The sequence below is a fragment of the Psychrobacter sp. UBA6766 genome, assembly GCF_002453355.1.
Classification (GTDB): Bacteria; Pseudomonadota; Gammaproteobacteria; order Pseudomonadales; family Moraxellaceae; genus Psychrobacter.
This window is the reverse complement of the sequence record NZ_DKGQ01000039.1, coordinates 1-115,343: the sequence shown is the minus strand read 5'-3', so window position 1 is coordinate 115,343 and position 115,343 is coordinate 1. Positions and strand designations below refer to the sequence as shown.

Sequence of the window (115,343 nt, the reverse complement as noted above, 5' to 3'; positions counted from 1 at the left end):
CAGGATAATGGCTTAGACCATGACAATACTCAAAACACCATTTTAGTAGAGCATTTAAGCACAAAGGATCTACCAATATTAGCAGCATTAGCGTCTGCAACCGTCGCCTTTGTCGCTTTGGTGTATTACTTCAGACCTGTTATCAATAATAACTTTAGCTTTGATGGTGCCGTACTGGGCTTGCATTTATTTACCTGGGTTGATTACACCGACATGCTGACCACCGCGCTGTTCTTAATGGCGATGTGGCTGATGGCGCGGCGTAAAATTGAACATTGGCTGCTTTGGATAGTTGCCGATGCGATTTCCGTTCCGCTGTACTTTTATAAAGGGTTAACCTTTACCGCGCTACAATACGTAGTGTTCACTCTCATTGCAATCTGGGCATACTATGAATGGCAACGACGCTACCGCGTTCAATCTCATGCAGCATACGCCTAAAACCGTTATTAATGTCGCGATACTAGGGGCAGAAAGCACTGGCAAGACCACCTTATGCCGCGATTTAGCCACAGATTTTGGCTGTCCGTGGGTGCCAGAATATATGCGTACTTATCTGCAAGCAAAATGGGATAGCGAGCAACTGACTTGTACGTGGGATGATTTACTGCCTATTGCGCAAGGTCAAATTGAGCTAGAAAACAAGCTGGCTAAGCAAGCGGCGCAGATGGCCGATAACAACCGTTATTTATTTTGTGACACCAGTTTATTTGAGCTGATGGTGTATTCCAATTGGTATTATGGCGATTGTCCTGAGGCGCTTGCGCAAGCGGCATTGGCACACCATTATGATTTAGTACTCTTGACCGAGGTAGATATCCCGTGGGTCGCTGATGATTTGCGTGATAGCGCGCATCAGCGTGAAGATATCAGTGCTTATTTTGCCAGTCAATTAACTCATCATAATCAGTCATTCGTTCGGATTGGTGGCGATAGAGATGAGCGCGTTCAGCAAGTGGCCAAAAGGCTTGAGCGATTTGGAAAATAAAACCCTATGATAAAATTCATTTATACTCACCTATTTTAACGCTTGCTTATCAATACTTACCTGATAATCTTACTATTTAAGGCTTCTGCCCAATTTCGGCAGTCATTCTCGCAACGTGGGCATAATTGGTCAGGATCTGAGATAAAGTCCACGTAGCCACAATACATACAAGCGTAATACTTGTCTGATTCTATCTGGGTAACTGCCTGACATTGCTTAGGAAAAAGTGGCAAACCATAGCTGACGTTATCAGATGGACATAGCAATAAACTAAACTTACCATCTGTCTCGAGTAAGCCTGTACGCACTTGGCCCAAATGCTCAACCCCTTGCTGACGCATTTCTGCAAAAAACTCATCGTGTGACATTGAACCTTTTCTGATCTTGTTGCAGACTAACATCCCATCTTCAACGATGTATAGCGCTTTGCCTTCTAGTAAATTTTCGAAAGGTTGGTAGCGCACCATACCCCACGTACAGAGCCGATACAGTAGAATTATCGTACTCATGATTAATACTGCTTGGATAATCGGTAGATCCTCAGTGAACATGGGGTCACCTGCAATAGAGCCTAGTGATAAGATAATGGTCAGCTCAAAGATGGACAGTTGACGAACGCCGCGTTTGCCAGTGAATCGTAAAAAGGAAATAATCAAAAAAAACATGACGCTTGCACGAATCAATATCTCTATGGCAAACGACCAAGTGGTATCATGAATAAAAATACTTGCCCAATCCATATATCTTTCCTTGTTACTATTTTTTAACGGAATGTCTACTTCAAAACAGCTCTAGTTAAAGCTGCCCTATTTTATGCAAAAACCTTGTTAATGTTCGTAGGAATTTTTTTGACTGCTTGGGGAATTTAGGATAAGGAAGGGCTAAAACTAGTAGCCGACGTTACTTGTCCAAATACGAACCACAACATGAATTTACATTTTTTATTGTAAGATACCGCTCAGTGTGACAAACAAAATTCGCTTTCAATCTTGAGGAATATTATGAAAAAATTATTAGCCGTCGTACCTTTTGCCGTACTACTAGCTGCTTGTGCTACTAGCGCACCGACCACTACGGCCCCAACCATTAATTCACAACCAGTGGTTCAATCATTTACTTGTGAAGATAATGGTCAAATCACTGCTGCATACACTGCAAATGGACAAGTCGCTAACTTAAGCGTTACCCTACCGAAAGTTGGCTTAGACAGCGCTAAAGTTAGCATGAAGCAAGCAGTATCAGGTTCTGGCGCTCGTTATATCAACGACGTTAACCCTCAGACGACTTACGATTGGCACACCAAAGCTGATTACGGCATCATGACCATCAAAACGGGAAACGGTCAAGAATATCAAGTTAACTGCCAACTATAAGAACCATAAATCATATAGTAGATTTAATTTAAAAGTGTTACAGCGATGAATTTTGCGCAGCTTCTGGGAACACAGCAAGCAAGGAAAATTTCTCTCTGTATCACCTCTGAACTTATGACAGTTTTACTTTTAATTGACTATACATGGTAGTTAATTAAGTAAAGTCTGTATTTTTACCAAAATTTGTTTAAAAAAAAAGCCAGTAGTCAAACTACTGGCTCTTTTTTTACTTAAGTTTTTGTGTCTATAGTGAGTTCAAAATAAAACCCATCTAAGTTTCTAAAAAGGTTTAGAAGAAAGATTTATCAAAGGTTTGTTTTAAGCTTTTAGGTTCGCTGCGTTTGACGCCGTTCAATTTATGGCGCGTCTCTGAGGCTATTTGATACGCTTTTAAACGTGACTGTTGCAAATTGCCAATCGGACGGTTCTCCTTTAGGCAGCGAAACGGCGTAAACGATAAATTTTCCATAATTTCAAAATGACCGTCATCAGGTATATCTTGGCAAGGAATCGTGAGCGTCGCTACTGTCACAAACGGCGCATCAGACTCTTTCCATTCTGTGGTTATCTCTTCAATCGGCTGCTTTTTAAGGTTACGACAAAGCTGAATCTGGACATCGAACTGATAATCATGCTCACGTATCTCATCAATAATCAACGGACGAATTGCTTCGTCGCGTGCGTTTATGTCCAGTTCACGGCGAGTAACTTTTTTAGCCGATGCCTTGGTTGGCGTTACTCGAATCTTTGCCATAAAATCGCCATGACGCACCACGCCTTGCGAATGAAAATCATAAAGCAGCGTATTTTTTGGCTCAATTTTCATAAATCCGCCAACCGCTTTAAACGTTTTGAAAGATTCTTTCGTCGGCAGTCTTGAGCCGTAGTTGGTTAGCCAGTTAAAGGCCAACTTCGCTTTACCAATTGCGCCTTTTTCAATGTATTTTGGCAATTCTAAAAACAGCTTAGAGATATAAGTATAATCTTCGATTGTATTACAGAAGAATACAGGATAATTAACCAAGTTAAAATCAAAGGTCGTACTGTTTTCTTCTCCCGGCGCCAATTTTTCACCCGGAACATCGAATACCTTTATCGCCAAACCTTGCGCCATACCCAATTTGCGATCAGCGGCAATAAAAGGTGCGCCATTAGAAAAACGAATCACCGCATCGTGAATGCCTGATTTGGCATAAAGACCTTGCGCGTACTCGGTAGGCAAATTATCTACTATCTCAAACTTGGCTTTAAGGACGCAGTAGCCTTTCGCGTGAGCATCGCGCGTATGATAATCGACGTTACTAACTTTATCACTTTTAGAAACATAATTTTTGATATCGTCAGTAATCGCACGAATATTTCGCTCGTCTTCTTCGCTTAGTTGAATATACTTTGCATCATAAGGCACATATTTAGGTTTGAATAATTTTTTTAACATTTTTTAATCCTTTTTATAATGAGTTGTTCTTATAAATGAACAGGTCTTTTTAAGATTTTAAGGCAATTCACTCATCCATTTTAACGCTGATAGACTTGGAATAAATAAATACTCACCGCCGTATAAAGTATTAAAGGTTTCGATACCGTGATAACGCTTACGGATAGGATCGGCAGGAACGGTAAAGGTATCAGCAGCGGCGTCTTTATCGCCATGATGCACACCAAGCATCGGATCTTTTTCTTCTCCTAAGCTCATAAAATTACCATCATTGACCCACTGCGATTGCAAAAACTCAACGGTCTCCATGGCATGGGCGTTGATACCAATAAAGAATAGCCCACGCTCTTTGCCATCGTCTTCCGTCACATCGGGCGGCAATACCTCTCCAAAACCAACGCTGCGTCTAACGATACGGTGAATACGCACGTCCGATAAAATAAAGTCTTTGCTATCTCTTGGATTCATACGCCGTACATGGGCACCAAATGGACATTTTTTGCCAAAAGGATCCTCTTTATAACCAAAATCATTGTTACGATTGGGATCCTCGCCCAAGTCCTTATTATCCTGCTCAGGAGATAAGACTAAAGGCGCACCTGAGCGCCAACGTCCCCACATTTTTGCGCCCAGCAACTCCGCTTCTTCGTCACTCTCCGTATTTTCTTTTAAAAATTTATTAAAAGCGGCAACATGACTGTTATAGGCACGCAATACCATGAATGAGCCGTTTTTACCCAAGACTTCTGGCTGCGGCATTGGTGCTATCGTGCCCGCCTCGCCTTTATAACCTAATACAAACTCCCCTGCTGCAATCGCCTCACCATCGAGACTGGGCGGTGTTTGAATTCCGCTACCTTTAATCTCAGGATTGCTGATGCCATCATGATAACCAAAGACATTTTTGACATTCGTATCCGAGCCAAAAGCGTGCTCCATAAGGATTTCAATATTGCCATCGGCGGGATTATCTTTATCAATGTGCGATTGAATATTTTCCTGTAGCTCGCGTAGCTTAATCTGCCACTTCTCTTTGCTATCAGCGATAATCGCTGCGCCGACATGGATATCGCCTTTATTGCCAAAAGGTGCAGCCCAGTTTTCAGGCGCATTGATATCAAAATCACGCAATTTTTCAGATCGCTTTGCCATACCTGCTTTAAAGGATTCCGGAAAGCTATCCAATGATGACTGCGGCACGCCTAGCGCCTTCAACCCATCATAAGTCATGACAATGGACAGCGTTGCTTGCATGTCTTTATGCCACGCCTTACTGCCAGTTACGTCTGGCAAGACGGTTTTGAGGAGTTGGCGCCCAGCCTCTCCATTATTAATCTTCAGTGCGACGATTGTTCCGTAATAAGGCGTCGGTCGATCGCGTAAAATGATAGATTGAATGTCTTCTAGCTGCATAGTGACTTTATTTGGATTGAAGACGCCACGCGCTTTATGAGTTAATGTTTCAATACCATCGCCCACTTCTTTTTTAATATCCGTTAACCACGATTCAAAATTGCTGTCTTCGATATGATTGCCAAACTCGTCTTTCAATTCGTGCAGCTTGGCGGTTAAAGGATTATTATCTTTTGAAGTAAGATCGTCTTTATTATCGTTATCTCGACTACTTTTACTCATTATTTAACCTATTCATGTACTTTTATGAGTTTACTTCGCCCTTACCTTTTATATCATCCAGCCCGTTTTAGAAATGATGATATAAAAGGAAGGCATAATTAGTAATATCTTACTGGTGCCTAATAGACCCTATGACTGCGCTTCGTCTAGCGCCTTATTAATGCCTTTAACAATGCGCTCTTGGCGGCGAATATCTTGAATAGTCAGATGCGGAACCCCCACATACCAAGCCGCGGCAGTAATTTGATGGTCTAAAATAAACTGTTTGACGCTCGGATTTTTAATACCTGGCCAACCTTCGACGCTGCCAAATAAAATGTCCATTAGCTCAGGGATTTTGGTCGCAAAATCATCGATATAAGGGTCCCAATCGCCATCATAAGCAGTACAAAACAGCACCCTTGTGTCATTGTCTAAAAACACAAAACGTAAGTCATGTAACGTACCAACTCGCGTTGCGCCTGCCAAATTACCACCTGCGATTTCTAATACTTTTTTTAGGCGTTCCGCCCCGCCTTCTTTTAACGGTGCAATGACGGTTAACTCTGAAACCTTGCCCGATTTAAGCCCTTTTTCACCGGCAGTGGTCGTCGAATGATCAAAGCCATCATCGCCGCCTTCTTTTAAATTGGCGACCAATAATTCAGCGCGCAATTTAAAGTCGTCAATAGATTCAGTGATTTTTTCTTTTAGGTCTTCAGAATTATCGATAATGCGTTTCTTATTGCTTTTAGAACCATTGTCCTTAAAGTCATTGTTCTTAGAATCATTGCCCTTAACGTTGTTGTTCTTAAAATCCTTACTCATAATAGTTGCCCTATAATTATGTCGTTATTGTTCCAAAAATATCTGATGAAAAGATACTTTATAAAAATAAGCTATTGTTTGCTGTTAGCTTATTAGCGTTTACCATAACAGACGTTATAAAAAGTGCGAAGCGGAGCAAGTTATTCACACAAAATAAAACAGAGAGTAAACGTCACTCTCCTTTCATTTTTGAACAAAACTTCAGAATTGATCTCATCCTTATTTCTCAAAGACAGTTTTTGCAAACGGGTATCGACATTACCGCAAATAGCATTGGAGTAATCGGGGTTTAATGGCAGCCATACGCATCGAATAAATCATTAGGATGAATACCCAGCTCATCATCACAAACAACTTCTCACAAATAAGTTCTCATAAATAACTCTTCTGCGCAAAATAATGATTGACTCCCACTATATATTCATAATATAACATATAATTAATACATTCATTATTTGATATGTATTAGATGTTAATAGGCTATTCGTGGATAGTCAAATCACGGACAGATTTAGGGGGGGGAAGTCAAATGATTCGTTTCAGCTACACTCTCAAATGTTGGGCGTTAGGTATCGCCTATTTACTCGGCTTTTACTTTATTGTTCTCTCAAGCAATCCCGACTTCGCCAAATATCTCTATATTTTGGCCGTTAGTACCTTACTTTTCCCGATTGCCAAGCGTGCAGTCGATGTCGTTACCGATTTCATTGCACCGCACACCATTATCTTCAATGGCTTATTATCGTCATTACTGATTAATATCGTGATTTGGGTATTGACGCCGATTATCGTCGCACTGACCTTTGTTGCGTTATTTTTTTATACCATGGGTGTGATTACAGAAAATCTAAGGGCAAAGCCCTAAATCAGGTTTTATTGATTCCTAAGTGATGTCATCTGACCATTAAAGCAAAGACAGAGTCATATCGTCTTTGCTTTCAATTTATGGTGTAACGACTTTACCGCTTTACTCAACCCAAAACCCTAATCAAAATGCTGGTTGCTAATCATTTATCATATAAAATATTTTGTTTAATTATGCGCCATACAATAAATATTCATTATTAATTGGCTCACAAAAGGCTTATGCTGTAAGGTTAAAAATTGATTTACCAATTGGCGCTACTGCTGTCATTTTAATAAATGACGGTCTTGTTGCGTCTTAATCAGGGCTTTTTATTGAAAGGATTTTATTGAATGACTACTGCTACTCGCCAAGAACACGACCTACTCGGCTATCGCGACGTTCCCGCTGAGGCTTACTACGGCATTCAGACCTTGCGCGCTTTTGAAAACTTCACCGTCAGTGGGGTACGCTTAAATCAGTTTTCGACCTTTATTCGCGCGTTTGCCACCGTTAAAAAAGCGGCAGCGATTGCCAATAATAAAGTAGGCGTCCTCAATGACACGGTTAAAGACGCTATTACAGCGGCGTGCGATGATTTAATCGCGGATAAATATCATGACCAGTTTATCGTTGATATGTTTCAAGGCGGTGCAGGAACGTCAACCAATATGAATGCCAATGAGGTGATTGCCAATCGAGCCCTAGAAATCCTTGGTTATGAAAAAGGCGATTATCAGCATGTGCATCCAAATAACGATGTCAATCTGTCACAATCAACCAATGATGCCTACCCTACAGCGATGAATGTCGCGTTAGATGATTATTGCGTTCATCTATTAGGTAAAATGGATATTTTGTATAACAGCCTAAAAAACAAAAGTGCCGAGCTTGCTGATCAATTAAAAATGGGTCGCACGCATTTGCAAGACGCCGTGCCTATGACCGCAGGTCAAGAGTTCAACGCCTTTGCAACCATGATCAAAAAAGAGATGGATCGTATCGAATCTACTCGTGCGCTATTTCATGAAATCAATATGGGCGGCACGGCGATTGGTACAGGTTTGAATGCGCCAGCTGGCTATTCTGAAGAAGTTGCCAAAACTTTATCAGAGCTGACTGGCAGACCTTATTATATCGCTGAAGACTTGATTGAAGCGACGCAAGACACCAGTGCTTATGTTGCCTTGTCTGGCAACTTGCGTCTTTTTGCCGCTCGTTTGTCTAAGATTGCCCATGATTTACGATTACAGTCTTCAGGACCACGTGCAGGCTTGGCGCAATATCGCTTGCCTGAAATGCAGCCTGGTAGCTCCATCATGCCGGGTAAAGTAAACCCTGTGATCCCAGAAGTCGTGAACCAAGCTTGTTTCCATGTCATGGGTATCGATCATACCATCGCTATGGCATCAGAAAACGGTCAGCTACAGCTAAACGTCTTTGAACCAGTCATTGCCTTTAACTTGTTTACTGGTATGAGCATGCTGGCCAATATCTGTGAGATGTTTGCCACGCGCTGTATCGATGGTCTGATGATGAATAATGAGGCGTGTAGCGTCGAGGTATTCAATAATATCGGGCTGGTCACTGCGCTAAACCCGCATCTTGGTTATGATGCGTCTTCTTTTGTCGCAAGAAGAGCACAAGAAACGGGTGGTAGTGTGTATGACATCGTATTAGAAGAAAAACTGATGGATAAAGCGACGCTGGATGATATCTTGTCTCCTGCCAACATGGTGTATCCAAAGGTTAGAGCCTTACTGTAATCTATCTTTAGTTAAATAAACAGGCTGGGTTAGCGGTTGCTAATCTGGCCTTTTTTTGAGAAAAAGGTAATTTCTAAGATTTTGAATGTATACATTAACGAGTTTTTTTATTCCCAAACTAAGAATGATCGCTATACATAATTTGAATTTTTAAATATTTACTGATTAACTTCATTTCTTTATAGACTTCCCATGTATGAGCTCTCTTCACTCCTGAACTCGAAGGATCTTTCATTACTAAATAAGATATTAGATTCAGACTATGACAACCTTTAAGTACATAGACTTCGCTCGGCATTCTCAATATTCTCGAAAAAATACTATAAAGTAGAATAGCCTGTTTTTTTGCTAAAACCATTGAAGATAATCTTTTAATTTCATTTTGCACATCTTGACTGACATTATTATTTATAAAACCAGACTGCTCCCTAAGAAATAGAGCAGAAACTTCTCCAAGTACTTCTTTAAACTCTACTATAGGCTCTAACATCAATTTTAAAACAAATTGGCCCAATACAAAAATAGTGACACCTGCAATTATAGTTAAAAACATTTAACAAGCCTCACATTTAACGAGAGATTATATGAAATCAGAGATGAAAAGCAGCTTTAAAAATTTTTAAAACCTTATAATAGTTCGAATAGGGTGTGCCAAGCGTACCGTTAGAAAGTACATCTCATGAAAACGGTGCGCTAGGCGCACCCTACCACTATAAGATAAAATACCATCTTAAATCATCTTATCCCACACCTTACTTAGACGCTTCGGTGATACCGCCATGCGGGTTTTCATCGGCTGCGCAAATAGCTGAATGCGATATTCCTCTACCATCCAGCGATACTCACTAATGGCTTTATCATTGGCGCGGTTCGCAAGCCGCTCCATGTGCTCATCAAGAGCGTAGACCCCGTCAAGGTCAGCTTCAAGATTGTGCTCAAGGCGCTCAAGACGAATCTCTAACGCTTCCAAATAACGCGGATACTGCTGCCAGTGGCTATAATCCATCCGATAAACAAAATCCGCCAAATGCAAATCTTCTAGCTGGTCTTCGATATCTTCGATAGACTCGCCAAATATCTCTCGATCGAGCATCAATAAACTTTGACGGATACGCTGCCAACGGGTATAGACGTTTTTAAGCGTTTTTATGACGTTTTGACCGATCAATAAAAAGTTACCTGTCACCACTTCCAGGGTCTTCTCGTATTCCTCAGTAGTAAAAGGCAATTCTTCAGCTAGCGCCACTGCACTATCATCAGCACTTTCAGGCAAGTCGGCACTATGATCAAACAACACATAATGCTCTTCAAGCGTCGCATCCAATGCCGCATCGATAACGATGGTTTTTAGTTTCTCCATATCGCCAAGTGGTGCAAAGGCCAATTTAAATATCTTATCGATTTGACTGGTCAGCTGCTTTTTCTTCGCGCCAAGCTTACCTTTTATTAAAGTCAAAACCCCGACACGGTATGCCTGCAACGCTGCATTAACGTCGGTATATTGGTGAATCGATACCGCCTCGCCTGCTTCGTCAGCAACCAAAGCAGCAAACTGCTTCATCACCACGCCCGCGCTATGATGGTTTTTGCTAAAGGCAAAATGCTCAGGAAACTCGGTATGCGTGCCTTGCTGCTCATTCACCGCTTGGCGGGTCTCACTAGCATGACGAATTTGCAACGTTTGCAGGTCGCGACCTTTTTCAATAATGCGGTTTTTATCGTCGACGACGCAGATTTGCGGCTGCAAATAACGATCAATGCTAGCAGGATTAAAGCTTTCTGGCGTCACCGACATAATACCGCGACGATTTAAAGCTTGGCACAGCTGCTTTAGTAACCCTTGACCACCCGCAGGCTGCAACTCATCAAACAAACTATCGGCGGTATCAGGAATCGGTACAATTTGACGGCGGATATCCTTGGGCAATGACTTGAGTAATTGCAATACCAGCTCATATCGCCAACCGGGTACCCCCCACAATAGCTCAATCGCATCAAGTTGCGGTAGTGCGGCAAGCGGCACACGAATGGTCACGCCATCATCATCGCTTGACGGATCAAAGACATAACGTAGCGGTAATTTTAAATCGCCCAATTTCCACACTTCTGGAAAATCGCCTGTCGTTGGCGCTTGGCTATTAAGCACGTCATCATCGGTGAAGAATAGATACTTAGTATCAGTTTTTTCCACCTCGGCACGCCAATCTTCAAACGTTTTACGACTGGCAATATGCTCAGGGATTTTTTTATCATAAAACTGATACAGTGCTTCTTCATCAACCAATAAATCACGACGGCGTAATTTGTCTTCGATGCGTTCAATATCGGCAATTTTGTCCATATTATGCTGTAAAAATGGTGCTTGCCGACCTAAGTTGCCAGTCACCAAACCATCACGAATAAAGATTTCTCGCGACTCAGCCAAGTTCACTTGCTCATAATTGGTCAGCTGCTTACTGACAATAATCAGACCGAATAAGCTAATCTGCGCATAGGCTTTGACGCGTCCGGTTTTCTTTGACCAATGCGGCTCAAAGTAGTGATATTTTAATAAGTCACCAGCTGCTGAGATAATCCATTCAGGCTCAATTTTGGCAACCGTTCGCATAAACACTTGCGAGGTTTCGACCACTTCAAAGGCCATCACCCAAGGCGGAACTTGTTTAAACACGGTACTGGCTGGGAAAATTTTAGCTTTTTGCTGGCGCGCGGCTAAGTACTCACCACGATTTTCAGTTTTATGCGCAATCGTAGATAACAGACCCGTTAATAACGCACGATGTAAATTGGCATATTTAACGGCTTTGAGCTCTTCATCTTCAATCGCCGTAGGGTCGCTCGTCACATTCTCTAAAGAAGCTTTTTTATTGCTACCTTTATTAGTGGTTTTTGCATCCTTGACATCGGTCAGTTTCAGCTCAGTGACCATTTGTACCAGCTGACGATGGGTTTGATTCCACTCGCGCACACGCGGGAAGCTCAAATAGTTTTTCTTGGTAAAATTCTTACGCTGATTACCAGACAGTTTGTTGCCGTCTTCGTCTTTTTCAAACAGGGCTTTCCAGAGACTTAAATAGAATAAGAAATCTGAGTCATCTTGGCGAAATTCTGCATGCTTTTGATCCGCTTGCTGGCGTTTATTGGCAGGACGCTCGCGCGGGTCTTGAACAGCAAGCGCAGCAACCACAATCAGCATTTCGCGGATACAATCAAAATCGCTACCGGCGACCAACATTCGTGCCAGCCTTGGATCAATGGGCATGCGTGCCATTTTCTGGCCAATCGCTGTCAAACGTAGATGGTCAAGACCTTTTTGACTTTTGGCATTGTTCGTTGCACCGCCTTTAGAGGTAATCGCGCCAAGCTCATCAAGCAATTTATGCCCATCAGTAACCAAGCGGCTATCAGGTGGTTCAATAAAATCAAAATCATCGACACTACCTAATCGCAGGTTTGCCATTTGCAAAATAACTGACGCTAAGTTGGTACGTAAAATCTCGGGTTCGGTAAATTCAGGACGACCGGTAAAATCCTCCTCAGAATAAAGACGAATACAAACGCCCGGAGCAACACGACCACAGCGACCTTTACGCTGATTGGCAGCAGCTTGTGAGATGGCTTCAATCGGTAGACGCTGAACGCGCGAGCGATACGAATAACGCGATATCCGCGCAAATCCCAAGTCGATTACATAGCGAATACCGGGGACGGTCAGCGCCGTCTCAGCAACGTTGGTGGCGATAACAATACGTCGACCACGACCTGATGGCCGAAAGATACGCTGCTGCTCTTCATAGGTTTGTCGTGCAAATAGTGGCAGCACTTCGGTATGCTTGGGTCCATGACGCTCAAGCACCTCTTGCAACTCGCGAATCTCAGCTTCTGTGGCAGCAAATATCAAGATATCTGCTTGGTCGGCATGACCTTTATTTTGTGCATCGCTAAAACATTCCTCGACGGCAGCAACCACCGCACGCGGCAGATTCTCTTCAAAATCATCATAGCTGTCATCATCCGAGCTATTTACTGGCTCATCAGTTAACGGACGATAACGAACTTCAACGGGGAAACTACGACCTTCGACGTTAAAGATGGGCGCAGGGACGTTACGTTTTAGCTTAGCGTCATAATGGCTAAAGTATTCACTAAAGCGCTTTGTATCGAGGGTTGCTGAGGTAATAATAACTTTTAAATCTGGGCGCTTGGGCAGTAGTTTTTTTAGATAACCCATAATAAAGTCAATATTTAAGCTACGCTCATGAGCTTCATCAATAATGATGGTGTCGTATTTACTCAAAAATCGATCGTGGCCCAATTCAGCCAGCAAGATACCATCGGTCATTAGCTTCACGACCGATTGCGCTGTGCCTTGCTCATTAAAACGAATCTTAAAACTCACGGTATTACCGAGCTGCTCGCCCAATTCTTCCGCGATACGGTTTGCCACACTACGAGCAGCCAGCCTTCTTGGCTGAGTATGCCCTATTTGCCCCCTAATACCGCGACCTGCTAGCATGGCAAGTTTCGGTAATTGGGTGGTTTTACCAGAACCTGTTTCGCCTGCCACGATAATCACTTGATTATCAATGATGGCTTGAACCAAGTCATCAGCACGTTGACTTACGGGCAAATCGAGATTTAATGTGGCTGGCAAATTGGCTGGAATACTATCCATGCGTGCCTGAACTGCTTGCTGTGAGCGAGTCTTTATTTTGTCGTATTGTGCGCGTTTTTTAGTTAACACATCGTCAGCTTTATTGTCAGAATCTTTCTTATCTTTTTTATTATTAGCCACAGCGGCACGCGCCAGCTCACGCTCTAAGCGGCTGAGATAATAGCTATCCTTAGCTAAAACCGGTAAGTCGGCGGCAACCTTAGCGTGCGAAAATGTGTTATCACTGTTTACGGTGATATTTGAGTCATCATTATTTGGGTTGGTAGCTTTACTGGATTCATTAGCGCTTAGGTCATTGGTTATGTTTTTAGTAGGAGTTTCTGTAGTATTCTTAGAAGTATTGGGCATATTTACTTAGGCTATTTATTATTTAGAAGTGGTTAGATTATGGGGATAATTTCGATGTGATTCAAGATAGTTATAGTAGTTGGTTGACACGCCAAAATATTAATCAATTACTGGTATGAATGAGCTGTCGACTGGTCGCAGCTCCCGTAAAAAAGGCATGGAGCTTTTGCAGTGGCAGCATAGGAAAAGGTAGGTGCAACGAAAGTAACAATCTTTCAAACACCACCACCTCATCAGCTAACAATTTAGCGACATCAGGCTGAATCTGGGGATTTTCATAAAGGTTATCAATTAGCCACGTTAATTGTGGAAAATTGGCATTATTGTGGACCTGATAAAGCGTGGTCAATAGCTCATCAGATATCTGGCTACGCGTTTTGCGAATGATATCGTTTTTATAGTACATATTTAAAGCCATATTATCCTAATTTCCTTAAATTCTTGATACTCAGATAACCAACGTACTCTTTATCATCAGCATTCGCAAATTCATCGCTATGTTTAGTCAACGGCTCAATGAGTAGCCGAACATTAGAGATAAGGTCATTGACGTTATATATGTCATCGATATCTACCTCAAACTTATCATCAATATGCGAAGCCGCATTAAATGGCGAGTCCTTGTCTTTATAAGTAAATTGTTTATAGAAATCGCTCTGCTTAGCTTGTTTAATCGCGTCCGCCTGACTGTCAGCAACGATAAGCAATTTATAATGAAACTCTTCAAAACTACCGCACTGATAACCTCCTAGATTGATAAAGAATAACTTTAAATCGTTGGCACTCTCTGTTTGGCTACTTGATTCGATCAATTTAATCACATAATTATTAACTTTGCTAATCGCTCGATAAGAGTCGATGTGCCATTTATTTTTAACCTCAGGCCAGTGCTGATTGATATCCTCTATCAGCTCGCTGACTTGGTTGGCCACGCCAAAAAATATATCGTGCTGCTCAATCAAACGACCTTTAGGGCGACCACCAAGTTGCACCATAAACAGTGTTAGCATTTTACCCATTCCATTCTTAGATATATAAAAATTATAGATAACACAATCAATATTATCAGCTTGATCTAAAGACACTCCGACCATGTTCCAGTTACAATACCCGCCCTGTCCTTAATGCAAACGCCCAATCTTCACGACCATTTGCTAAAGCCAATTTAGCCGCTTCTTCATAATCGTAAGGCACTCTAATATGCTCAGTTTTCCACTGTTTACCTTGTTTATTTTCAACACATTTAATAAGAGCGTAACTGGCATGGGGCGAATAAGTCTGCATTTTATGCACGATTGGTAAATCATCTTTATAGGCGGGATAGCCAACGCTACCTGTATTAATAACAATTTGTCCTGTCGATAGCATGACTGTACGTGGAATATGAGTATGGCCACATACGATAACTGGACTGTCGACACCCTTGAGCAATGCTAAAATATCTGTGTTATTACGTAGCGTCGGCTGCCCTGTTTCTATATTTTCCAATAGATATATCATGTCGTCCGCTGGTGACCCATGGCATAGATATATATCTTCATTCAAATGATAATCAAAAGGCAAGTTCTGCATCCATCTTATCGCCATTTTAGGCAAATCTTTTGTAATGAAATTCAGCGTAGAATTGCTTTTCATCTCTACTATCGTAGCTTCATAAATCTGTCTATCTTGATTACCCCGAATAGTAATAATATCGTCTTGATATTTCGTTAAAAGCTCATACGTGGCTTTAGGTGCAATCGGCCCCTATAGAACATCTCCGAGATTAACAATTTGATCAATATCTCGATGTTTGATATCAGTAAGCACAGCTTCAAGTGCAAAGACATTACTGTGAATGTCTGAGATAGCTGCAATAGTATTGAATTGCTTATTAATAGAATACTCCATCCTTTTTTCTTCCTCAGAAATCACTATGTTATACACCGACTAGCAATAAAAGGAAATAAAAAACCCGACACTTATTAAAAATCGGGTTTTATCTAGAAAAATGAATTACGGTCTAACCTATATTAAGAAAAAATACGCCCACAACCCGACCACAAAGGTAGCAATAATATTGAGAATAACACCAACGCGAATCATCTCGTTTTGCTTAATCAAACCCGTACCAAAGACAATCGCGTTCGGCGGTGTGGCAACCGGTAGCATAAAGGCACATGAGGCGCCAATACCGATAACTAAAACCAGCACTTCATGCGGCAATCCCATTTGCTCAGCAATAGCAGCGAACACGGGAACTAACAGTGCAGCAGAGGCAGTATTAGAAGCAAATTCCGTCAAGAATATGATAAATGCTGATACCGCAATCATCACCACGATAAGCGGTGCAGAAGACAACGCATTTGCTACCGTTTCACCTAGTACTAATGACGCGCCTGATATCTTTAAAATCGTTGATAGCGCGATACCGCCACCGAACAGCATGAGCACGCCCCAATCTGTATTGTCAGATACTTGCTTCCATGACACCAATCCCAAGCTGACTACAGCGGCAGCGGCGGATAAGGCGATAACAGCATCGGTATCAGTAATGTCTAATGCGGCACCGATTTTTTTGGAGAATATCCAGCTGAGTGCTGTAATGATAAACACAATAATCGTCACCACACGTGGTTTATTCCAAGCGATAGGATCGTCATCAATGAGCGTAATCTTACGATTTAGATTGGGCTTTAAGTACAGATACATTGCGCCTAATAATAGTGGCAGTAGCACCAGCATCATCGGAATACCAAACTTCATCCAGTCTACAAAGGCGATATTTAGTGCCTTTGCTGCAATAGCATTTGGCGGCGAACCAACGATGGTACCTAGACCACCAAGGCTCGCTGAATAAGCAATTCCCAATAGGACAAACACAAAGGTGCCACGGTCTTTTTCGCGGTCAACTTGGGTCAAAATACCCAGTGCCAATGGCAACATCATCGCCGCGGTCGCGGTATTTGATATCCACATCGACAAAAATGCCGTCACGCCAAATATCAAGAATACTGCGGTACTTAATTTACCACCTGACATCGATAAAATCTTTAAGGCGATTTTTTTATCCAACTTCTGCACATGCAGAGCCGCCGCCAATGCAAAACCACCAAAGAATAAATAAATGGTCGGATTGGCAAAGCTTTGTAAACCAATTTCTGCGTCAAACTCTGGAATGCCAATTAATGCCCCAACCACCACCACTAAAAGCGCGGTAATCGTGACGTGCAGCGCCTCTGTTAACCACAGCGCACCGATGAAAAATAGCATCGCAAGGCCTTTATTGGCATTGATATCGAACGGCAACACGTTATAGATAATCATACTGATAACCGCCGCGATAGCGACAACGATCAGGCCTTTGCCTGTACCCTTTGGAAAGCTATCTGTGAATAAATACTCATTGCCATCATCTGGAAGATGGCTGTCCAGTTTTTGCTCTGACATAAAATGTCCCTATTTCCTCAAAGACAGTGTAAAAAACCCTAAAATAAAGACGTATTCTAGCGATTGTCATTATTTAATCGACAACCACAAAAAATACGCCGTCATCATAAGAGATATATAAAAAAACTGATTAAGCAAAGGTATTCTTAAGGTTGTAGTAAATATTATCATTACAGCATTCAATAAGTGCATTTTAAGCAATGCGCTTTAAATACTGTTGATACCAAATAAAATGGTTATCACGTACTAGACGCATTATTAACGCATCAATTTTATTAAGCCGTAACTCTCGTGATATGCGGTTACACTTCGTCACCAAACCAACTCGTATGATACCTGTACAACCCAATGGCACTATTTCATACTAAATAAGTTGTATAAAACCAAATACCAATAAATTTGCCCGTTAAATTTTTAAGAATGATTTTTCTAAAAAATTTATTGGATATTAATAAAAACAAACAGGAGTATCTTATGCCAAATTCAAATAAAACCGACTCAACCACCAAGATGGCACCAAAAGACATCAATCAAGATGGCTTGGACAAGGAAGATCAACAGCGTACCGATGACTCTGCGTTAGATATGATGCAAGGTCTTCATGAACATGAAAATCACGAAGAAGACGATAGATAATCCATTTATGTAATCAAACACATTTAAACCACAAGATTAAAATAAAAAGCGCTCATCAAGCAGATGGGCGTTTTTCTTGTTTCGGTTGTCGCCGCTGTCTTTTTTCGGGTAAACGATCTGACATATAGTTATAAAAAAATGCTGCACCTAAAACAATGGTAATAGGCACAAATAACGCACCATAACCGACTTTAGCATATAAAAACGCACCGACTGTACTACCCCCGCAAAAGCAGTACCAGATAACCGCTTGAAAGCCCAATGTCGGCTTACTGATACGACGACCAGCTAGCCAATTACCGATAGCAGCGCCCATATCAGAGGTCAAGCCGGTCAAATGCGTGGTGCGAATGACCGCGCCGCTATAAGTAGCGACCATCGCATTTTGCAAGCCGCACGCCATTGCCGCTGCCAATTGTCCCAGATAATCATGCTGCTGGTATAACCAATAGCTAATCAATAACAGCGCCGCTTCAATATAAAGTGCACTGCCGTAACGCCGACCCAGCTTTAATGATCGTTGGCCAATGACAAAACCGCTTAATATAGCCCCTGCCAAAAATGACAAAAGTAGCGCACCAATATATAAAATACTGCGACCATCTAAATGAGCAATCGCCGCTGAAAACAAGCTGACGTTGCCCGTCACATGCGAGACAGACAAATTGGTAAAGCCCATTAACGCTGCCGTATTGACGCAGCCAGCACTAAATGCCAGCACGGCGCCGCCCCACAATATCCATTTTGGTAATTTGGTTATCATATTCGTCGCCTAATGGCTTAGCACCAAAAAAGCCACTATTATAACCAAAAAAGACAGCCAATTGGCTGCCTTCCATTCTGCTTAAATCGCATTATCTATTGTTGGCAGCTATTACTTTGTCTCATCCATCATCATTAACTGCTCGCTGATGGCGACGGTATTAAAACCTGCATCAACAAACATAATCTCACCAGTGATGCCAGATGCCCAAGGTGACAGTAAGAAAAGCGCGGCATTTCCGACTTCAGTCTGGGTAATATTACGCTGAAGCGGTGCGATTTTTTCACTGATATCGAGCATTTTACGGAAAGATTTGATGCCACTTGCCGCAAGCGTGCGAATAGGACCAGCAGAGATCGCATTGACACGAATACCTTCTCCGCCCATCGAAGTGGCAAGGTAGCGCACGCTGGCCTCTAAACTGGCTTTTGCCATTCCCATGACGTTGTAATTTGGCAATACCGAGATACTACCTTCATAAGTCAAGGTTAGCATAGAACCATGACGCATCGCTAATAGCGCGCGAGCCTCTTTCGCTAATGCCACAAAGCTATAGCTTGAGATATCATGAGCAATCTGGCTGCCTTCACGAGTGGTGGCATTGACGAAATCGCCATCTAGCTGATCCATCGGCGCAAAGCCAATCGCGTGGACAACGCCATCAATGCCGTCGCCCCAATGCGCGGTCACTTGCTCAAAGCAAGCGGCAATCGACTCATCCGATGCGACATCGCACTCAAGCACTAGGTCAGCTTCGAAGGCTTCTGCGGCCATATCAACACGTTTTTTAATTTTCTCGTTTGGATAAGTCAAAATTAACGACGCGCCTTCACGGTGCAGGGCTTCAGCGATTGCCCAGGCGATAGAGAGTTTGCTGGCGATGCCGGTGACGACAAAGCGTTGTCCTTGTAGTAACATAATAGTTCCCTGTAAATCGATTTAAATAAGAGATTATTTTTAATAGCTCGCTCATAAATAGCGAGTGAAGACACAAATTAAAAGATGACCCATTATACACGAATTGATTTAAGTAAACACTCGTATACTGTATTTACTTACACGCTATAAACGCTTAATCTTCTTTCATAGTAATAGCTAATATGGATAAAACGATTATCTACTGAGCATAGCAGTATGAAGTTAAGCTGTTTTCAAGTATAATCACAGCCCTCCCAGCTTGCACAATTTTTATAAAAATCCTTTACAACCAATGTTTGTAAACAAGGATTAGCGTTAAGCTACACCCACATTTTGGATGGCTGCCAAACTTATGAGCAATACCCCAACAATAGCAACAGATTTTCAAGAAAGTGTTGAATCCTATCGCCAGCTAATCACCTCAACTGGCGAAGACTTACAGCGTCCTGGCTTACAAGACACCCCGATGCGCGCCGCAAAAGCATTTGCGCACCTAACTCAAGGTTATCATCAAAGCTTGGAGGAAGTCGTCAACGGCGCGGTATTCCCATCGACTAACCGCGAACTGGTCTTGGTACAAAACATTGAATTTTATTCATTATGCGAGCATCATATGTTGCCATTTCATGGTGTCGCCCATATTGGCTATCTACCAAATGGTCAAGTGTTAGGATTGTCAAAATTTGCCCGTATCGTCGATATGTTTGCCCGTCGCTTGCAAATTCAAGAAAACTTAAGCGAGCAAGTGGCACAAACCATTATGGATGTGACGGGTTGTCGCGGTGTGGCAGTAGTCATGGATGCAGCGCACATGTGCATGATGATGCGCGGTGTTAATAAACAGCATTCAACTACGCGTAGTACCGCGATGCTAGGTGAATATGTTCACGACAATCAAGCACGTAATGAGTTTTTAGATGCGGTGCCAAAGCGTCGTCCTGCGTTTTAAGTTGATTGTTTAATATAAAAAAAGAGCACATTACCTTACCCGTAATATGCTCTTTTTTATTTTTAGCACTTATCAATTAGGATTATTAAGCAGCGTTATCGTTTTTAGCGTCACGACTGGCATGCTCATCACTGGCTTGTTTAATCTTCATCAAAATTGCTTTGAGCTCGGAGGCTGACAAATAAGTTGGCACCGCATAAGTATCACTGACTTCTTTTGCTGCCGCTTTAGCGATATCATCAAAATCACTGCTTTGCATATCTTTGATTGTTGGATCGATATTTAAGGTAGCAATCAGGTCGCGTACTTGTGCGATGAGATGGTCTGCAATGTCGCCATCGCTGCTGCTGGCGGCTTGACCTGCTTTGACCATGCCTATTTTTCTGGCCAATTCAGCCAAGCGCTTTTTGGTTGAGCTGCGATTGACATCAAGCACATACGGTAGCACGATGGCGTTGGCGCGACCATGAGGAATATGGTAGTAAGCACCTAGCTGGTGAGCAATGGCATGGACATAACCAAGACCGGCTTTATTAAATGCGATTCCGCCGTAGTGCGCTGCGATTCCCATCTCCTCTCTTGCTTTTAAATCACCACCATCTTTGTAAACTGCTGGCAGATATTGCATCACAGATTTAGCAGCAGAGGCGGCATAGTAGTCGGTCTCGACGCTGGCATTGGCGCTCATCCACGCCTCTAACGCATGGGTTAACACATCGATACCGGTATCAGCGGTAATATGCGCAGGCATGCCTTTCATAATCACAGGATCAATCGCTGCTGCCAGTGGCACCATTCTTGGGTCGATAGACAAGGCTTTTTGATGGGTTTCGTCGTCTGAGACCACCGCTCCAAGCGTTGCTTCTGACCCCGTGCCAGCAGTCGTAGGAATACAATATAGTGGAACTGAAGGCTTTCTGGCTTTTAAAATACCGATAAGCTGTTTTGGCTTGCAGTTGTTGCCTTGCGACATGGCTATCATCTTGGCGGCATCAATAACCGAGCCGCCACCAATAGCGATGATTGAATCGCACTTAGCGTCAACAGATTTACGCAATCCCTCTTCCACTACTTTGAAGGTTGGGTCTGGCGTAATGCCGTCATAGATTTTATAGCTGATATTTTTGCTATCTAGATAGTCAGTGACCTTAGCAGGGATACCAAGTTTGTTTAATACCGCGTCAGTGACGATAAAAACATTGGTATTGCCTTCATTGATGAGCATGTCGCATAATTCTTCACACGAGCGTTCACCAACAAATAACATCGGTCTTCTGATAGGCACAACGTATGCAAAGGCTTTTAATACTTTGGCGCGCGTCTTGGCAACGGCCAAATAGCCGGCCTGCTGTAATGGGTTATTACTTACTAACTTAGAAATAGTGTTTTTTTTCATGGGCACGAAAATCCTTTTTAATGATGCTAGTACTAGCAATGACGACAACTTTTAATCAGCGAATTATAACCGCTGATTAAGTAAAAAGCAGAAATATAACGTCAGTATCTACCTAGAGCAAACTACTGTCTAAACTTATTGTACCATCGTCATTTTTAGGATACCGCGATTATTATGAACTGCTGTGTTCTGACTGAATCATAGCCCTACATTGATTAAATCTCAAACATTACTTGCCTGTAGCAACTGCTGAGCATAGAGATGCTGCGGATTGTTAAAAATAGATTCGGTACAGCCTGATTCGACGCACACACCATCTTTAAGGACGATAAGATGCTGACATAGTGCGCGAACTACCTCTAAGTCGTGGCTAATAAAGACATAGCTGATTTGCAATTTTTGTTGAATTTCTCTTAGTAAGCTGACCACGGTAACTTGCGTGGTGCTATCAAGCGCAGACGTCGGCTCATCTAATATCAATAAACTTGGCTGCATAATAAGGGCACGCGCAAGGGCGACGCGCTGACGCTGACCGCCCGATAACTCATGCGGATAGCGATGGGCAAACTCCACTGGTAGATGTACGGTAGCAAGACTCTCCATCACCGCTTGCTGTCGTGCTACTTTATCAACGCCTTGAACTAACAGGCCTTCTTCGACGATTTGCATAACGGTCATTCGAGGATTGATACTGGCAAACGGGTCTTGAAATACCATTTGAATCTGGGAGCGAAACTGACGTAGCTGTTTTTTAGACAATAGTGAAATATCTTGCCCGTTAACGATTATTTGCCCACTGACATTTGCTTGATTACTAAGCAATTGACTTAAGGCCAGTGCAATGGTGGTTTTCCCAGAGCCTGATTCACCAACGATTCCCAACGCCTGCCCTTGTTGTAGCGTCATCTCTAAGTCTTTGACCGCATCAAACCAACGCTTAGTACCACCAAACAGGCTTTTTTCTATCGGGAACTGCACTTGAAGGTTATTTACTTGCAATATAATTGGTTGCTGACTTTGCTCATCATTGAAGATGAGCGCTTGACCGAAATCTTGCTGAATAAGCGTTCGGGTATACTCCGCTTTAGGCTGATTAAAAATCGCTGCGGTTTGCCCTTGCTCAATCGTCTGCCCTTGACGCATAACGATCACTTCATCACTGTAACGTCTGACTAAATTCAAGTCATGACTGATTAGTATCATCGCCATATTGTGCTGGCGCTTAAGATTATCCAGCAGCTCAAGGATTTCATGTTGCAACGTCACATCAAGCGCGGTGGTTGGTTCATCAGCGATTAAAACATCAGGCTGCTGCGCCAATGCCATTGCTATCATGACGCGCTGACGTTGGCCGCCTGATAACTCGTGTGGATAGCGGCTCAGCTTATCAGCAGGATCAGTGATATTAACATCAGATAATAAAGCGATGCTTTTTTCGCGCCAGTGTTTTTTGGGGACAGCGCTGATACGCAATGATTCGGAAATTTGTTTGCCGACGGTATGCAGCGGATTAAGCGCTGTCATTGGTTCTTGAAACACCATGCCGATACGCTGACCACGAATAGAGCGCAGCGCGGCATTACGTCCTTTTTCATGGCCTATTGGTAGCGTCGTCATACTCTTTGAATTTGTTAATTGCACCTTGCCGGTGACGGTTAAGTTATCAGGCAACAGTCCCAATAGCGCTAGACTACCGATAGATTTACCAGATCCTGACTCGCCAACGATAGCCAACGTCTGCCCTTGCCTCAGCTCATACGATAGCTTATCGACTAAATTCAGGCCTGCATCTGTTACGATGCTAAGCTTATCCACTGTCAGCATTAACTTATTTTGTTCATTGTTATGACTATTCTCCAGGAGGCTGTTTTTATTAGAAGCAATCGTCATATTAGCGCTTATTATATTATCAGTTGTCATATCAGGAGCGCCTCGGATCAAAGGCGTCGCGCAGCGCTTCGCCAACAAAGATAAGCAACGATAAAATAAAGGTTAGGCTAAAAAACCCTGATAGCGCAAGCCAAGGGGCATCAAGATTGTTTTTTCCTTGGACCATCAACTCGCCAAGCGACGGCGACCCAGGCGGTAAGCCATAACCTAAGAAGTCTAGTGCCGTTAACGCAATGATATTGGCCGTTAAAATAAACGGCAACTGCGATAAGCTTGATGCTAAGGCATTAGGCAAAATATGTCTGAGCATTATTTGGCTGTCTGAAACGCCCAAGTTACGCGCTGCACGCACATAATCAAAGTTACGTGCGCGCAAAAACTCTGCCCTTACCAAACCGACCAAGCCCATCCAACCAAATAGCAACATCATGGCAAATAGCATGGTAATACTGGGACTAAACAAGCTGACCAAAATAATAATCATAAACAGCTGCGGCATTCCGCCCCACACTTCCATAAAGCGCTGCCCTACCAGATCTACCCAGCCACCGTAATAACCTTGAATCGCTCCGACGATAATACCAATCAAAGCCCCTGCTAACGTCAAAGCGATACCGAACAATAATGACACCCGCATACCATAAAGTATACGAGCCAGTACATCGCGTCCCAAATCATCAGTACCAAGCCAATTTTGATTATTGGGCGCCGCTGGATAGGGAATTCCCAGCTCAACGTTTGGTGTCTGATCAGCAAAAGGAATGAGCGGCATAATATAAAAACCCTGCTCATCAACCAGCGCTTGCACCGCAGGATCTTTATAATTGGCTTCGGTCTCAAATACACCACCAAAGGTTGTTTCAGGATAGGCGTTTAGGACAGGAAAGTAATAATCACCTTGATATTGCACCAATAGTGGCTTGTCATTGGCAATCACATTGGCTGCCATACAAATGACAAATATCAGGGCAAAAATAAATAGCGATACAACGCCAAGGCGATTTTGGCAAAAGCGGTTTAAACGTGCCTGCCAAATAGGATTTAGGCGACGTTTTTTTTCTAGAGCAATAGAGGATGCGTTTGAGGGCGCTGAAAATAACGGATGACTTGACATTAGCGCCCCTCAAAATCAATTCGTGGATCGATTAAGTGATAACTTAAATCGCTAATTAATTGTAATAATAGTCCCACTAAGGTAAAAATAAATAGCGTACCAAATATCACCGGATAGTCACGCTGCTGAATCGCTTCAAAACCTAACAGTCCCAAACCGTCAAGTTTAAAGATAATCTCAATAAGAAAATTACCGGCAAAGAAAATCCCAACGATAGCGGCTGGAATACCGGCGATGATAATCAACATTGCGTTGCGAAAGACATGACCGTATAACACTTGTCGTTCACCCAAGCCTTTAGCGCGAGCAGTAAGAACATACTGCTTACCAAGCTCCTCTAAAAAGCTGAATTTGGTCAAATAGGTTAACCCTGCAAAGCCACCAACAGTACTGGCTAGTAGCGGCAGCGCCAAATGCCAAAAGTAATCTTTCACTTTACCAAGGACACTTAATTGATCGAAATTCTCTGAAGTTAAGCCTTGCAGTGGAAAAATATTCCAGTAGCTGCCGCCCGCAAAAAATATCAATAAAATCACCGCAAATACAAAAACAGGAATCGCATGGCCGATAGCAAGCAACATAGCCGTTGCTTTATCAATCCCTGAGCCATGATGCATGGCTTTATAAACCCCTAATGGAATGGCGATCATATAAATCAGTAGCGTACTCCAAAGCCCAAGCGAAATAGATACGGGAAGCTTTTCGACAATCAAATCGGTGACGGTTTGGCCTTTAAAAAACGATGTGCCAAAATCAAGCTTGGCGTAATTTTTTAACATGAGCCAAAAGCGCTCTGGTGCCGATTTATCAAAACCGTATTGCGCATTAATCGCGGCGACCATCTCCTCTGATAAGCCGCGCGTTCCTTGGTAAGTGCTATTATTGCCGCCTGAACTTCCCGCGCCAATATTACCGCTAAGCGCATTGTCTTTTGCGCCCTGCTCAATCATAGCAAGTTGCTGCTCAACTGGGCCGCCCGGCGCTGCCTGAACAATGACAAAGTTCGCCAACAATATCAAAAAAAGCGTCGGTAATATCAGCAGCACCCTTTTTAAGATATAACGACCCATAATGACGGTTTCCTAAAATAGACAAATATGACAATAGAAAAATGCGTAGCGAGCATATATTAATGGAGCGATTATCAAAGCATCATTTAAAGCTTAAAATCTAGCAATCAACCATTAAAAGTTATTTTTAAGCTCACGTAACGCCGCAAATATGGTTAAAGACTTTTCATCATTGATAGTCACTTTAGACTTCACACCTGCAATCACACTTGGCTCGTGCGTCCGTAAAAACACATTGACCGCACGTTCATGTTCTAAAGTTACAGGTAAGGTGGGAATACCTTGAGCGGTCTTTTCTTCTGCTTGTGAAAGGGCTTGCTGCATTGCTTCATTGGCAGGCTCAATAGATAAACCAAAACGCAGATTACTGGCAGTATACTCGTGAGCTGGATACAACAGCGCTTCAGCTGGCAAACTATTTAAACGCTTAAAGCTGTCATGCAATTGCTCAATCGTTCCCGTAAAGACACGACCGCAGCCCGCACTAAATAAGGTATCTCCGCAAAAGCAATGTTTCTGGCCATCGATATCGAGGATGTAAGCCATATGACTTGCTGTGTGACCTGACACATCCCAAACTTGCGCGGCACAGCCCCACGCGCTTACTGTACTGCCATCTTTGATGGTTTGATCCTCTTCAACATTATGCTCAGTATGCGCGACCAGATGGGTCATCGGATAGGCTTCTTGAAGCTCGGCAACACCGCCAATATGATCATGGTGATGATGGGTGGTCCAAATCGAGGTCAGCTCTAAGCCGTTTTCTTCTAAGTAAGCAATAACTGGCTCGGCTTGACCCGGATCAATCACGATGGCTTGTTTATTATTTTCATTAACTAATGTCCAGATATAATTGTCATTAAACGCTTTAATTGGGTGAATACGAATACTCATATATAATCCTTACAGTCATTGTCTTTTTGCTACTAATTTTTATTAAGCATTGTCACTTAAAAGCGTTATCACTTATAAGCAATTATTCACAAATAGTTTTGATTATTGCTTTAAATACTGATTAAAGCGAGCTTCTGCTGCTTTATCGGTCCACCAATAATCAATACCAATAGCATTGGTTGGTAAAGTATCAACATGACGATACTGATCCCAATAAGCGACATTGGTGGAGGGCTTGCCGTATAGTGGCACCAGATAATAACCGCCTCGCAGTAATCGATCGAGTACGTGAGTATATAAGATAATCTCATCGCGACTTTTAGCGTCGCCCAGTTTTTTGATAACACTGTCAATCGCAGGGTTTTTAATGCCGATGGTATTATGGTTACCAGGCTCATCTGCCGCTGTACTACCCCAAAAGCCAACTTGCTCCGCGCCAGGCGACAAGCTCTGGGCAAAGATATCGACCATCATGTCGTAGTCAAATCGGCGCACACGTTCATAATATTGTGGCCCATCGACTTGATGCAAGGTCGCATCAAACCCTAAACGCTTTAGATTGCGGATATACGGCAGTAGTACACGCCCCATGGTCTCGCCTGTCATCAAAATCTCAATTTGAGCCAACTTGCCATCAGGCTGATACAACCTCATATCTTGATAATAAAATCCTGCATCTAGTAACAGCTGCCGCGCTTCTAATAACGCTTTACGATTAAAACCGCTACCATCGCTGGTTGGCAGTTGCCATTCCGCCAATACCGCTTGTCGCTGAATCGGTTCAAGCTTGGCGAGCAATAGTTTTAATACCTGCATCTCAGCCGCAGATGGCGTACCGGAAGCAGCAAGCTCTGAGCCATGAAAGAAGCTTTGCAAGCGTTCATACTGACCGTGAAATAAAGTCTTATTCATCCACTCAAAATCGTAAGCCGCCGTCAAGGCTTGGCGAACGCGAATATCTTGAAAAATGGGCCGGCGCATATTCATCACCAAACCCTGCATTGGCACGGGGTTTTCGCTGCTGATGGTTTCTTTATTAATCAGACCAGCTTTGACGGCTGGGAAATTATAACCTGTTGCCCAATTAGAGGCTTTGTTTTCAGGGCGGAAGCGATATTGCCCAGATTTAAAACCCTCAAAAGCAATCTCATCACTTTGATAATAGACAAACTTAATCATATCAAAGTTATAACGACCGCGATTGACCATCAAATCACGTCCCCAATAATTAGGATCGCGCACATAGCTGACGGAGCGTCCCGCATCGACGCGGCCAAGCTTATAAGGACCACTTCCCATGAGTGGCGTTAAACTAATTTTTTCAAAATCAGTATCGATAGAGGATTTGGCAAAGACAGGAAACTGCCCGACGGTTAATAAAATCTCTTTATTGTCATCAGACTTAAAGACAAACTTGACGCGTTGCTTATCAAGAATCTCAATGTCTTTAATATCGCCCAAGTAACTGCGGATATACATCGGGCCTTTATTTAATATCGCGTCATAAGTGGCTTTGACATCATGACTTGTCACGGGCGACCCATCCCAAAAGCGCGCCGCAGGATTGATATGATAAATAATCCAGCTGGTATCCTCAGGGTCATAAGTGACTTTACTTGCCAGCTGCGGATACATGGTAAAGGCTTCATTGAGTGAGCCGGTCATCAAGGTATCGTATAGATAATCAGTACCAACCATCGCCACACCCGTGGTCATCCATTTATTGGCCGCATTAAAGGTGCCGCGCGCATCTAGCGACAGCGTACCACCTTTGGGTGCCTTTGGATTGGCATAAGGCATGTAAGGCACGTCAATATAATCAGTGGTACTATTATGCCCAAGCGCAGTCGTCGTAATAGGAGCCGCGAAACTGATAGGCATCCAGCTGATAGTAATGGCAAGTAAGACGGCTTTTAGCATGGTATTTTTTAGCATCATGACTATATATTAACCCTCATAACGATCTTCTACTCTAAACCAACTGGGATAAAAAATGCGCGACTGACGACAAAATAAACGATTGACGAAATTTTATCATAACAAACTTAGGTTTTTTAACCTAATGCTTTGCGGTGTTAAGGTTGCTATATGAGCCATACGCCCTTTAAAAAATGCTAATAAGCACAAAAAAAGACGCAGCTCATAAAGTTGCGTCCTTTGTTTTAAAGCCTGTGTTGACTTAAGCGTGCTTTTCTTCAAAAGCGATCATAAAGTCAACCAATTGCTGAACCCAATCTAACGATACGGCATTATAAATACTGGCGCGCATTCCGCCAACATCACGGTGGCCTTTTAAATTCATAAGCCCCGCCGCTTCTGACTCTTCTAAGAATACTTTATCAAGGCTGCTGTCTGCTAACGTAAACGGCACGTTCATGATAGAGCGATACTTAGGTGCTACGGGATTATTATAAAAATTGCTGCCATCAATCGTTTTATAAAGTAAGTCGGCTTTTTGCTGATTAATCTTGCCGATCGCTTCAACGCCGCCCTGCTCTTCTAACCAATCAAATACCAGTCCTGCTAAATACCAAGAATAGGTCGCTGGTGTATTTGACATGGATTCTTTTTCGGCTTGATGCTCATAGTTCATCAGCAGTGGGCACCACTCGCTTGCCTGCCCTAATAAGTCCTCACGAATAATGACAATGACCAAGCCCGCCGGACCGATGTTCTTTTGTGCACCCGCATAAATCATACCAAACTTAGTCACGTCGATTGGCTGTGACAAGATGCAAGAAGACATATCGACGATAATAGGCGCATCTACTTGTGGCGGCTCAAATATTTGCAAACCATGAATCGTTTCATTGGCACAGTAATGGAAATATGCTGCATCTCTGCTCAGATTCCACTCATTTTCGGCCGGAACATCAGTAAAGTTACCGTCTTTACCCGAGGCAACGATATTTACTTCACCCAGACCAAGCTGAGCATATCGCTCCGCTTCTTTGGCAGCCTTTTGTGACCACGTTCCCGTCGTCAGATAGTCTGCACGGCCACCATTTAATAAGTTTAGCGGAATCGCTGAAAACTGTAAGCTGGCACCACCCTGTAAAAACAGCACTTTATAATTATCTGGAATGTCCATCAACGAGCGCAATTTGGCTTCGGCTTTTTCAGTAATGGCGACGTACTCTTTACTACGGTGACTGACTTCCATGACCGACATACCGCGGCCTTGCCAATCAAGCAATTCTTCTTGAGCGCGTGACAAGACGGCGGTCGGGATGGTGGCAGGACCCGCAGAAAAATTGGGTACACGGTTAAGAGTGGCCTTAGTAGTCATAATCAATATCCTAAATATGATGAAATCATCGTGGTTATTAAGCGTCAAAGATAAGTCTTAGCTCTATTTTTAATCGTTAAAACAACTCGCAGACTTTTAATTCTGATTTGATAACTGCTGCCAAAGTTGGCGCTTTAAGCTGCTATCTGCAAGCATGTCATCTAATGCGGGAACAGTAGTAAAGTTCGGGTGCTCAAGGCCATCAGGTAACGCCGTCAATGCGGCAACTTTGATATCTTCGCTACGGCCCATTTTAAAGACATATCCTGCAAGGCTAGCATTGGCAAGCTCAGCCGTATCCATGCCTTCACAAATAGGAAACGAGGTGGTCTCGCAAGTGATTGATAGCGCTTGGGTGATGTTTTGCCAAAGCTTTTGGCTGTCGTTATTGAGCGCTTGGATATCAACCAAAATCACCCAATCGCCGTAGCGACCGCCTTGTAAATCAAATGGGGCTACTTTTTTAAAGCTGCCTTCTTTAAAGTCGTCACCTTTAAAATTGCTATTTTCAAAGCTCGCAGCATCATTTACATGATCAATCGTAGTTTGCTGAACGATAGTGTCTACGAGGGAGTTAACGGCGCGCTTAGGGACGTTAGGAACAGTCGAGTCAAAACTATAGGTAACGGGACTGTGTTGGTCAGAACGGTTTAAATCCGTCTCACTAGCGTCATCATAATAATGACTGATCGACTCTTCATCTACCATGTTTGATATAGCTTCAATATTTGAAGATTCGACGCTTGGCTGTTCACCGCTTATAGCGGACGAAATAGACTGAGCATCACTATCGATATCAATGTCATTATTAGCAGGCGCGGAAATATCTGCCATATTCATCGTCTTAGAGCTTGGCTGCACCCACTGATTGATTCCCATCATCGCTAAAATCTGCCGCTGCTGCGTACGGCGCTGCAATATAACTAGCGGGTCTTGGGTCTCACTCATGCGACTTTACTATCCTATTTTCTTACATATATTCAAGGCTATAGTTTATTCGATTTAAAAATATTATTGCGTGACTGGAATAAATTTTGCGACGCCTCTGTCGGCGTAGGCACAGCAAGCAAGTAAAATTTATTCCAGTCACGTAGATTAATATTCATAACGCTTTTATTTTGAACTGACTATATCAATATAAAAAACCAATATTAAAAAAAATGCTAAACGCTAAAAAAGCTGCCGAACCTGTAACCAATGCTCTGACAACAAGGTTAAACAATCATATTCATCTTGACTGACTATCGTATCGTGTAACATCGCCGTATGCAATGTACTCAGCCATTGCCGGTAGTCATGGTAACTAGCAAGCTTATTTACTTCATTATAATCTATTTGACCGCTGCCCTGTTGCCACTCTTGTGGCTTTTCTTGACTATTATTATGCTGATGCTCCGCCGTAGAGGACGTAAAAATAGATACCGCTTCCAGTAATGCCAATAGCTGAATACTATTTAAATGTTGAGCGGTCAATAGCAGCCATTGTAAATTTGCCTCACTAACGGCGGTCAAATCAATATCAATTAATCGCGCTTGACGCCGTAAGTCAATGGTATAACAGCTACTGCTAGCACTACCATCGTTTGATAAACGATAAGCCAATAAAATAACTATCGAGCACTCAGCGGCTTTTATATTTTTAAAAATCTGACCGGAAGGATCAAGTTGGGCAATAATATCATTTCGACTTACTTGCAATTTTTGCTGCCAAGACAAGTATTGATTTGAATAGTCGTCATTTAGCACAGTATTAATGACAGGTAATAGCTGCTGAAAATGCAGCGCTTGCCATAATGCTAAAATCGATGGTGTTCGTGGTTGGATACTATTTAAACACGTAGATTTGGGTTTAAATTCATCAAAATCACCTTCTTCATCCATCACGTTATCAGCAAAATTTTTGCTTAAATCTGCCGTTAGATAGGTTTCAAAAATCTCAGTAATCCCCTGTTGATAACGCAATAGCATCGTCCGGCATTTTTTTTGCTGCACGTAATGTTGACGATCTTGATGGCTATGACTGGCTTCATACTGTAAGCGCAATTCATCGATAGCGCTTTCTGATAAATTATGTTGCCGTAGCTGTTTTAGCGCCAATACAATCAAAGCGCTATCTAATCGTCTGTCAAGAATTGCGACTGTCTCTAATAACTTATGATCTAGCGTATGCGGTAAAATTCGCGTGTTATTGATATCGACTTTAGTTTCAGTAGCAAAAACTCTATCGCTATCAAGCCCAAGCCAGATATCAGTTAAATCATAAGTGGCTGTTGTTGACAGCTCACAACCCTGATGACAAAGCAGCACGGCTTCAATCAAAGCTTGGGCCCCTAGCGGATGATAGCTATGGTTAAGAATATAGGGCGACAGCGAGACTTTTTTTATGTCATCGCTACTGATTAAGTCTTTCGCTGGCAAGTCGCTATCCCGTTTTGCTTGCCATGGTTTTAAAATGTTATAAGTGCCAATGTCTTGGGATTGTACTTGCAAACGCCCATCAATAACGATGTCTTGCTCTATAATAAACTCAAGCCCATCCTCTGTTTCTGACTCACTTTTTATTTTATCAGTGGCAAAGGCGGTCACTTCTTTATCTATCGATTCATGAGAGCTATTAGTGATTTCTTTAATTGTTGAATAGCTGCTTTTATTCTTACTTAGGCTATTTGCAGTTATCACATCCCAGTCACCTAATCGGTGCTGCTCATAGATTTCTCTGATTTTTTGCTGATTAATACGTTTCTCTTTTGCTACCTGAAGCGCAAAATCATGATAAGCGTTGGCGTTAATGGCATTCATGCGCTCAGCCAAACTTGGGTGCGTCGCAAACCACGACAAGTCCCCTAAATCTGCCCCACTACTGGCAAAGAAAAAATGACTGAGACCATTGATATCAGCGATGCCCGTTAAACGTGAACCCAGCGAATCTTTATGAATGGCTTTTAAAGTTTCCATAATCGCTGGCGAGCGCGTGAGCTGTACACTGGTCGCATCAGCCAGCAATTCGCGCTCACGGTTAAAGCTGTGTTTGATGAGCTGCGCACTGGCCATGCTAGAAAAGCTCAGTCCATGTATTAACAATGTCCAAATATTGCGCGGCGCTTGGCTATCGAACATATTATTATGTTGTAACCATTTTGATTGACTCTTAGCTAAAGACTCTTGGCTTTGTGACTGGCGTTGCCAATAGCTAACCCATTCGCTATGAGTGTTAAAAACAGCAGTTTGCGCTTCAATGCTACGCGCATGACGATCGATCGATCTTTGTGGTAACGGGCTGCTTTGATTTACCGCGCCATTAAAAGAGCCATCAAAATAGTTTTGCTGATTGCTTTTATAACCCGCACCGAAATTATTAATAGAATCACTCCAGTCATAGAGTAATTGTAATCCTGCCAATACAATCATTAACTGCAAATTAAACGTGGCATCACCATGTAAAATATGACCATATTCATGCCCGATTAGCCCATATAATGCTTCATCGGATAACTTGTCCAGTGCGCCTTGGGTCACGACTAGCACCATATCTTGGCTGTGACGTCCTGCTACAAAACCATTAATGCCTTGTTCTTCAGGAAGCACATATAAAACTGGCATTCGCAAACCCGAAGCTATAGCCAACTGTTGCGCAATCTCATAATAACGCCGATAAACAGGAGGAAAATTGGGCTCATCACGAACGGCAATCTGGCGCGCGCTAAAGCGAACCTTTGGTATCGGCTCATGCTGATGGGCAACTCCTTGACTGTGCTCCCAAGCGTCTTGGCTATGGTCTATAAACAACCTAACTGCCCCAACGCGCTGAGCGATAGCACGACCACCTGCTTTTAGGCGACCATATTCTAAAAAGCTACCAATAACGAAGCTGCCAATTGTCCATATTAAAACCAGTATCAGTACCCAATGATAAATACCACCAGTAAATATCGTCAGCAGCAGTGCCGTAATACCGAGCGCTACAGCGATATGGGCAAAGACAATAAGAAAAAACAGCCCATACAGCAACAGACTGCGTTGAGTACGGCTACGCTGTGCACCAAAAAAGTCCATCTACTTTTCTTACCTAAAGAGTGTCTTACCCAGAATTTGCGCTGCTTAATAGAATACTTTACCTGAAAACTGCTAAATGCATTTGAACGTATTGAAACATTACCCCATATCGACAATTGGCGCTTGAGCAATCGCCTTTCTATCTTCGAATATCAGTGAGCTAAGGGGTCGAAAACCAAAAGTCGTGCTAATCAAATTGTTTGGAAACACCTCGCGGTCATTATTATAAAACATCACACTATCGTTATAATGCTGACGCGCAAAGCCAATACGGTTTTCAGTATTGGTTAGCTCATCCATCAACTCTTTAATGATACTGTCCGCTTTTAGCTCAGGATAAGCTTCTACCACAGCTGAAAATTGTCCCAAGGCTTTCGACAACATACTCTCAGCCTTAGCAAACAGCGCCATATGCTCAAGCGAGTCAGGCTGATGTTTACTAGAGTCTTGCAGACTTTGGGCATGGTTTCGCGCGCTAATAACACGGGTCAAGGTTTCTTCTTCATGGGTTAAGTAACGCTTGGCGGTTTCAACCAAATTTGGAATCAAATCATGACGGCGTTTGAGCTGAGCATCTATCTGCGCAAAGCCATTTTTTGCTTGATTGCGAGCTCGTACTAACTTATTAAATATTGATACGCCGAAAACCACGGTCAATATGACCACTGCAATGAACAACCAAACAAGCATCTTCATCATCAGGCTCCAAAAGGTTTTGTGTTCACATTATTGTTGTTAAAGGTTACTACATTGTATTTTAGCCTATTTATCTTACTCAAAGTTTAAAATCGGACGAAATGCAGACGAAAAAAAGCCCTTTACAACGAAGGGCTTATTACCAATATTTATCGTTTTAAATGGCTATACACTTTATCATCAAATTTTAGGCAAAAAAAAGCGACTCCATCAGTCAGCGTCTTTGATATAGCTTGCAATAGTCTGCTACACCTTGCAACACCGACCAATTATAGCCTTTTTAATCGTTTGCTATTGCATACCGTTTCAAACTGTTGCAATCTATGCCAAACAAGATGGTCATCAACTGGTAATCAAAATGGCAAATCAAAAATTAAAAGACGCTGGCATCAAAACCGATTCACAAATCAAGCAAGCTATCAAAGAGCATGACGGCGGCGATGAGGTTTATGCTATCCAAGGTTATAAAGGATTGAATCTTTATATTCGAGATAATAAGACTACTACATTTCGCCATCGATTTACTAGCCCGGTTACTGGCAAGCGTAAAAACTTTACCCTGGGCGCCTATCCAGTTTTCACACTTGAGCAAGCCCGTGATATGTACCGCAATAATTTATCGTTATTAGCTGGCGGTATTGATCCGGTATTCCATCATCAAGACGCCCACAATAAAAAGCGAGCCATGCCAACTTTTAGCGAGCTGGCTGAAGAATGGCTGCAATCACAAATAGCGTCAAAACAGTTTGAGCATCGCACCATTGAGCAAAAGCGCACGCATATCGCTTACGCTGCTACTTATATTGGCCGTATGCCAGTCGACCAAATAAGAACGCCTGACGTACTCAGGGCAATTAAAGAGATTGAGCGCAAGACAATACCAACGGCTAAGCGCGTGCGCGGCGTCTGTCAGCGCATTTTTGCATTGGCTATTGGTCAAGGCTATATCGACAACAACCCTGCTATTGCCGTTGCAGACTTAATGCTGCCAAAGCCAAAGACTGAGCACCATCATGCAATCATCGAGCCGGTAGCGTTTGGTCAGCTACTGCGTGATATTGATAGCGTGACTGATTTTTACGGCCATGCTCAAAACATACTGAGATTGCAAGCAATGCTATTTCAGCGCAGTGGCGATATGTGCTCAATGAAATGGGACGCTATCGACATGGACGCACAGACGTGGACGTTTAGCCCGCAGAAAACAGGCAATCGTGGCGATATGGTGGCTAGTCTGATTGTGCCGCTACCAGCGCAAGCTATCGAGCTACTACAGGCGATACACGAGCAAACAGGTCATACGGATTATGTATTTTACAACAAAAGGCGTAAAGATAGGTTTGAGCATCAGCAGCAGCTCAATAAGTTTTTAAACCGTCTTGGCTATACTGGCAAACATACACCGCATGGCTTTCGTGCGTCTGCCCGTACATTGATGGTTGAGCAATTAGGTGTGCCCGAGGTGTTGATTGAGCATCAGCTTGGGCATAGCGTGCGTGATGCGAATGGTCGTGCCTATAATAGAGTAACTATGATTGATAAGCGCCGTGACATGATGCAGAAATGGGCTGATTATTTAGATAGTCTAATAGCAGCGAATTCGCCATAATTAGACCAACTAACCGGGTTCTTCGGACAGTTCAAATTTCAAACAAATAAAAAGCTTATTGAGTTAGAGTTGAGCTTACTTACTGTAACCTAATCGTAATATTCATTGCTTATAATGCTAATGCCAGTGACAGTAAAGCCTAGCTACTAGGTCTGTGTTGCAGAGAAGTAGACAGTACCAGCCATCGGTGTACTGCATAGAAAAAACAATGGCAATTAACGCATGGCTCACCTTAAGGTTACATTCCACCATGTGAGTTAATCGGATAACGCACGAGACGCATAGAAAAAGCCGCTACAAGATGACTGGTAGCGGCTTTTTCATGTCTGATTTTTGGTAAATAAAAAAAGCCCACCAAATTAAACATAGCTAAAGGTAGCTAGATATAGCTAATTATCTTTAGCCGCCCATCGCAGATTACCAACAATGCGACGTGACCAGCCTTTACCAAACGTTGACCATGTACCCAAGTTAGTGAAAAACTCTAATCGCTCAGCAATGAACAACATGACAATGCGATCTGAATCCATACACTTAACTGCAGTTAGCGTCTGATTACCTATGATGCCGTCAACGTCTTTACCAGTAATGCCAACCGCTCGCTGTAGAAACTTGATAGCCTGCCTATTGCCATGATTGTAAGCGGCATCAAAAACTTGCCATGCAACATCGTCCGGTAATTCATCGCCTCTGATAACCCGCCAATAGTCTTTGTGGGCAATCGCTTGAGCTGTGGCTTTTGGTAAATTACGCATTGAGCCATTATAGCCGTTTGCACGGGCAACACGTTTCGTCACGCCCCACATCGTTTCGCCGCCAGGGTCGCTAGGGTGATTGATATAACCGCCCTCATGCTCCATCAGCCGATTAAATAAAATATCAAAATTAGCCATATTTAGCTCCAAAAAAAGCCCCAATTAAGGGGCTAGGTTTATTTATTCTTATGCCGTCTGATGGTCGGCAGACACCAATTAAGGGCTATAAGCGTTAGCAGCCAACACACCCCATTTAAAATACGACTTGCCGTATAACCCCATGTGCCAAACCATTCAGTATTAATATCGAGCCATGATGGTATGTGATAGATAGCGGCATACGTGACTAACAGTAATGCCGCCCAATACAAAATGCCGCTACAGATGACCATCGCAAAAATCAAAGGTGTATAGCTGCGACGATTAAAAGCTCCTATTTTGATAAACATAAAAAAGCCAGCGAATAAGCTGACTATGCAAACAATCAAGTCGTAGTTAATCGGTTTCATTACTGCTATCCTTTTTACTCTTGCGACCAAATATTCGATCGGTAGCGGCATCTTTGCCCAAATCGTAAATGCTGTTTTGACGCTTTTGGCTGCTGATATAAACCATAAAGCCTGCACAAATTGGTGCACTAAAACTTGATGCCCCAATCGTAAACAGCATAATTGCGCCCATAGGCGTATCAGTTAACGCATCAATCGCTAAGCTAATTGCCATACCCCAAAGCGTACCTAGTACAATCTTTGCAGCAGTCGGATACTTTAGGTGTTTTTCGACCTCGGCAATATAAATAAAACTCGCACCAATACCTCCGCCGATTGCAAACACCCAAACCCCTATCCATTCAGGCGTAAACGGCGGTTGTAATCGCCCCATGCCTAGCTGCTCAGCCGCATTAGCTGCAAGCGCTGACATGGGGTAAGCAAATGCGATTGTAATTGCAAACGCCCATATCATGCGCTTTATATTCATTCGCGGCATACATCCTCCTTAAATTTCAAACATAAAAAAACCACTCGATTGAGTGGCTAGTAACCTGCGATTGCTTTGCTGTCTTGTAGCTGTTGTAGCAGCGCCATTAATGCGCCCTCTTGATTTTCTGGCATAGTAAGCGACGCCGAAGCACCGCCGAGTTTGAAATTAACGTCAATCGTCTTAGAGGCAGTCGGCTGACTGTCAAAGCGGCCGTATTCCTGCGTAGTAATTCTAGCCGTTGCCGTCCTTGCGGTTTCCCTGCTATCACGCTGACGCTCAGCATCACGCGCCTTGCTTGCTATTTCAGCCAAGTACATTGACGCCGTTTTAAACTTACCCAAATCAGCATTGGTTAGTACCTGACCATCTTTATAACCTTGCAGATCACCGAAGTTTAACGCGCCGTCACGCTTACCTGATTTTGCATAAAGTTTGCGTGCTTCCTCAATCGCTGCGGCTTCGGACAATCCTTGTGACTTCAAAAAGTTCTCAACCGCTAACTTTGATCCAAACTGATTACCTTCCGCTGGTGCTTCCTCCTTGCCATAAATCCGCAAGTTTTTAAGTGTTTCATCGCCCTTTTTAAGCTCCATTGCTTCTTTGGCGGCTTGGATTTTCTTTTGCAGCTTATCGTAAGCCGATGCAGCTTGATTGGCAGCACCGACCATTGCTTGACCTGCTGCGCCTGCGCTACTCGCAATGCCGTTATAAGCTGTTTTAATGCCATTGACCGACGTTGTGACTTTATCATTGGCCGTCTTAGCCTGACCCATTTTTTCAACGGTGACACGCCCATTTTCATCAACGGCGACGGTAAAGCCTAATGCGGCAGCCTGTGACTTGGTAAATGAATCAATGACGCCATTATTTGCAGCAATATTGGCTTTAGCTGTTTTCTCAAAGACTTCTTGCTGCTGCTGCGCTGTCAGCTTACCCTCAGCCATAACTAACTTGTTGGCCTCGGTATAAAGCGCCGCATTTTTAGCTAGTTCCTCACGAGTTTTAATACCTAAAAATCCGTAAGCCTCGGTTACGCTGTTAATACCTTCGGTTAATAGATCGGCTTTATTATTAACGTCATCTAAGCCGTCCTTTAAGTCCTTAGCGCTTAACTTTCCCTCCTTACCAAGCTCTATCCACGTAGCCCTTAGATTGTCCAATTCAGCCGTATTTTTAGCCTTATTAGTCATTTCAGTAAGTGCGCCAACCAAAGCGCCTTTAGCGTCATAACCTGCTTTTTCTAAGTCGTCAAAACCATCGACAAGCTCATTCAAGCCCTCGCTAGATTTAATAAACTCTTTTGACAGACCGACACCGACGGCACCTGCCAATTCGTCAATCTGGTCTTTTGTGCGCTTACTTGCGATAGTTGATGCGTCAAGCTCGGTAATCATGACATTGCCCGTCTCGTCCATCTGTATTGCTAGATTTTCAAGACTTGCCGCGTGCTGCAGCTCAGCAGTGATGATATTGCCGTTTTTAGCAAGCACCCCTGCTGCATAATCGCCAAACGTTTCCATGTTTTGGGCGATTTGCGCCTCAACATTACTCATTTGTGTTTTGGCGATATTCTGACCAAGCGCCAACTGTTCGCCCGTTATCAAGCCTTGATTTGCCATCGCTTGTAGCGAGTTTGATATATCCTCAACTGCGCCGCGCGTGTTTGCCTTGTGGATAGCCTCTGCTAATGACAACTCAATGCTTTTGCCCGATTCTTGCGCTTTTAATGCAACTTCTGCAAAGCTCTCACCAACTCCTAAATAGGCCGCCTGTGCTTCCTTGGCGGATTCAATAGAGACTTTGCCGGTATCACTGATAACAGCCTGTAGGTTTTTTTCTGCTAGCTCAACACGTAGCTTATCTGAAACTACATTATCGTTGGCTTTAATGCTGTCTAGCGCGTATTTAGTAAGTGCCTCTTCTCGCTGTTCAGCGGTTGAATTAGCATCATCGACCATTTTTCGATACGCTGCTTCTGAATCAGCCGCTACTTCTGCAAAATGCTCTTTTGTGGTTTTACCTGCATTAACGATAGCTTGTGCGCCTGACGATTCCCAATCTAAAACATCTTGCTCGGCGCTTTCCCAAGTTTCTTTGGATTTAACTTGCAGCTCGTCAGCAGTCTGCTTGAAGCTCTTAGATACATCGCCAAAAGTGATACTTGCTGCGATATTAGCCAAGTCAGACATAGCACCGTATAAGCTCGCAACAACAAACCCGGCTGCCACACCGATAGCGCTAAAACCATCTTTAACAAAGCCCATAAGGATATTGAGGCCATGCAGTGCAGCGGTTATCAACCCCACTTGCTCAGCCGCATCAGCCGAACCGCCAGATATTGCGTTTATTACCCCATTAAAGGTGTCGTAAACCAGCTTTATACCATTGGCAAGCTCAATAACCACACCAACCGTGCTTTCAAACGAACCGGTTAACGCTGTTACGATGCCAGGGTCTAAGTCTTCAAGATTATTGCCGATATAACTAATAGCGTCTGCAAGCTGTGACGTTTGATTTAATGCACCGTCAATCTCACCAACAAAGTTAAATATTTGGTTTTTAAGCACCTGTAGCGAGTTGCCAACCGTGGTCGGCAGTGTACCAAACTCACTGGCAATTACATCACCTTGCGAGCGTATCGCATTAATAACGACCTCAGATGACAGCTTGCCGTCCATTGCCATCGCGCGTAATTCGCCACGAGTCACGCCCAAACCATCAGCCATTGCCTGAGCAAGTCTTGGCGATTGCTCCATGATAGAGTTAAACTCGTCACCACGTACCACGCCCGACTGTAAGCCCTGAATCAACTGGGTAATTGCAGCGTCAGCACTGGCAGCGCTACCACCTGATAACTTGATGGCCTCGTTGATTGTGCGAGTAATACTTAATACTTCACCTTGTGCTAGACCTAAAGCCTCTGACGCCTGCGTGATACGGGCAAAAAGCTCGCCTGTATTCTCAACGCTACTAAATGTCTCATTGGCAATCTGCTTAACGCCTGCAAAGCCATTAACAAACGATGCACCTTCACCAGTCGCAAGTTTTACCCTTGCTTCAAGCGTTTTGAAAGCATCGGCTGTCTCAATGATTTCACTAACACCAATACCAAGCCCAGCCGCCGCCAATAGCCCTTGCAAGCTGCCAAATGCGCCACGTAAGCGATTGACGCCACCGCCTAGATTATTGCTGCCCTCGGTCGTTCTATCTTGCGTTTCATCAAGACCGCGCAATTCAGCCTCAAGCCGTCTAATTTGCTCTTGCGCTGCTCTTGTTACTCGGTCGATTTCCTCGGCTGGCCGTCCGCTGTTACGCTGAAAATCTACTAATGATCGGCTGATTTGGTCAATCTCACCGCGTATCGTTTCAGGCACTCGAATGTTTGTAATGCGATAGATAGCATTGCGTGCGCCATCTGCCGTATTAGACGCACGATTCATCGCACCTGATAGCTCATTCGCCAAACTGACACTTGCACTACGCGCTTCGTTCAATTCCGTTTCTAAGCGATTGACCTTTTGCGCTGCTGCTTCCAAATCTCTAGGACTTGCGCCTGTCTGCGCTAATCGTGCTGCTTCTAACTTTGCTTCGTTTAGCTCAGTGCCTAAGCGCGTTACCTGACCGGCTGCTGTATGCATGGCGTTTTGTACTTGCTCACCTGACAGATTGGCACCAGCACCCATATTTCTTAACTGGTCAGCGGTTGCGCGTATTTCAGCCGTCAATCTATCAGGACGCACATTACCAAGCCCTGCCAATGATGCAGTAGCTCGCTCAGTGTCGGCGTTCATCTGTGTCACATTGCGCTGCACGGATTCCGCATACGCTGTAAACTTGTCACGCGCCTCATTGATGCCATTATTGAACTGGTCATTCAATAGCCGCAACTGTACGCTAAAATCTAAATCACCTGCCATTGGATTACCTCAAATTTTGGGCATAAAAAAAGCTCACCGATTAGGGTGAGCTACGTTCGTTTGTATGGGGTTTATTTGATCTGATATTTTTCTTTCATATCTTCTATTTCAGCCGTCAATGTCGCACACTCTAATTCCTTGTCGTAATACTCTTGTTCTAATTCCAAGTAATCAATTTGACAATGCGTAAGTTTTTTAAGCGCAGACATATAAGCGACCACCATAATGACCAAAAAAATTGTAAGTACAATTATAAGTATGAAAATAATATTCACAAATCACCCATTTAGTATTCGATTTAAAATCTCGCATATTGACCAGTCATAAGCAAATGGCATAGAAAACCCACCATCTAATCGGTGGGTTTTTCTTTATAATTAATAATTAACGTTCATCGCTAAACATCATCTTGCTCTTATCATAACCTCTAAGATTAAACTCAGACCCAAACTCTTTGCTTAAACCCACAATAGGCAGATAAACAGTAGCTCTATTAGATTGCGTAGTTTTGTCAAATAACTCAGCTGATGACTGCTCATTTACTGGGGTTAACACACCCTCAGTACTCTGCAAAAAGCTATAAGTCGCTGTATTGCCATTAAACTTAATTCTTATGTTGCAACCTGGCGTACACTTAACCTGCTCAGGTGCAAAAATCAGAAATCTTTTTGAGATACTACCATCAAATGACTTCCTCTTTTCTAACTCAATCCATGATCGCTGCTCAAGATTTGGATATTTCGGAACCGTATATGTATTGGTAGCATCTATTCTAGCGGTTAAAGAAAACAAGCCGTTCTCATCACTTGTGTTGCCATACTTCCAATTGCCTTTATCTGTAGGAAATGTGCTGCCGGCACCGATTGTCCCACCATTCCCATTGCTTACTTGTGGCGGCAAACTATCATACCCACCGCCGCACGCGCTCAGCGCCAATGCCAAGCCAACCGCCAATAGCTTTTTCATAGCCAATACTCAACAAATTTATAACCAACTAACTTTAACCGATTAGTCATTGTTACGCTAGTCTTTCATAAACTCTTTCCAACCTTTGCTATCCGCTTGCGCCACTCGCATTGCAAGTGTCATGTCTTTAATGCTTTGCTGCTTATCTTTAGCCAGTGCTTTAGATAAGCCCCACCATTCACCAAACGCCATATCTAAGACATCGGATTCTCTGAGTCCGATTTTGTAGAATGGTAGTAAGCTGTCGTACCAAGTAACGCTAGCTGTGCCCCCAGTTGCTTTAGGGGTATGAAAATCTGACGCATAAAAAAATCGCCACTATGGGCGACGACCTCCTGCATCACTTGTAGCATTTCTAACGGCTCAAGCTCTCTATAAAAGCTCGGCGGCTGGTCTGTCAGTGTTGAGGCTAAGATAACCGTTTCATCAGTAAACGTGCCGATAAGCGCCATTAATTCGCTTTCTGGCATACCTTTTTTAGCTTTCACAATGCGCTCAAACTCAGCGACAAAAGGCGTAAATGCTCGCGTTACTTCATGTAAGTTTTTGACCTTGACGCGCTTGATCTCAATATCTGTATCAGCGACGCGGATTATGTTTTTATCTGTCATACTTCAATCTCCGTAAATGGCAGCTCAGGCGCCTGCCCTGTGATTTTATTATCCTGGACAAACACCTTGCTGCCAATCTCAAACGCATTGCTACCGCCATAGCTCACTTGGCTAATATTGCCTCCGATATACTCAACATCGTAGGTACTGCCATTGCGAGCTAAGACGGTAGCCATTAGCGTTGCAGGTTGCTCAGTGACGCTTTTGAATAGCGCCCATAGATTGCCGCTTGCCATCAGACGCCCTCCTTGTCAAAGTGCCTTTCAATATCGACGGTTTGCTCAATCTCAAGCGCTCGACTGCTGCCAAGTTTGCCGCTGATTGACGTGCCTCTGACCATACCAACCCATTGCTCACCATCATTTACACCGATAAGCGTTGATGGTTTTAACACACCAAAATCAGCGTGTAATGGCATGGTGATACCGATATTGCCAATCTCGCCAACGTCACTCAATACGGCAATGCCACGCGCTGTAGCAACATCATTGTCCGTAATCAGGTCACTGGTAATCATTGGTGGTTGATAGCCGCCACTGGTTCCAGTGCGCTTGATTAATGCCCCGATACCGTTATCATTCTCACCGTAAACCGTAACCCCGTTATAGTTTGGCTTGGTCACGCGGCTTCGAGTACGATTAAGGATTAGCGATTGCGGCAATACAAGCTCAGGCGTTTGCAAATACCATTCCCACGACTCAACCGGATAATGTGCGAGTACGTGCAATATATCAGCACTCATGTCAGCATTAATAAAGCCACCGGCTGCCTCAGCTATCCACTGCAAGCTGTTAATAGGCGTTCTGCCTGAATAGCTGTAAGTGTTAGCCGGAACGTTCCAACCGTTTACCCCGACCAAATCCCAATCTAGCGTAAAGCCACTTGGTACAGCATTGCGGTTTAATTCATCTTCCGCGATTTGCCTTGCCGTCATTGCCGTATCGTATTTATAACCACGATGCTTAGCGTAAGGATGCGCTAAAAGCATAGCGCGTGACTTACCCTTGATTGTCAGGCTGCGCTCACCAAATGCTGTGCTATCCTCACAACCATCTAAGATAAATCGCCACAGATGACCATTGACCGTTAAATCAACGCCGATACGACTCTCGATAGCCGTATTAACTTTTGATAGCTCGCTGATAGGCACGGACGCGCTAAACGACCACGCATAGCTATTGCTATCAATACCGACGCTAAAGCTAAGAAGGGTAATATTGCGCCCGTCATCAGTGCGTTTTAGATTTACACTATTTGTCACAAAGATCAATCCTTTTGAGTAGTCCGGTGGCTGCTTTTGTTGACATTCCGCGCCAAAATTAAGCGTTGTATCAGGCTTTAGCCACTTACATAAAAAGTTAAGGTTTGCTTTGGTTTGATAGCCGTTTGGAAAATCAGGGTCAATCTCAGGCGGTATCGGCTCAGGTGGCACATACAACCAATCCGGCAGTTTTGCAGTCTCTATAAGCAACTGCCAATGATTGCCAATAATACGCCCAGCAAAGCTCTTTAATAGATAATCGCGGCTAATATATCGCGCAAATTCTTGCTTAAAGCTGCGCTCAATTTGCCTTCGCGCCATTGCCTCAAAGCCAAACCAATCATCACCGCCGATAAGTTTTGACTGCTCTGCCCTAACCGATGTTTGCTGCTGAATGTAATTCATATTTTCAGCGAGCTGCTGACTGTCATTACCAATAAGTTTTGATTGCTCAAACAGTGGTGTTTTTTGCGTACCTAGTTTGCCGCTTGGCTCAAACACGCCTTTGATATTGTTTGCTGTTAGCTTTGATTGTTGCCAGTCGCTATTTATACTATTAACTGCATTTTGACTATTTTCAAAACCGCTACTGGCGGTACGACTTGCAACTTTTGACAACTCCGAGCGACTACCAAAAGACGCGCCAATCAGTTTAGTGGTATTAGGGTCGTAACTTACTGAGCCTGTAGCTACCGCATTTAGGTCATAAAAAGCAGTGACATAAACGCCCGTTTCGGGCAAATCAGCACTTACCGAGCCTGATGCGCCAAATGTATCAATAACACCCGACACGCTAACATAGGTCGGTGCGTCCTCGGCGGTCATGCCACCTGACGCAAGCAGTGTTATTTTGCCATTGATTGCTACCGCTACATTTTTGCTATCAGGCGCTTCACCAAAATTTAGATTGCTTGTTTTGTGCCATTTTCGTGCAAAATTTAGGTTGGCATCAGGTGCAAGTGGTGACTCAACCACACCATCGATATCAGTGGTAATTCGCCAGCCACCGACAAAATCAAGACCGACTGGCTTATCTGACATAGCTCACCTATATTTGTATTTTTAAACTCATTAAGCTGACATAGCCGCCAAGATAGATTTGCTCTTTATCGAGTGTAATTTCTGTTCCAACATCAAACGTCACATTGCGCGTACCATCTGAACTAGATAACACTGCTTTATCGGGCAGCCCTGACGCAATCGCCATGACGCGCTCAGGTAGCGCAAAATCAAGCAATCCGCCCGATATGGTTTTCTCAATCGGCTGTGGCATTGCAAAAGTGGCAGCCACCGCATCGGCAATATAAAGCGTAAGCAAGGCGTTAGCCCCACTATTAAACCCATTTGCCAAGCCTTGTAATGTAGCGTTTTTTGCGCCGTCATCTAATGTCATGGCACTATCCTCGCATCGTGATTGCCCGATATTAAGTCCTGACCGACTAGGTTATATTGCACCCCATCGTTTTCATCATCAATAGACACAGCAAAATACAGTGTTCGTTCATTTGTACGCTTAAACGTGTAATAGCCGTCCTCGTCTGAGCGCGTTTGACCTGCATAAGCGCCAGTTTTTCGCTCATAAAGCATGACGCGCCTTGATACTGGCAGACCGTTTTCAGTGACGCGGCCAGTGATTGAGCCACTACCTGTAGGCACGTTGCCGCCGCCTGTTAATTTACCGCCACCGCCGTCTCGCATCATCATGCGGACATTGGTGCGAAATAGATTAGGCGCTGCAATCATAAGCATAGCTATATCCCCACATAAAAGCCGACATTGGCAGGTGATGGTGAGTTGGTATTTGACCTCTGCGTCCTTGATATTAAGCAGCCATCAATCACCTGACCGTCATTATTACCTAACATTTGATGCTCGATAAATAAATAGGCAGGCATAAAGCCGATGATAGATTTTGTAGTATCTAAAACCTTTAAAGGCAATGTAAATAAAAAGTTACCGCTAGGCGATGGGTATGAACCACCAGTTATACCTGAATAGCCGCCAATATCGGCTGCAAAAGAAATTATGCTTTTGTTGAAAGCGCCATCTACGCTAGAGAAAATATAATTACTTGATAACATACCGAAATTACTACCAAACTCACTGTAGTAGCTAGTCACAGAGTCGTCATTACTATTGGGCGCTATTAAAAATGTAGAATCTACCGTCTTATCAAGCGCTATGTACTCGCCAAAACCGTATGTTTCTTTCATGCCACTTGATTTGAAGGAAGAGTAAGAGCTAAACCCAATGCACAGATAAAAGAAATCACCATTCCCTACCACCATCCAAGGTACAGTAAAGCTGTCGATACCTGTTGATTTTGTCGCGCCGCGAGCCTGATACCAGAACAAAGCGCCATTTTTATTGGTCGGCTTGTTATTAATTGCGCTTGTGTAGCTATTAATCTCAACGCCAAGCGTTTGCATATCCTCGCAAACATCAATCATTGCGCGACGCGCAGGTGCGGTTGCATGATATCCTGCACCATCAGGGTAGCTCATATCAAGATATATTACACGCTTGGCAGACGATGCAGCGAGGCTGCGATAAGCACGCTTTAAAGGGTTGGTCATGCCAAAGATTGACTCATAGCCGAGCGGTGCAATCTTAGCTTTAATAACACCTGTATCAACAAGAGCGCCTACAACCTCAATCGTTGCCGTGTTGTTAGTCATATCAATGACTTTGTGATTGCCGTTTATGAGCACGTCATCAGCACCGCTGATATAGATAATCTGATATAAGTTAAAGCCATGACCTGAGCCAAAATCAAGCGTCACCTTATTACCATCAATCGTGACTGATAAAACTGAGCGCTCAATACCTCCGTTGATTAGGCAGGCGTCTAATATTTTAATAATGCCATTTTCGTCCATGCTGTTAATGGTTGGCATACTTGATTGGGCAGACGAAAACCACGTTACGTTGCTCGGTGTTGAGTTGATAATCATACTTATTCTCTCTCTCTGTCTATATTTGCATGGTACGCCACAGTAAAGTCGTAATTATCTTTGCTGCTACCTACGTGCTGTCCGATTGCATTACCGATCCAAAGCGGGTAGGCGGCTGCTTGCGTGTTAAGTCGTATCGCATTTCCTGCCGCGCCACCACCGCCCCAAGCTGCAATCTCGATAACAAAATAGGGCTGACCAGTTTGCGGATTAATTGGCGCTGTTCTCGAATTAACCGAGCTTGTGCCAATTTGACCAAGCGTCCGACCGATAATCCTAAACTCAGTCACACTGGTAAACACAAGTGCCCACTGCTCGGTAATCGCGTCTTTGTTAGTCACAACGATAGGGTTGTTAGCCGTCTGCAACTGAATTACGGCAGACTCCCCTATCAGTGTATCAGACCAAACACTGCCCCATGTTTTTTGACTAAACACGTTATATGCCCTTGCTTGCATATCTCCTGCAATCAGCATTGATGATAAAATAGCATCGGTGCTGTAGTCATGCGTGATAGGCGTTGATAGCGTCACACGACCTGATATATCAGTTTCAATGACCAACGCAATATCCATAATGCGATATTTAGCAGTGAGTGGCGCGGTGTAAAACGACATATCAAACATACCGTTGAGCATTAATGTGCCTGCGTCTAAATCAACATCGAGATAATCGCTATTAACTTTTAAATTATTAGCATCTATGACATTGACATCAGATAAGCGCTCAAAACCTAAGTCAAAGCTATCATTAGGCTCATTGGTTGGCAGCGCCATTGTTTTAAGCTCAGTAATAGCCACGCTATCACCTTTACGCACAAACGGCACACGACCGTCAGTTGGTAAGCGCACCGGATCAAGTCCGATAAGCTCTTTATCTAATGGCAAATAACTATAAGCAATCGCGTTATAACGGATTGAGTCCGGCTTAACGTATATCGGTTTATTGATATAGTTTGTGCCGCCGTCGCTATATACGTACTCTGCGCTATACCACGGCTCATTAACTACATCGGGATTGTCACTGACTTTTAATTTTTCATAAAAGTACAGCGCGACAACGCCCGCTTTAAAATCAACCTCGCCGTGAGCAAACGCATGACCAGTGATAGCGCCTTGCTCATCTGTCGATAGTGATATTGCTGTACCATCTGCTAATTCAGCACTGATTTGCAATGATGCTTTTTTAAGCGGTGCCACTGGCGTTCTAAAAATCAAATTAGCGAGCGGCACTGGGTCATTTTCGCGCAGCATTGACTTGAGCGTAGCGGTGTTTTGCTGCCCTGCTTGCCACGTTGTCAGCTCAATCACGCCTGAGTCGAGATTGATATCGCCGACCACATCATCGCCATTTTTTACTCTGCCGTTATCATCGCGCAAACTATAGCCGAGCGCATCGACAAACACTGAGCCGCTGACGACTGGTGTGTCTGACGCTACTGGCGGCGCTATTAACAATTTATCAGCAGTCATGTCAAAAGTCGCTGACTCGGTTGACGCGCCTAGTGTTGCTATGCCCGTCACTTGTGCGGTCTCAATAAATAACGACTCATCAACGTTGCTAGTGGAAAATAACGGCTTTTTATTGATACCGCCAACCATTACAACATCAGTCACTTTCTTTTTTCGCGTCACCTTAATTGTAAAGTCGATTTTGCCTGTTGATTTGTTTACGCTGCTACTTACTAATACCGGCGTCCAATCGTTAGCACTACTGCTAGTATAGGGCATCCAAGATAGTTTAGTGTCTGTCGTTGCCGTATTGCCTGAGTATTGCTGCGTGTGTTGATAAGACGGATAAAATACACCTTTTACAAACAAGCTGTTATTGTTGTCCGCGATACCTAAATTAATCATTACTTGTGGCTGTCGCTGATCGCTAAGCGCAACTTGTAAATCTACGCCCTCGATAGCACTTGCAACATCAATACTACCAGTAAATACGCCGCTAGAGTTTTGCGGTGAGTGGCTCGCATTGATAGCCGTAGTCATCGAGTCTAAGACTTTGTTATAAGTCACAGTAAACGCAGTGTCTTTAGCGACTGTCTCTTTTGGTGCGATATGCAGCTCTCTACCTTCATACGTGCCCGTAGCATCGCCAGTAATAACGCCATCACTCATAGTTGCTGTTTTATCATCGCCCCATGTGATAGTAATATCGCCGACCACCTCGTCCTCGATAATAGCCGCGTGATAAGCAGGTGCCAGCGCTTGCTCGCCATATTTGACTGTATCTAAATCCACGCCAAAACTATAAATAATATAGCTTGCAGCATCAGGGATTGCAGCAGTCGTGAGTAATACTGTTTTGCCCTGTACTGTCCCGCGTCCGTTGCCGTCATCATCGATTAAATTGCCGCGTCCGTCATCGTGTACGAGATAGTTATTACCACCTACCGTATAAGTGATTTTTAGGCTGCTAGGTATTGGTTCAGCACCAAGCTCACGCACATAGTTATAACCTGCATTGTCATCGACGACTTGATAGTCAGTTTGCGCTACTCGGGTAAACTCGCTTGCAGGCTTATAGCTGCCCGTAATTGTCGTTTGCCCAAGACTCAGTAGGTCATACCAAGTGATTTGACCAATGCCGTACTTAATCGAGGCATAGGCTAAGCCGTTGCTATTAACTAGCTCGCCGTTACGGTCTGTTAGATTCTGAGCGCCAACCGATAAGCTAAGCGTACCGACTGCGACACCTGACGGCAAATTAAACGCGGTGTTGGTCGCAACATTGACCGACTGACTGATTGCGATCATACCATCGCCACGCGCTTGAGTAGCGACTTGGTTTGCAGGGTCACGCTGCAAAATAGGCGTTTCCACTTGCGTACTAGGCACGACCTGCGTATAGATGCTATCTAGTCGCACCTGACGGCTGGCCATTGCTACTACTGGCTCAGCTAAGCGACTGGCGCTGTAATATTTAGCAGCATCAGCAACGCGAGCTTCACGTAAGATAGCGCGTCTGCTTGTATTAGCATTTTGGTAAAATTCAGGAACAGTTAAGCCGTTAAAGGTCTTGTTTAGCGTATCGCCAAACTCAATCGTCGCAACAGTACGTGTTACCGGTTCACTAACCGTACGTTGAAATCTGCGCTCTACGGTATCAACTTTAAGTGGACGGATGTATTGATAATACTCGTCGCTTTGACCCTCATTTTGCACGATAACAAGCGGTTGACCGACTGCTGGTATCTGATCGCCTTTATCAAGTGACACCTGAATAACGCGCTGCCCTGCTAATTGAGTTTCAAGTAAATGCCCCGCCCATTTTGAGCCAAAAGCAAGATATGACTCAATCTTGTTTTGAGCATCGCTACGTTTATCTGCAAATGATGTCGCTTTAAATGCGAAAACGCTGATATTAGGATTGGCAGGCAGCTCGGTAAAAATCAATCGCGCTGCTTGCAATAGGTCACGGTTTGCCGTCTGAACGCCCATAAAGATTTTACGCAAGCGGACGCGCCCAATCTGACGGTCAAGGTCTGACACATCGGGAAATAAGTTATTTGATACACCATCGGCAACCACGTTACTTGTTGGCAATCCGCCGCCGTCATCAGTATCAGCTTGAACCTCGGCTTTTAAAAGCTGTAAATCGTTTTGAGTAATTGCCATCGTTATCATCCGTCAAATTTTAGGCATTAAAAAAGCCCTAAATAAAGGGCTGAATAATTGAATAAGGTCACACGCTTGGTATCTCTAAGAATTTAAGCGTTACATTGTAGTAATCGGTCAGCTTTGGGCTTGTGCTGCCCTTGATTGGCGTCGCATTGATAGCGTCTTGTGTTGTATCAAACATGACCTTAACGCGCTTAACTGCACCATCTGCTAGATAGTCTAGCCAAAAGGTAGCGCCTAGCTTGTCACGCTCAGATTTGAGCGCATTAACCGTTGCTCGACTGAGTACGCCGTGACCGTCAGGCGCTTGCATCACGTATGGTCGCCCTGCTTGTCTTACCGACTGCTCGACTATCATCGTACCGTCTAGCGCGTACTTGGCATTTGATACGATAGCCGACCAATCGTGCTCAGCATCAGGATAAAGGCTGTCTGACAAGACGATGACCGCGCCTGTAGCTGTATTTGTCAGTTTGGTTTGTGCATTAGTACGCATAATTTATCCTTTTTATTTGAGTAAGCCATCGACACGCAATGACTTAGTTAAATAAAAATAGGTCAGTCGGTAATTCGACCAACCCATACGTTACAGTTTCACAATCTCATACGTCGCATCTTCAGCTTCGTCGTACATCAAGTCGGCTTCAAGCGTCATCTCGCTAAAGTCGTCGCTGATTAGATCGAGCGTATCGGCGGGTGACAGCTTGGCGCGGTACGCCGTAACGACTTGCTTATCTTTTTGACCGACCTTGTTTAGGCCATCAACGCGAATACGATAGTAATCAACATCATCAGTCATCGGCTTCATGACTGTTGCTGTGCCGTAGCTATAAGTCACGATTAGCGGTGATTTAAGCGTTTGCTTTTCTAGTAGCTCAATCGTGCCGTATTTTTTATCAATCGTGTAGTCGATGCCTTCGACCAAATCAAGCGCAGTAACTTCTGTGCTATCCTTAAACGATGTGATTTCAGTCACGTTTTTATGTTTCAAAAATAGGATGTCACCCACTTCTGAGACAGCATGTTCTTCGCCCGTAGCCGTACCAGTAGCAACCTCGGTTACAGTCGCTTGCAGTGCTGCTTGCATGGCTGCTTGGCGGCGCTCATTTAGCGTAATACTAAACGTGGTTGATTTGTCACCGTCGTACTTATCCCACGTTTGGTTTTTGCCAGAGTGGTACTCTTTAAGCTCTTTCTCGTCCTCGACTGAGTGACCAAAAGACGCAGCGTTTGCGACACCAACCCAAAAAGGCTTGCCCTCTACGCCATTTTTGACTGGCGTAAAATACACTTTACCGTTACCGATAAAAGCGTGTGATTGTTGCTTATTGTCTGCCATGTTGATTGTCTCCTATGGCGTAATAGTAGTTTGAAAAGTGAGCGGATATAGTGCGAACGTACTAAAGTAATCAGGCCGTCCGCTTGTACTGGTGCGCTCTAGTGCGTCGTGATAGTCGTCAAGCTGATAGCCTTGCACATGATTGATAACCTTGCTCACAAGCTCGCCTGATGACTGCATAAGTGCCTTAACGTCATCTTGTGCTGCCTGATTGCTCACAGCGACAACGACCGTCCATTGCTGTACGTCACGACTGTCTATCGAGCCATTAGCGTTTGGATTGTTACCTGTGTTAATAACGTAAAGCGCAGGTGTAACGTTTTTATTAATCTTATTGATACTAGCGACGGTGCCGACGTGCTTAACACCCCACTCAGCAGCTTTTGCCTCTAAATGCTCGATTAGGCCAAGACCTACCGCAAAATAATTACTCATAAGTCCACGTCCATAATTCGATTGATGATGTTGAGTACGCTCGCTCTGTCGTCGTCATTCATGCCCATGTATGGCCTAGCAGGTATATCACCCCACAAGTGAGGAAACATTGCTTTAGTGCCGCCGTAGTGCATCATGCGAGCATAAACAACATTAGTGCCCCACTTAACGCCATCAGGTAGCGCAATATAGGTCAATGATGATAATAGGCGGCTAGTATCGCGCAGCGTTTTACCGCCTTGCTCTAGCGCTCGTTTAGATGGCAACCACGGTTGCCGCTGTAAATCATGCTGATTATAAAAACGCTCCTCAGTTTGATGTACCATTTCAGCGCCAGCTAATCGGCTAAACTTCTGCATTTTTTGATTATCAAAATACAAAGCGCCCAGCCGTCTAATTATCTCGTCACCGCCTGATAAGTTTGCGTCAATCATGACTCACCTCACTTAAAGCCTGGCATGGTAGCGAACACATCATCACCAAAGACTTGACCACGATAACTATCACCGATTGGTACAGCAGGTTTGATGTAAGTCGATTGCTGCTCGTCATCAGTCAATGGCTCAGCAAACGTCACATTCGCTTTACCCGCACCCACGTCTTGCAGCCATTTAAGCGCTTCTTTATAACGCGCCTCTACCTCGTCGGTCGGCTCGTTCATATAAAGCAAATAGCGAGCAATATCAGCGCACACCAGTTTTAAATGCTCAGTCTTATTCAATGGCGTTTTATAGCGTATGGATAAATAGCTGTTCATCTTCTCACTGGCGTCTGATAGCGCATTGGTGACTGCAAGCAAGCCGTCATTGTGCATGGACTCAAGCTCAGCTATAGCAAGCTCACCAAAGCGGCTTATTAAATCGTCATGAGTCGCATACATGGCTTAATCCTTCGGAAATAGCGCGATTAGCTCGGCTTTAGTATCAGACTTGTTGTACTTGATACCTTCTTCATCAAGTAACGCCTTTAACTCATCGTTTGATAATCCTTCAAGCTCGACCACTTCGCCGCCATCACCATTATCAGCATCATCTTCGGCTTCAGCTTTTTTGATAGCACCTTTACTTAGTAAAAATTCAGCGCGCGCTTTTGGCAATCCTTCAATCGCCTTACCATCTTTGACGGCTGCTTCTAGCTCGTCATTAGTAACGACTGGGATTTGATCACCCGTGTTGTATTGGCCAATAGCTTGCAATGCGATATACATTAATTTAGACATAATTTGCTCCAAAAAAAGCCCACGGTTAAGTGGGCCATTAAGTTATGGGTTGATTAAAGAGTGATAAAACCAGTACCACCAGTGGCACCGTTTTTATTGATGGTCACTGGCAATGGGCTTGAATCAGCAATAAACTCGTCAACCGATGGGTTATCACCAAACACATGATAGGGCATCAATTCCATCGCTAACTTAGCAGGGTTTTTACGATGTTTAATCATGCAGAAGTACAAGTTATTACCACGCTCAGACACCAACCAAAAACCATCTTCTGGAATCATAAGCTCGCTTGTGCCGTCTTCTTTTTCAAACTCAACGTCATACGTCCAAAACTCGATACCGTCTAAAGTACCGCGTAAGGTTGCTTCTGTTTCTCCACCGAAGCCACCGCCAAACACGCGGGTAGCGTTGGTATCAAGCGCATTGGTAAAGCGCTTGTTAAACGTTTCATTGTCCGCCAATGCTTCAAATACGCGGCTAGACATGAGCGCATCAACCGCACGACGCTTGCCGTGCTTGGTTAAGTTTTTGACCATTTTACGAATATCTTCGTAAGGCGTTGCGCCTACCTGGTCCCATGCGACAAGTGGGCCGAACGTTAAGTCAGCATGACGACCATAATCAACGGTCACACCCGCATTATCATCACCTTGTACGACTACTTTGCCGTACAACAAGGCATCACGACACATCAAAGCAATACGTGCAGCGATTGACTGGCGGATAGTCCAGTAAGAGTTAGCAGCTGCCATCTCCCACTCGTCTTGCAAGGTCGGCGGCACACCTGGGGCATTGGTTGCGATAACGCGCATAGACTGCAATAGTTTTTGCATCTTAGCGTCAATATCACTCAATGGCTCAACGATACAGGCGGGCTTTAAGTAAGGCGCTTTGATATAGCTTACGTTTAGTTCAACTTTATCTTTAATCACACGACCTTGCGCTGTCGGCAGTACGGCTGGTGCAAGTGGTACATAGGTTTTAATATCACCTACTGGCACTTTGTCTTGACTATTTAGGTAAATCGGATTACCAAAATAACGGTCACGTAAAAAACTATCAACTGGCTTGCTGTGGTCATAAACCGCGCCAAGCTCCTCAAAAGATGCGGTTTCAATTTGCGCATCATCAAATACAAAAGTAGCCATAGATTCTGTCCTTATTTAACAACGCTAAGCGTGATTTTAGTTGAGCGATTAGCATACGCACGCGCTGCCAGTTTTTGAGTCTCATCAAGTGCCACGCCATTGAGCTTGACCTGTGCAACATCAAACTTACCTGCAACGTAGACCGGCATTTCAACACCCATCGCTAGTTTTTCAGTTGCTTGCTCAGCGGTCACATCAGCCAAACAGATAACATGCCAGTCAGCTTGTGCGCCAGTTGAGCTATCGCTATGCGTCGCTACGTTGGTGTCAGCAGCAATTTTTAGCAGATCGCCTTTGTGGTAAGCGGTTGCCGTAGTCGGTACGACACTATCAGTGATAGGCTTCACATCAACTGGTAACGACTGCTCGGTTGTATAAGTGAAATCAACCATTATTTAGCTCCTTGTGCTTTTGCGGCTTCAACAGCCGCTAGAATTTTACTTTCGCCACTTTGACGCCCATTGGTTGCTTGCTCTTTATCAAGACCGGCTGGCAAATCAGGTACTTTAGGCTCAACTGGTTTTGCCATAAACTCAGCAACAGCAAACTGTGCATCGTCCATCGCTTTAAACGCGGTCACCTGGTCTTCAGTAAACGTGCGACCAGTATCAGCGGCTAATTTCTCAATAGCTGTTTGACGGGTTGCCGCTTGCGTTTCTGCTAATGCGTTTTGCGCTGCTAGCGCGGCGGCTTTTGCGTCGGCTGCCTCTTGTACCGCTTGAGCTTTTTCAGTCTCTAGCGCTTTGATTTTGGCTTGCGCCTCTTGTAAATCCATTGATTCCCCCTCGGTTTTTGGATTCGTGTTGCTCTGTTTGGTGCTGCTCGACGCTGCCACGCTATCCGCAATCGCATCAATTAGACCTAGTTCTTTTGCTTGGGCAGCCTCAAAACACCGCCCTTCAAGTGCTGCAATCGTGTCAGCTTGTAATCCACGGTGACTTGCCACATGCTCAAAAAACTCTTGAGCATTGGCATCTACACCAGCCTGTATTTCTGCCTCTTGCTCATCGCTCAACGGCTCATCATCGCCAAACACAGCCTTCCATTTACCGCTACGGATATTCGTCACCTTGACGCCTATTTGTTTTAAGTAACCGGTTCGCTCTGTATGCTTGACTATGGTGCCGATGCTGCCAATGCCTGCAAACTGTGACGCTGTGATTTGGTCGGTCTGCACTGCAATGCGATAAGCTGCTGAATACGCATTACCACTGACAAACGTTTCAATCGGCTTCGTAATGTTTGCCAAAGTGTCGTCAACTAAGTGCTGACCTTTAACATAACCACCAACACTATCGATATCTAAAACGATACGCTCAACCGTGTAATCATCATTAGCTTGCTGAATGTAGTCCGCCAAGTTTGCATAGCCTGTCACGCCCCATGAGCGATAGTCGCTTGAGGTTTCAGGCACCAACAGACCGCGCACATCAATAGTCGCTACGCCATTCTCGACTGTGTAAGCAGGTTCGCTATCATCATCGCTGTATCGCGCTAAAGACTTGAAGTCGATAGATGCAAGCTCGCCTTGTAAGTCGTGGCAAGCCATGAGCGCATGACTGTCAATATCGCGCTTAATCTTTGCTTGTAAGTTCATGTTTTTTGCCTTTGATTTCGTTATGCAATAGTTCTATATAAGCCGTAGCACTACCTTGGTCGTCAGTCTCTCCAACCTTTTTAACAACATTCCCAACCATCACGATAGATATATCAAACCCACCGTTGACGTTAGGCGTGGCATCGACGAATAGTAAGTTCTCAGTATTCACAAGACGCCCGGCTATAAGTGCTAAATTAGTCATTTATACTCACCCATTAAAAAACCGCCCTTATCGGCGGTCTTGTTTTTGTTTCTTGCGTTTTGTGTAGATGGTCATCGCTATATCAGCTATCAGCGCGATAACCTCTATTATTCGTTTGCGCTTATTCATGCCTCTTGCTCCTCTATAAGCTCTTTAGCCTCGTCAATCATCGCAGCAAGCTCAGGTATAGGCTGTGCCAACATAACTGTGATAGCCGCTTCAATCCGTTGTCTTGCTGCCAATATTGTACCTGACTGCTTGTAGTACGTGATAGCGAGTTCGGCTATAGTTTTGTTGACCAGTTGATTCATGTTGCCTGTGTACTGAGCCGGTGTGCCGCCAATCCAGCCCTTATCGTTTGGCACACTTGGTAAATCGTCATCTACGGTTATACCTTTAGCTTCAGCTTGGGACTTGGTGAGTGAGCGCATTATGCACCGGCAGCGATAACCGCTTGGAGCATAGTGTTGTTGCCAAAATGGGTCATCAATATGTCTGACCACGCCATCTAGCACTTTATGCGCTGGGCGCTGTCTAATATCGTTAATGCCATCGCGCATCAGGTAAGGACGTTCATCTTTGTTCTGTTGCTGTTGATACCATCGGCCGCGACCATAAGCGCCTTGGATGTTGGTACGAAAGATATTATCTAGCCGATGCTTTGGTAGATTAATATCAATATCGCCCGCTTTGACCGCCTTTTGAAAGTCTGCAAACGTACCGCCATCAACCAATTGCTCATTGACCAAGCCCATCACATGCTTAATCTGCTCAGTCTGTGCAAGCCCTGCAATAGATACCGCTTGCTGACGTTGGATAGGTGTCATGACGTTGTAGTAGTTATCAGGTAAAACCACCTCACGGTTTAAAGCGTAAGCAATGGCTTCGATAAACTGTACGTCAAATCCTGCTGTTGTCGTTGCCATTGGTTACTCACTTTATTTTTGACAATAAAAAAGCCCTATTCGATTGAAAGAGCTCTTGTACCTACTTAAAACGTTTTAAGTGTTAATTTACGAAAATCTCAAAGTATTTTTGCTTTACATCCTCTTGAATTGGAATACCAAGAAATGTTGAATATTCATCAGCAGATGTATGTCTTTTAAAACCTTCAGGATTAAATCTTTTAAAGGTCCTATGATATAAAGGGTGTAGCCGTATTAAAGCAGGGGTTTTTCCTGCTATTTCAACCGCTTGTAAATCGCTTTTTATATCATTAACTAGCTTTGTAACTTCCATTATTAACTCCTTGTTTTGATAGGGTTAATATAACATCAAACCTCACTCGATTCATCAGCAAAACCGTGCACATCAGCGACCATCAACGCGGTATTAACCAACTGAGTGAATTCACTCTCAGCCAATCCATCACCGCATAGGTTAAATAATGCCTCACGTAAGCTGTCTACGTCCGTAGTGTTACTTATAGCTGATAGCACCGCATTAGTATCAAAAGGCTGTACGCTCGCATTTAGCGCATCATCTGCTACTGCTTCAAGCTCCATTTGCTCGTTGGTAAATTCGCTATCACTGTCAGCAGCTTTAAATGGCAGCCATGTTTTGCTAGCGAATGAATTAGCCTTGGCCGATATTGGTAATGTAGTCGCACCCGCAAACGTTTCAACGTGTGAGATATGACGTTCTTCATAACCTAATTCATCAACAAAGTATGATTTGTTAAAGCGCAGGCCCATGTCATAGGCTTTCTTGTCAGCATCCAACTGGTCAACTGGGATAACCTTTTTGGCAATCCACTTAAACTCTGGCGCGTCATAACCATTGGCTAAACAGATAATATCAATAAATTGCTGTACCGCTTTGAGCGCGTGCTTGCGGTCACTGTTAAAGATAATCTCTTGCTGCTCTTGGTGTATCTTGCCTTGTCCGTAAGTACCGCCATTATCCGTGCCGCTTGTCAGCGTCTGACCTAGCAGATAGGTAGTGATACCTTGCTTGGTCACATCGTTATAAGCAACGAACGCCTCGCCATGACTGCCGCCCGTTACTGGTGTTACGTCCTCGTCGATACCAACCGTAACAACGCCGGAGTTATGAGCCGCTAGCAGTGCGTTGGCAAAGTCTTGCGCGTCATCTTCGGTTGCCGCATCCGTCTTACCTATCAGTAGCGGACTACCAAAGCGCTCTAAGAACTTAGACCAAAAACGCCAGCCATTCGTCTTAAAATAATGCAACCAGTAAACACGGCTTAATAGTGACTTACCTTTTGGCTCCAAGTACGTTGGCTTGTGCTGCTGCAATAAATAGCGATACTGATAATCATCTTGGTCGCTAACGGTCTTAGGGTTGCTACCATCGTTGGGATACCACAATAAGTCGCCATTAGCTTTAGGCTCAAACCAATCAATCGGCTTACTTGTCAGCTTAATAACAACATTGCGACCGCTGCTATCTTTGCCCCATACCATTTCGGCAACATCATAGCCGTAGAGTTTGCTATCAATGACGCCTTGTAATATCGGCTCAAGATGCAAATCTAATTGCTCATAGATAAACTCAGCGACCTTGCCCTCAGACGGCATCAAAGTATAAAGCGAGCTTGTTAACTCCTCAGTACGTCTATCGACTGCTTGGTCAATATCAGGGTCAGTAAGTAGTGTCTTAAGCGCATAGCGACTGATACCTGCTTTTTTGAGTATCTCGTCAGTATCTTGGCGTATGAGCTGTTGGTAAAACAACTTACCGCGCAAATCAATCGCTTGCTCTTGGCTTAGTGTGCCGCCAGCTTTGACACGATAACGCGGCTTTTTAGTCATGTCTGTCATCTGTACGTCCGTTTGCCAGCTGTGGCTCTATGTCGTTTAGTATTAGCACCACGCTTCATGGTGCGCTCATGTGCATATCTGAGCGAATCAATTAAGTGGTTATGCTTATCGATAATCTCAGGCAGTATCTCACCGCTTAACCGGTCCGTCTTATAGCTGTAAAGCCTAAACTCTTTGGCGGTCGCGGTACAACGTGGATGGATAACAATTTGCTTATAACCTTTGAGGTGAGCAATGCCATCCTCAACACTGCCCTTACCTTTAACGCATGCCTTAATCTTCGGTATGCCGTTACGTTTCAGGTAGCTGATTGACTCAGGTCGAGCGTTATCTGCTATCAACTCGTAGTTTTCAATACCTGGTATATTGTCTTTCAAATAATCCGGCGTGTCGTCAATCTCAAGACCGACTTTGCATGCTTCATATTCAATATAGAGCGTGCCATCATGTTCCCATGAGTTTGTCGCGCCCGTTGGGTCGGTAGCAAAACCAAAGTCCAAGCCGTTATATGGCCCATTCCATGTTGGGTGTCTTGTAAATTCTTTAACAACAAATTTGCCATTAAATATCTGAGCATCTGAAGCCTCATGATAAGCACCTTCCCAAATCCAGCAGTAAGTTGCATCATCCAGGTTTTCTTGATCATTAAGTCGTTCTTGCTCAAGAACATCCGGAAAGAACGGGTTATCGTTGTAATTCATCTCAACAATAAATTCGTTATGCTTCTGCCGGAATCGTTTGTCTGTTGCACTACCTTTGTGCTCAGGGTTCCAAGTTATCCAAACCTCAGAATCATCTTCACGTACTGTTGGTAGCAGTTTGCGCCAGGCAGCCTCACTGACGTTTTCAGCTTCATCTACCCAAGCAAGTAATATGCGCGACTTACCTTTAATGCTGTCTAGGTTATGACGTAAACCAGTAAACGCATAAGCAACACGCCTATTCTTGGTACGAACATATTTTTCACCAATCTCATAGTAATCATTAAGCCAACCAACTGAGCGTATCGCCTGTTTGATTTCCTCTAGCGACGACTCTTCTAGTGAGTTCATATACTCACGGCCGCATAGGATTATGCCGCTAGCGCCTGCTTCGGCTAGTCGATAACCCTCTACGGCTGTCATCAATGCGAATGTACGTGTCTTAGCACTACCACGGCCACCGTAAGCGCCTTTGTAGCGCGACTTGGCACTAAATACTGGTATTAGCTTATCTGGTATGACTACATCGGCATAAACTTCATCATTTAATTGCTCGCCCATTTTCATCTACCTTTGGTGCAACCAGCCTAACTACTGTTGGCTTGGTCGCCATCGAACCATCACTAGACGTATTGTCTACCTTCTGCTTATTAGTGAATACTTCACCAACATCCTTAGCTGCCTGCTCAAGTAAGCTTGCTGCTAGAGGTCTGTTCTTTGACTTCTCAGCATCACGCGCCATACGGTCGAGCATATTCAATCGATACGCTTTATTAGCAATCGGTATTGCTTGGATGTCGTTATTAAAGTCATCGCGGAATTGCTTAAATAGGTCCTTCCATTTTTTGGCAAGATTCATTCCTGATGCTTTGGTTGGATCGTAAGACGATACTTGTTGACGTGTTATTTCTAAGTCAAATTCTTTTTTGACAGCCTCCGCCACTTCTGAAGGCATCATATAGGTAGCAAGCCCTTGTACAATAAAGGCTTTCACCTTATTATTAAGGGTTGCCATTCTCTTACTCCGTATTACACAGTATATAATTTAGCCTTTAATCTCAGGCTCACAATCTTGTAGTTCAGCCATCTTAATAACCGCCTCATCACCGCCATATCTTCTGACCACGCCAAAGAACTCTTCAACGTCATGGCTCGTTATCTCAAGTGCCGGCTTACCGTCTGCTCTAAATGCAGGATCACCAAACATATCTGTCTTGTGTACGATGTGATACAGCTCATGCTCAACCAATGCAGCAAACTCAGCGTCTGTACAGTCACGGCAATAATTGGCATCTAAAGTGATTAGATAATCCGGTACCGCACCCAATGTGTCTTCAAACCACATTTCTTGACGTGCTTTTTTCCAACCGCCGGCCATCATCATGACCTTTTCGCATTGCCCTAATATCTGCTTACCTTGTTTGATGTACTCACCTTGGGCCCATAAAAAAGATATCTCATGAAACTCATAATCAAGTAGATGCTGATGGTCACGGTTAAACCATTCATGATCAGGATCAAGTATCGTATCGTGTAGCCATTCGTGTATTTCTGGGGCCGCTAAGAACGATGGCATGTCATTCGGTGGTACCGGTCTTGCTAACATGCTCACCTCCAATTAGCGAGTATAAAAAATGCCCTGCACGAGCAAGTGAGGGCAAAAAGGATTATTTACTTAATTCAATCTTATCAACATACCGCCTTGCATCACTATCGCCACGGCACGCCCTATCTCTCAATGTTTTTAGTCTGTGCGCCTTGAGCGCGTCTGTGCTATCTCTATCGTGATAACTGACATAGAGCTGTTTGTTTGTCATAGCATCCCTGCTAAATCGTAGATATAAAAAAGCCCGATATGTGATTTTCCATATCGGGCAAAACGTAGGCAATAAAAAAGGTGACTAGAATTAACCAGCCACCTAATTTAAATATCAAGCTTACCCCTCGTGTGTAATACAAGACCCTACTGTAGGGTATTAATCTGCATTACCACCTAAAGAAGTACCAATGCTTCTAAAAATTGCTATCGGTGTAATACCAAAGGACGTATTAGGACGACCAGCCATGTTTTTCAACTGCTCAACAAAGCTTCTGATTACGCCTTGAAGATCGGAGTCACTTTCAGATTCATATGTGAAATCATCATGTGGCAAGGCATCTAACACTCCTAGCAAATACCATTCGCCAGCCATAAACTCACCATGCTTAAAATTTGTATCATGAGTTGGCGTTGATAGCTCATCCCTATTTAAGGTCATCCATACTTCTTGCACACTATTACTGACCTCAACTAAAAAACGGCTTTGTATCGCAAAAGGAACATTTTTTATAAATGCAATTAAATCCTCTTTAACCTTGGTTATTTCTTTAGCTTGATCACGTTCAGCTTTGTCTTGTGATGTTTTAGCCTCCCTTAGATAGAAGTTCAGAGCTGGCTCTACAATTCCTCTAAGCATATTTACATCTACGATTCCTAACTTTCCTTTCATTAGGACTAACTGACCTAAGTTAGATTCGCTTAACTCTCGATTTATAAACCCCAACTCGTCTAGCTTATCAATCATTTCACGAGGCATTGTGTCAGTAGCATTATAAAAACGCTCGCCACCACTATTTGAGGAGCCTTTTGTTCCAAGCTTTCCACCAGTAACAGTTGGTACGCCTATTGTAGCTTCCATAGCTTTTTCATCAGAAATACCGTGTATTTCTTTATATGATTCAATAGAACCATTGCCGGTTAGCTGAGCATAGAAAGAACTTATCTTTCTATTGTCCAAATAAAAGAAGTCAAAGAGAGATTCTATGATTGGTAATTCTTGTGCCATTCTTTATTTCCTTCTGGTTAGAATCCCTATGGCTATTGTACTTGGCTAAAGATTTATTCAACATATTAAAATAAGTGTTTGTTGCATCCGCCAACACATCTGCAGGATTTAGGTTCTCAGAGGTTTTCTTGTTGTCGCTTTCATTTTTCATAACCTTCTCCTTACCGATGAAAGTATGATGATAGGTAACATACAGACATTTTGAAAAAGCATCTACCTTAACCATAAAGGCATAGATGAAACGCGAATACAAAACCTATAACCCACGCCATTATATTTATATAGTAAAGTATATTAACATGATTATATGTAGAATTTAATTCCTATATTTGTATTCATTTATTTTGCACTTGCTTCTATCTGGCATGTGTTGATTGAAACTGGCAACAAAAAAGGCGCTTAGAATTAACTAAACACCTGATATTTTGGCTTTACTTACAACTTACGCCAGTATAGTAAATATAGCATCAACTGCAATCAAGGGTCAAGCAGTAAAGCTATTTTGGAAATATCGGCAGTCTTTGATGTCAAACTCGCCCATACAGCAAGTTTCACCATAATCAATACCACAATCTGAGTTACTGCACTTTACTTGCTCAGCCTTAATTAAATGGTCTTCTATTTCATCAAGTCGCTGCTTCAATATTAAGCGCTCATAGAGTATTGCATTTTTATCAGCACCTTTAAGCCCTGCTAGGTTCTTGGCTCGTTGCTTGTATTTCTTATGCCGTCTAGCAATCTCGTCCTTACTTGGACCTGACGTTCTTTCTGCTGCTGCCATTAATTCAAAATGTTTATGATCAGCGTCTATCTGTTCCTGTGTTTTATATACCTGCATAATCATTACTCGCTTAATTCTTTGTCGTTTAAGTTAAAACGATAATTAGCCACATCGTTGTTAATAAATCTCATAAGATATTCGATATCATGCAGCATTTTGTCCTGATACTTGGTCCAGATATGGCTGTAGGTGCTCGCTGACATTTCGATGCCACTAAACAATAAACGCCCTTCGACTGAATATAATGGCCATAAATTATATAACTCAAAATGTAATGTCATCCGTGCCATCTTGTAAGCCAGCTCATTAAGCGTGTACTTGCTCTTAGGTGCGCCTCTGTTGTCCTCTACGCAGTATTTAATCATGTTGGCTGCTAAGTGGTTAACCACGTCATTAAACGCCTCTGACCAGTCGTACCGTTCGTTATCGCCCCATACTAAGAGCGAAGCTAACGCCTTACCTGTTTTGCTCTTGATTAATCCAATAGCCGCGGCTTTATCTTCCCAATTTACTTCTGGCGGCAATCCACCTTGGCCAATATCAAATTTTACGGTCTTGGCGCCTAGTCCTTGCTTCAGCCATTCACCGCTGAGCAACTCTAAGCGTGGACTGGTACCGAATCTTTTAGCTAATAGTTTGGTCATTTTGAGTCCTCAATTTAATTCATCAATATACTTTTTTATACTGCGTTATCTGCCATAAACAATCATGGCCGCATCCCTGCTGTGCTCATTCGTTCTGCCTGTCCACTTAGTAATGCGCTTAAACTCTTCCGCTGACTTCTTGAGACCTTTACCCATCGGTTTGACGAATACCGCTTGATAGCCATTCTCTTTGCACCAGTCCTCCCAAATTGCTGCATCGCGCTTAACGCTTCCTGCGCCTTGCAATCTTGCATCAGTGGTTTTGGTCTTGCCGTTGAAGCCAATCCATTTACGTGCATCTTCAATAAATAATTTAGTGGTACCAGGCGGATATTCAGAAACCAATTGCATGGCCTTGGTGATTGTCATGGACTCAACTCGCTGTAGTGAGCCGCCAACTGATATTGCAATGCCCGTCTTGGTTCCTGTATCGATACCGATTTTTGCTATGGTCATCACCTACCCCTTAATAATTTGATTGAAACTGGTTCGGCTCATGGTTTCTTTGCTGCCGTCTGTGTAAGTAATAACTACGGTATCACTCTTAATCCATTCAGTGCCTTGCACCGTCTTTTTGTTGATTATATTTTTCATGTTTAGTACCTATTCGCTAAATTCTGATAACTGACAACAACCGTTGTCGCAACCTCCATATCTTCGTCACAACTACTGCAAGCAATAACAAACTCATCTCCATCAAATCCGCCATACTCAATCCAATCGGTAGTGTCTTGCATCGCATCACAGTTATTACATATAAAATCACTCATACCGCCAATCTCCTCAAACTTGCCAACTGCTCAGTAATCCGCTTGTCTGCTTCACTACCAGGCTTTACCACGGTGCGCTCGTATTCGACCTGATGTGACTGAGGAATAACAAACTTGGCCCCGTTTTGATGCTCTGTGACGACCTGCTCATAAACACTGGTAAACGTCTTCAGGAAGTAATTATCAGCGTTTTTAAGTTTGCCCCAACCAATACGGTTTGCTGTCTCTAACACCACTGCATGGGCCCATTGGCGCTTAACATATCGATCTTCAATCAATCCACACTGGTTGCACGCATTATCAAAGGCTGCTTGTGCTGATGGGTATTCGTTGGTTTGCTGTGTGCGTACCAGTGCCAAAAATTCTTTTGCGTTGCTTGGCATCCAATCTTGATCAAACGATAATTCACTGGCTCTGTTGAATTCAGACTGGGTAATTGCTTTCTTGGTGAGATAACGAGCCCAAACTAAAACCATATCGAAAGACCAATCAAAATCATCATCACGAGTTTTCATCTTGTTTTTAAACCATGCTTTCCACTGCTTAAAAAGCGTTCTCAGTGCTTCCGTTAGCTGATTGCTGGGCGATTGCTGCTTGCTCTGCATAGTAGGCGGCTGCATCTGCATCGAGCTTAGCTGCATAGCCTGCTGTGGTGCTGGTGTCGTACTGTTGATGCTGGTTGTTAGCTGGTTGAGTGTTCGCATTAGTGTTCCCCTGGAATATGTTTGATTTAGGTTGTTTCTTTGCCTTATTTTCTAACCACTGCCTCAATCTATTTTTTCTATTCCTATCACCAAGTAGAGGTTTTCCAGTTAAAGCGTTTTGCTCGAAGTGAGCCTTAAAATCACCAACGTAAATTTGATACTGATCGTCAGTCATCTGAAGTGCTGATCCTGCTCTGACTAATTCTGCTTGCATAGTTTCTTTGCTAGGTGCTTGCCAATCTAAAATTGATTGAGCGTTTTTATTCATCACTGAAATCACGTCGTCGTTTTTTTCGTTTTCGCTTATATATATATATTCTTTATTATTGTCTTTAATGTCTTTATAAGTGTACGGTTCATCCGTACTGGTTTCGGCAAAAGCGGTACGGTTCATCCGTACTGGTTCTTTCACTTCATCCGTACTGGTACGTTTCAAGCGGTACGGTTCATCCGTACTGGTTTTAGTGGCAACAGAGGCTACTTGATACCAAATATCGCACTGCCAATTGATAGAATAACTGGTAGTTTTGCCATTCATTTTTTGCACTTTGATGAGTTTGTTGTCGGTCAATTCTTTGATGTATTTACCGATAGTTTCGCGCCTCTTTGCTCGAGTTTTACGCATAAAGAAAGCATGGGGTATCTGCGCCCACTCTCGCCCTTGCATACCCTCAGTGAAGCGTATAATTGAATTTAAGATGGCAGCAGCCTGTGGACTGATAACATCGCCTGTTATGTCGTCTACCACCGCATTTGGTGTCTTAAACCATTTATCCATCATCACACCTTGCTCATTCATCATAGTCATGTCATACTCCAATTTCTAAGTTAGTAAGTACCAAGCCCCGACCAGTTGCACCTGATCGGGGTTTTTTATTGCCCTAATTCGTAACGGACAACTCTTTGATTTTTCCCTGTGGTACCACTCACCGTGTAACCCAATTCGCGAATCTGTCCAACAATATTGCTCAGGTAAGACTGCGACAATTCGAAGTCATTCACATCGTAAAATCCTTTTTCTAGCAACTGCTCTAAGACCTGCTGGCCTTTTTTTGTGGGCATATCACTGGTTGTCTTAGGCCTGCCAACACTGCGTTTTACATTCTGCTCACCGTCAACTACCCTAGCTTTTGCACTATTCGCTACTCTCAAACCTCTAGGGGGTTTTGGTCGCTTCCATGTAACTGGACTTGCTTCGTTGCATGGCTTAAAACCCATATCTATTAAGACGGCGCGTACCGATGCCTTGTTTCTTATACCGTTAAAGTCGGTATGCTTGACTGAGCCATGAATCGCTTTCTGTGCCACTATTGCTTCAATCTTGCTCCGCAATGGATTGCTTAATGTTTTGCTGTACATATCAACCTCACGCAAAATGAATAAGTGTATAAACAGCGATGGCCGCGCAGGTTATAACAAAAACGACGCTCTTTATGCTGTGCCAAAACTGCTGATTGACCGACTGTTTGCGGTCGTTTTCTTTTTTGATGGTTTTCATGTTCTGAGCCTTTAGTTTCTTTTGCTCTTCTTGAGCGTCGATTGCTAATTCGAGATATGCGCCGTGTTCACTTTTCATAATCCGTTCCTGTTTTGTGCCAAGTTAATGCAACTGTTGCCAGATACGCTGGCGGCACTCTTTTTGCGTCTGTGGCGCCAATCGTGCCGATCTGTTTAGGTTTCCGCTGCATCTGCATCATCTGAGCATGGCGGTCTGCTTCGTCGTTTGCTCTATCGTCTGTAGATTTCATAAAACACCCCTTGGCCGATAAGTGCCTTCTGCGATTTGCGTCTTAGCGTCATCATGAAAGAAGTCGTCAACTTCTTCTAAACGCTGAAAATTGTCTTTGGCCAAACGGAATAAGATGTCAATTTTTGCCGCGTCATAGCACTTCATGTCAGCAGGTACGACCTTTAAGCCGCAAAAAGCAAGCATGTCGCAGAATTGAACAATCTTGCTATCAGGGTTTTTGGCATCCAACCAGCGCCCAACCGTGGTCGTATCTACCCCGATGCAGTCCGCTACATTCGATTGCTTATTTACTGCAACTGATTGCATGATTTGGGATTGCATATTGCGTGACCATGCAGACTGTTCATCTGATAATTGATTTACTGACTTGGTTGTCATGGTTAGGCTTCCTCTGTTAATTGAGCTAGTTTCCGCTGTTCGCGCTCGTACTCCCAATTGATATCGGGGCGTAACTGCTCAGCGGTTACTTGATTGTTAGTCAAATCTTGGATGTCTAGACAGCGTTCTTTAGGTGGACGATTAACATTCCATTTGTAAACGGCCCAGGGGGTAATGTTTAGCGCATAAGCAAGTTGGGCAGGATTTCCCAAAATACCGAATGCTTTTTCTAAAGCTGTTTTTGATGTCATATCTTTTCTCCTATTACTACTTTAAGTAGTAATATACTACTTTTAATAGTGATGACGCAAGGAGATATATGACCTAGAATGTAAATTACTACTAGGGGTAGGAATAAAATGAGTGAATTAGAGATTAAGCATCCTGAGTTTGCAAAAAGACTCACAGATTTAATGAATGCCAAGAGTCTGGATAAGAATGGATTAAGTAGTGAAACAAAAATCAGCTACGAAATGATTCGTAGATACTGTGAGGGCTTTGCTAAACCTAGAAACAAAGGAATGCAAAAAATTAGCGACGCTCTTGGGGTAACAGCGGCTTATCTTGAATATGGCGAGCTTTCAAAAAACAACCCTACCGTCAATGAGCTAAAAGCCAAAATAAGAACCATGCAAAGTGGCGGAAGTACAGAAGCTTTCAACCCTACTGACCCCAAAGACACGCAAAGAGTTTCAATTGATCACGGCATGAATGGAATGTTGCCAGTAATCAGTTGGGTGGCCGCTGGTAGTTTTTGTGACGTTCTGCCTACAACGTTAGATGATGTTCTTGAATGGATCCCTAGGCCTACGCACCTGTCTGATAAGGCGTTTGGATTGATTATCCAGGGACGTAGTATGTGGCCTGAGTTTAAGCCCGATGAGATTATTTACGTTGAGCCAGAGATAACACCATGGGAATTGGTGGATGGCGACTTAATCGTTATTCACTGTAATGACGATAAACAAGCTACGTTTAAGCAGCTTGTGCTTGGTGATGGGCCAGAAGATATGTACTTAAAACCTCTTAACCCCGATTGGCCTGATCAGAAAATAATACCGATGAGCGAGTGCCAATTGGTAGGGATAGTTGATAGTAAGTATGTGCGATATAGAAATCGGAATCAGAGGCGCTTATGAAACCTTACGAATACTACTGGATATGCCACTTTCTAAAGTTTGCCAAGCCAGTCGACACGCTGCCATTGGGATGGTGCGTGTATTCTGAGGCTTTGGATTGGGATTGATACAAGGATGTAGTTATGAATAAATATGTATTATTTAGCGTTTTATTATTTCCCTTTACGTCCTACGCATCTAACTGGGTTGATCTAGGGAAAACTAATGATAACAACTATCAGTCATTTTTGGATTTAGACTCAGTCAGACCTGTACATGTAAGTGTTGCGGGTGACAAGTACGGCTCCGAATACATATCAGCGGTAGTGCAAGGGACATATATAAACAAGCATCCAAACAGAAAAAAGGGAGAGTATTACACTAAAGCGCAACTGTATATAAACTGTAGTCAAAATACCTTCTTCCTAAACAGCCTTATAACCTATGGTTTTAAAGATGAGGTACTGGATTCATGGCGCTCAGGCAAAAGCATTCTTTCATCTGGTGACTTTCAGTACGCATTTCCTGACACCATAGCTGAGGCCAATGTTGAAACGTCTTGTTATGCCGCAGAATATTTAGCTGAATAATACAGTTCGTTGGTTCAATAAAAAGGACTTTGCCCATGCATAAACTACTACTAGCAGCAGCACTATCTATCTTTGCTCTATCAAGCAATAGCGCTGTGACCACAATAGACAACCCCTTTCAAAGCAATACCACCTTAAAACAATCTGTCGAAGTTGATCATCCGCTATTTGCTAAAGGGAAAGGCGGCGCTCAGTGCAAGGGCCTACCGCGCACCTGTGGGCAGATGACTAGTTGTGAGCAGGCTAAGTTAGCATTGAAGTGTGGCAATACTAAGCTGGACCGCGACAAGGACGGCGTACCATGCGAATCAATATGTCCAGGTGGTTAATCATCCTAGCCGCTCTATCCGTAGCTGCATGTACACCGATTGAACAGAAACGTACAGGTGATGGTTATGTGATAGTGCAAGAATTGTTTTGGGGTGCTGATCATAATACGCCCTATCCTTTCACTACCCCGGGAGAAATATCTTGTAACTATCATGTAGAGTTTGGACGTGGAGTATTTTTTAACCCCGTAGGGTTTACTGACGAATCTTATGTTGGTACACCACTTAATAAGGCGGCCGCTAACATACTTAAACTGACAGGTATAACGCCAAACGTGCCTTATAGCATTAAGAAAGGTGCCGATTTGAGTGAGGCTAGAGAGGTTGGGTTGAAAGCGTGCGCTGTCAAGCAATAGATTGGAGTTGGTGTAGATTTTACTTAAGAATGATTAACTTTAGGTAAGCTTCATATATAGATAGCTATGTTTTTGGTTGAAATAATAGAAAATACATCCTGACTATAAATTTAAAATCATTTCTCACTATAGGAGCAAAAAAATGGGAGAAACAGCAAATACATCGAAACTGGCAAATAGAGTTTCAGATGATATTTTCAAATGGCTAAAATGGAGTGAAAAGCCATTGACTGATGTTGACTGGGAGTGTGTAAATGTTGAAAAGCATCAAACACACAAATTTAAAAAACATCCTACAGATATTGTTTTCTACTATACACATCCCTACTCTGGAAAAACAATCTACATAAATACAGATTTAAAAAGTTATAAATCTACAAGTATTACCGAGTCTTCGGTTAGAAACTCTTTGAAAAGCTTAGCTAGGTCCATCGAATGCGCCTTGATTAGCCCAGATTGGCAGGAGAAATTTACCGATCCCAACGATGATTTTGAAGTATCAGGACTTTTATTTACATTCAACTATGATAATCATTATTCAAAAGATTTTCTAAAGATATTGCAAGGTATTCGCTTAGAAACACTAGGTATTCAAGAGGGTCAAGTTGTAGCTGTCTTTGGTCCAGAAACTATAAACTACTTAATAAACTTAGTTAATGACTTAAGACTTGTAGTACAGGATAACGAGCAGTTGGGCCCTAATTCTTATAATTTCTTTTATCCTCAACTGGTAATGAATAAAAAGCACTCATTAGATAATTATGCTGCAACTACAGAAGCAATTCTTTCACCTTATTTAATAGTTGAGTTTAAAGAAATCTGTAAAAAACAATACGTTATATATTACAAAGAAAGTGGCGATACAGTAGATGAATTCATTTATCTTATTGATATTTTATCGAACTATCAGATTTTAGATACAAAAAACAGTATAGAAGTAGTGCTATATAATACAGAATGTAGCAATATATTAATTCACTTTGAAAGTGCAAAGAGACAATATGCAAAGGCTTGGGGTTTAAGCCTAGAGGATAGTAATTTCAAGAATCTTACTGCAAGATTGATAAGTAGAATACAACATACTTACAATCCTTTGAATGAAGGTATGCAAAATGAATAGAATCAAAAAAAGCTTATTTTTTAAAGATGATAAAGACGTTTATGACGCGCTTGTACAAAAAACTCCAAGTAAAAAAATATTGCTTAATCATTTGAAAAATAAAGGTCTACTCCTTTCAGAAGCTGAAGATAAAAACGAAATTGCTGAATATATCTCGCCATTTTTCACAGGGTTTTTTGATCAAAAATTCATAGTAGACGCTAACAATGATACTAAATCAAATAAGAAATTTACTTCTGTTAGTCTAGATGTTGACTATGATTATTCTGAATTTAAAAAAATATGTGACTCTATAAAAAAGCAGGAAGATGGACTTATAATTCAGAAGCATGGAGATAACATTAAGATAACCCAATCTTATACAAAACCAGACTACTCTAAAAATGTTTTATCACAAAATACACCAAGAATGGTAGAAATAGAAATTGAGAAAAATTCGGATGGTACAGTTTTAGTACGTTCAAATAACGATGAACAGGCAACTAATATAGTATCGAAAATAAAAAAATGCGTTAAGGAAAAACATGCTGAAGAATACAGTGAATTCAATATTTCATTTTCCGCCTTAACTAGCCCAATAGCTCGAACTGAGTTTTTCTCTAATCTAATAAAAAGCATAAAGGGTTATAGGCTGACTAATGTTAAAATGGTAGCTGTTAGTAAAGAAAGTCGATCCATGGTAAGCGATGAAGATGCTGACACCAAGCTAGGTTACATTAGAAAAGCTGTCCTAAATGGAGGTTCTGTTAACTCCTCAGAGGAGTTCTTGAGACTAGTTGAATCAGGTTTTTATGTGACCAAAATTGAATGGACGATTGAGTCAGATATGCATAGTGGCGATAAAATCGATTTATATGCTGAATTTAAAAATATAGAAGATTGTTCAGATTTTATATACTCATTACAAAGAGTTTATAAGAGAAAGGATAATGGTGATTTCTTATCTAATGGATCTTCTCCTTCAGATATTGAGAATTCAGTTATGTTGCCAAAAATAGAGTTAGCTGCCAAGATTTCATATGAGTCTATATTGTCTGAATATGGCGAGCTAAATGTTACTGCCGAGATAACTAATGAAAACAATAAGATGGTTTAAAATAAAGCTACCAATAGATGCAGAGAGCCTATCGAAAACATTTTTAGACAATCCTTTCTCTGAAGAAGCAGGTGAAGGCTTCATTATAAAAAAATCTACACGTTCTGAAATAATCGGTTCATTTGTTAAGACTAAAAAATTTATAAAAAAGGTTGAGAGTCCTAGAGGTGAGATCAGTACTATTTCAGGAATCGAATATTTTACTATTGAATTTAGGTTTATGTTGAATAATGTTAATTTATTAGAAATATACTCTAAGCCTAGGACTCTTTTACCATTTATAAATAAAATAACTCAAGAAGTAGGCATCGGTTTTTCCATTACAGAAATAGATATTGATATTTTTAATTTTTTATCTGTACTGGAAATAGAGTTCGGTGATATGCATATCGAAAAAATAGTTATAGAAAACATTAATATCAATAACTATGCCCTTGGGCAATTAACTATAGTTAGTGATAAAGACGCTAGAGAAAGTATAAAAAATTACTTATTAGATGGTAGGGATTATACAGTAAAATCAATAAAAGCTCGCTTGACTACTCAAGAGTTTAAAGGTGGTCTAATTGAAATAAACAGAAACTCTAGGATTACTATCAACGATCTACCTTATAAATTATTTAGTAAGCGTTACTTACAGATATATTTAGAATTTATAGGTTGCGCTTAATTATTAATAGATATTTTGATGTTTACTCCATCATTTAACTCACCTTGAGTGGGTTTTATATTGCCTATAGATTTACCAAACCCTAACCATTGCACACCTTCTTAGACTGACTAATCTTGCCATTCTTACAAACGAACTTACCATCTTTACAGTGCGATACACCGCCCATGCTCTTGGAGCAAGGATAGTTGCGAGCATTCGCTTCCATCACTGGCGCCATCATAAACATAGAGATAAGAAGTGCTGACCAAATCTTCATAGGCTACTACCTTAATAATTGAGTAGAGTAAATTTAACGATAGCACCAGGCACTACTTTTATCAATCACTATCTAACCCGCCTAGAGCGGGTTTTTTTGCACCAGTAAAACCTTGAATTAAAAAGCATTACTACTTTAAGTAGCAATTTATCCTATTTTTAGTTGCAATATACTACTTTCGGTAGTAATATTAATTTACTGGCTAGCAAAGAGTTAGCTGAAGTACCAAATTTTTGACAACAAAAAGCCCCTTCTCGACTGGACATCAAAAGGGGCTTACTCAACAAGGAGTAAAAAGATTATGGCACAAGACAATGTATTAAACAATATTTTTGGCAACCCAAGTCTTTGGGAGCAAATGAGAGCAATCGAAGCTCTCCGCCTAAAGCGTATCGAACAAGAACGCGAAGCGCAGAAGTTTTTACCAAATTGCGCGCGCTGCAAAACTTCAAAAGTCTATAAGTCAGGCGCAAACCTCTGCTTGTCATGCAGCTATTGCTAAGGAGTTCATCATGAAAACTTGGGAATTAACCTACGTTATAGACGGCTCTCATATTAGCGAGTGCATTAAGGGAGCAACCAAGATGGCCGCTCGCAGCGTGATAGTTCAGCGCTATAAGCGTCAGATAGATTTTAAGTCAGTCGTCGAGGTGGCTCATGGATAAGCTGATTATTGTCGCATTAATCAGCATTGGGGGCGCGGCATGTACCGCGCTACCTAATGCCCAAGACCGAGCCGACCAAGCGCAAGACGCCATGATTGCTGAGCATAAACTATCAATAGCAGACAGCGACGCAGCTAAAGAGCAAGCAGCTATTGACTACTACCAATCTGAGCAGTATCGCCAAGCAAGACATGCCAACCAATTTATCGCAACAGCATACGGGAGAAAGTAACCATGGGAACCGCAATCAAGTTTGAAAAATACGAAGACATTAACGCAATCAAGACAAGCGGTCTTTGCCGTGAGGATTGGCTGACTTTACGTCAATCAGGTATCGGCGGTAGCGACATAGCAGCCATCATCGGCGTATCGCCCTACGCCACCGCTTATGACGTGTATCAGTCTAAAACGCAGCCGCTACCTGAAGAAGATATGAGCGAATTTGCGTACTGGGGCACAGTATTAGAGGACACGGTAGCACGTGAGTTTTCTAAGCGCAGTGGCCTGAAGATTCAAAACGTTAACTTCTTAATGCGTCATCCTGAACATCGTTGGGCCATCGCTAACATTGATCGCGCTGTCGTTAATAGTCACGTCAAAGGCTGGGGCAATGTCCGCTTTAAAAATGGACGCCTGACGACCAATGAGATTGTCGAGATTAAGACTGCATCTGAGTATGTCGGTAAAAATTGGGGCAACGAGGATAGCGATGAAGTGCCTGACCAGTATCAGTGCCAAGCTCAGTGGTACATGGGCGTGACTGGTGTTGAAGTCTGCCACATGGCTGTACTAATCGGTGGCAACAAATACCGCCAGTACAAGATTGAGCGTCATCAAGACTTCATCGATTACTTGTTTGAAGCAGCCGAAAGCTTCTGGAATGACAACGTACTAGCAGGTGTTGAGCCTGACGCCACGACCTTGCAAAACGCCAAGGATAAGTACCCACGCCACAATCCTGATACGACGCTTGATGTTGAGCCGGATAGCGAAACCGCCAAAGTCTTTGAGCATTACGAGTCATTAAAGGCGCAAGAGAAAGAAATTAAGGCTTCGCTCGAGCTCGCCCAGACCGACCTGATTTGTCAAATACAAGACAACGAGGCATTGGCAATCGATGGTGAGGTGGTCGCTACTTACAAGACGCAAGTGAGCAACCGCTTTAATAGCAGCCAATTTAAAAAAGACATGCCAGAGCTTGCTGAGAAGTACAACAAGCAAAGCGAAAGCCGTGTAATGAGAGTTAAGTGATGAAAATTCATGAGACTACTATTGTTGGTATAGCTGAACTGATTGCTACTAAAGAAAAGATAATAGAAAAAATGAGAGCTGATCAGGCTCTAATTAAGACTGCAGATATCAGAGATATCATCGTCAAAATAGATAACAGCCTAGATAGCAGTTACCTTTTTGACAACCCTCAGGACTCAAGCGGCCTGGTTGATGCAGCTTTAGAACATAAATTACCTTGGATTATTGATCATGTTTACGATCATGCAATCCAAAAATTGGAATCTAAAATCGAAAGCAACATCCAGCAACTAAAACTCGACTTAACCAGTGACACTAAAAATAAGGAATAACACCATGGACAATCAAGAAATCGCAGTAATGGAAGATCAGCAATACTCACCACAGCAAATCACGCTTGATGACAACCTGTTCAACAAGTGCAATCGCTTAGCTGAAATGATGGCTAAAGGCGCTTGCACTGTGCCAAAGCATCTACAAGGTAACGTCGGTGATTGTTTTGCAATTATTGGCCAATCACTACGCTGGGGAATGGACCCATACGCAGTAGCTCAAAAGACACATTTAGTTAATGGCACATTGGGCTATGAGGCACAGCTTGTTATCGCTGTAATTAACAACCGCGCACCTATCGTTGATCGTATCAAGTTTGAATACTTTGGTGATTGGTCGAAGGTTAAAGGCAAAGACGACAAATCTACTGACATTGGCGTCATCTGCCGCGCTACGTTTAAAGGTGACGATGAGGCAACCGAGTTATCACTGACTATGGCACAAGTTGGTCATGTTCGTAACTCGCCATTATGGGCTGCTGATCCACGCCAACAGCTTGCATACCTAGCAGCCAAGCGTTTTAGCCGTCTGCATTGCCCTGATGTAATCTTAGGTGTTTATACACCTGATGAACTGGCTGACCGTGGTAATAACGAAGTGCCTCGCAATGTCACACCAAGTGCTAAAAATGCCGGTGCATCCGCCCTACTTAATCGCGTCAAAAAGCAGCCAACCGCTGAAGCACCAGTGATTGAGTATTACGACACAAGCGAACTACTAAGCACGATTGAGCAAATCACCAATGTTAAGCAGATTAAACCAATCGGAGAAGAGATTGCGGCGATGGTTAACAATGCAGCTATCAATATCAAAGATGAAGATGTTAATGAGCTACGCCAGGCATTAGCTGATCAGAAACAGTCAATCATTCTGGCTGATGAATACGACAATATTATGAAGCACGTCAAAGCTTGCGAGTCATTAGATGATGTTGAGCGTATGAAAGGTTTGATTAGCGATAAGCAGCAAGACTTCGACGAAGGTGATATCAAGATGCTCAACGATACGCTGGATGTTGTTGCTGAAGAAATTGGTGCCAAAGGTTAATACCAGTCAACCATCAATCGTTTGAACAAACCTGTATCAGCTAGTTGGTGAGGTGATGGCTCATAAAATGCGTGTCCGAGCACGGGCGCACCAAGGCGACGACGCAGGGGTAGCTTGAGAGGATAGCTACTTGTTCAAACACCCTATTCATACTGCAAGCGAGGCAAACATGCCAAAAGTAAATAACAGCGGCGAAGTAACTCAGCAGAAGTTAAGTAAGTTAATCTCAGAAGTAAACTTGTTTTTGTGGGACTTACGAGGCGAGTTAATCGCGATAAAGGGAAAACCTAGCGAATACGCGCCGCCTATCGACTTCCTAAAAGAAGCGCACCAAACAGCGGCTTTACAGCCTAAAGTACACGGCTTGATGGGCGTTCATTTAATGATAATGATGATAAAGCATGGCGAAAAGAACAAAGCCAATAACGAAAAACTAGACAAAATGGTTTGGGAAATTGGTGACTTTCTAGTCAAGCTGATGACAGACGTTTAAGGAATGATCATGAAATACACCGAAGAAGAAATGGAAGCTCTAGCCGCTGAGCTGCTAGAAATTGATTTGGGATTGCCGCAAGTTTGTCCGACTTGTGGCCATGAGTTGGAGGGTTGATTGTGAGTGATTTTGAAAATGAAGTTAAGGTTTTAGGTTTCACTAAGACAGGCTCTATTTGTTCTGCAACCGTAATAATCAATGTTGAGATTGATGTAATGGTTGGCTTTTCAGGTAAGAGCGAGATTGCAGCTAAAGACGCATTACTATCTGAAGCATTTAATCAGCTACGTACCGATGTGTTAGGTGAAGATTATGAGTGATATTAAATTAAAGCGTGGCGACTTGCACCCACTAGAGGTTTGGGGTTGGAATTGTCCGAAGTGCGAATATTGGAATGAAACAGATCGCGACCCTGATAGCTGCCTTACCGAGCAATACGATTGCGATGGGTGCTTTCAAGAATTTGAATGGAATAGCGAGGTGACAGATGATTGAACAAAACGAACAAATCGAGGGATTGAACCCAGATGGGTTTACCACAATGGCTAATGTTGCAAAATTGTACGATGTAAGCACATCGACTTTACGACGATATTGGACAGATGGAAAGTTTCCAGAGCCAATATTATTATTTAGTAAGAATTATTTTAAGAATAGTGACTTGCTGGAATTTAACGAGACTTTAAATAATGAACCCGCTTAATGCGGGTTTTTTTATGTCTAAAATAAAGCGAGTGGTAATCAAAGAGGTAATCAAAATCTAGTTTTTTAGGCTTAATTCTATATAAATCAAGGAATTACAGGCAAAAAAAGCGACTCCATCAGCACATCCTCGGCACACATCATAACTATTACCGTTGCTACCTTCCGGTCCTGGCGGGATTCATAGAACAATGTTGCGAGGCTACCAATGGAGCCACCAGATGCAGATTATACAAGAATTTTTTATTATTACAACCCCCATCACAAAACTGTTTGCTTTATGAGATAAATAAGCCTGTGGCTTATCGCTATAAATAATCTCACAATCCAATCTAAGCTCTCATTTAATTGACAAAATTCTCACAGCAAATTATTGAATTTTTGCTATTTTAGTCAGAGCATGTTGACCAAAATGAATACAAACAACGCTGATGTAAACATGTGCTCTATAACGATACAAATTACAAATATTATGACCATTTACTAGGAGATTACTATGAAAAAAGTCTTGATGAACAAAGCCGCACTTGTTACGAGCGTGGCAGCATTATTAACCGCGATGATGGGAAGCGCTCATGCAGAACCAACAGGCTACGATCAGCTGACTTTTCAGGCAGAAGTAAAAGAAGAAATCCAAAACGATGAAGTTCGCGCCAGTATGTACAAAAAGGCGCAAGCAAGCAATGCCAAAGCACTGGCCACTACGCTTAATACCTCTATCAACAATGCCATGAAAATTGCCAAACGCTACCCAACTGTCACGGTGAGCACAGGTCAGCAGCGCACCTACCCGCGTTATGATAAAAGTGACAAAATCATTGGCTGGACAGGACAAGCTAGCATAGACCTAAAAAGTACAGATTTTGCGGCGACCAGTCAGCTGATTGCTGATTTGCAAGAAACTTTGGTGATGGAAAATCTAAATTTCGGCGTATCTGATGCTAAAAAAGAGGCGCTTGAGCAAAAGCTTATGACCGATGCTTCCCGCGCTTTTCAGAAACAAGCAAAAAACTTAACTCGTGCTTGGGATGCACGCGGCTATCGCGTCGTCAATGTAAATTTGAATACAGGTAACAATTATCCGCAGCCTATCTATAGAGCGATGAATATGAAAGCTGAAGCAGCAGATGCCTCAGTGCCTAGCCAGAACTTTGAATCAGGCAACAGCACCATTTCAGTGACAGCTAATGGTACGATTGAGTTAACGAAATAAACGTAGAGGTAATGGGTTAAACAATAGATATTATTACTAACTCCTACAAATGAGGGCAGTCGCTGTATTTAGTGGCTGCCCTTATTTGTAGGAGTTAGTTTAAAATAAAAATGTCATGAATATTGATCTACGTGACTGGTATAAATTTTACTCGCTTGCTGTGCGCGTCACACTCCAAAGGCGTCACAAAATTCATTCCAGCCACGCTATAACATTTTTAAATCAAATATACCTTACATAGCTTCTTAAATTTAATAATTAGCATCATTTATCGCTATCTATAACTTATTACTTTATGACTGGCTCTTCAAGTGTCGTCGGTTTATCCGCTTGCGGTTTGGTAAATGACAACATATTTGGCTGCTTGCCATCTTGACGTAATTTTAATAACACTTTTTGATGCCAAGGCAGGCGCTGATATGCCAACAGCTGCTCGGCAATTTTCTTATTATTTTGCAAGGTTTGTGTATTTTGAATCACATAAACCGTCCGTGCGGCTTGATTTACGATTTGGCCTTTTTCGTTTTTAAGAACGACTTTTATCGTATGTGCGCCGGGAAGAATATCAACCGTAGAAACCGATGTACTTAAACCTTGCGCCACTTCGTTACCATCCAGCATAATGCTCACTCTATCACCCAATTGTAGTGCTGGTTTTACTTGAACATTGACATCGATACTTTGAGCTGGACGGCGGTAGGCGCGTTCTTCACTAGGCTCGGTAATCGTCAGCTGATAGTTAACAGACGCTTTTACAGTAGATGGTTTGTCAGCAGGTGCAGGCGGCGCTTGGGTACTATTGGTAAGCTGATTGCTGCTGCTATTTGATTGACTGGCAGCGTTTACACCTACACTATCGTTTCCAGTCGTGACACTGGTTTGGCTAATTTGCTTGCCTGCTTGCTGCTCATAACTCTGTGGACGATCGGTAAAGGTGACTTGGCCTGTCTTTTCATCGACAACCTTATAAATAGCAGCGGCACTTGCCATCGGCGCGTAAAGGCTAGCGGTACTAATAACCAAACCTGTTAGTAGGCTTAGCGACAATCCTTTATTGAAAACAGTATTTTTTAATGATGAAATCGATGAAATCATAGTCAGTCAGCCTAAAGCGATTTGTTATTAATATATAGATGCAACCATTATGCGATATTTTTGTCATTAAATCAGCAATGACTTCACGGTAAATTTATCAATTAAACTAGCGCTTTAATTGTCCACAAAAAAACCAGTTAAGATTCCCTTAACTGGTTTTTGTTTATGGAGAGTTTAGCGTGTTAACTGTAGATTAGCAGCTATAGTACAAATCAAACTCGACTGGATGAACAGTGATATTGACGCGTTGAACTTCTTCTTGTTTAAGCGCAATGTAAGCTTCTAGCATCTCTTTAGTGAACACATCGCCTTTTAATAAGAATTCATGGTCATCTTTTAACGCTTGTAGCGCCACTTCTAAGTTTTCAGCAACCGTTGGAATGAGTGCTTCTTCTTCTGGCGGTAAGTCATATAAGTTTTTATCAGCGGCTTCGCCTGGATGCATTTTGTTTTGAATACCGTCAAGACCTGCCATCAATAACGCCGCAAACGCTAAATACGGGTTAGCTGCTGGGTCAGGGAATCGAGCTTCAACACGCACCGCTTTTGGACTACTAACGTGCGGGATACGGATAGATGCTGAGCGGTTAGACGCCGAATAGGCCAATTTAATAGGCGCTTCATAATGTGGCACAAGGCGCTTATAGCTGTTGGTCGATGGATTGGTAATGGCATTTAATGCACGCGCATGTTTGATGATACCACCGATAAAATATAGCGCGGTTTCTGATAGACCGGCATACTCATCGCCTGAAAAGGTATTGACGCCGTCTTTTGAGATAGAAACATGCACATGCATACCAGAACCATTATCACCAACGATAGGTTTTGGCATAAAGGTTGCGGTTTTACCAAATTGATGGGCAACGTTGTGAACGGCATATTTCAGCTTTTGTACTTCATCAGCTTTACGAACTAACGTGTTAAAAGCCACGCCAATCTCTAACTGGTTTGGTGTCACTTCGTGATGATGGACTTCAATGCAACCTTCGCCAATCATATCTTCGATACGATCACACATCACCGCACGCATGTCTTGTGAGCTATCAACGGGTGGTACTGGTACATAGCCGCCTTTAACGCGAGGACGATGGCCCATGTTACCCCACTCATAGTCTTTATTGGTTGACCAAGCGGCTTCTTCAGCGACGATTTCATGGCTAACACCAGACATATCGATAGACCATTTTACTTCATCAAAGACAAAGAACTCAGGCTCAGGACCAAAAAAAGCGGTGTCACCAATGCCCGTTGATTTTAAATACTCTTCTGCTCGGCGCGCAATAGAGCGTGGATCACGGTCGTAGCCTTGCAAAGTTGATGGCTCAATGATGTCACAAGTCACAACCACCGTCACTGCATCAAAGAATGGATCGATAAATGCCGTTTCAGGATCAGGACGTAAAATCATATCTGAGGCTTCAATCCCTTTCCAGCCAGCAATCGATGAGCCATCAAACATTTTGCCATCTTCCATCACCTCTTCATCGACACTATGCGCTGGGAAAGTCATGTGATGCTCTTTACCGCGGGTATCGGTAAAACGGAAATCGACCCATTTGGCATTGGATGATTCGATAAGATCAAGTAGTTTATTCGACATGGATAGTTTCCCTTATGGTTATCGTGGTACTGACATTAAAATGTAGGATTAAAATTTTAGAAGAAATTTTTTTTAAAAGGCTGTCTTTCTTAAAACTGAACTGAGTTTTTCGCGCTTAGTTAAAATATTTGTTTTGAGCCAAATAAATGCAGGTGCTATTTTAGCAACATCTGACTGATAATGCTGAACTCTTCAAATGCATATTGGTAAATAATCTTACATTGCTTTGACAACAAGTGATTTACTCCTACGAGAGGGGCAATCGCTATGCCAATTCATTGTTAATAAATCCAATGGCTGGCATAATAAAAAGCAGCACATAATGAATATTTTTAATATATTCAATTACTTATAAATTGTATACTTTCCTACTCAAGCATAATTTATATACCAATCATAATATCTAACTAACCATCGTAAATACTCACACCTTAAATAACGTCCTATAAAAGTGCAATATTTTAAAAGCCTAACCTAGAAAATGCACCTTTATGGTGCTATTGCTATCTATCAGGGTACGTGACCACTGCATTTGATAGATAACAAAATAGTGTTAAGATGACAGCGTTTAAAATCGCATCGCTGTTGAACCTATTAAGTTAAAGACATTAAACTAAAGACACTAAGTTGAACAAATTAAGTTGAACAAATAATGATTTTGATGATCGATAATTATGACAGCTTTACCTACAATATTGTCCAGTACTTCGGCGAATTGCAGCAGGACATCAGAGTTTGGTATAACGATGAAATCAGTATTGATAAGATTAAGGCTTTAGCACCAGATGCCATTGTTATCGGTCCCGGACCTTGCGATCCTGACCGCGCTGGTATCTCGTTAGAAGTCATTAAAACTTTTAAAGGCGTCATTCCCATACTAGGTATCTGCTTAGGTCATCAGGCGATTGGACAAGCGTTTGGCGGTAAAATCGTGAAAGCGAGCGAAGTCATGCATGGTCGTTTATCGGCTATTTATCATCATGGACAAGGCGCGTTTGTCAACTTGCCAAATCCAGCACAATTTACCCGTTATCACTCACTGGTGATTGATAAAGCAAGCTTACCGGACTGCTTTGAAATCAGTGCTTGGACACAAAGCGCGAATGGTAATATCGAAGAGATTATGGGCATCCGCCATCGCGAATTGGCGATTGAAGGCGTTCAGTTCCATCCCGAGTCTATTTTAAGCGAAGCAGGTTATCAGCTGTTGAATAACTTTCTGCAAACGCATCAATTAGCAATAATGCCCTCGGATAACTTGCCAAAAGTAGGATAGCGACTTTAAAAGACACGCTTTATTTAACCCAATCAATTTATACGACAATTATGAAAGATAATAATAAGTGAGAATATCATGACCTCTGCCGCTATGCAGGATGAAAAACCAACGCTAAATCAGCGCAACCAAAGCCTGCAAAATTCTGAAAGCATCAATCAGTTGTCAGATGAGAGTATTCATAAGCTACTAACCACCGCGTTAGGTAGGATTTTTCAACATATTGACTTGACCTTTGATGAGATGTATCAAGTGATGCTCATCATCATGCAAGGCAGATGTAGCGATGCCATGATGGGGGCGATCTTGACGGGTCTGCGGATGAAAGGTGAATCCATCGACGAAATCACCGCTTCGGCGAGCGCAATGCGCGACTTAGCAGCAAATATCAACCCAAAAGAATGCCATTATATGGTCGATATCGTTGGTACTGGTGGCGATGGTGCTAATTTATTTAACGTATCGACAGCTTCGGCATTGGTCGCAGCCGCAGCGGGCGCGCAAGTTGCTAAGCATGGTAACCGCGGCGTTTCGACCAAATCTGGCAGTTCAGACTTACTTGAGCAAGCCGGTATTAGCCTCTCTTTGACACCAGAGCAAGCACAGCAATGTATCGAAAACCAAGGCATTGGCTTTTTATTTGCACCCAACCATCATAGCGCGATGCGTTACGCCAATCCGGTACGCCGTGAGCTGAAATCACGGACTATTTTTAATATTTTGGGGCCACTGACCAACCCGGCTGGCACACCAAATTTGGTGATTGGCGTTTTTACCGCGCAGTTATGTGAGCCTTTAGCAAAAGTCATGAAAAATCTGGGCGCGCGCCATGTAATGGTCGTTGGTGCCAAAGATGGTTTGGATGAAATCAGCCTTGCGACTTCGACCACAGTAGCTGAGTTAAAAGATGGTGAAATCTCTGTCTATGAGATGATGCCAGAAGATGCAGGCATCGAGTCACAAACTCTGATTGGGCTTGATGTAGATTCTCCAGAGCAAAGTTTGGCACTTATTCGTGCTGCTTTATCAGGAACAGACACTCATGAGCGCGCTGTGCTAAAAGCTCGTGATATGATTGCGTTAAATGCTGGAGCAGCGATATATACCGCGGGTCTTACCAGCAATTATCCAAATGGCGTCAGCCGCGCACAAAAAATCATCCAAAATGGTGAGGCCTTAATTAAGCTTGAAACATTAGCTAAGTATACGCAGCAATTAGCAGACCAAGCTTAATAAGCTAAACGCTTAGAATTAATGAAAAAATACGTTACTCATAACTCTATTAATTGCCGCTATTTATGCAGCCTTAATTTATTAGCCTAATTGTTACTCTAAATAATGGAATGTTGCTATGACCGCCCATATAAAATCAGATACCGCGATTCCTTCAGTTTTGCAGCGTATTGTTGCTACCAAATATGAGGAGGTTGCCGCTGCTCGTACGGCATTATCACTTGAAAAATTAAAATCTCAAGTTGCTGCCAATACTCAGCCGCGTCGCGGTTTTGCTCATGCTTTGCGCGCCGCGGATATCGGTATCATTGCAGAGATAAAAAAAGCCTCGCCTTCTAAAGGCATTATCAATCATAACTTTGCCCCAGTGTTATTTGCTAAGCAATACGAGCAAGCGGGTGCAAGCTGTCTGTCGGTGTTAACCGATCGAGATTATTTTCAAGGTGATGACAGCTACTTAATTCAAGCCCGCGAATCTTGCATTTTGCCAATATTGCGCAAAGATTTTATGGTTGATGTGTATCAGATTTATCAGTCTTACTTGATGGGCGCTGATTGCATCTTGCTGATTATGGCCTGCCTTGATGATACGCAAGTTCAAGAACTGCATGCGCTAAGCATTGAGCTAGGTATGGATGTATTGATTGAAGTTCATACAGCAGGCGAGCTTGAGCGCGCGCTCCAGCTGCCACACTCAGAGCACAACATTTATGGCATTAATAATCGCGATTTAAATACCTTTGATGTAGACTTACAAACAACACTTAATTTAAAAAACACCTTGCTGCGTGAGTTGGCGATGCATGATGCGTTTGCTGCCAATCCAAATGACAGTCTAGAGCGACCGATTATTGTGACTGAAAGCGGCATTCATAGCAGCGATGATATTCGTTTGATGCTCAATAACGATATTCAGCACTTTTTGATCGGTGAGCAGTTTATGAAAACCGATCACCCGGGGCAAGCGTTACAATCCTTACTTGCGGGCGTCGCAGTAGACGAGTAAAGTAATTAAAATAATTCGAGAAAAGATAGCACTCATTCACCAACCAACGATACGTTAACTATTATGTCAAACTCTCTGTTTTCAAAAGAAATGCAAGACCAATTAAAAGAGCTTAAAGGGCAATTGAGTAAAGGTCGTGATACCAACTCACCAGAAGGTGAAAATGAAAAGCCAACCGAACCTGTCTCACTCTTGACTCAAAAACAAGTCAAAAAAACGGTTAAGCAATTAGATAGCGAACATGTCGATGACGATAAAGTTCTATTTATGCAAGCGATGCACGGCGTCAGCAAACTAGAAGATAAAAATGTCCGCTCGCCCGTCAATACCTCAAAAACTGGCAAACTCGATGCCACGACGCTTTCAAAACGCGCAGCCGCTCAAGGTAGTGAAGCAGATGATTTGGGTGCAGGTTTATCGGATATGCAAGCCCTATTAAACCCTGTCGCAGGTGAAGCGTACTTATCGTATAAGCAGCCCACCCTACAAAACAAGATTTTCACCCAATTAAAACAAGGCAAACTGCGCTGGTATGACGCGGTAGATATTCATGGTTGCACCATCGAAGAAGCGCGTGCGGCAATGACCCAACTGCTCAGTCAAGCCAAGCAAAATAATGAAACTGTGGTAAAAATCGTCCACGGTAAAGGCTCTGAGGCCATTTTAAAGACATGCGTCAATGGTTGGTTACGTCAACTGCCAGAAGTACTGGCATTTTGCTCTGCCCCGCCGAAAGATGGCGGTAATGGTGCGGTACTGGTACTACTTAAAAAGACCAAGACTGATAAAGAATAAAATTATAGTTCGAAAAAAAAGGACTGCCATGACGCAGTCCTTTTTTATATCAAATATTTACCCTCTCGTTTTGTAGTCGCGCTTTGATAAACCTTCCTATCATTTTGCTGCATATTTTTTAGTAAGTGATTTCTCTATGAATATACAAATCATCGAAAATAAACAAGAATTAAAAGCACATATCAACGCTTTGATTGCTCTCGAACCAAAATTTGCGCCTGTTTATGAGCAAATGGGTATGCCTGATTTACGCCATAACGCGGGCGGCTTTACGCAAATAATGAGAGCGATGGTTGGGCAACAGTTATCAGTCGCGGCGGCAGCCAGCATTTGGCAACGCTTGGTAGAGGCAGGCTTGACAACGCCATCAGCGATTCGTGCAGCGACAGACGAGGATTTACGGGCGCAGGGGCTCTCTAAGCAAAAAATTCGTTATACGCGCTCTCTGGTCGAGCACGATATAGATTTTGCTGCCTTAACAACCTTACCCGACGACGACGTTATCGATACTCTGACTGCCGTGGTTGGCATTGGACGCTGGACAGCCGAGATGTATCTGCTATTTTCGTTACAGCGCGCTGATGTGCTGGCAGTTGATGATTTAGCGATTAAAGTAGCAGCGATGGAATTATTAGGGCTAAAAGAGCGCCCAACGCCAAAACAATTAAAAAACCTGACCCGAGACTGGTCACCGCACCGTAGCGCTGCCAGCTTACTACTTTGGCAATATTATGGTTTTTTACGTCAAAAAACGGCTGTACCTGTTTAACTGTTTAATCAAACGTTCATTAAGTTTATTAAATGACGTTTTAAGGCTGATTCCAAATAGAAAAACTGAATCTCTTTTTGGTATGTTTAAACTTACCTTTTTTTAATATACGGCCTTTATGTTTTAGCATTTTTTGCTTTTTAGCGGCTGATGCTGCTTCTCTATTGGTTGCTTTATCACTCTTGGAGCCACCATCATTTTTATTTAAATTAACGACTTCTTGCTCATTATCAGTATTGTTATTCCCATCATTATCTGCTTTATGATCATCGCTTAAAGCATCTTCTGTAGGTTCGTTTTTATTGTCCTCAGTCACCGTTTCTATCTTAGGCTGAGGTTCAAGCTCGGCTTGATTGACAATCAATTGCTGCGTCGGTAGCGCATGCTCAACATCGTATTTTTTAACCAGGTTTAATACATCGACCAATAAGGCATCTTGTTTACCATAAAATTCTATCGTGTCGAGGGCATTAATATAAGCGCGCAGTTGGACAACGTAGCAGTCTTGACGCAACTCCAAAATATTGGCCTGGTTCCATTCTTGATTAGTCAGCTCGTGGTCATTCAAAAATTGATCCAATTTTTTGACCATGTTAAAGACAACGTCAATATCGGCATTACGTTTGATATATAAGTTATGTAAAAAATGAAACATATCACGCGAGGTATAGTTCTCAATTTGCATTGAGGAAAAGTCGCTATTAGGAACAGTAACAATCGTGCGATTCAGCGTCCGTACCCGTGATGAGCGAATACCGATATCAATAACCGTTCCCGCTTGATTACCAAAACTACAGTAGTCGCCGATGCGCACAGGTGAATCTGCTACCACCACCACACTACCGACCAAGTTCTCAATCGTCTTTTGCGCACCAAGTGCCAAAGCTAAACCACCGACCCCTAGTGCAGCAATACCTGTGGTTAAGTCAAAACCCAAATTACCAAAAATGACGATAACCGCAAATATCAATAACAGCGCTTTAACTACCTTACGCATGAGACCCAAGATAGAAACGCGCTCTGTATAATTTTTCTTATAACTTAAATTGACCGCGCGGGTAAATATCGAATCGATTACACGTAATAATAGCCATGTTGTCGCCACCCAAGACGCAATATCAGTAAAGCGTTTAATCGGTTCACGCAATGTCACTGAGATGCCAGCATAGACCATCACCTCGGATAGGATGAGCGCCGTGATGACGACGGTCAGTGGCAATATCACATTATTAGGTAGAGGTAACGACTCACCTCGAACACGAGGATAAATCAGTTTTAATAAATGGTATAGCAACCAAACCACAATGTACGTCATGATAAAGCTACTGACAATAATGGTTAGTGCTGCAACTACATCCACCATCTGATAGCCAAGTAGCTTTTTACCTTCTAGTGAGTCAATGGTGTAGCGAGAAACCAGCGTCGGCTGATAATTTTCTATTACTTCTGGTATTGAGCTCAGCGTATCATTCGAAAACTGCCAATACTGCTCCCCTTGTTTAGAGACGACTCTCTCAAGCAGTAGCGGCACGCTTTTATCACCGACGTTAATCACACCGACGTTTTCTTGGCTTGGCGGCAGCTGATCGCTTAAATTACCCTCAGGCGTATTGTTAATCTGTAAATCAGGCTGGAAACGTCCGCCGGCATCTAGCGCCTGCTTAAATTGACGTACAATGGTGGTTGGATTATCAGATTTTGATAAATTTAAATAATTGCTTGCCAACAAGTAGTCGTTATCGCCCAATGCCTTAATAAACCCTTGCACGGTGTGGCGCGGCGTGTCACGTCCAAAAGAATCAGGTGTCGACGTGTTGGCCACCTCTTCAGTTTGACCACCCACGCCTAATATACTGGCTTCGGCAGCGAGCGCACTAGGCGAGAAGAAGACGCTTAATACAATCAATATCAAAGCAAATAAAAACACCATTATCATGAGCGGCGCTTTTATTTTTAAAGATGAAAATGATGAAGGTGGCGCGGTATTAGCACTCAGATAACGCTGAATAGACAAAACAAACCTCTTAGCTTTAGGGATGGCAGCACAGAAAATAAATGAAACACGCCACTATAATAGCAATTATTAATCACAGCAACGCGTTCGATTGCAGATTTTTATTACTATCCTTAACAAAGCCTATCCTCACTTTAATCGATGACCATATAATGAACTAAAAACGACCAAATAACCAAAGTGAAAAGCCCCTCATCATGAATGCCGCTCAGCGTATGCTGAATAAATATTAGGTCAAATTGGTTTATAAGTATGCTGCTTTTGTAGATAATAAGCGCATGTAATCAGCGTATTAACTTTTGTAATTTTTTACTTTTAGGCTCTCGCTTCTGTAACTTTTTACTTTGTTCAATTTGTCATTCAACTTTGGAATTCAATATGGCTTTATCACGTTCATCTTCGACCACCTATTTGCGGTTATGTATCTTAAGTGTTTTAGGCGGATTTGCTATGAGTGCCACAGCAGCGACTGTTGATAGTAGCGTTATCAATGAGAGCGAGCTGCCACAAGTTGAGCTTGATAAAATTGTCGTGACGGCGACGCGGACACCGACTAAGGCCAGTAATGTCATCGCTCAAACTCGGGTGATCGATAGCGAAGAATTACAACGCTCTCAAGGTCAAAGTGCGCTTGATGTAATTAAGCGCCAGCCAGGAATTAGTCATTACACTAACGGTGGTTCTGGCACCACATCAAACTTTTATATGCGTGGCTACAATAACAACCAAATATTAGTTCTTATCGATGGTGTACGTTATAGCTCAATGAGTGCAGGCGGCGCTACTCTCAGTTTGTTACCTGTAGATCAGATTGACCGTATTGAAATTTTATACGGTGCCTCAGGCTCAAGTATCTACGGTTCAGATGCGATGGGCGGTGTTATCCAAGTATTTACTAAGGGCGCCAATGTCGATAGAAGTAATGTATCAGTAACTGCTGGTGTAGGATCGCATAACGAAGACTTATATGGTGCTAGTGCTCAGTTTCTTAGTGAGAAAGGGACAACATTGAGCTTATCAGCCAATCGTAAAGAAACAGATGGATTTAATGCGACACTACCAAGTAGTTTGCCCACTCAAACAGATGATGATGGGTTTAAAAGTGACAACTATAGTATTTCATTTGGTCAAAAGATTAGCGATAGCTTGAAATTTGGATTGAGTGGACTTTATTCAAAGTCGACTACAGATATTGACGCTTATGATGACTACCTTACTAATGCGCCTGCCCTAAAGCATGCTTTTGCAGAACAAAATAATGGAGCTGCTACTGCCTATCTTGAGCATTCTGATGACACTAGCAGTACTAAATTCACTTATGGCTACAGCATTGATGAATCAACCACCTATGAAACAGATGTAAACAATGGTAGTAAATATGATAATAATCAACAACAAATAAGCTTAGTGAGAACTCAGACGTTGCCTATTGGTAAAGCTATTATAGGTGCTGAACATTTAAATCAAGAGCTAAAATCAAATGTATATGATGCTAATGATCGTAAAGTAAAAAGCGGCTTCCTAGGCTATTTAGTCTCGCATAACAATATCGATGCCCAAGCTAATGTACGTTATGATGATTACTCTGACTTTGATAGTGAAACGACTTATAACTTAGGGGCAGCCTATCATCTTACTCCAGAATTTCGTGTAGGAGCTAATTATGCAAAAGGCTTTCGCGCCCCTACTTTTAATGACTTGTATTACCCAAATTCAGGCAACCCTAATCTAAAACCTGAAACCAGCGATAACTATGAGGCATTTATTGAGTATAATACTGGACTTCAATCCACACGCCTAACCGGCTATCATAATAAAGTTGATGATTTAATTAGCTTCGTTTCGATATTTGATATTGATGGTACCTATGCTGGCGGTAGCAGTGAAAACGTTGATAAAGCTAAAATTAAAGGTTTAACCTTAACGTCAGACTGGGTCTTTGATAGCTACTTATTTGGTGGAAGTTATGATTATCAGCAAGCTAAAGATGATAGTGGTAAATTCAATGACGGTAAATTTCTTGCCATTCGTCCTGAACATAAGGGTTTAGTTTACATCGGATATCGCTTACCAAGCTTAGATATTCGTACTGAATATCAGTATGTAGATGATTACTATAGTAGTATTGATAATACTGATAAACAACGTGTTGACAGCTATGGCTTGTTGAATATCAGTGGTAATTACCAATTGACTGATAACTTAACAATGACTGCCCGTCTAAATAATATTACTAATAAGCAATATATTACGCTGCCAGGTTACAATACCGACGGCACCAATTTCTTCACCTCATTAACCTATAACTGGTTCTAATTCCTCTCAAATCAAATGAAGCGCAAATGAACAATCAAGGTCATCCATCGATGGCCTTTTTTGATAAAGCATGATAAAACCTGATAATCTCAAAGCCTTTATTTCACATACCTTTAGTGCTAATATGTCACTTGTGATAACGTTAGTGCAAGTGTGAAAAAGCCAATTAAATGGCTACCAAAATGGCTACCAGTTTGCAGGTGATAAGATGACCATCAAAACAGACTTAACAACCGATACCCAAATCAAACGGGCAATCAAAGACACTATTAAGGCTGGCAAGACTATCAGTTATCCTATAGCTGGCTATAAAGGCTTAGAGATACGTATAAGACCGCATAAAGAGAGCCTAGACGCTACAGCCGATTTTAGACACCGTTACACCCACCCCATCACTAGCAAACGCCCTTACATGACGCTAGGACAATACCCAGCGTTAAGCCTTTCCGATGCCCGTCAATACCATAGCGACAATATGCAACTATTAGCCAAAGACATAGACCCAATAGAGCATAGAGCCGATGCCAAGCAAAAAGACATAACAGACCGTCAAAATACCTTAAATCATTTCATCAACGAATGGTTAGAAATTCAAAACAGCAAAAACTTATCCAAATCTAGTATTAGACGGCATAGAGATGCTACTAAAGTTATTGCACAACAGCTTGGACATATGAAAGTAACAGATATTAGCCCTAGTATCGTCATTAAGTTTATTAAAGACATTCAAAAAACATATTCATATAAAGGCTTACAGGTCAAAACCATATTAAAAAGTATTCTACAGATTGCTAAGGCTCATATGATTATTGAGTACAACCCAGCCAGCGACCTACAAGGGACACTTATTAATCACAAAGTAAAACATCATGCAGCACTAACAGACCCTAAAGAATTTGCCGAACTGCTAAAAGATATTGACTGCTTAGACGATGCAAGCCAGCTACACAATAAGCGCGTATTACAGCTATTAGCATTAACGTTTGTTCGAGTTGGTGACATGTGCGCTATGAGGTGGGCAGATATTAACTGGTTTAAAAAACAATGGGAATTTAAGCCACAAAAAGCAGGTAACAGGGCCGATATGGTGGCCAGCATTGTTATACCACTAGCACCGCAAGCCATTGCTATATTAGAGCAGATGAAGCAGCTTACAGGTGATAGCGACTATGTATTTCATAATACAAGGCGTAGAAAAGAGCCTTATCACCATACCCTAGCAATAAACAAAGTATTGAATAGTGATCTAATGAACAACGAACAAGGTTATAAGGATATTCACAGCCCACACGGTTTTAGAAGTAGCGCAAAAACCATGCTGATGGAGCGACTAGGCTATGACGAATTGATAACCGAACTGGCACTAGGCCACCGCATGCTAAACGCTTATGGCACAGCATATAACCGCATGGCAGGCTTAGAACAAAGAGCAGATATGATGACCGCATGGGCTAATTACCTAGACGATATTAAGGCTGGCAAGTTTGATAACGTGATACGTGCAGACTTCAAGAAAGCAGCCAAACAAAAACATGGTTAATAACCATTAGACTGAATTGCAAGGCTAGGACTAATTAACCGAACGGCAGCGATTTACACACCTTAAAGCAGCCACCGCCTTGCACCTTATTTTATAAAAGGGTGTGTAAAGGTGTGAGCAATGAACAATAAGTGCGAGAATATAAATACACTACTTGAAGTTATAAGACACAGTGAGGACTTTAATACGGCACTTAGAGCTTATGGCGATAACGATCAAGTTAAATACTTTGATGGAGTATCAGACACTTTCAGTTGGCACTTATATGACCTTGCAAAAGAGAAAAGCCTATGTGTGAAAGAAACCACTAATGAACTTATGAGATTGCGCATAGATATATTCAAGATATTCTTAGAGCTATACCCTAATATTAATGACGATAAAGAGTTGCTTTCAATAGTTAAGAGTAAGCTTATAACTAAATATTTCAAACATTTAGGTTTAGGCTCAGAGCAATTAACTTTTACAGCGATCTTATTGGCTTTTACTGAAATATACCTAAGCTTTAATAAGATAGATATGTTTATGAATTATCTTTTATCGTCTAGCAACGCATTAGGGATTGTTTTAGCAAATCATAGTTATGTATCTTATGAGGAGTTAGAAAAACGAACATCCGCACCTATACAAAAGCATACTGAGGAGAAGAAAAAAATAGCATTACCTTTAGCAGACAAGATATGGAGTTACGATAAGCAAGATAACTTATTATTGCGCAAGCAAGTAGCTGGATTGGTAGTTGAATTATTACCTGATCTAAACTTAACAGTTAATCAAGTAGATAACTGGCTTAAAAAATCCGATAAAGTACCGCCAGCTATTTTAGAGAGGTACAAGAATACAGATTATGGCAACTCAACACCTGAAAATAAATTGCGCAAACAACTATTATTAAGAATACGTAGCGAGTTAAGCCCTTTTAATTGTGAGAGTTTGTAATAAATATCCCCTAAATTCTAGAATTACCCCCTGATTGCTAGAATGCCTATCTACCACCTTATCTATCATAATCCTAATATGACATCTGTTACTAACCATTAACTAACAGGTGTTCTTATGACCCATACCAATACAATCATTAATAGCAGCAACCAAGTTAAAGATGAGCAACCTACCCCGTTAAACCCTCAAGGCTATTCACGCATTCAGCCCACAGCCGAACTGATCGGACTACACCACCAAACGTTACGCAGATGGTGGAAAGCTAACAAATTCCCCAAACCTATCAATGTAAACGGTATTCCAATGTTTAGGAATAGCGATATTTTGCGCTTTCTTGAAAGTCAACAATCAGCTAGTGAGGTGTAAGCCATGACTACCCCACAGCAACCCCCAAAGACCCAAGCCGCAATTATCAAAGCCCATCTAATGACAGGTCAAACTATTGATATATGGCAGTCTATCCATGAGTACCATATCACCGCTTTATCTCAACGCATAGGTGGCTTAAAGCGCAAAGGCCTGCCCGTTAAAAGTGTAATGGTTAAAGAGAACGGCAAGCGTTTTGCTCGCTATTGGCTAGACACAGCTGCTATTAATAAAGCTGATGAGGTGAACGCCCATGAGTAATGACGAATTAGTCAACGAGGTAATGCACAGATTAAAAGAGCAAGGTTTTTTGATGATAACTGATGACTTTATAGACCAGTTAATCATTACCTTACACGCTAATGTGACCATCATTAATACCATGACCCAATTAGCAGAGCTAGAAACCAAGATGCTAGGCGGCTTACTACCTACAGGCAGTAGGCAAGTAAATTCACTCAAAGAGCTATCCACACGCATAGCAGAAATTGCTTTTAACATAGAGGACGTAAGAGATGAACAACGATAATCAGCAATCTAAGCGAGGCTTTATATTTTATATGGTGCTAATGGTTGGCTTGTTTATGTTATTACTTACAGCTTGCGAACCAGTAAATATTAAAACAATAACAAAATTAGAGGTCACTAATAATGCTTAACTCAATTACAACTACCCAAACGAGCCAGCGCAAGGTTATAGACCTTACTAATCAAGACGATGACGAAGTTATTTTAATGCCGTCTATCATGCTGTCCGATATTGCATGTGACATTAACGGCGCTGCTACTGTTTTGCATGACATAGGGCAACTGCTACACCTTATCGCTACCCGTCAAATAGAACCCCATGCCGCCATAGCATTGGCCCGTCTGTCACAAGATGCCGCCGATACTTGGATTAATCTGCTTTATAGCCAACTGGACATTATCAACGAACCATTAGCCCAGACAGGTTATGGCAAGGAGGACGCTTGTGCCTATTGATAATGACAACCCTAAAACCTTTATGGACGCTCAACTTGCCTATGCAAAGTCAAAGCATGGTAAAGAGCAGAAAAGAAAAGATGCACAAGGCGGCCGCTACTATCAAATCAAACGGGCAGCGGACAAGATACAGCACTCATATGATGATGACGGCAAGGAGGGCAAACGATGACCACACCAACCGACAGCCAAGAAAAAACCCGCGGCAAGGCGGGCTTAGTTAGCATTTTAGGTGAACATCAACCAGCAACGGCGGAAACGCTACAAGATGACGAACTGCTAAAAAAATTATACGATATTTTAGAACCTAACAGACTACTAGATATTAAGGTTAATTTACCCGTAAATCAAGGTGACATACTACCAACCGCTGGCATGGTGGGCCTAGTATTGCATAACAAAGACTATGAGCCGGTAAACTTGTTATGTATGCCCCCAAACGGACAGCCTAAAGATTATATAGTGACTGATCCTTTTGAAACGGCGGCTTTTATCATTGGCACGATGGACAGCAAAGACGAACGAATAGCCGTTAATAATGTAGCTGATGCCGTAGAGCTGTCTTATCTTTTGTTAGGTGAACCGGTAACGATACTAGCCAGCCGTGATGACTGGTCATTTAATGACATGGTTAAGCATTTCTCACAAGATGCACCCGTTACAGTCATGACCACAGCGGACGTTAAAGACAAGTTTATAAAACCATTGATAGGCTCAAACGTGAGGGCCATTATTACTAGTGATCGCACTGTATTAGAGCACTTAGAGTATGGCGGCTTAACTTATCAGGCCATACTAGCCCTTGATGATACAAAGATAATCGACCTTAAAACCATAGCATGGCCCACACCTGAACCGCTATCAAGTGACCCCAGCAAACCGACACGCTATCCAATAGAAGCATGGGACGGACTGCTACAAAAGGTTATTAAGAAAATAGCTTACTATCAGCAAGTACCTGATGCTATGGCCGGTCAATGTATCTTAGGCGCATTAGCCCACATGGGACAGGCCCACGTTGACGCGCCGTTTGGCTATAAGCATATGCCGGCAAGCCTGATCTTAATTACTGAGGGTGAAAGTGGCAGCGGCAAAACGCAAGCAATGGACTTAAGCCACCATAAAATAAAAGAGTATGAACAAAAACAATATGAGGAATATATAACAAGGCATGATGAGCACAAAGCGCAAATTGCCAGCCTAAAAGGTGCAGAACTCAAAGACTACTTAGCAAACGAGCCAGCACCCCACAACCCCGAGCGGCTATTCAAAGATGCCACTATTGAGCCGGTACTCGATAAGTTTGTGAATGGTGAAATAACAGACGCATCATGGTCAACTGATGACGCGGCCCAATTCTTTAATGGTCATACAATGAAAGGTGACACAGCCGGCAACGCACTGGCAGCCATTACCGACCTTTACAGCGGCGGCGAAGTGAACCGGACACGATCACAAAAGAACGCTTATGCAAACCCACGCACCAAAGCCTATAACGTGCGTATGACGCTTATGCTAATGGCTCAACGTATCATCTTAGAACCGGCCTTAACTGATGACATGATGAACCAGCAAGGCTTTTTAGCAAGGGCCTTGATTGCATGCCCTAACAGCTTGCAAGGTTATAGAACATGGGACGATATAGAGCGTAGGCAGCAAAGCCCATTTATGGACAGCGACCTACAAGCTTATTGGAGCAGATGCAGCGACCTATTAGACCCCGTGGACAGCAACGCGCCCACCGATGACAAAGGAGCACCCAAACGCTATAAAATGCGCTGGCAGGACAAGCAGACAGAACAAATATTCTATGAGCATATGCAGGCCATAGAGAACCAACAAGCTAAGAGCATGCCACTGGAATACTTAAAAGCGTATGCCTCACGTATGGCAGAAAATGCCAGCCGCATAGCCACATTGATAGCATTCTTTGATAAGCGTAAGGCTATTACTACCGATGACATTAAACGGGCTTTTATGTTGGTGGAATACTCAACGGCCGAACGCTTGCGCTATCAAGATGCAACGCCAACCGGTGAACAACCCGACATTGAGAAGTTAAGCAACTGGCTAATAGACAAGGCTAAAGACAAAAACCCAGCGGTATTAAATAAGTCTTATGTGACCCAGCATGCACCCAATGCGCTAAGAGGTAAAAAGCTAAACTTCTTACTTGATGATCTTGAAAGCATGGGCCATATCAGGTTAGAAAGTGAGGGCCGCCGCCGCTTAGTATATGTTAATCCCAAGCTACTTACTGATTAGCGACCAGTAAAAGCCGCTAGACTTGCTAAACTTATCTACAGCCCTTACCAGTTAAGGGCTTTACTTTAGCTGTATGACTACTAAGCATTGCTAGACTTGCTAATCTTTAGCCAATACAGACGAACTATAGCAACTTTAGCAGTTATTGTTAATTGTAGGGTAATAAAAAAGCCCTATCTAAAATAGAGCCTTTGAAAGATTAATTAATTTTATGCAATATTACCAGTTATCATTACCATTAGATGTTACTTTAATATCATTAGAAAAGCGATCAACAGTACTATCTAGTAGTTTTTTCGCATTCTCTTTTTCTTCATCTAATAATAGTTTTGAAGTTGATTCAGGAATAGGAATGCCAGAATTGTAATTATAAGGAGTATGTATCATTAAATCATCGAACGTTATACGCGCCCTGTTATCTTTAGCATCTACTTTGACTGTAAACTGTAAGTTTCTTGGAGTACCTATACAAGCCATACCGCTACACGACATTTTAGCATTACCCTTACCAATAATGCTGCCAGACTCTTTATCTTGATACCTAAGAACAGAGTTAGAATCTCTAAAACTCTTAGCAAACCACTGTCTAGCACCCTCGTAAACTTCATCTTTACTAGTATTAGGTATATCTATAACTTTTTGATACTGAGTCATAGGTGGCTGCTTAACCTGCTCCATAGTAGCGCAGCCAGTCACAGCTAAAAAAGAGGCGGCAGTCACAGCTAAAAAAGTGTTTCTCATAAAAAACTCCTGAAATACAACATTGGAAAACCTTTTGTTGATTAGCACCTACTATCATTAGTAACGTGTAATAACGTGTAATCAAATGCAACTATAACCTACTGTTATATATTAAACAATTGTAAATAATATTTAATGATATTAATTCTGATCATATCTTACCGCCAACTAAGGAGGGTTGTGGACAGTATTAACTACGTAGAGCTTAGTATTATCCATGTTACAATCAAGGTTATAATTTGCTTAATGATTTAGATAACAATTAGAGATCATCATGCCAGCCATTGCCACTACTCGCAGCCTTAGCGACTATTCAAAGATTAATATCTCAACATATCGCAATCAGTTAAAACAAGCAGCCGAACCATTCATAGATATTAATTATCAATACCGCGGCAAACCTTATGACTACTCTATTCAAGTATCAAAGACCCCATGCAACTATGGAGGTTATCGTCATTGGTTTTTATGCCCGTCATGCTCAAAGCGTACAAGCGTTTTATATTGTGCTGGCTTATACGTCTGCAGACATTGTATGGGCTGTAATTATGGCTCACAACTACAACAGCCCATTGATAGGTTATTCAGTCGCTTACATGCGATTAGACAGCGTTTAGGCTGGCAGGCAGGCATTGCCCACGGTATTGGTGAACGACCTAAAGGAATGCACCACAGCACGTATAACAAGCTGGTGAATGAGCATGAGCAGCTAACAGCTAAGGTATGGCAATCTACACTTGATAAACTACATTGCACCCATTGAGGCTAAAAGATGCGACTACCTGACATTAACGACCTGATCCAAGACTTACAGCTTGCAAAGCAGATAGCGATTGAGGATAGAAACCCAAACGCCCTAATCATGGCCACCATTAGCCAAGCTAAATTACTAGGATTAGATAAGCCACAGATTAGAGATGTTAATGCCGATGCTGTGCAGTCAATCAGTGATCTAATGAACGAGCTATCAAGCGATGAGCATACAAGGGCGGTAACTTATGAAAGTAACAGTTAATGACTTAATAAAAGAATTGGACGATGCAAGACAGACAGCCAAAGAGAACGGGCAAGCATCTGCTATGGTGGCATCAATACTAGCTAAGGCTAAATTACTAGGACTGGATAAAGCAGACAGCGAGCATGATAACGAACCACAGCCAGTACAAATCATAGTTAATGTTAAGAACGCTCGCAAAGCTGACAGGTAACAGCTAAATAATTACATTGCCCTATGGCTACCAATGGCCAAAAATTAAAGCTACTGGCTACCAAAACGGCTACCAAACGATATTGTATTTTAATAATATATAATAAAAACAATAACTTATGTATTAAATAATGCTCATCAATCGTGGCCTTTTTTTATGACTCAAGCACTTACGATTTTCCGCAGCCAATAGGTGACAAATTAATCATCATCAATTACAATAACGACCTCCGAGAGGTGTTGCGCCATAATCATCGATTACTGCACTTAAGCTTTATTGCTTTGCAAATCAATCATTATGTTAGGCTCGGTTAACTGTTTATGACCATTTTTGGTTATAAGCAGCGCAAATAACGGCACCTGCGTTTTTATTCTTTTTATCTATTAACTGATAGGAGCATATTATGGACGCAGTGTCTAACACCCCATCTGCCCATACGATCGACCCCTCTTTCACTGACTATAAAGTCGCCGACATCAGCCTTGCTGATTACGGTCGCCGTGAAATCACTTTAGCTGAAGCCGAAATGCCTGCCCTGATGGGTTTGCGTCGTCGCTACGAAGCCGACCAACCGCTTAAAGGCGCAAAAATCGCTGGCTGTATCCACATGACTATTCAGACGGCTGTCCTTATCGAGACATTAGTTGCGCTCGGTGCCGAAGTACGCTGGACCTCATGTAACATCTTCTCAACTCAAGACCATGCTGCTGCGGCGATTGCTGCTGCTGGTATTTCTGTTTATGCTTGGAAAGGCGAAACCGAAGAAGAGTACGAGTGGTGCTTGCGTCAACAAATCCATGTAGGCGGTGAAGAGTCCGGTCAGCTTTGGGATGCAAACTTAATCTTGGACGACGGTGGTGATTTGACTGCTTTGATTCATAACGATTATGCCCAAATGCTTGATAACATCCATGGTATCTCAGAAGAAACTACTACAGGTGTTCATCGTTTGGTTGAAATGCTAAATAAGGGTACGCTAAAAGTACCGGCTATCAACGTTAACGACGCGGTTACCAAATCTAAAAATGACAACAAATACGGCTGCCGTCATAGCTTAAATGACGCTATCAAACGTGCTACCGATATGTTCCTTGCAGGTCGCCGTGCGCTAGTCATCGGCTATGGCGATGTGGGTAAAGGCTCAACGCAAAGCTTACGTCAAGAAGGCATGATTGTCCGTGTATCAGAAGTTGATCCTATCTGTGCCATGCAGGCCTGTATGGACGGCTATGAAGTATTGTCACCCTACATCAACGGCGATAATACTGGCGGCGCAGAAAACATCAACACTCGCCTGCTTGAAGATACTGACTTAATTGTTACGACTACTGGCAACTATCACGTTTGTGATCGTCACATGCTAGCGGCATTGAAGCCAGGTGCAGTCGTTTGTAACATCGGTCACTTCGACACCGAAATCGATACCCAATTTATGCGTGATAACTGGCGCTGGGTTGAGATTAAGCCACAAGTCCATCAAGTTTTCCGTTCAGACGATGAAAATGACTACTTGATTTTGCTTGCTGAAGGTCGTCTAGTAAACTTAGGTAACGCAACCGGCCACCCATCACGCGTGATGGACGGTTCATTTGCCAACCAAGTACTGGCACAAATGTACTTATTTGAAGAAAAATTCGCTGAGCTGCCAGTCGATGAGCGCTTTGATAATTTATACGTCAAAGTTTTACCAAAGAAACTTGACGAAGAAGTTGCCGCGGCGATGGTTGCTGGCTTTAACGGTACCTTAACGAAGCTGACTGAAAAGCAAGCCGAGTATTTGGGCGTACCTGTCGAAGGCCCATTTAAGCCTGATGCTTATAAATACTAGGGAGCCAGACTGTGAGCAAGCCTGCTTTCTCCTTTGAGTTTTTCCCCGCTAAAACTGAGCAAGGTCACGAAAAGCTACTCAATACTTATGATGAGTTAAATAAGCTATCCCCTACCTACTTTTCGGTGACCTATGGGGCGGGCGGTTCAACCCGTAGTCGCACCTTAGATATCGTTCAAGCTTTGTGTGCGCGCGGCGATACTGACATTGCACCGCATATGTCTTGCATCGGTGATGATAAAAGTCAAATCGCTGAATTGCTTGAGCATTATAAAAGCTTAGGCATCAAGCGTTTAGTCGCGTTGCGTGGTGATTTGCCATCAGGACAAGTGGGAATGGGAGAGCTACCGTTTGCTTTAGACTTAGTGAAGTTTATCCGCGAACACTCAGGCGATCATTTCCGTATCGAGGTCGCAGCTTACCCTGAGATGCATCCGCAGGCACGTAGCTTCGAGTTTGATGTTGATAATTTGATCAATAAATATCAAGCGGGCGCTAATGCGTCGATTACCCAGTTTTTCTATAACGCCGATAGCTATTTATATCTGCGTGATACCTTAGAAAAACGCGGTATCGATACAGTTGCACAGCCTTTGGTTGCTGGCATTATGCCGATTACTAATTCTAGTAATCTGATGCGCTTTGCTGATGGCTGTGGCGCTGATATTCCGCGTTACGTTCGTAAGCGCTTGGCTGACTTCGGTGATGACCGCAGCGCTATTCGTGAGTTTGGCTTTGATGTCGTTTATCGTCTGTGTGAGCGCTTAATCAGCGAGGGCGTACCTGCCATGCATTTTTATAGCATGAATAAGGTTGAGCCAAATAAACGCTTGGTCGAAGCACTCGGACTTACTGCTTAAACCTTCATCAAATGTATCGATTAACAACTGGCGTTCTTAGGAGCGCCAGTTTTTTTGGTATGGCAATTGCACTTATATTAATTCTACTCCTAACAATCCCTTTACCCACTCAATTGATATTCTGCTAACATACTGAACATATATCATGAATCCCATTATAGGAATAAGCAACTTTGCGACGTTTTTTTTATGCTACCAACGATGATAACAACTCATCAGAGAACAGTTACCCTCGACTTAGTACCTTATCTATCGGTGCCAGCGTCGAATTAACCGAAAGTATCGCCCATCATTGGTGCCGTGTCTTACGTGCTAATATTGGCGATGAGGGTATCTTGTTTGATGGTTTTGGCGGTGAGTATCAGGTGCAGCTTGATAGCATTAGTAAAAAACACGCCTCTGCCACATTATTGGCGCACCTAGAGACTGATCGCAATGCCACTGTCTTAACTAAAATCGGACTGGTCATGAGCCGAGGCGAACGCATGGATTATGCCATTCAAAAAGCTACCGAGCTTGGCGTGACTGCTATTCAGTTGCTAACCAGCCATCATGGCGAGGTTAATCTAAAACCTGCTCAAGTAGAGAAAAAACTGGCACACTGGCAGCAAGTCGCCATTGCTGCTTGTGAGCAATGCGGCCTCAATCGTCCGCCCCTTATTATCGCACCCATTTCTATTGATGACTGGTTAAAAAACGTAGCAGCTAACGAACAAACAAACGAGCAAATCAACAAGCGAACAATAGCAGTCAGCCCTATCGTAGCAGAACTTAGTCAAGACGCTTACTATCAAATATTACAACAACCAGCAGATTTGTGTCTACAATTGAGCGTGCCAGCAGCCGGGCAGCCAGCGATGCCTGATTCTCTGCCAGTCGTCTTAAAACAACAATCTGCTTATATTAAATTATTAATCGGACCTGAAGGCGGACTCAGCGCTGACGAATGCGCTCGCGCTGCAGATATTGGTTTTGCACCTTGGCAAATTGGCTTAAGGATACTACGCACTGAAACCGCGCCCGTGGTTGCGCTAGCAACTTTGCACGCTTTAAGGCTTGTTTTATAAGCGGTTAGTCTTCAAATCGCCAAACCATCAAAACGCTATTGTCAGAGCTCCATTTATTATTTAATTTGATGTTATGAGTCCCATTATGACCGCTTTTACTCCTATTCCCATATCAGATAAGCAGCAATTGCTGGTCAAATTATGCGAAAAATTTGAAGACGCCATATTTATATTAGACGCTCAATTGCGCTATTTATCCGTCAATGCTAGTTATGAGTTGATGCTTGGTTATACAGAAAGTTTTTTACTTGGGCGCCCGCTTGGTATTTACGCTGCCGAATTTTTGTCAGACGATGAACAAACAGTGCTCAAGAACCTCATTAACAGTCTAGATAGCACGGGTTTTTGCGAAATTGACTTCTCCATGGCTAATCGCTACGGACAAATACTTGATTGCCACATCACTTACCGGCGCATTTATTTAGAAGAAACTCCTTATTATATTGGCATCATTCGTGATATGGCGACGCTTGCTAAAAACAGAAAGAAAGTCGTGCACCTGCTGAATTACGATCAGCTTACTGGACTGCCAAACCGTAAAGTATTTTTAAGTCAAACCAGCGAATTGTTGTTAGACAGCTATCAAGAAGTGGTCGTTGTACGTTTAAATATTGACCGCTATCGCAATCTTGCCAGCCTATTAGGACCTGATAGTATCAACACCTTGATCGAAAACTTTGTACGGCGCATCAAAGAGCTAGAGCTTGAACATTTACGCTGCTTTTCTCACTTTGGCGGTGATGATTTTGCGTTATTATTTGAATGCAGTGATGCCAATATGGTACGCAATCAGTTAGATAATTTGATGCAAACATGTGAGCGCCCTTTTTTCTTAAATGACAGCACAGATAAAGAAAGCCAAGTTTACTGCCATATTTCTGCTGGGGTCAGCTATTTTCCTGAAAATGACCATGAGTTTATTGGGTTATTAACCAAAGCGGAAAAAGCGCTGAACTATGTCAAACAACAAGGTGGCGATGATGTCTGCTGGTACCATAAATCCATTAACGAAGCTAACGCGCACAATATACAGCTAGAATCTGAGCTGAGGGTCGCTACCAATGATGGCCAGTTCGTACCGCACTATCAGCCCAAATTTGCCTTAGATACGGGAATGATTACCGGTTTTGAGGCGTTGGTGCGCTGGCAACACCCTACCCGCGGCTTACTGAAACCCATGGACTTTATGGGCGCGGTCATTTCTCACAAACTGTCGTTTGAACTATTTTCGCAAATGGCCATTCAAATCGTCAAGCAGCTATCGATATGGCAACGGTTGGGCTTTCATCAACATATCTGTATCAATGCCGATGCCGCTGAATTTAGCCAGCCAGATTTTTTTGATTTGGTGAGACATTTACTGATAAATCACAATATTGCCGCCCATCAGCTGCACATTGAAGTGACGGAATCTTCCTTGATACAGCGGCACACTAATGTCAAAAAGCAGCTTGATTTGCTCAAAGCGCTTGGCATCTGTCTGGCACTTGATGATTTTGGTACTGGTTACGCTTCGTTAAGCTATTTACAAGAATACCCGTTTGACTTTATTAAAATTGATAAAAGTTTTATTTCCAAAATAACCAATGATAAGACACAACGCGCGATTGTTAAAGCAATTTTGGGTTTAGCAGAAGCGCTTGATATGCAGGTTATTGCTGAAGGCATCGAAAACGAGCAGCAACGCGATTTACTGCTCAGCATGGGCTGTCAGTATGGTCAAGGCTACTGGTTTGGTCAACCTATGCCTGCGGAGCAAGCAACTGAGATGTTAAAACAGCAACATTTGTCCAAAAACAACTCGTGTTAATATGGTTCAATAAAAGTAGATCGACAGCGTTTTCGTAGAGTTATTGCGAGTCGTTTTATTCTGTAAGGTCGATGATATATAGGATGCAAGATAGGTTGATGACTTATCAGTATTGTCACCAAACTTGTATATTTGCCAGTGAACGCCTATCTTTTACCAAGAATTTACGAATTCAGTCATAATTCTTTTTTACTCTTCTCAATTTATTTCATATGATCGGTGTTGTTGTCCGTTATTCACACAGACAAACCCCATACTAGTAACCGTTGAGCGACTCAGATTTAACCTCTGACAGTTGCCGCCTTACTGCCGGTCGCATCTTAAAAAAGGACAGGAAGTTATGCAATATAAAGCGCCCTTACGTGATATCCAATTCGTGATGCATGAGTTACTTGACAGCGAAAGCCACTACAAAACCTTGCCTGCGTTCCAAGAAGCCGATCGCGAGTTGATGGACAGTCTGTTTGAAATGGCGGCAAGTTTTGCTGAAAATGAGCTGTCACCACTCAATCAAAGCGGCGATGCTGAAGGCTGTCATTTTGACAACGGTACTGTCACCACGCCAAAAGGTTTTAAAGAAGCCTATAAGCAATACTGTGAGCTTGGCTTCCCAGCTTTGTCTGCTGAAGAGGAATTTGGCGGTCAAAACATGCCATTTTCATTATCGACCGTCATCAATGAAATGGTTGGTACAGCCAACTGGTCATTTTCTATGTACCCAGGCTTATCACATGGCGCGATTCAAACCATCGAGCATCATGGTACGGATGAGCAAAAACAAACCTACCTAGAAAAAATGGTCACCGGTGAATGGTCAGGAACCATGTGTTTGACCGAAGCACATGCCGGTTCTGATTTGGGTATTATTCGCACCAAAGCTGAGCCAAAAGAAGATGGCACCTACAGTATCACTGGTCAAAAAATCTTTATCTCAGCCGGTGAGCACGACCTAACCGACAACATTATTCATATCTGTTTGGCTCGTTTGCCAGGCGCACCTGCTGGCACCAAAGGTATCTCGCTGTTTATCGTGCCTAAAGTATTGGTCAACGAAGATGGTAGTCTAGGTGAAAACAATAACGTCGTTTGTGGTTCTATCGAACACAAAATGGGAATCAAAGCTTCAGCCACTTGTGTGATGAACTTTGATGGCGCGACCGGTTATTTGATTGGTCCAGAAAACCGTGGCCTTCAGTGTATGTTTACCTTTATGAACGTTGCTCGTATCGGTACCGCCGTTCAAGGTTTAACGGCAGCAGAATATGCCTTCCAAGGTTCATTGACTTATGCCAAAGACCGTCTAGCGATGCGCTCGCTATCAGGTGCCAAAGCGCCAGATAAAGTCGCTGACCCTATCATCGTCCATCCAGCAGTTCGTAATATGCTGTTGACCGAAAAAGCCTTTGCTGAAGGTGGTCGCGCGCTAGTTTATTACCTCTCACACTTTGCTGACACCGTGGCAAAAGGCGAAGGCGATGACCTGAAGTTTGCTGACCAAATGCTGTCATTATTAACTCCTATTGCCAAAGCTTTCCTAACTGAAACTGGCTTGGAAGCGGCCAACCATGGCGTACAGGTTTATGGTGGTCACGGCTTTATCAGCGAATGGGGCATGGAGCAAAACGTCCGTGATACCCGTATTTCTTGCTTATACGAAGGTACCACTGAAATTCAAGCGCTCGATTTGTTAGGTCGTAAAGTATTGGGTTCACAAGGTAAGCTACTTGCTAACTTTATCAAAATCATCCAGACCTTCTGCGAAGAAAATAAAGACAATGATCAAATGGGACAGTTTATCCGCCCACTTGCTAAGCATCTTAAAGAATGGAGCGATTTGACGGCTCGTATCGGTATGCAAGCGACTGAAAATCCTGATGCGGTTGGCGGCGCGGCTGTTGATTATTTATACTTCAGCGGTTACGTGACCTTAGCTTACTTATGGGCTCGAATGGCATTAGTGGCGCAAACTGAAATCGCTAACGGTAGCAGCGAGCAAGCATTTTATGATGCCAAAGTAAAAACCGCTCAATTCTACTTTGCGAAATTATTGCCACGAACCACCACCCACGTTCAGCGCATCAGCACCGGTGTTGAACCGTACATGACGATGGACGTTGATCAATTTGCGTTTTAATTAAAAAACGCTTCAATTTTAATATCGTAGTATAGTTTCTAAAATTCAGTTCCTATCGGCAACATACTCAGGTGTGTTGCCGATTTTCTTAGCATTTTTGTGAGGACATGATTTAGTAATTCTTTTGGTGTACGCACAATTCACGAAGAAAAACACCTGTCATAACGCTAATTTGCTAAACTTTAGCTATCTGTACTTAAACGGCACTCACAAGAACAATTGAACGCTTTGCCCTACTCACTTTTATTTATTTAAACCAAAGGAATGTTTATGGCTGTTTATAATGCCCCTCTTAACGACATGCGCTTTATTTTGAATGATGTATTTAATGCGCCTGAATTTTGGCAAAATAACGAAAACCTCGCTCATGTCGATATAGAAACAGTCGATATGATTTTAGAAGAAATGGCAAAGCTGTCAAAAAACGTTTTATTACCGATCAACCGCAGCGGTGATGAAGAAGGCGCAACCTTTGAAGGTGATGGCGTCGTTACGACTCCAACAGGCTTCAAAGACGCTTATAAACAGTATGCTGAATCTGGCTGGGTTGGCTTGAGCGGTAATTCTGAATATGGTGGCCAAGGTTTCCCAAAAATGGTGACCATGCTGACCGAAGAGATGGTATTTACCGCTAACCAAGCATTTGCTCTGTATCCAAACCTAACCGTTGGCGCGACGCTTTGCTTAAATGCCGCTGCCTCCGAAGAACAAAAGCAAACTTATTTGGAAAAAATGTACAACGGTGAATGGGCGGGTACCATGTGCTTGACCGAGCCACATGCTGGTACTGACTTAGGAATTATCAAAACCAAAGCCGTGCCTAACGATGATGGCAGCTACAATATCTCTGGTACCAAAATCTTTATTACCGGCGGTGAGCACGACCTTACTGACAATATCATTCATTTGGTATTGGCAAAAACGCCGAATGCACCAGAAGGTTCAAAAGGTATCTCGCTATTTGTCGTTCCAAAATTCTTGGTTAATGAAGATGGCAGCTTAGGCGAGCGTAATACATTGGCGGTTGGCTCTATCGAACATAAAATGGGCATCAAAGCCTCTGCGACTTGTGTGATGAACTTTGACAACGCCAAAGGCTGGATGGTTGGTGCAGAAAACACTGGTCTGTCATCAATGTTCATTATGATGAACTATGAGCGCGTAACCATGGGGCTGCAAGGTCTGGGTGGTTCTGAGCTTGCTTATCAAAATGCAGCGCTATATGCCAATGACCGTGGTCAAGGTCGTAGTGATACCCAAATTCAAAGCCCAGAGAAACCTGCGGACGCTATCATTTATCATGCCGATGTTCGTCGAATGCTATTAAATGCAAAAGCCAACACCGAAGCATCTCGCTGCTTTGCCATGTACGTGGCTAAAAATCTCGATGAAGAGAAATTTAGTACCGATCCTGAAGCCGCTCAAGCCGCCGCCGCTCGCGTTGCCTTACTGACGCCAGTTGCCAAAGCCTTCTTGACCGATAAAGCCTTAGAAGCGACTATTGATTGCCAGCAAGTATTTGGTGGTCACGGTTATATCCGCGAATGGGGAATGGAGCAAATCGTTCGCGATACTCGTATTGCACAGATTTATGAAGGCACCAACGGTATTCAAGCACTTGACCTACTAGGCCGAAAAGTGGCGCGTAACAACGGCAAATACGTCACCCATTTCTTAGGTGAAATTCGTGATTTTGTCAGTAATATGCAAGCGGATCATGGTATCAAGCAAGCAACGCTAGACGCTGCCGATACGATTGAAGAGCTAACCACTGCTGTGCTTAGTAATATTGGCGCCCGTAAGAGCGAAATCAATGGCTGCGCCGTTGACTACATGCACGCGTTTGGCTACCTTGCCTACTCATATATGTTTGCACTCATGGTTGAAGCTGCGAACGGTAAAGAAGGTGAGTTCTACACTAACAAAGCCAAGCTTGCCGATTATTTCGTTGGCCGTATCTTGCCCCGCATCGATGCTCACGCGCAGATGGTAAAAGCTGGTAGCGATCCAATGATGAACTTTGATCTTAGCTATTTTGATGTTCCTGCAAGCTAATTAACTTTAAGTATTTATTTATAAAAATCCAAAAAAAGGGACAGTGTGGTTACTGTCCTTTTTTTTGCCAAAGCAATATTCATAACAATATGTTCAGTAAAAAGTGATACTGATACCTCATTTTTTGATAACAAAATTTCTTAAAATATTCTGGTTTTTACTAAAAAATAACTGCTAACAAAATAATTAACTATCAAAGCATGGTTACGATTAAAATAATGCCATATAAAGTATCGCTCGTCTTTATAAGGGCGAATTAAAATAACGATAATAAAGGATACAATGTGTCAGAAATAAAACACATTTTGCAGCAGATTACTGCCTTAAGTGATGTGCCCGATCCTGCGGTACTTAAACGCTTGATTGATGAGCTGCGAGTTAGCGATAAAGAACCGGCGCTCGCCAATGCAAACATTCAAATCTTGATTGACATCCTGCGTCAACACCCTGAGTATGGTGACGGGCTATCTAGTTTTGTCTTAAAACTTATCATTCAATACCGCCAAATTGCTCTGTATACCGACACGGGTATCATGTCTGATCAAGGGTTTTTTATCAGCTTGCGCCGCCTCCTTGGCCATCGTTTTTTACCGATATTGCCGCAAGAAGACTCCGTTGTCGAACTGGTTGGCTATTTGTTTGATAAACGCTCTGATGAACGCTGGCTCGCCAACATCGAAAAAGACAAGTGGGATGAGTTGGTAGAGTTTCTCAAAGTTAATGATGAGCATTTACACTTAGTAGCGACAGCGAAAAACAGCATTTTAAACGCGATTATTATTTTATCTTACCGTATTAGTGGCATAGGCTTACATCCAGATTTGATGGAGTTTTATCCTCAAATGCTGAACTATTCAGCCTCATTTGTCGCCCAAAACCAAGAAGCCGTATTGTACGTCAATCAATACCGAGAAGCCCATGAGCTTGATAACTTAACTGATATCACGCCAGAAAAAGCTGTGGATCCAGCACCTTTATTGGTTATGATTGAACAGTGCGAAGATATTGTCGCTACCATACGAAAACGCATTTATAAAACGGGTATCTCTATTCGTCTAACCAATATGCTGCTACGCTTGGATCAAAGCCTTCAGCGTATGCGTATCTTAATTGAGCTAGTAGCAGACAAACACGATAAGCGCGATCGGGCGGTGATTGAATTGGTTCAAGCGCTAATTACCACAGCCAGTCGGCGCTATAGCATCAGTTATTTGATTGACAACAACACCAAGCTTTTATCGCGCAAAGTTACTGAAAACGCCAGCCGCGTTGGTGAGCATTATATTAGTACCGATAAAGCTGGTTATCAAAAGATGTTTAAAAAAGCCTCTATCGGTGGTTTTATTATTGCTTTTATGGCGACGACTAAGATATTGGCGTACCATCTGGCGCTTGCACCGATGGGACGTGCCTTTATCAATAGTATGATTTATGGTTTGGGCTTTGTATTTATTCATATCGTCCACGGTACAGTCGCCACCAAGCAGCCTGCCATGACGGCGGCAGCCATCGCCTCTACTATTTCAGATGGTTCAGGAAAAAAATCACACCAGTTAAATAAATTATCAGAGCTGGTGGTCGATATTTTACGCACTCAATTTGTCGCCATCATGGGTAACGTGATGGTCGCGATACCCGTTGCCCTTATTATCTCCTTTGTTTGGCTTCAATATACGGGTTCGCCGATGATCAATACTGATAAAGCGGGTCATCTACTCCACGAACTTGACCCTTTTCGCTCACTAGCACTGCCTCATGCTGCGATTGCTGGCGTTTATTTGTTTTTATCAGGTCTGATTGCCGGTTATTATGACAATCTAGCCGTTTACAACCAAATCGGCGCTCGGATTCAACGTCATAGATTTCTTAAATATTTATTGCCCAAAGCATGGTTGCAGCGATTAGGTGGTTTTGTAGAAGCCAATCTTGGCGCTATTATGGGTAACTTTATATTTGGGGTATTCTTAGGCAGTACCGCTACTATTGGCTTTTTATTTGGCTTACCCATCGATATCCGCCATATCGCCTTTGCCTCGGCGAATCTAGCGCACGGACTGTTTAATATGTCCGCCAATCAATGGGATTGGCCAGTTGTCTTCATCTCTATCTTGGGGGTTGCCCTTATCGGAATGGTCAACCTGATGGTGAGCTTCTCGTTGGCATTATTTGTGGCGCTGCGCTCTAAAGAAGTCAAATTCATGGAGTGGAGCCGTTTAACCAAGCAGCTTTTTAGTCATATGCTGACTCACCCTTCTGACTTTTTTTGGCCACGCGATAAACCGATGAAGTACGCCCGTATCGACAGCCAAGGTCATATGATTTTTGATGATACCAATGCTCATAAAGGTGGACAACCCATCCCCCATAACTATGTCGTGCGCCGTTTATCGGATGTCAAAATCCTGCCCAAATCTAAGCAAAAAAGCATGCAAAATGAGCAAGCTATTACCGATATAGATTATGATAATAATATATCGGATAGTCATGGTGACGCGGCGCTAAAAAGCCGAGAAGCGCAAAGCACTACTAAGCAGATGAGCGCCAAAAAGACGATTGATCTCGATGATGGCTTAATAGATGAAGAGCTAAATAGCGTCCCATACAGTAACGATATCCAGTACGATAAGACGCATAAAGATGAGGATAGCGATCCTGACAGTAAAGCGGCTGGCGATGCCAAAACGCCCTTACCCAAACCAAAGAAACCACCAAATCTACCCAGTTAAGTGGGCGGTTTTGGTGGCTTAAATACCAGCTTAGCAAACGGTTTAAGTGCAAATTAAGCGTTAAGTTGTTTTTTTACGGTTTTTATCTAAGACAATGGTCTATAAAGTAGCATGACTATTGTTCTGTTGGTGGTATGCAGTGAGCGTTTGAGGTGATGGCTTTGCCGTCGCCCAAGCGATAAGCAAATAGATGATTACCCCAAACACAGCCACCATCAAGCGCACGCGCATATGGTAAATCAACCTCAGCTTTAAGCGCCGCCCAATGACCAAATAAAATCTTGCGTGCACGTGGTACTTGCCATTCAAACCAAGGCAAAAAATCTTTTGGCATTGGCTCATCTAACCCTGCTGAAAAATCAAATTCAAGCGTACCATCTTGTTTACATAAGCGCATTCGCGTGAAATAATTGGCAATTGCCCGCATTTTAGTATAGCCATGAATGTCTGCATGCCACTCATCGGCAGTTTTGCTATATAGATTCGGCAATAAACGATCAAGCTGTTCTAAGCTGCCTTTTAGCTGCGCCTCTAACTGCTGTGCATATTTCGCCGCCGCCGCAATACTCCAATGCGGTGGGATACCCGCATGTACCAATACCGTCTGCTCATCAGGATAAGCCAGTAATGACTGATGGCGCAGCCATTCTAACAATTCATCGCAATCATCGGCAGCAAAGATAGGCGCAGTTTTGTCTTTTTTCTTGATGGGTGTCGCACCGCGCCAAACCGCAATTAAATTGATATCGTGATTACCCAATACCGTTGCCGCAGCCCCTTGTTCACATAGTGCTTTGACATGACGTAAGGTACTTAACGAATCTTCACCGCGTGCTACCAAGTCGCCAGCAAACCATAACTTATCTTGCGCTGGGTCAAAATCTAAAGTTTCAAGTAATTGCAGATAGGCCCTGTAGCAACCCTGCAAATCACCGATGACATATTGATGGCGAAAACTCATAAACCCTCTATCATTTTTGTTTGATAAATTAAGCTTCTATTTGACGCGCTTGATTGCTTAAATTAACAAAATCTTTCACACTTAAGGTTTCAGGACGCGCTTGCGGATCGATGGCACAAGCAGCAAAATCTGCTTCGCTTAGGGTCGGCAGTAGCGTAGAACTTTTAAAGATAGCGCGTAGCGTCTTACGACGATGGTTAAAGGTTTCGCGCACCACAAGTGCAAAATACTCTTCATCTTCAGCCACGATTGGTTTGTTAATATGCGGGGTCAAGCGAAAAACCGCACTGGTGACTTTTGGCGGCGGATTAAAAGCGCCGCGCGGTACGGTCAATAAATAGTCGGTATTACAATGATATTGCATGATAACCGATAGACGACCATAGATTTTGCTGCCAACTTCAGCGGTGATACGCTCAACCACTTCTTTTTGCAGCATAAAGTGCATGTCTTGAATCACATCAGCATAACTGAGCAAATGAAAGAGTATCGGCGTAGAAATATTATATGGTAGATTACCGACAACGCGGAGCTTGCCGCGCTCAGGACTATACAGCTCACGATAGTCGACATGCATGGCATTGTCTTTGATAATCGTAAAGTTCGGATGGCTATTAGCCCCAATACGAATGCGCAAACTATCTGCCAAGTCACGATCTAGCTCTACTACGGTCATCGCATCGACTTCTGCCAATAGCGGCTCTGTTAGCGCGCCCATACCGGGGCCAATCTCGATTAAATTGTCATCACGCTCTAGACGAATGCTCTCAACAATCTCACGAATAACACTACGGTCATGTAAAAAGTTTTGACCAAAACGCTTTCGCGGTTGGTGTTTGGCAGAGCGTAGGCTGTTAGAAATAGATTGAGCATCAAACGTAGTTTTGGACATAAAAAGGTCTTAATCGATAAAGGATAAATGGGCTATAGCGCTATGACAGCAATATACTGGATTTATATGCGCTTTTATTTGCTGGCTTTATAATAAGAAATTATAGCACAGCTCATAATTACACTGTATTTTTGAGGTGTTTTATTAGTAAACTATCCATACTTTAGCACAACCGACACAGCGTCTTATTTTTGTTCTAAAATCATTTATTATTATAACGACGATTATGAGAGTGAGCATGGTGCCCTAGTGAGGACTTGAATCTTTGGCTGTGGGCTAATAGTATCAACGACTTTACTCACGAAACAGTTCCAGTGTACTTCGTGGTGTACCTGCCATACACATTCTATCCGTGAGTACGAATCCACTTTTTAAAGCCTGATTAAGAGCACAATTTAGTTTATGGTCTTAAATTTGTAGTTTGTGTTTTGTATACAGCTATTTCCTATTTCACTATCTATTTTGTCAGAATATCTGTCTTTGAGAATATTTTTTGCAATACTCCTTTGAGTGCTTTGGCATTCATCAATATTTTTAGACCATCTAGGGTCTATTTGGCTACAGTTCCAGTCCCCGAGCTTACATGGAAAACACCCTGACAATATTAAACAAGATATCACTATAGAGCTGAGCTTAATAAGGCTCTTCATTGTATTCAAACTCCTTATTCCTACCTATATTTGGGATC

The 115,343-nt window shown here is 42.7% G+C and carries 122 protein-coding genes and 1 other RNA gene (1 of these 123 running past the window's edge); 50 read left to right on the top strand and 73 right to left on the bottom strand.

All coding sequences use genetic code 11. The annotated features are described in order from the left end of the window. Together pnuC and B4K26_RS08715 are read left to right on the top strand one after the other, a co-directional pair. Nucleotides 1-441, top strand: partial view of a nicotinamide riboside transporter PnuC gene (pnuC, locus tag B4K26_RS08720; RefSeq protein WP_296244868.1) — the 3' portion only. It extends 309 nt beyond the left edge of the window; 441 of the gene's 750 nt are visible here — the last part of the coding sequence; the start codon falls outside the window, past its left edge; the stop codon is at nt 439-441. After that, nucleotides 392-988, top strand: coding sequence for an ATP-binding protein (locus B4K26_RS08715; RefSeq protein ID WP_296244866.1), 597 nt, complete (start codon nt 392-394; stop codon nt 986-988). The genes pnuC and B4K26_RS08715 overlap by 50 nt, the downstream gene beginning before the upstream one ends. Nucleotides 989-1,044: 56 nt before the next feature. Here B4K26_RS08715 and B4K26_RS08710 read toward each other — a convergent pair whose 3' ends face one another. Next, complete coding sequence (locus tag B4K26_RS08710) at nt 1,045-1,728, bottom strand: DUF421 domain-containing protein (protein ID WP_296244864.1); 684 nt, start codon at nt 1,726-1,728, stop codon at nt 1,045-1,047. A gap of 261 nt (nt 1,729-1,989) precedes the next feature. Here B4K26_RS08710 and B4K26_RS08705 point away from each other — a divergent pair, with 261 nt between their 5' ends. Continuing rightward, on the top strand, nt 1,990-2,361 hold the full coding sequence (locus B4K26_RS08705) for an MliC family protein (RefSeq protein ID WP_296244862.1): 372 nt from the start codon (nt 1,990-1,992) through the stop codon (nt 2,359-2,361). 289 nt (nt 2,362-2,650) lie between these two features. Here the strand turns inward: B4K26_RS08705 and B4K26_RS08700 are convergent, their stop codons facing one another. The 3 genes from B4K26_RS08700 to B4K26_RS08690 form a co-directional block, all read right to left on the bottom strand. Continuing rightward, nucleotides 2,651-3,799, bottom strand: a complete 1,149-nt coding sequence (locus tag B4K26_RS08700) for a catalase family protein (RefSeq protein WP_296244859.1) — start codon at nt 3,797-3,799, stop codon at nt 2,651-2,653. Between the two features lie 57 nt (nt 3,800-3,856). Continuing rightward, nucleotides 3,857-5,434 (bottom strand): Dyp-type peroxidase, encoded by a 1,578-nt coding sequence (locus B4K26_RS08695; RefSeq protein ID WP_296244857.1) that lies wholly within the window; start codon nt 5,432-5,434, stop codon nt 3,857-3,859. A 129-nt stretch (nt 5,435-5,563) separates the two neighbouring features. Continuing rightward, the gene (locus B4K26_RS08690; RefSeq protein WP_296244856.1) at nt 5,564-6,241 is read right to left on the bottom strand and encodes a hypothetical protein; all 678 of its coding nucleotides are present in this window, start codon (nt 6,239-6,241) and stop codon (nt 5,564-5,566) included. Nucleotides 6,242-6,770: 529 nt separating this feature from the next. Here B4K26_RS08690 and B4K26_RS08685 point away from each other — a divergent pair. Then, nucleotides 6,771-7,106, top strand: a complete 336-nt coding sequence (locus B4K26_RS08685; RefSeq protein WP_296244855.1) for a hypothetical protein — start codon at nt 6,771-6,773, stop codon at nt 7,104-7,106. Nucleotides 7,107-7,438: 332 nt separating this feature from the next. Further along, entirely contained in the window at nt 7,439-8,851 is a 1,413-nt protein-coding gene (locus tag B4K26_RS08680) for an aspartate ammonia-lyase (RefSeq protein WP_296244854.1), read from the top strand. Nucleotides 8,852-8,969: 118 nt separating this feature from the next. Here the strand turns inward: B4K26_RS08680 and B4K26_RS08675 are convergent, their stop codons facing one another. From B4K26_RS08675 to B4K26_RS08650, 6 genes are all read right to left on the bottom strand, one after another. Beyond that, nucleotides 8,970-9,404 (bottom strand): hypothetical protein, encoded by a 435-nt coding sequence (locus tag B4K26_RS08675; protein ID WP_296244853.1) that lies wholly within the window; start codon nt 9,402-9,404, stop codon nt 8,970-8,972. 177 nt (nt 9,405-9,581) lie between these two features. Then, nucleotides 9,582-13,874 (bottom strand): ATP-dependent RNA helicase HrpA, encoded by a 4,293-nt coding sequence (gene hrpA, locus B4K26_RS08670; RefSeq protein WP_296244849.1) that lies wholly within the window; start codon nt 13,872-13,874, stop codon nt 9,582-9,584. Nucleotides 13,875-13,977: 103 nt separating this feature from the next. Beyond that, entirely contained in the window at nt 13,978-14,292 is a 315-nt protein-coding gene (locus B4K26_RS08665; protein WP_296244848.1) for a hypothetical protein, read from the bottom strand. Nucleotide 14,293: 1 nt separating this feature from the next. Then, entirely contained in the window at nt 14,294-14,884 is a 591-nt protein-coding gene (locus B4K26_RS08660; RefSeq protein ID WP_296244847.1) for a DUF1543 domain-containing protein, read from the bottom strand. Between the two features lie 91 nt (nt 14,885-14,975). After that, nucleotides 14,976-15,614 carry a metallophosphoesterase family protein gene (locus B4K26_RS08655; RefSeq protein WP_349681504.1) on the bottom strand — a complete coding sequence of 213 codons (639 nt, stop codon included), beginning with the start codon at nt 15,612-15,614 and terminating at the stop codon, nt 14,976-14,978. A 267-nt stretch (nt 15,615-15,881) separates the two neighbouring features. Beyond that, nucleotides 15,882-17,303 (bottom strand): SLC13 family permease, encoded by a 1,422-nt coding sequence (locus B4K26_RS08650; RefSeq protein ID WP_296244846.1) that lies wholly within the window; start codon nt 17,301-17,303, stop codon nt 15,882-15,884. A 474-nt stretch (nt 17,304-17,777) separates the two neighbouring features. Here B4K26_RS08650 and B4K26_RS08645 point away from each other — a divergent pair, with 474 nt between their 5' ends. Further along, the gene (locus B4K26_RS08645; protein ID WP_296244845.1) at nt 17,778-17,939 is read left to right on the top strand and encodes a hypothetical protein; all 162 of its coding nucleotides are present in this window, start codon (nt 17,778-17,780) and stop codon (nt 17,937-17,939) included. Between the two features lie 55 nt (nt 17,940-17,994). Here B4K26_RS08645 and B4K26_RS08640 read toward each other — a convergent pair whose 3' ends face one another. Together B4K26_RS08640 and B4K26_RS08635 are read right to left on the bottom strand one after the other, a co-directional pair. Beyond that, nucleotides 17,995-18,702 (bottom strand): YoaK family protein, encoded by a 708-nt coding sequence (locus B4K26_RS08640; RefSeq protein ID WP_296244843.1) that lies wholly within the window; start codon nt 18,700-18,702, stop codon nt 17,995-17,997. 111 nt (nt 18,703-18,813) lie between these two features. Further along, nucleotides 18,814-19,620, bottom strand: coding sequence for an enoyl-ACP reductase FabI (locus B4K26_RS08635; RefSeq protein WP_296244841.1), 807 nt, complete (start codon nt 19,618-19,620; stop codon nt 18,814-18,816). A gap of 352 nt (nt 19,621-19,972) precedes the next feature. Here B4K26_RS08635 and folE point away from each other — a divergent pair, with 352 nt between their 5' ends. Continuing rightward, complete coding sequence (folE, locus tag B4K26_RS08630) at nt 19,973-20,569, top strand: GTP cyclohydrolase I FolE (RefSeq protein ID WP_296244838.1); 597 nt, start codon at nt 19,973-19,975, stop codon at nt 20,567-20,569. An 85-nt stretch (nt 20,570-20,654) separates the two neighbouring features. Here the strand turns inward: folE and B4K26_RS08625 are convergent, their stop codons facing one another. From B4K26_RS08625 to B4K26_RS08580, 10 genes are all read right to left on the bottom strand, one after another. After that, nucleotides 20,655-21,965: an iron-containing alcohol dehydrogenase gene (locus B4K26_RS08625; protein WP_296244836.1), complete on the bottom strand. Its 1,311-nt coding sequence runs from the start codon at nt 21,963-21,965 to the stop codon at nt 20,655-20,657. 222 nt (nt 21,966-22,187) lie between these two features. Continuing rightward, on the bottom strand, nt 22,188-23,855 hold the full coding sequence (locus tag B4K26_RS08620; protein ID WP_409521347.1) for an ABC transporter ATP-binding protein: 1,668 nt from the start codon (nt 23,853-23,855) through the stop codon (nt 22,188-22,190). Between the two features lie 31 nt (nt 23,856-23,886). After that, nucleotides 23,887-24,969 carry an ABC transporter permease gene (locus B4K26_RS08615; RefSeq protein WP_296244834.1) on the bottom strand — a complete coding sequence of 361 codons (1,083 nt, stop codon included), beginning with the start codon at nt 24,967-24,969 and terminating at the stop codon, nt 23,887-23,889. After that, nucleotides 24,969-26,039 carry a microcin C ABC transporter permease YejB gene (locus B4K26_RS08610; protein ID WP_296244832.1) on the bottom strand — a complete coding sequence of 357 codons (1,071 nt, stop codon included), beginning with the start codon at nt 26,037-26,039 and terminating at the stop codon, nt 24,969-24,971. The genes B4K26_RS08615 and B4K26_RS08610 overlap by 1 nt, the downstream gene beginning before the upstream one ends. A 114-nt stretch (nt 26,040-26,153) precedes the next feature. Continuing rightward, nucleotides 26,154-26,933, bottom strand: a complete 780-nt coding sequence (gloB, locus tag B4K26_RS08605; protein WP_296244831.1) for a hydroxyacylglutathione hydrolase — start codon at nt 26,931-26,933, stop codon at nt 26,154-26,156. 102 nt (nt 26,934-27,035) lie between these two features. After that, nucleotides 27,036-28,868: an extracellular solute-binding protein gene (locus tag B4K26_RS08600; protein WP_296244900.1), complete on the bottom strand. Its 1,833-nt coding sequence runs from the start codon at nt 28,866-28,868 to the stop codon at nt 27,036-27,038. Between the two features lie 244 nt (nt 28,869-29,112). Further along, nucleotides 29,113-30,222, bottom strand: coding sequence for a 3-phosphoserine/phosphohydroxythreonine transaminase (gene serC, locus B4K26_RS08595; protein ID WP_296244830.1), 1,110 nt, complete (start codon nt 30,220-30,222; stop codon nt 29,113-29,115). 96 nt (nt 30,223-30,318) lie between these two features. Then, nucleotides 30,319-31,170: a hypothetical protein gene (locus tag B4K26_RS08590; RefSeq protein ID WP_296244828.1), complete on the bottom strand. Its 852-nt coding sequence runs from the start codon at nt 31,168-31,170 to the stop codon at nt 30,319-30,321. 222 nt (nt 31,171-31,392) lie between these two features. After that, nucleotides 31,393-34,275 carry a M48 family metalloprotease gene (locus tag B4K26_RS08585; RefSeq protein WP_296244827.1) on the bottom strand — a complete coding sequence of 961 codons (2,883 nt, stop codon included), beginning with the start codon at nt 34,273-34,275 and terminating at the stop codon, nt 31,393-31,395. A 99-nt stretch (nt 34,276-34,374) separates the two neighbouring features. Then, nucleotides 34,375-34,974 carry a LemA family protein gene (locus B4K26_RS08580; RefSeq protein ID WP_296244825.1) on the bottom strand — a complete coding sequence of 200 codons (600 nt, stop codon included), beginning with the start codon at nt 34,972-34,974 and terminating at the stop codon, nt 34,375-34,377. Nucleotides 34,975-35,329: 355 nt separating this feature from the next. Between B4K26_RS08580 and B4K26_RS08575 the strand changes: the two genes are divergently transcribed. Continuing rightward, nucleotides 35,330-36,580 (top strand): tyrosine-type recombinase/integrase, encoded by a 1,251-nt coding sequence (locus B4K26_RS08575; protein ID WP_296244824.1) that lies wholly within the window; start codon nt 35,330-35,332, stop codon nt 36,578-36,580. A gap of 389 nt (nt 36,581-36,969) precedes the next feature. On the opposite strand, the gene B4K26_RS08570 is transcribed toward B4K26_RS08575, so the two are convergent. The 43 genes from B4K26_RS08570 to B4K26_RS08360 form a co-directional block, all read right to left on the bottom strand. Next, nucleotides 36,970-37,473, bottom strand: a complete 504-nt coding sequence (locus B4K26_RS08570; protein ID WP_296244823.1) for a glycoside hydrolase family 108 protein — start codon at nt 37,471-37,473, stop codon at nt 36,970-36,972. Nucleotides 37,474-37,511: 38 nt separating this feature from the next. Next, nucleotides 37,512-37,844, bottom strand: coding sequence for a hypothetical protein (locus tag B4K26_RS08565; RefSeq protein ID WP_296244822.1), 333 nt, complete (start codon nt 37,842-37,844; stop codon nt 37,512-37,514). Beyond that, the gene (locus tag B4K26_RS08560) at nt 37,831-38,322 is read right to left on the bottom strand and encodes a hypothetical protein (protein WP_296244821.1); all 492 of its coding nucleotides are present in this window, start codon (nt 38,320-38,322) and stop codon (nt 37,831-37,833) included. The genes B4K26_RS08565 and B4K26_RS08560 overlap by 14 nt, the downstream gene beginning before the upstream one ends. A gap of 47 nt (nt 38,323-38,369) precedes the next feature. Next, complete coding sequence (locus B4K26_RS08555) at nt 38,370-42,233, bottom strand: tape measure protein (protein ID WP_296244820.1); 3,864 nt, start codon at nt 42,231-42,233, stop codon at nt 38,370-38,372. A gap of 71 nt (nt 42,234-42,304) precedes the next feature. Beyond that, complete coding sequence (locus B4K26_RS08550) at nt 42,305-42,442, bottom strand: hypothetical protein (RefSeq protein ID WP_296244819.1); 138 nt, start codon at nt 42,440-42,442, stop codon at nt 42,305-42,307. 175 nt (nt 42,443-42,617) lie between these two features. Then, nucleotides 42,618-43,199, bottom strand: coding sequence for a hypothetical protein (locus B4K26_RS08545; RefSeq protein WP_296244818.1), 582 nt, complete (start codon nt 43,197-43,199; stop codon nt 42,618-42,620). Nucleotides 43,200-43,256: 57 nt separating this feature from the next. Further along, nucleotides 43,257-43,391: a hypothetical protein gene (locus B4K26_RS08540; RefSeq protein ID WP_296244817.1), complete on the bottom strand. Its 135-nt coding sequence runs from the start codon at nt 43,389-43,391 to the stop codon at nt 43,257-43,259. A gap of 2 nt (nt 43,392-43,393) precedes the next feature. Continuing rightward, nucleotides 43,394-43,810, bottom strand: a complete 417-nt coding sequence (locus tag B4K26_RS08535) for a hypothetical protein (protein WP_296244816.1) — start codon at nt 43,808-43,810, stop codon at nt 43,394-43,396. Next, nucleotides 43,807-44,046 carry a hypothetical protein gene (locus B4K26_RS08530; protein ID WP_296244815.1) on the bottom strand — a complete coding sequence of 80 codons (240 nt, stop codon included), beginning with the start codon at nt 44,044-44,046 and terminating at the stop codon, nt 43,807-43,809. Before B4K26_RS08530 ends, B4K26_RS08535 begins: the two co-directional genes overlap by 4 nt. Then, nucleotides 44,046-46,112, bottom strand: coding sequence for a hypothetical protein (locus B4K26_RS08525; protein ID WP_296244814.1), 2,067 nt, complete (start codon nt 46,110-46,112; stop codon nt 44,046-44,048). The genes B4K26_RS08530 and B4K26_RS08525 overlap by 1 nt, the downstream gene beginning before the upstream one ends. A gap of 7 nt (nt 46,113-46,119) precedes the next feature. Then, the gene (locus tag B4K26_RS08520) at nt 46,120-46,464 is read right to left on the bottom strand and encodes a hypothetical protein (RefSeq protein WP_296244813.1); all 345 of its coding nucleotides are present in this window, start codon (nt 46,462-46,464) and stop codon (nt 46,120-46,122) included. After that, nucleotides 46,461-46,820 carry a hypothetical protein gene (locus B4K26_RS08515; protein ID WP_296244812.1) on the bottom strand — a complete coding sequence of 120 codons (360 nt, stop codon included), beginning with the start codon at nt 46,818-46,820 and terminating at the stop codon, nt 46,461-46,463. Before B4K26_RS08515 ends, B4K26_RS08520 begins: the two co-directional genes overlap by 4 nt. Nucleotides 46,821-46,822: 2 nt before the next feature. Continuing rightward, nucleotides 46,823-48,025, bottom strand: coding sequence for a hypothetical protein (locus tag B4K26_RS08510; protein ID WP_296244811.1), 1,203 nt, complete (start codon nt 48,023-48,025; stop codon nt 46,823-46,825). Nucleotides 48,026-48,027: 2 nt separating this feature from the next. Next, complete coding sequence (locus B4K26_RS08505; protein WP_296244810.1) at nt 48,028-51,645, bottom strand: hypothetical protein; 3,618 nt, start codon at nt 51,643-51,645, stop codon at nt 48,028-48,030. 67 nt (nt 51,646-51,712) lie between these two features. Next, nucleotides 51,713-52,144, bottom strand: a complete 432-nt coding sequence (locus B4K26_RS08500; RefSeq protein ID WP_296244809.1) for a hypothetical protein — start codon at nt 52,142-52,144, stop codon at nt 51,713-51,715. Nucleotides 52,145-52,234: 90 nt separating this feature from the next. Continuing rightward, entirely contained in the window at nt 52,235-52,987 is a 753-nt protein-coding gene (locus B4K26_RS08495) for a hypothetical protein (protein ID WP_296244808.1), read from the bottom strand. A 12-nt stretch (nt 52,988-52,999) separates the two neighbouring features. Further along, a complete protein-coding gene (locus tag B4K26_RS08490; RefSeq protein ID WP_296244807.1) occupies nt 53,000-53,422 on the bottom strand; it encodes a phage tail terminator protein in 423 nt (140 codons plus the stop codon). Next, the gene (locus tag B4K26_RS08485; protein WP_296244806.1) at nt 53,419-53,856 is read right to left on the bottom strand and encodes a phage virion morphogenesis protein; all 438 of its coding nucleotides are present in this window, start codon (nt 53,854-53,856) and stop codon (nt 53,419-53,421) included. The genes B4K26_RS08490 and B4K26_RS08485 overlap by 4 nt, the downstream gene beginning before the upstream one ends. Before the next feature lie 8 nt (nt 53,857-53,864). Further along, nucleotides 53,865-54,302: a gp436 family protein gene (locus B4K26_RS08480; RefSeq protein ID WP_296244805.1), complete on the bottom strand. Its 438-nt coding sequence runs from the start codon at nt 54,300-54,302 to the stop codon at nt 53,865-53,867. 3 nt (nt 54,303-54,305) lie between these two features. Beyond that, complete coding sequence (locus B4K26_RS08475) at nt 54,306-54,641, bottom strand: hypothetical protein (RefSeq protein ID WP_296244804.1); 336 nt, start codon at nt 54,639-54,641, stop codon at nt 54,306-54,308. A gap of 53 nt (nt 54,642-54,694) precedes the next feature. Further along, on the bottom strand, nt 54,695-55,789 hold the full coding sequence (locus B4K26_RS08470; protein ID WP_296244802.1) for a major capsid protein: 1,095 nt from the start codon (nt 55,787-55,789) through the stop codon (nt 54,695-54,697). Nucleotides 55,790-55,800: 11 nt separating this feature from the next. Then, complete coding sequence (locus tag B4K26_RS08465; RefSeq protein WP_296244801.1) at nt 55,801-56,181, bottom strand: hypothetical protein; 381 nt, start codon at nt 56,179-56,181, stop codon at nt 55,801-55,803. Then, nucleotides 56,181-57,386, bottom strand: a complete 1,206-nt coding sequence (locus tag B4K26_RS08460) for a S49 family peptidase (RefSeq protein ID WP_296244800.1) — start codon at nt 57,384-57,386, stop codon at nt 56,181-56,183. Before B4K26_RS08460 ends, B4K26_RS08465 begins: the two co-directional genes overlap by 1 nt. Then, the gene (locus tag B4K26_RS08455; protein WP_296244799.1) at nt 57,364-57,591 is read right to left on the bottom strand and encodes a hypothetical protein; all 228 of its coding nucleotides are present in this window, start codon (nt 57,589-57,591) and stop codon (nt 57,364-57,366) included. Before B4K26_RS08455 ends, B4K26_RS08460 begins: the two co-directional genes overlap by 23 nt. A 125-nt stretch (nt 57,592-57,716) precedes the next feature. Beyond that, on the bottom strand, nt 57,717-58,517 hold the full coding sequence (locus B4K26_RS08450; RefSeq protein WP_296244798.1) for a phage minor head protein: 801 nt from the start codon (nt 58,515-58,517) through the stop codon (nt 57,717-57,719). 82 nt (nt 58,518-58,599) lie between these two features. Further along, nucleotides 58,600-58,830: a hypothetical protein gene (locus B4K26_RS08445; RefSeq protein WP_296244797.1), complete on the bottom strand. Its 231-nt coding sequence runs from the start codon at nt 58,828-58,830 to the stop codon at nt 58,600-58,602. A 35-nt stretch (nt 58,831-58,865) separates the two neighbouring features. Then, nucleotides 58,866-60,374 carry a phage portal protein family protein gene (locus tag B4K26_RS08440; protein WP_296244796.1) on the bottom strand — a complete coding sequence of 503 codons (1,509 nt, stop codon included), beginning with the start codon at nt 60,372-60,374 and terminating at the stop codon, nt 58,866-58,868. Then, nucleotides 60,371-61,636, bottom strand: coding sequence for a PBSX family phage terminase large subunit (locus B4K26_RS08435; RefSeq protein ID WP_296244795.1), 1,266 nt, complete (start codon nt 61,634-61,636; stop codon nt 60,371-60,373). Before B4K26_RS08435 ends, B4K26_RS08440 begins: the two co-directional genes overlap by 4 nt. Then, nucleotides 61,617-62,090, bottom strand: a complete 474-nt coding sequence (locus B4K26_RS08430) for a DUF2280 domain-containing protein (protein WP_296244794.1) — start codon at nt 62,088-62,090, stop codon at nt 61,617-61,619. Before B4K26_RS08430 ends, B4K26_RS08435 begins: the two co-directional genes overlap by 20 nt. A 30-nt stretch (nt 62,091-62,120) precedes the next feature. After that, nucleotides 62,121-62,681, bottom strand: a complete 561-nt coding sequence (locus B4K26_RS08425; protein WP_296244793.1) for a putative metallopeptidase — start codon at nt 62,679-62,681, stop codon at nt 62,121-62,123. A gap of 370 nt (nt 62,682-63,051) precedes the next feature. Further along, nucleotides 63,052-63,900 carry a DUF6414 family protein gene (locus B4K26_RS08420; protein ID WP_296244792.1) on the bottom strand — a complete coding sequence of 283 codons (849 nt, stop codon included), beginning with the start codon at nt 63,898-63,900 and terminating at the stop codon, nt 63,052-63,054. Beyond that, nucleotides 63,863-64,051 carry a hypothetical protein gene (locus B4K26_RS08415; protein WP_296244791.1) on the bottom strand — a complete coding sequence of 63 codons (189 nt, stop codon included), beginning with the start codon at nt 64,049-64,051 and terminating at the stop codon, nt 63,863-63,865. Before B4K26_RS08415 ends, B4K26_RS08420 begins: the two co-directional genes overlap by 38 nt. Nucleotides 64,052-64,384: 333 nt before the next feature. Next, on the bottom strand, nt 64,385-64,738 hold the full coding sequence (locus tag B4K26_RS08410) for a hypothetical protein (RefSeq protein ID WP_296244790.1): 354 nt from the start codon (nt 64,736-64,738) through the stop codon (nt 64,385-64,387). 5 nt (nt 64,739-64,743) lie between these two features. Continuing rightward, nucleotides 64,744-65,325 (bottom strand): hypothetical protein, encoded by a 582-nt coding sequence (locus tag B4K26_RS08405; RefSeq protein WP_296244789.1) that lies wholly within the window; start codon nt 65,323-65,325, stop codon nt 64,744-64,746. A gap of 45 nt (nt 65,326-65,370) precedes the next feature. Beyond that, a complete protein-coding gene (locus B4K26_RS08400) occupies nt 65,371-65,781 on the bottom strand; it encodes a hypothetical protein (RefSeq protein WP_296244788.1) in 411 nt (136 codons plus the stop codon). Between the two features lie 140 nt (nt 65,782-65,921). Further along, the gene (locus B4K26_RS08395) at nt 65,922-66,095 is read right to left on the bottom strand and encodes a hypothetical protein (protein ID WP_296244787.1); all 174 of its coding nucleotides are present in this window, start codon (nt 66,093-66,095) and stop codon (nt 65,922-65,924) included. Next, on the bottom strand, nt 66,092-66,715 hold the full coding sequence (locus B4K26_RS08390; protein ID WP_296244786.1) for a hypothetical protein: 624 nt from the start codon (nt 66,713-66,715) through the stop codon (nt 66,092-66,094). Before B4K26_RS08390 ends, B4K26_RS08395 begins: the two co-directional genes overlap by 4 nt. Next, nucleotides 66,639-67,607: a hypothetical protein gene (locus B4K26_RS08385; protein ID WP_296244785.1), complete on the bottom strand. Its 969-nt coding sequence runs from the start codon at nt 67,605-67,607 to the stop codon at nt 66,639-66,641. The genes B4K26_RS08390 and B4K26_RS08385 overlap by 77 nt, the downstream gene beginning before the upstream one ends. Nucleotides 67,608-67,672: 65 nt before the next feature. Beyond that, on the bottom strand, nt 67,673-68,158 hold the full coding sequence (locus tag B4K26_RS08380; RefSeq protein ID WP_296244783.1) for a hypothetical protein: 486 nt from the start codon (nt 68,156-68,158) through the stop codon (nt 67,673-67,675). Nucleotides 68,159-68,165: 7 nt separating this feature from the next. Further along, a complete protein-coding gene (locus B4K26_RS08375; RefSeq protein WP_296244782.1) occupies nt 68,166-68,375 on the bottom strand; it encodes a hypothetical protein in 210 nt (69 codons plus the stop codon). Then, a complete protein-coding gene (locus B4K26_RS08370; RefSeq protein WP_296244781.1) occupies nt 68,365-68,547 on the bottom strand; it encodes a hypothetical protein in 183 nt (60 codons plus the stop codon). Before B4K26_RS08370 ends, B4K26_RS08375 begins: the two co-directional genes overlap by 11 nt. Then, nucleotides 68,544-68,927, bottom strand: a complete 384-nt coding sequence (locus B4K26_RS08365; protein ID WP_296244780.1) for a hypothetical protein — start codon at nt 68,925-68,927, stop codon at nt 68,544-68,546. The genes B4K26_RS08370 and B4K26_RS08365 overlap by 4 nt, the downstream gene beginning before the upstream one ends. Nucleotides 68,928-68,929: 2 nt before the next feature. Continuing rightward, nucleotides 68,930-69,178, bottom strand: coding sequence for a transcriptional regulator (locus B4K26_RS08360; protein WP_296244779.1), 249 nt, complete (start codon nt 69,176-69,178; stop codon nt 68,930-68,932). 108 nt (nt 69,179-69,286) lie between these two features. On the opposite strand from B4K26_RS08360, the gene B4K26_RS08355 reads away from it, so the two are divergent. The 7 genes from B4K26_RS08355 to B4K26_RS08325 all read left to right on the top strand — a co-directional run bounded on the left by B4K26_RS08355 (nt 69,287) and on the right by B4K26_RS08325 (nt 74,206). Next, complete coding sequence (locus tag B4K26_RS08355) at nt 69,287-70,066, top strand: LexA family transcriptional regulator (protein WP_296244778.1); 780 nt, start codon at nt 69,287-69,289, stop codon at nt 70,064-70,066. 122 nt (nt 70,067-70,188) lie between these two features. Next, entirely contained in the window at nt 70,189-70,635 is a 447-nt protein-coding gene (locus B4K26_RS08350; protein WP_296244777.1) for a hypothetical protein, read from the top strand. Between the two features lie 35 nt (nt 70,636-70,670). Further along, nucleotides 70,671-70,964: an excalibur calcium-binding domain-containing protein gene (locus B4K26_RS08345; protein WP_296244776.1), complete on the top strand. Its 294-nt coding sequence runs from the start codon at nt 70,671-70,673 to the stop codon at nt 70,962-70,964. Continuing rightward, a complete protein-coding gene (locus B4K26_RS08340) occupies nt 70,949-71,320 on the top strand; it encodes a hypothetical protein (RefSeq protein WP_296244775.1) in 372 nt (123 codons plus the stop codon). Before B4K26_RS08345 ends, B4K26_RS08340 begins: the two co-directional genes overlap by 16 nt. 142 nt (nt 71,321-71,462) lie before the next feature. Further along, on the top strand, nt 71,463-72,440 hold the full coding sequence (locus tag B4K26_RS08335) for a hypothetical protein (RefSeq protein WP_296244774.1): 978 nt from the start codon (nt 71,463-71,465) through the stop codon (nt 72,438-72,440). Continuing rightward, entirely contained in the window at nt 72,433-73,536 is a 1,104-nt protein-coding gene (locus B4K26_RS08330) for a hypothetical protein (protein ID WP_296244773.1), read from the top strand. Before B4K26_RS08335 ends, B4K26_RS08330 begins: the two co-directional genes overlap by 8 nt. After that, a complete protein-coding gene (locus B4K26_RS08325; protein ID WP_296244772.1) occupies nt 73,514-74,206 on the top strand; it encodes a hypothetical protein in 693 nt (230 codons plus the stop codon). The genes B4K26_RS08330 and B4K26_RS08325 overlap by 23 nt, the downstream gene beginning before the upstream one ends. Nucleotides 74,207-74,288: 82 nt before the next feature. On the opposite strand, the gene B4K26_RS08320 is transcribed toward B4K26_RS08325, so the two are convergent. Next, nucleotides 74,289-74,465, bottom strand: a complete 177-nt coding sequence (locus B4K26_RS08320) for a hypothetical protein (RefSeq protein ID WP_296244905.1) — start codon at nt 74,463-74,465, stop codon at nt 74,289-74,291. Nucleotides 74,466-74,766: 301 nt separating this feature from the next. Here B4K26_RS08320 and B4K26_RS08315 point away from each other — a divergent pair, with 301 nt between their 5' ends. From B4K26_RS08315 to B4K26_RS08270, 10 genes are all read left to right on the top strand, one after another. Then, on the top strand, nt 74,767-74,967 hold the full coding sequence (locus tag B4K26_RS08315; RefSeq protein WP_296244771.1) for a hypothetical protein: 201 nt from the start codon (nt 74,767-74,769) through the stop codon (nt 74,965-74,967). 10 nt (nt 74,968-74,977) lie between these two features. Beyond that, entirely contained in the window at nt 74,978-75,130 is a 153-nt protein-coding gene (locus B4K26_RS08310) for a hypothetical protein (protein ID WP_296244770.1), read from the top strand. Next, entirely contained in the window at nt 75,123-75,362 is a 240-nt protein-coding gene (locus tag B4K26_RS08305) for a hypothetical protein (protein WP_296244769.1), read from the top strand. The genes B4K26_RS08310 and B4K26_RS08305 overlap by 8 nt, the downstream gene beginning before the upstream one ends. A gap of 2 nt (nt 75,363-75,364) precedes the next feature. Continuing rightward, nucleotides 75,365-76,381 (top strand): YqaJ viral recombinase family protein, encoded by a 1,017-nt coding sequence (locus B4K26_RS08300; protein ID WP_296244768.1) that lies wholly within the window; start codon nt 75,365-75,367, stop codon nt 76,379-76,381. Beyond that, entirely contained in the window at nt 76,381-76,713 is a 333-nt protein-coding gene (locus B4K26_RS08295) for a hypothetical protein (RefSeq protein WP_181210019.1), read from the top strand. The genes B4K26_RS08300 and B4K26_RS08295 overlap by 1 nt, the downstream gene beginning before the upstream one ends. Before the next feature lie 4 nt (nt 76,714-76,717). Then, nucleotides 76,718-77,761: a RecT family recombinase gene (locus B4K26_RS08290; protein WP_296244767.1), complete on the top strand. Its 1,044-nt coding sequence runs from the start codon at nt 76,718-76,720 to the stop codon at nt 77,759-77,761. A gap of 130 nt (nt 77,762-77,891) precedes the next feature. Continuing rightward, nucleotides 77,892-78,254: a hypothetical protein gene (locus B4K26_RS08285; protein WP_296244766.1), complete on the top strand. Its 363-nt coding sequence runs from the start codon at nt 77,892-77,894 to the stop codon at nt 78,252-78,254. 119 nt (nt 78,255-78,373) lie between these two features. Next, nucleotides 78,374-78,574, top strand: coding sequence for a hypothetical protein (locus B4K26_RS08280; protein WP_296244765.1), 201 nt, complete (start codon nt 78,374-78,376; stop codon nt 78,572-78,574). Beyond that, nucleotides 78,567-78,749, top strand: coding sequence for a hypothetical protein (locus tag B4K26_RS08275; protein ID WP_296244764.1), 183 nt, complete (start codon nt 78,567-78,569; stop codon nt 78,747-78,749). Before B4K26_RS08280 ends, B4K26_RS08275 begins: the two co-directional genes overlap by 8 nt. Further along, nucleotides 78,742-78,957: a helix-turn-helix transcriptional regulator gene (locus B4K26_RS08270; RefSeq protein ID WP_296244763.1), complete on the top strand. Its 216-nt coding sequence runs from the start codon at nt 78,742-78,744 to the stop codon at nt 78,955-78,957. The genes B4K26_RS08275 and B4K26_RS08270 overlap by 8 nt, the downstream gene beginning before the upstream one ends. A 113-nt stretch (nt 78,958-79,070) precedes the next feature. Here the strand turns inward: B4K26_RS08270 and ffs are convergent. Further along, nucleotides 79,071-79,167: signal recognition particle sRNA small type (gene ffs / locus B4K26_RS08265), an RNA gene on the bottom strand. A gap of 285 nt (nt 79,168-79,452) precedes the next feature. Here ffs and B4K26_RS08260 point away from each other — a divergent pair. Beyond that, complete coding sequence (locus B4K26_RS08260; protein ID WP_296244762.1) at nt 79,453-80,169, top strand: SIMPL domain-containing protein; 717 nt, start codon at nt 79,453-79,455, stop codon at nt 80,167-80,169. A 288-nt stretch (nt 80,170-80,457) separates the two neighbouring features. On the opposite strand, the gene B4K26_RS08255 is transcribed toward B4K26_RS08260, so the two are convergent. Both B4K26_RS08255 and glnA read right to left on the bottom strand, forming a co-directional pair. Further along, nucleotides 80,458-81,264, bottom strand: a complete 807-nt coding sequence (locus B4K26_RS08255) for a DUF4124 domain-containing protein (protein ID WP_296244761.1) — start codon at nt 81,262-81,264, stop codon at nt 80,458-80,460. Between the two features lie 193 nt (nt 81,265-81,457). Beyond that, nucleotides 81,458-82,867 (bottom strand): type I glutamate--ammonia ligase, encoded by a 1,410-nt coding sequence (glnA, locus tag B4K26_RS08250; protein ID WP_296244760.1) that lies wholly within the window; start codon nt 82,865-82,867, stop codon nt 81,458-81,460. Between the two features lie 652 nt (nt 82,868-83,519). On the opposite strand from glnA, the gene B4K26_RS08245 reads away from it, so the two are divergent. From B4K26_RS08245 to B4K26_RS08225, 5 genes are all read left to right on the top strand, one after another. After that, nucleotides 83,520-84,143 carry an anthranilate synthase component II gene (locus tag B4K26_RS08245; protein ID WP_296244759.1) on the top strand — a complete coding sequence of 208 codons (624 nt, stop codon included), beginning with the start codon at nt 83,520-83,522 and terminating at the stop codon, nt 84,141-84,143. 93 nt (nt 84,144-84,236) lie between these two features. Beyond that, nucleotides 84,237-85,376 carry an anthranilate phosphoribosyltransferase gene (gene trpD / locus B4K26_RS08240; RefSeq protein WP_296244898.1) on the top strand — a complete coding sequence of 380 codons (1,140 nt, stop codon included), beginning with the start codon at nt 84,237-84,239 and terminating at the stop codon, nt 85,374-85,376. Nucleotides 85,377-85,494: 118 nt separating this feature from the next. Next, complete coding sequence (gene trpC / locus B4K26_RS08235) at nt 85,495-86,382, top strand: indole-3-glycerol phosphate synthase TrpC (RefSeq protein WP_296244758.1); 888 nt, start codon at nt 85,495-85,497, stop codon at nt 86,380-86,382. Between the two features lie 63 nt (nt 86,383-86,445). Continuing rightward, nucleotides 86,446-87,177, top strand: a complete 732-nt coding sequence (locus B4K26_RS08230) for a Smr/MutS family protein (protein ID WP_296244757.1) — start codon at nt 86,446-86,448, stop codon at nt 87,175-87,177. 136 nt (nt 87,178-87,313) lie between these two features. Beyond that, the gene (locus B4K26_RS08225; RefSeq protein ID WP_296244756.1) at nt 87,314-87,946 is read left to right on the top strand and encodes a DNA-3-methyladenine glycosylase family protein; all 633 of its coding nucleotides are present in this window, start codon (nt 87,314-87,316) and stop codon (nt 87,944-87,946) included. Between the two features lie 40 nt (nt 87,947-87,986). Here B4K26_RS08225 and B4K26_RS08220 read toward each other — a convergent pair whose 3' ends face one another. Then, entirely contained in the window at nt 87,987-89,960 is a 1,974-nt protein-coding gene (locus B4K26_RS08220) for a mechanosensitive ion channel family protein (RefSeq protein WP_296244755.1), read from the bottom strand. Nucleotides 89,961-90,338: 378 nt separating this feature from the next. Here B4K26_RS08220 and B4K26_RS08215 point away from each other — a divergent pair, with 378 nt between their 5' ends. The 9 genes from B4K26_RS08215 (at nt 90,339) to B4K26_RS08175 (ending at nt 98,373) form a co-directional block, all read left to right on the top strand. Continuing rightward, entirely contained in the window at nt 90,339-92,276 is a 1,938-nt protein-coding gene (locus B4K26_RS08215) for a TonB-dependent receptor domain-containing protein (RefSeq protein WP_296244754.1), read from the top strand. A gap of 208 nt (nt 92,277-92,484) precedes the next feature. Further along, nucleotides 92,485-93,816, top strand: coding sequence for a tyrosine-type recombinase/integrase (locus tag B4K26_RS08210; RefSeq protein WP_296244753.1), 1,332 nt, complete (start codon nt 92,485-92,487; stop codon nt 93,814-93,816). Nucleotides 93,817-93,936: 120 nt separating this feature from the next. Continuing rightward, nucleotides 93,937-94,755: a hypothetical protein gene (locus B4K26_RS08205; protein WP_296244752.1), complete on the top strand. Its 819-nt coding sequence runs from the start codon at nt 93,937-93,939 to the stop codon at nt 94,753-94,755. A 117-nt stretch (nt 94,756-94,872) separates the two neighbouring features. Next, nucleotides 94,873-95,124: a helix-turn-helix transcriptional regulator gene (locus B4K26_RS08200; protein ID WP_296244750.1), complete on the top strand. Its 252-nt coding sequence runs from the start codon at nt 94,873-94,875 to the stop codon at nt 95,122-95,124. Nucleotides 95,125-95,127: 3 nt separating this feature from the next. Beyond that, nucleotides 95,128-95,385 carry a helix-turn-helix domain-containing protein gene (locus B4K26_RS08195; RefSeq protein ID WP_296244748.1) on the top strand — a complete coding sequence of 86 codons (258 nt, stop codon included), beginning with the start codon at nt 95,128-95,130 and terminating at the stop codon, nt 95,383-95,385. Continuing rightward, on the top strand, nt 95,378-95,653 hold the full coding sequence (locus B4K26_RS08190; RefSeq protein ID WP_296244745.1) for a hypothetical protein: 276 nt from the start codon (nt 95,378-95,380) through the stop codon (nt 95,651-95,653). Before B4K26_RS08195 ends, B4K26_RS08190 begins: the two co-directional genes overlap by 8 nt. Nucleotides 95,654-95,775: 122 nt before the next feature. After that, a complete protein-coding gene (locus B4K26_RS08185; protein WP_296244742.1) occupies nt 95,776-96,108 on the top strand; it encodes a hypothetical protein in 333 nt (110 codons plus the stop codon). Further along, nucleotides 96,098-96,280 carry a hypothetical protein gene (locus tag B4K26_RS08180; RefSeq protein ID WP_296244740.1) on the top strand — a complete coding sequence of 61 codons (183 nt, stop codon included), beginning with the start codon at nt 96,098-96,100 and terminating at the stop codon, nt 96,278-96,280. The genes B4K26_RS08185 and B4K26_RS08180 overlap by 11 nt, the downstream gene beginning before the upstream one ends. Beyond that, complete coding sequence (locus B4K26_RS08175; RefSeq protein WP_296244738.1) at nt 96,277-98,373, top strand: DUF3987 domain-containing protein; 2,097 nt, start codon at nt 96,277-96,279, stop codon at nt 98,371-98,373. Before B4K26_RS08180 ends, B4K26_RS08175 begins: the two co-directional genes overlap by 4 nt. Before the next feature lie 219 nt (nt 98,374-98,592). On the opposite strand, the gene B4K26_RS08170 is transcribed toward B4K26_RS08175, so the two are convergent. After that, the gene (locus tag B4K26_RS08170) at nt 98,593-99,114 is read right to left on the bottom strand and encodes a DUF4468 domain-containing protein (RefSeq protein WP_296244736.1); all 522 of its coding nucleotides are present in this window, start codon (nt 99,112-99,114) and stop codon (nt 98,593-98,595) included. Nucleotides 99,115-99,388: 274 nt separating this feature from the next. Here B4K26_RS08170 and B4K26_RS08165 point away from each other — a divergent pair, with 274 nt between their 5' ends. From B4K26_RS08165 to B4K26_RS08120, 10 genes are all read left to right on the top strand, one after another. Next, nucleotides 99,389-99,877, top strand: a complete 489-nt coding sequence (locus B4K26_RS08165; protein ID WP_296244734.1) for a hypothetical protein — start codon at nt 99,389-99,391, stop codon at nt 99,875-99,877. 9 nt (nt 99,878-99,886) lie between these two features. Further along, nucleotides 99,887-100,129 (top strand): hypothetical protein, encoded by a 243-nt coding sequence (locus B4K26_RS08160; protein WP_192520539.1) that lies wholly within the window; start codon nt 99,887-99,889, stop codon nt 100,127-100,129. Continuing rightward, nucleotides 100,113-100,322 carry a hypothetical protein gene (locus B4K26_RS08155; RefSeq protein ID WP_296244731.1) on the top strand — a complete coding sequence of 70 codons (210 nt, stop codon included), beginning with the start codon at nt 100,113-100,115 and terminating at the stop codon, nt 100,320-100,322. Before B4K26_RS08160 ends, B4K26_RS08155 begins: the two co-directional genes overlap by 17 nt. Before the next feature lie 403 nt (nt 100,323-100,725). After that, on the top strand, nt 100,726-102,150 hold the full coding sequence (ahcY, locus tag B4K26_RS08150; protein ID WP_296244730.1) for an adenosylhomocysteinase: 1,425 nt from the start codon (nt 100,726-100,728) through the stop codon (nt 102,148-102,150). An 11-nt stretch (nt 102,151-102,161) separates the two neighbouring features. After that, on the top strand, nt 102,162-103,010 hold the full coding sequence (locus B4K26_RS08145) for a methylenetetrahydrofolate reductase (protein ID WP_296244728.1): 849 nt from the start codon (nt 102,162-102,164) through the stop codon (nt 103,008-103,010). A 173-nt stretch (nt 103,011-103,183) separates the two neighbouring features. After that, nucleotides 103,184-104,077 carry a 16S rRNA (uracil(1498)-N(3))-methyltransferase gene (locus B4K26_RS08140; RefSeq protein ID WP_296244725.1) on the top strand — a complete coding sequence of 298 codons (894 nt, stop codon included), beginning with the start codon at nt 103,184-103,186 and terminating at the stop codon, nt 104,075-104,077. 85 nt (nt 104,078-104,162) lie between these two features. Then, on the top strand, nt 104,163-105,887 hold the full coding sequence (locus tag B4K26_RS08135; RefSeq protein ID WP_296244724.1) for a putative bifunctional diguanylate cyclase/phosphodiesterase: 1,725 nt from the start codon (nt 104,163-104,165) through the stop codon (nt 105,885-105,887). A gap of 340 nt (nt 105,888-106,227) precedes the next feature. Then, nucleotides 106,228-108,021 carry an acyl-CoA dehydrogenase C-terminal domain-containing protein gene (locus B4K26_RS08130; RefSeq protein ID WP_296244722.1) on the top strand — a complete coding sequence of 598 codons (1,794 nt, stop codon included), beginning with the start codon at nt 106,228-106,230 and terminating at the stop codon, nt 108,019-108,021. Nucleotides 108,022-108,291: 270 nt separating this feature from the next. Next, a complete protein-coding gene (locus B4K26_RS08125; RefSeq protein WP_296244721.1) occupies nt 108,292-110,076 on the top strand; it encodes an acyl-CoA dehydrogenase C-terminal domain-containing protein in 1,785 nt (594 codons plus the stop codon). A 284-nt stretch (nt 110,077-110,360) separates the two neighbouring features. Continuing rightward, nucleotides 110,361-112,802, top strand: a complete 2,442-nt coding sequence (locus B4K26_RS08120; protein ID WP_296244720.1) for a site-specific recombinase — start codon at nt 110,361-110,363, stop codon at nt 112,800-112,802. Between the two features lie 115 nt (nt 112,803-112,917). On the opposite strand, the gene B4K26_RS08115 is transcribed toward B4K26_RS08120, so the two are convergent. Together B4K26_RS08115 and rsmA are read right to left on the bottom strand one after the other, a co-directional pair. Beyond that, nucleotides 112,918-113,763, bottom strand: a complete 846-nt coding sequence (locus tag B4K26_RS08115; protein WP_296244719.1) for a symmetrical bis(5'-nucleosyl)-tetraphosphatase — start codon at nt 113,761-113,763, stop codon at nt 112,918-112,920. Nucleotides 113,764-113,791: 28 nt separating this feature from the next. Beyond that, on the bottom strand, nt 113,792-114,655 hold the full coding sequence (gene rsmA / locus B4K26_RS08110; protein WP_296244718.1) for a 16S rRNA (adenine(1518)-N(6)/adenine(1519)-N(6))-dimethyltransferase RsmA: 864 nt from the start codon (nt 114,653-114,655) through the stop codon (nt 113,792-113,794). Nucleotides 114,656-115,343: the final 688 nt, after the last annotated feature.

Coding starts and splice junctions, on each gene's coding strand:
- B4K26_RS08715 (WP_296244866.1), top strand. CDS start 392: ATGAATGGCAACGACGCTACCGCGTTCAATCTCATGCAGCATACGCCT.
- B4K26_RS08710 (WP_296244864.1), bottom strand. CDS start 1,728: ATGGATTGGGCAAGTATTTTTATTCATGATACCACTTGGTCGTTTGCC.
- B4K26_RS08705 (WP_296244862.1), top strand. CDS start 1,990: ATGAAAAAATTATTAGCCGTCGTACCTTTTGCCGTACTACTAGCTGCT.
- B4K26_RS08700 (WP_296244859.1), bottom strand. CDS start 3,799: ATGTTAAAAAAATTATTCAAACCTAAATATGTGCCTTATGATGCAAAG.
- B4K26_RS08695 (WP_296244857.1), bottom strand. CDS start 5,434: ATGAGTAAAAGTAGTCGAGATAACGATAATAAAGACGATCTTACTTCA.
- B4K26_RS08690 (WP_296244856.1), bottom strand. CDS start 6,241: ATGAGTAAGGATTTTAAGAACAACAACGTTAAGGGCAATGATTCTAAG.
- B4K26_RS08685 (WP_296244855.1), top strand. CDS start 6,771: ATGATTCGTTTCAGCTACACTCTCAAATGTTGGGCGTTAGGTATCGCC.
- B4K26_RS08680 (WP_296244854.1), top strand. CDS start 7,439: ATGACTACTGCTACTCGCCAAGAACACGACCTACTCGGCTATCGCGAC.
- B4K26_RS08675 (WP_296244853.1), bottom strand. CDS start 9,404: ATGTTTTTAACTATAATTGCAGGTGTCACTATTTTTGTATTGGGCCAA.
- hrpA (WP_296244849.1), bottom strand. CDS start 13,874: ATGCCCAATACTTCTAAGAATACTACAGAAACTCCTACTAAAAACATA.
- B4K26_RS08665 (WP_296244848.1), bottom strand. CDS start 14,292: ATGGCTTTAAATATGTACTATAAAAACGATATCATTCGCAAAACGCGT.
- B4K26_RS08660 (WP_296244847.1), bottom strand. CDS start 14,884: ATGCTAACACTGTTTATGGTGCAACTTGGTGGTCGCCCTAAAGGTCGT.
- B4K26_RS08650 (WP_296244846.1), bottom strand. CDS start 17,303: ATGTCAGAGCAAAAACTGGACAGCCATCTTCCAGATGATGGCAATGAG.
- B4K26_RS08645 (WP_296244845.1), top strand. CDS start 17,778: ATGCCAAATTCAAATAAAACCGACTCAACCACCAAGATGGCACCAAAA.
- B4K26_RS08640 (WP_296244843.1), bottom strand. CDS start 18,702: ATGATAACCAAATTACCAAAATGGATATTGTGGGGCGGCGCCGTGCTG.
- B4K26_RS08635 (WP_296244841.1), bottom strand. CDS start 19,620: ATGTTACTACAAGGACAACGCTTTGTCGTCACCGGCATCGCCAGCAAA.
- folE (WP_296244838.1), top strand. CDS start 19,973: ATGAGCAATACCCCAACAATAGCAACAGATTTTCAAGAAAGTGTTGAA.
- B4K26_RS08625 (WP_296244836.1), bottom strand. CDS start 21,965: ATGAAAAAAAACACTATTTCTAAGTTAGTAAGTAATAACCCATTACAG.
- B4K26_RS08620 (WP_409521347.1), bottom strand. CDS start 23,855: ATGACGATTGCTTCTAATAAAAACAGCCTCCTGGAGAATAGTCATAAC.
- B4K26_RS08615 (WP_296244834.1), bottom strand. CDS start 24,969: ATGTCAAGTCATCCGTTATTTTCAGCGCCCTCAAACGCATCCTCTATT.
- B4K26_RS08610 (WP_296244832.1), bottom strand. CDS start 26,039: ATGGGTCGTTATATCTTAAAAAGGGTGCTGCTGATATTACCGACGCTT.
- gloB (WP_296244831.1), bottom strand. CDS start 26,933: ATGAGTATTCGTATTCACCCAATTAAAGCGTTTAATGACAATTATATC.
- B4K26_RS08600 (WP_296244900.1), bottom strand. CDS start 28,868: ATGCTAAAAAATACCATGCTAAAAGCCGTCTTACTTGCCATTACTATC.
- serC (WP_296244830.1), bottom strand. CDS start 30,222: ATGACTACTAAGGCCACTCTTAACCGTGTACCCAATTTTTCTGCGGGT.
- B4K26_RS08590 (WP_296244828.1), bottom strand. CDS start 31,170: ATGAGTGAGACCCAAGACCCGCTAGTTATATTGCAGCGCCGTACGCAG.
- B4K26_RS08585 (WP_296244827.1), bottom strand. CDS start 34,275: ATGGACTTTTTTGGTGCACAGCGTAGCCGTACTCAACGCAGTCTGTTG.
- B4K26_RS08580 (WP_296244825.1), bottom strand. CDS start 34,974: ATGATGAAGATGCTTGTTTGGTTGTTCATTGCAGTGGTCATATTGACC.
- B4K26_RS08575 (WP_296244824.1), top strand. CDS start 35,330: ATGGCAAATCAAAAATTAAAAGACGCTGGCATCAAAACCGATTCACAA.
- B4K26_RS08570 (WP_296244823.1), bottom strand. CDS start 37,473: ATGGCTAATTTTGATATTTTATTTAATCGGCTGATGGAGCATGAGGGC.
- B4K26_RS08565 (WP_296244822.1), bottom strand. CDS start 37,844: ATGAAACCGATTAACTACGACTTGATTGTTTGCATAGTCAGCTTATTC.
- B4K26_RS08560 (WP_296244821.1), bottom strand. CDS start 38,322: ATGCCGCGAATGAATATAAAGCGCATGATATGGGCGTTTGCAATTACA.
- B4K26_RS08555 (WP_296244820.1), bottom strand. CDS start 42,233: ATGGCAGGTGATTTAGATTTTAGCGTACAGTTGCGGCTATTGAATGAC.
- B4K26_RS08550 (WP_296244819.1), bottom strand. CDS start 42,442: ATGTCTGCGCTTAAAAAACTTACGCATTGTCAAATTGATTACTTGGAA.
- B4K26_RS08545 (WP_296244818.1), bottom strand. CDS start 43,199: ATGAAAAAGCTATTGGCGGTTGGCTTGGCATTGGCGCTGAGCGCGTGC.
- B4K26_RS08540 (WP_296244817.1), bottom strand. CDS start 43,391: ATGGCGTTTGGTGAATGGTGGGGCTTATCTAAAGCACTGGCTAAAGAT.
- B4K26_RS08535 (WP_296244816.1), bottom strand. CDS start 43,810: ATGACAGATAAAAACATAATCCGCGTCGCTGATACAGATATTGAGATC.
- B4K26_RS08530 (WP_296244815.1), bottom strand. CDS start 44,046: ATGGCAAGCGGCAATCTATGGGCGCTATTCAAAAGCGTCACTGAGCAA.
- B4K26_RS08525 (WP_296244814.1), bottom strand. CDS start 46,112: ATGTCAGATAAGCCAGTCGGTCTTGATTTTGTCGGTGGCTGGCGAATT.
- B4K26_RS08520 (WP_296244813.1), bottom strand. CDS start 46,464: ATGACATTAGATGACGGCGCAAAAAACGCTACATTACAAGGCTTGGCA.
- B4K26_RS08515 (WP_296244812.1), bottom strand. CDS start 46,820: ATGCTTATGATTGCAGCGCCTAATCTATTTCGCACCAATGTCCGCATG.
- B4K26_RS08510 (WP_296244811.1), bottom strand. CDS start 48,025: ATGATTATCAACTCAACACCGAGCAACGTAACGTGGTTTTCGTCTGCC.
- B4K26_RS08505 (WP_296244810.1), bottom strand. CDS start 51,645: ATGGCAATTACTCAAAACGATTTACAGCTTTTAAAAGCCGAGGTTCAA.
- B4K26_RS08500 (WP_296244809.1), bottom strand. CDS start 52,144: ATGCGTACTAATGCACAAACCAAACTGACAAATACAGCTACAGGCGCG.
- B4K26_RS08495 (WP_296244808.1), bottom strand. CDS start 52,987: ATGGCAGACAATAAGCAACAATCACACGCTTTTATCGGTAACGGTAAA.
- B4K26_RS08490 (WP_296244807.1), bottom strand. CDS start 53,422: ATGAGTAATTATTTTGCGGTAGGTCTTGGCCTAATCGAGCATTTAGAG.
- B4K26_RS08485 (WP_296244806.1), bottom strand. CDS start 53,856: ATGATTGACGCAAACTTATCAGGCGGTGACGAGATAATTAGACGGCTG.
- B4K26_RS08480 (WP_296244805.1), bottom strand. CDS start 54,302: ATGTATGCGACTCATGACGATTTAATAAGCCGCTTTGGTGAGCTTGCT.
- B4K26_RS08475 (WP_296244804.1), bottom strand. CDS start 54,641: ATGTCTAAATTAATGTATATCGCATTGCAAGCTATTGGCCAATACAAC.
- B4K26_RS08470 (WP_296244802.1), bottom strand. CDS start 55,789: ATGGCTACTTTTGTATTTGATGATGCGCAAATTGAAACCGCATCTTTT.
- B4K26_RS08465 (WP_296244801.1), bottom strand. CDS start 56,181: ATGGTTGATTTCACTTATACAACCGAGCAGTCGTTACCAGTTGATGTG.
- B4K26_RS08460 (WP_296244800.1), bottom strand. CDS start 57,386: ATGAACTTACAAGCAAAGATTAAGCGCGATATTGACAGTCATGCGCTC.
- B4K26_RS08455 (WP_296244799.1), bottom strand. CDS start 57,591: ATGACTAATTTAGCACTTATAGCCGGGCGTCTTGTGAATACTGAGAAC.
- B4K26_RS08450 (WP_296244798.1), bottom strand. CDS start 58,517: ATGGCAACGACAACAGCAGGATTTGACGTACAGTTTATCGAAGCCATT.
- B4K26_RS08445 (WP_296244797.1), bottom strand. CDS start 58,830: ATGGAAGTTACAAAGCTAGTTAATGATATAAAAAGCGATTTACAAGCG.
- B4K26_RS08440 (WP_296244796.1), bottom strand. CDS start 60,374: ATGACAGACATGACTAAAAAGCCGCGTTATCGTGTCAAAGCTGGCGGC.
- B4K26_RS08435 (WP_296244795.1), bottom strand. CDS start 61,636: ATGGGCGAGCAATTAAATGATGAAGTTTATGCCGATGTAGTCATACCA.
- B4K26_RS08430 (WP_296244794.1), bottom strand. CDS start 62,090: ATGGCAACCCTTAATAATAAGGTGAAAGCCTTTATTGTACAAGGGCTT.
- B4K26_RS08425 (WP_296244793.1), bottom strand. CDS start 62,681: ATGTTAGCAAGACCGGTACCACCGAATGACATGCCATCGTTCTTAGCG.
- B4K26_RS08420 (WP_296244792.1), bottom strand. CDS start 63,900: ATGGCACAAGAATTACCAATCATAGAATCTCTCTTTGACTTCTTTTAT.
- B4K26_RS08415 (WP_296244791.1), bottom strand. CDS start 64,051: ATGAAAAATGAAAGCGACAACAAGAAAACCTCTGAGAACCTAAATCCT.
- B4K26_RS08410 (WP_296244790.1), bottom strand. CDS start 64,738: ATGCAGGTATATAAAACACAGGAACAGATAGACGCTGATCATAAACAT.
- B4K26_RS08405 (WP_296244789.1), bottom strand. CDS start 65,325: ATGACCAAACTATTAGCTAAAAGATTCGGTACCAGTCCACGCTTAGAG.
- B4K26_RS08400 (WP_296244788.1), bottom strand. CDS start 65,781: ATGACCATAGCAAAAATCGGTATCGATACAGGAACCAAGACGGGCATT.
- B4K26_RS08395 (WP_296244787.1), bottom strand. CDS start 66,095: ATGAGTGATTTTATATGTAATAACTGTGATGCGATGCAAGACACTACC.
- B4K26_RS08390 (WP_296244786.1), bottom strand. CDS start 66,715: ATGCAGCCGCCTACTATGCAGAGCAAGCAGCAATCGCCCAGCAATCAG.
- B4K26_RS08385 (WP_296244785.1), bottom strand. CDS start 67,607: ATGACTATGATGAATGAGCAAGGTGTGATGATGGATAAATGGTTTAAG.
- B4K26_RS08380 (WP_296244783.1), bottom strand. CDS start 68,158: ATGTACAGCAAAACATTAAGCAATCCATTGCGGAGCAAGATTGAAGCA.
- B4K26_RS08375 (WP_296244782.1), bottom strand. CDS start 68,375: ATGAAAAGTGAACACGGCGCATATCTCGAATTAGCAATCGACGCTCAA.
- B4K26_RS08370 (WP_296244781.1), bottom strand. CDS start 68,547: ATGAAATCTACAGACGATAGAGCAAACGACGAAGCAGACCGCCATGCT.
- B4K26_RS08365 (WP_296244780.1), bottom strand. CDS start 68,927: ATGACAACCAAGTCAGTAAATCAATTATCAGATGAACAGTCTGCATGG.
- B4K26_RS08360 (WP_296244779.1), bottom strand. CDS start 69,178: ATGACATCAAAAACAGCTTTAGAAAAAGCATTCGGTATTTTGGGAAAT.
- B4K26_RS08355 (WP_296244778.1), top strand. CDS start 69,287: ATGAGTGAATTAGAGATTAAGCATCCTGAGTTTGCAAAAAGACTCACA.
- B4K26_RS08350 (WP_296244777.1), top strand. CDS start 70,189: ATGAATAAATATGTATTATTTAGCGTTTTATTATTTCCCTTTACGTCC.
- B4K26_RS08345 (WP_296244776.1), top strand. CDS start 70,671: ATGCATAAACTACTACTAGCAGCAGCACTATCTATCTTTGCTCTATCA.
- B4K26_RS08340 (WP_296244775.1), top strand. CDS start 70,949: ATGTCCAGGTGGTTAATCATCCTAGCCGCTCTATCCGTAGCTGCATGT.
- B4K26_RS08335 (WP_296244774.1), top strand. CDS start 71,463: ATGGGAGAAACAGCAAATACATCGAAACTGGCAAATAGAGTTTCAGAT.
- B4K26_RS08330 (WP_296244773.1), top strand. CDS start 72,433: ATGAATAGAATCAAAAAAAGCTTATTTTTTAAAGATGATAAAGACGTT.
- B4K26_RS08325 (WP_296244772.1), top strand. CDS start 73,514: ATGAAAACAATAAGATGGTTTAAAATAAAGCTACCAATAGATGCAGAG.
- B4K26_RS08320 (WP_296244905.1), bottom strand. CDS start 74,465: ATGAAGATTTGGTCAGCACTTCTTATCTCTATGTTTATGATGGCGCCA.
- B4K26_RS08315 (WP_296244771.1), top strand. CDS start 74,767: ATGGCACAAGACAATGTATTAAACAATATTTTTGGCAACCCAAGTCTT.
- B4K26_RS08310 (WP_296244770.1), top strand. CDS start 74,978: ATGAAAACTTGGGAATTAACCTACGTTATAGACGGCTCTCATATTAGC.
- B4K26_RS08305 (WP_296244769.1), top strand. CDS start 75,123: ATGGATAAGCTGATTATTGTCGCATTAATCAGCATTGGGGGCGCGGCA.
- B4K26_RS08300 (WP_296244768.1), top strand. CDS start 75,365: ATGGGAACCGCAATCAAGTTTGAAAAATACGAAGACATTAACGCAATC.
- B4K26_RS08295 (WP_181210019.1), top strand. CDS start 76,381: ATGAAAATTCATGAGACTACTATTGTTGGTATAGCTGAACTGATTGCT.
- B4K26_RS08290 (WP_296244767.1), top strand. CDS start 76,718: ATGGACAATCAAGAAATCGCAGTAATGGAAGATCAGCAATACTCACCA.
- B4K26_RS08275 (WP_296244764.1), top strand. CDS start 78,567: ATGAGTGATATTAAATTAAAGCGTGGCGACTTGCACCCACTAGAGGTT.
- B4K26_RS08270 (WP_296244763.1), top strand. CDS start 78,742: ATGATTGAACAAAACGAACAAATCGAGGGATTGAACCCAGATGGGTTT.
- B4K26_RS08260 (WP_296244762.1), top strand. CDS start 79,453: ATGAAAAAAGTCTTGATGAACAAAGCCGCACTTGTTACGAGCGTGGCA.
- B4K26_RS08255 (WP_296244761.1), bottom strand. CDS start 81,264: ATGATTTCATCGATTTCATCATTAAAAAATACTGTTTTCAATAAAGGA.
- glnA (WP_296244760.1), bottom strand. CDS start 82,867: ATGTCGAATAAACTACTTGATCTTATCGAATCATCCAATGCCAAATGG.
- B4K26_RS08245 (WP_296244759.1), top strand. CDS start 83,520: ATGATTTTGATGATCGATAATTATGACAGCTTTACCTACAATATTGTC.
- trpD (WP_296244898.1), top strand. CDS start 84,237: ATGCAGGATGAAAAACCAACGCTAAATCAGCGCAACCAAAGCCTGCAA.
- trpC (WP_296244758.1), top strand. CDS start 85,495: ATGACCGCCCATATAAAATCAGATACCGCGATTCCTTCAGTTTTGCAG.
- B4K26_RS08230 (WP_296244757.1), top strand. CDS start 86,446: ATGTCAAACTCTCTGTTTTCAAAAGAAATGCAAGACCAATTAAAAGAG.
- B4K26_RS08225 (WP_296244756.1), top strand. CDS start 87,314: ATGAATATACAAATCATCGAAAATAAACAAGAATTAAAAGCACATATC.
- B4K26_RS08215 (WP_296244754.1), top strand. CDS start 90,339: ATGGCTTTATCACGTTCATCTTCGACCACCTATTTGCGGTTATGTATC.
- B4K26_RS08210 (WP_296244753.1), top strand. CDS start 92,485: ATGACCATCAAAACAGACTTAACAACCGATACCCAAATCAAACGGGCA.
- B4K26_RS08205 (WP_296244752.1), top strand. CDS start 93,937: ATGAACAATAAGTGCGAGAATATAAATACACTACTTGAAGTTATAAGA.
- B4K26_RS08200 (WP_296244750.1), top strand. CDS start 94,873: ATGACCCATACCAATACAATCATTAATAGCAGCAACCAAGTTAAAGAT.
- B4K26_RS08195 (WP_296244748.1), top strand. CDS start 95,128: ATGACTACCCCACAGCAACCCCCAAAGACCCAAGCCGCAATTATCAAA.
- B4K26_RS08190 (WP_296244745.1), top strand. CDS start 95,378: ATGAGTAATGACGAATTAGTCAACGAGGTAATGCACAGATTAAAAGAG.
- B4K26_RS08185 (WP_296244742.1), top strand. CDS start 95,776: ATGCTTAACTCAATTACAACTACCCAAACGAGCCAGCGCAAGGTTATA.
- B4K26_RS08175 (WP_296244738.1), top strand. CDS start 96,277: ATGACCACACCAACCGACAGCCAAGAAAAAACCCGCGGCAAGGCGGGC.
- B4K26_RS08170 (WP_296244736.1), bottom strand. CDS start 99,114: ATGAGAAACACTTTTTTAGCTGTGACTGCCGCCTCTTTTTTAGCTGTG.
- B4K26_RS08165 (WP_296244734.1), top strand. CDS start 99,389: ATGCCAGCCATTGCCACTACTCGCAGCCTTAGCGACTATTCAAAGATT.
- B4K26_RS08160 (WP_192520539.1), top strand. CDS start 99,887: ATGCGACTACCTGACATTAACGACCTGATCCAAGACTTACAGCTTGCA.
- B4K26_RS08155 (WP_296244731.1), top strand. CDS start 100,113: ATGAAAGTAACAGTTAATGACTTAATAAAAGAATTGGACGATGCAAGA.
- ahcY (WP_296244730.1), top strand. CDS start 100,726: ATGGACGCAGTGTCTAACACCCCATCTGCCCATACGATCGACCCCTCT.
- B4K26_RS08135 (WP_296244724.1), top strand. CDS start 104,163: ATGACCGCTTTTACTCCTATTCCCATATCAGATAAGCAGCAATTGCTG.
- B4K26_RS08130 (WP_296244722.1), top strand. CDS start 106,228: ATGCAATATAAAGCGCCCTTACGTGATATCCAATTCGTGATGCATGAG.
- B4K26_RS08125 (WP_296244721.1), top strand. CDS start 108,292: ATGGCTGTTTATAATGCCCCTCTTAACGACATGCGCTTTATTTTGAAT.
- B4K26_RS08115 (WP_296244719.1), bottom strand. CDS start 113,763: ATGAGTTTTCGCCATCAATATGTCATCGGTGATTTGCAGGGTTGCTAC.
- rsmA (WP_296244718.1), bottom strand. CDS start 114,655: ATGTCCAAAACTACGTTTGATGCTCAATCTATTTCTAACAGCCTACGC.